This is a genomic window from Mycobacterium sp. 134 (genome assembly GCF_048282715.1).
In the GTDB taxonomy this organism is placed as follows: Bacteria; Actinomycetota; Actinomycetes; order Mycobacteriales; family Mycobacteriaceae; genus Mycobacterium; species Mycobacterium septicum.
The window spans coordinates 795,736-911,078 of record NZ_JBLVUN010000008.1 but is presented as its reverse complement, the minus strand read 5'-3'; the positions used below and the strand labels follow the sequence as shown (position 1 = coordinate 911,078).

The window sequence follows — 115,343 nt, the reverse complement described above, 5'->3', positions numbered from 1 at the left end:
CCGCTCGGTGACGCCGGCGGCGGTGGCACCGTGGGAACGGAAGGTCGGGTGCTGGGTCGGACCGGGTGTGCGCTCGGCGAGGGCCTCTTCGGAACCGAGGTCATGGCCGGCCGAGAAGTTCTTGCCGCGCGCCGCCAGGATCACCACGCGGACCGCGTCATCGGCCTCGGCCCGGCCGAACGCCTCGTCGAGTTGCACCAGCAGGGTTCGGGACTGGGCGTTCTGCGCTTTCGGCCGGTTCAGCCAGATCCTGGCGATGCGCCCCTCATCGAGTGTCTCGTATTCGACCTGACGGGCCTCGTCGTCGGAACTGACCATTTCGGACCACCTCTTAGGCAGGGTAAGTAAGTAACAAACTGCACATTACGTGTATCGGGTAACCGAGCTCACACCGGGATCACAGCTACCACCCAGCTGCTTCACAGCAGAACGCGTGAAGCCGTCGAAACCACCTCGTTCGCAAAGCTATTTTTCCTAGTGAAGGGTAGGATATTGATCACGGGACGACATCATCGACAATCGTCGTCAGACCACTGCGGCCGGGGTCCAGCAAACCTTTTGAGGCCCTGAAGAGAAAGCACCACAATGGCCAACTCCCCGTTCATCGCGCGTCGCTTCGCCGTCGCGGCAGGCATTGCCGTGGCCATCGCTTCAGCCCCCGCCCTGACAGTCCTCGCGATGCCCGTGTCCGGCTCACTCGCCTCCTGCCCCAGCGGGGAAACCGAAGACACCTTCACCAACGTGTGCGTCCCGGATCTGGTGCCGAACTCGCCCAACGCGTTCAGCCCGACCGCGGGCAATCCGAACCTGCCCTCGGTGAACGTGCCCGACGGCGGCGGTTCGATCCCGTGCACCGGCGCCAACTCGGGTGAGTGCATCGGTCTGGCCGAGGAGCAGCAGGCCGAAGGCCCGCAACCGGTCCCGCAGTCGACGGTCGGCAGCAGCCCGACCGTGCACGGCTCCATCGGCTGATACAGCCCCGCCGCAGAGACCGCACAGTAAACCGTCAGCAGTCCTAGACTGCTGACGTGAAATCACGTGTCGCGCTCGTCGTGCTGTCCGTCGCCGGCGCCGGTTGTGCGCTGTCCCTGTGGCTGGGCGCACCGGTCGCACACGCGGCGTGCACTTCCGGCGAGGAAGAGGACGTCTACACGACCACCTGCACGCCATTCCTGGTGCCGAATTCACCGTCGCCGTTCAGCGGAATCCCCGGCAATCCGGATTTGCCGGCGGTGAACCTCCCCGGCGGAGGCGGAGCCATCCCTTGCACAGGCCACAATGCCGGCGAATGCATCGGACTGGCCGAGGAGGACGAGGCCGAAGGGCCACAACCAATTCCGCGGTCAACAATCAGCGCCAGCCCGTAGCAGTTTGGGGCGGTTTCCCAGCCAACTCGTAGATCTGATGCAGATCTCTCACAGCATCCATAGAATCCCACTCAACAAAACAATCGAATACCTAGAGAAAGCGTGACGATGGCGACCTTCCCGATCTCGATGCGACGACTGATCTTTGCCGGCGGATTTGCACTCGCTGCGGCCGCCGCCCCAGCGATCGCCGCGTTCTCCGTACCCGTGTCTTCCGGTCCGGCGATCGCCTGCCCGACGGGCGAAGAGGAAGACCTCTACAGCGGCGAGTGCGTCCCGCACACCGTGCCGAACTCCCCCGGCCCGTTCAGCGCCACCCCGGCCAACCCCGACCTGCCCTCGGTGAACGTGCCCGGCGGCGGCGGCTCCATCCCGTGCACCGGCGCCAACTCCGGCGAGTGCATCGGCCTGGCCGAGGAGCAGCAGGCTCAGGGGCCGCAGCCGGTCCCGGAGTCGACCGTCGGCAGCAGCCCGACCGTGCACGGTTCCATCGGCTGATGGCGTGAGGCGACCGGGGTCCCCCCGGTCGCATACAGTTGTGTCATGCCTGCGAAAACTGATACCGCCGAGATCGACGACGTCGAACCGCTCGCCGACAGCACTGCCAGCCAGGCCCGTCGCGTCGTGGCGACCTACGCCACCGACGCCGACGAGTGCCGGATGTTTCTGTCCATGCTCGGCATTGGGCCCTCGAAAACCGAGGCGTAAGTGAGTCCGGAGGGCGGCCCCGAGGCCGCCTCCGGTAACTCCGACTTCGTCGTGGTGGCCAATCGGCTGCCCATCGACATGGAGCGGTTGCCGGATGGCAGCACGACCTGGAAGCGCAGCCCCGGCGGACTGGTAACCGCACTGGAACCGCTGCTGCGTAAACGGCGCGGCGCGTGGATCGGCTGGGCCGGCGTCCCCGACAGCGGTGAAGAGCCCATCGTCGAGGACGGCGTGCAGCTCTACCCCGTGGAACTGTCCGCGCAGGATGTCGCGGACTACTACGAGGGGTTCTCGAACGCCACCCTGTGGCCGCTCTACCACGACCTCATCGTCAAACCCGTCTACCACCGCAAGTGGTGGGACAGCTACGTCGACGTGAACCGGCGCTTCGCCGAGGCCACGGCGCGGGCCGCCGCGCCCGGTGCCACGGTCTGGATCCAGGACTATCAGCTCCAGCTCGTCCCCAAGATGCTGCGCATGCTGCGTCCCGACGTCACCATCGGCTTCTTTCTGCACATCCCCTTCCCGCCGGTCGAGCTGTTCATGCAGATGCCGTGGCGCACCGAGATCGTGGAAGGCCTGCTCGGAGCCGATCTGGTCGGGTTCCACCTGGCCGGGGGCGCGCAGAACTTCCTGGTCCTGGCCCGCCGCCTGGTCGGGGCCAACACCTCGCGCGCCTCGATCGGCGTCCGCTCACGCTTCGGCGAGATCTCCTACGGATTCCGCACCATCACGGTCGGCGCCTTCCCCATCTCGATCGACTCGGCTGATCTGGATGCCAAGGCTCGCAACCGCTCGATCCGGCAACGCGCCCGGCAGATCCGCGCCGAGCTCGGCAACCCGCGCAAGATCCTGCTCGGCGTCGACCGGCTCGACTACACCAAGGGCATCGACGTGCGGCTGCGCGCGTTCTCCGAGCTGCTCGAAGAACGCAGGGTGAAGCGCGACGACACCGTCCTGGTTCAGCTGGCGACGCCCAGCCGCGAGCGCGTCGAGAGCTACAAGATGATGCGCGAGGACATCGAGCGCCAGGTCGGGCACATCAACGGCGAGTACGGCGAGGTCGGCCATCCGGTGGTGCACTACCTGCACCGGCCGGTGCCCCGGGACGAGCTCATCGCGTTCTTCGTCGCCGCCGACGTCATGCTGGTCACGCCACTGCGGGACGGCATGAACCTGGTCGCCAAGGAGTACGTGGCCTGCCGCAGTGACCTCGGCGGCGCGTTGGTGCTGTCCGAGTTCACCGGTGCGGCGGCCGAGCTGCGTCAGGCCTATCTGACCAACCCGCACCATCTCGAGGGCGTCAAAGACGCGATCGAGGCGGCACTGGAGCAGAGCCCGGAGGAGGGTAAGCGCCGGATGCGTGCGCTGCGCCGCCAGGTGCTGGCCCACGACGTGGACCGGTGGGCGCGCGCCTTCCTCACCGCGCTGGCAAGCGCGAAGTCAGGCTGAGGCCGGCTCGGATCCCGAGCGCTAGATCGGGTTGATCGCGTTGATCAGCCAGTCCCCGCCGATCTTGCGGTAGTCGACGCGCAGCCGGCTGCCGTCATACAGCGGCTGGCGGGACTGGTCGGTCACCGTGCGGTTCATGTACACCAGCACCGATCCCGATTCGCGTTCCGCGGTCATCACACCGACGCCGACGACGCTGATCTGGACGACCAACTGACGCTTGCGTGCCTCGGGGATCACCTTGGCGGTGGCGTCCTGTTCGAACTTCTGCCGGAAGTCAGGGGCGAGCAGCGGATAGGTTTCCGACAAGCTGCGCTCGACCGTCTGATAGTCGTAGCCGAACACCTTCGGGATCTGGTCGGCCGCCACGACGGGCAACTCGGCCCGCGTGGTCTCCTGGCCGCGTTGCGTCACGCGGTTCCAGTAGAGCGAGCCACCGATACCGGCGAAGGCGACGAAGGCCACCGCCAGCACGCCGATCAGCAGGCCAGTGAGTTTAGAGCGCATCAGTTTCCACCGTCGGGGTACTTGAGGTCGTATCCGGTCATGTGGCCGTTGTCGTCCTCGTGCACGATCACCCGCAGCCGGTACGGACGGGTCGGAGAATTGACGCCGTCCATGTCGGCGACGGTGACGCGCACCGCCACCAGCACCGACGCATTCCCGGCGATCTCGTCCACCTTCTCCAGCGCCGCGCCGTTCACCACGGCTTCCGAGCTGGCCTTGGTGTCACGGAACAGCGCCTTGAGGTTGTCGGCGTTGTTGCCCTGACTCATCATGTCGCGCAGCGGGCCACTCGTGCCGTCGATGAAGCGGCTGACGCTCTCGTCGATGGTGTCCTGGGTGTAGCTGAACATGTTGATCACGGTCTGCTCACCCGTGTCGACGAAGCGCTCGTTGCGGGCCTGCACATCGTCCACGGCCCGCTGCTGGCCGAGCATCAGGTACCCGAGCACACCCAGCGCCGCTGTCCCCAGGCCGAGGGCCACGACCGCAGCCAGGGCCACCAGCCTGCCGTTGGCGCGCCGCCGGGGCGGCGCCTTCAGCGGCGTCAGCTTCGGCGCCTTCGGTGCCGTGGTGGCCGGTGAATCGACCACCACGGTGGTTGTGGTCGCCTCTCCGCCGGCGCCGCCCCTGTCGGGCCTGCCGCCCTGGACGCGCGCCTACGCACCGGCCTCTGATTCGAGGCCGTTTCTTCCGTCATCAAGCCTGCCTTGGATCCAGCATCAGGTCTACCCAGGTCTCCGCGGGTGCCAGATTGTCGGCGCCGGCCGCATACACGCCGGTGCCTCCGTCTGCGTCAGCGAAGACCCCACTGTGCTGATCGTAGGTGCCGATCCCTGGAGCGCTGGCCAGAGGTGGTGCCTCGGCCGGCAAGGGTGCATCCGGAGCCGGTGCGGGCGCTTCCGGTGCCGGGGCCGCTTCGGGTGCTCCCGGAGGCGTCCGGCCGTACGGCGGCACGATCTGGTCCGGCGGCGCGAAGTACGGCCACGGCGGCGGCGGGGTGCCGGGCTTGTTCGGCGGCACCGGCAGCGGGAACGGCGCGTGCGGCGCCGGACCCGGCCCGGGCTCTACGCCCGGCGGCAACTGCACCACCGGCGGACCCGGATCCGGGTCGACCTGCGGCGGGATGTTCGGGAACTTGTTGGGCGGCAGGATGTTGCGCCCGTCCTCGATCGGCGTGCCGTACGGCACCGGCGGACCGCGCCACGGGTTGGAGCCCACCGGGATGTAGCCGTTGGGATCGCGGCACAACTGGATCGTGGGTGCCCGCTTGCCCGGGAACTCCTGGCACGGGTAGTTGCGTGCGCCACGCACCACGGCCGGATCGTTCTGTGCGGTCTTGCAGTACATGTCGGTCGGCAGATCCCGCAGGGTCAGATCGGCCGGGGACCGGGTCTGGGTCGGCGGGAGGAATCCGGTCAGGCACGGCGGCGCATCGCCGAGGTCGACCTTGAAGTCGAGCTTGCCGCCCTCGTCGACGGGCACACCGCCTGCGACCGTGTTCAGCGCGGCCATCAGGGCCGGGAAGATCACCAGCGCCTGCTCGAGCGACTTGCTGTAGATCACGCCGATCCGGCCGAAGTTGGCCAGGTTGGCTGCCAGCACCGGGAACGTCGGGCGGATACCGCTGAACGCGGTGTTGGCCGCCTCGGTGGTGCCGGGAACGGTCTTGAGGGTGGCGCGCAGCTGCGGGTCTGCCTTGTTCACCTCACCGGTGAACCGGGCGAGCCCGTCGGCCAGCGACCGGATGTTGTCCCCGCTGCGCATCTGCGCTTCCAGGAACGGCCCGGCCTGGTCGATCAGCTGAGTGGTCTCGCCGGAACTGGCGTTGGCCTCATCGATCAGCAGGCGCGAGGACTCGATGAGCCGCGCCAGTTCGGGCCCGGATCCGTTGAACGCCTTGAACGTCTCGCGCAGCAGGTCCTGCAAGCGACTGTTTCCGATGCTGCTGACCAGCGTGTCGGCCTCGTGCAGCATGCCGGCGATGTCCTGGCCGACCCGGGTGTTCTGCTGATCGATGGTGGCACCGTTGCGCAACTTGTCGGTCGACGGTGACTCCGGCGGAATCAGATCGATGTACTGCTCACCGACGGCCGAGACGCTCTTGACCGTGTCGGTGACGTTGTCCGGGATCGCCGTGCTGCTGTTCAGCTGCATCCTGGCGACCACGCCGTCGGGGGCCAGGCCCACTGAATCCACCCGGCCGACCGTCACACCGCGGTAGGTGACGTTGGCGTTCTGGTAGATCCCGCCACCGGTGAGGAAGTTGGCGTTGACGTGATACGTGCCGATACCCACGGCAGCAGGGAGATGCAGGTAGAACAGCGAGATCGCGCCGACGGTGAGGACGGTGACGACCCCGAAGATCATCAACTGCATACGGGTCAGCCGGTCGATCATTACGGCTTCTCCTCGTGCTGGGTGGCAGTTCCGGCGGGGATCTTGAACGGGTCGGCGGCCTGCCCGGACAGGTTGGCCATCTCTCCGGTCAGCCAATCCGGCGGATTGATCACCTCGTCGAGGTGCTTCATGTTCGGGTCGAATCCACCCGTGGTGAAGATCGACTCGCCGAACCGGCGCAATGTCAGGTCGAACGTGACGAACACGTTCAGGTAGTCACCGCGGACCGCGTTGCGCAGGTACTTGTAGTGGAACGGGAACGTGGGCAGGAACTCCAGGTCCTTGATGAAATCGTCGGCGTTGTCGTTGAACGCCTTGATCACCGGATAGAGATCCTTGATGTCGGCCGCGAAATCGTCCTTGGTCGACGACAGGATCCGCGCACCCACCTCGGCGAAGCCGCGCAGCGCGGTGAACGCCTCGACGATGTTGGAGCGGTTGTCGTTGAGCACCTTGAGCGCCCCGGGCAGAGTGTCCAACGTGCGGCCCAGGTTGTCCTTGCTACGGGCCAGGATCGAGGCGAAGCGGTTCAGCCCGTCGGCCGCGGCGATGATGTCGTTGGTCTGCTGGTCCAGTGATGAGGTCAGCTCGGCCAGGCGCGGGATCAGCTCGGCGAAGCTTCCGGCCCTGCCTGCCACCGCGGCGTAGGCCTCATCGGTGATGTCCTGCAGCGCACCGAGATTGCCCTTGTTCACCACCATGCCCAACGAGGACAGCACTTCCTCGGTGGTCGGGTAGCGGCTGGTCTGCGACAGCGAGATGTTCGAGCCCTCGCGCAGCTGCCCCTGCGCCGGTTCGTCGACCGGTTCGGACAACTGCACGTGCTGAGAACCCAGCAGCGATGTCTGGGCAACGCGCGCAACGGCATTCGCCGGGAGCTTCACGTCGCCGTCCAGCGACAGCTGCACCGCGGCGTAGAAGCTGCCATCCGGACGCTGCATGGCGTCCAGGCCGGACACACTGCCCACCGTGACGTCGTCGACCATCACCGGCGAGTTCTGCGGCAGGGTCGCCACATCGGGCAACTCCACGGTGACGTTGTAGGACCCCGCCCCGTGCCCGGCCGTGCCGGGCATGTTGAGCGAGTTGAGTCCGCCGAACTGGCAGCCGGCCAGCAGCATCGCGCCGCTGCCGATCGCCAGCGTGCGTCCGCTGAACCGGGATGCCTTACCCCTCAATGCTTTACCCCTCATCATCCGCCGGCACCGGCCTCAGCAGGCGCGGGCGCAGGTCCGGGCGCGGGCCCCGGAGCGGGACCGACCCCTGTTCCGGGTGCGGGTGCGGGTGCATCCGGCGGCAGGATCAGCGAACTCAGCGTCGCGTCATGCGGGATCTGCGGCGGCGTCACTCCAGGGTTGTTCTGCCACTGCAGGTACGGCACCGGGGTCTCCGACTTGGCCTCGGTCGCCGGGGTGTCGTACATGATCTGACCCTTGTAGGCGGTGATGCTGTTGACCGGGTGGAACAGCACCGGCGGGTAGTTCATCGTGATGCGGCGCAGCACCGGACCCATCCGCTGCCTGCAGATCTCGGCGCGCTTGTAGTTGTCCGGGTTGGCGCCGATGTCGAAGGTGCCACCACAGATGAACTGCGTCGGGTTGGCGAAGTTGGGCAGTGACAGCAGACCACCGACGGTGCCCTGGGCCGGGTTGTAGATGTTGTAGAAGTTCGCCAGACCATTCGGCGTGACGTGCAGGATCTGCTCGATGTCGTCGCTATGGTCGGTGAGGATCTGGGTGAAGTCCGCCAGCTTGCCCACCTGGGCGATCAGCGCGTCGTTGTTCTCGTTCAGGAATCCGCGGACATCGCCCAGTGCCTGGTTCAGCGTGCCCAGCGTCTGATCGAGACCGTTGGAGCTGTCGGCCAGTACCTGCGACACCGATGCCACGTGATTGGTGAACTGCACGATCTGTTCGTTGCTGTTGGACAACGCGTTGACGAGGACCTGAAGGTTCTTCACCGTGCCGAACAGATCGGTGCGGGAATCACCCAACCGGCCCGCGGTCTGGGACAACTCCCGCAGTGCGTTGCGGAACGAGTCGCCGTTGCCGTCGAACGTGGTGGCGGCCTGGTCGACGAAGGCCGCGATCGGACCCTGGACCGAGTTGGCCTGCGGCCCGAGTTGCGAACTGAGCTGCGTGAGTTGCTCTTTGACCTCGTCCCATTCGACCGGGACACCGGTGCGGTCCAGCCCGATCGACGCGCCGTCGGCCATCACGTCGCCTTCGGTGTAGGCCGGCGTCAGCTGAATGAACCTGGCCGACACCAGGTTCGGCGAGAGGATCAGCGCCTTGGCATCGGCGGGGACCTTGATGCCGCGGTCGAGGGTCATCTCGATCTTGACATCCGAGGGCCGCGGCTCGATCGAGTCGATCGTGCCGACCGGCACACCGACGATCCGAACCTCGTCGCCGGGGTACAGGCCGACAGCGTTCGTGAAGTACGCCGTGAGCTTGGGACCCGTCCGCGACGGCCACACCTGGTACACGCCGACGGCGAGCACCGCCAGCAGCAACACGGCCAGGCCGATGCGCATCCACCGGTTACGACCGGACGACACCGAACTCTCTTGGGTCATGGCGATTTCGGCCTAACGATCGTGCGTTCGGAGATGTATCCACGCAGCATGTCGGCGAGGCTGTCGGGCAGCTTCCCCGGCTGGAAGTAGGTATCGAGCAGCACCTCGGACATCGACGCGGGCGGCAGGCCGTACAGGTTGATGTTGAAGCCCGGACCGTTGCCGACCACCTCGGCGAGCGTGGTCGCGTACGGCGGCAGTCGGCGCAAGGCCTCGCCGATGTGCTCCTTGCGCTCCAGCAGGTTGTCCATCACCAGGTTGAGCTTCTCAAGCGCCGGCTTGAACTCCTTGCGGTTGTCGGCGACGAATCCCGAGAGCTGCCTGGACACGTCGTCGATGCCGGCGATGAGATTGCTCAGCGCCTGCCTGCGCTCGTCGAGCGCGGCGAAGAGCTGGTTGCCGTCGGTGACCAGCTGGTTGACCTGGCCTGCGCGCGAAGCCAGCAGATCCGAAACCCGCTTGGCGTGCGCAAGCAATCCTTCGAGAGCCTCATCGCGCTTGTTGATGCTGCGCGACAGGTTGGCCACACCGTCCAGCGCACCCCGCAATTGCGGTGTGGCATCGCGCAGGGTGTCGGTCAAGGTCGACAGGGCCTGCTCGAACTTCGGCTTGTCCAGTTCGGAGACGTTCTGCCCCAGGTCCTGCAGGGCCGTGTTGAGCGTGTAGGGAGTCGTGGTGCGCCCCAACGGGATCACCGTCGAGGACCCGCTGCCCTTCGGCGTCACCGAAAGCGACTTCTGCCCCAGCACGGTTTCGGTCTTGATCGCCACCAGTGACTGATCGCCGATCTTGATGTTGCGATCCACGGTGAAGCTGACCTTGGCGGTGTCACCGGCCAGCGCCACTCCCGTGACCTTGCCGACCGCGATGCCGGAGACGTTGACGTCGTTGCCCGGGTCGATCCCGCCGGCGTCGCTGAAATACGCCTCGTACTTCTTGCCCTGTGGGAAGAAGGGAAGCCCCGTGTAGCCGAAGGACACCAGCACCACACATGCCACCAGGGCGATGCCGAAGATCCCGGTGCGTAGCGCTGTGTCGCCGTCGCGCTTAGCCATTCTCCGAGCACCTCCCCTTCGACGGGTCCGGCGGGCCGCCGAACGGAATCAGGATGTCGCTACCGGCCGGTCCGTTGACCTTCATCCGGATCGAGCAGTAGTAGATGTTGAAGAACGAGCCGTAGGCACCAAGTCCGTTGAGCCGCAGGTAGTTCTCGGCCAGCGGTTCGATCACCTTGTTGACGTCGGCCTTGCGTTCGTCCATCCGCTGGGCGAACGGCCGCGCGTTCTCGATGACGGCCTGCAGCGGGCGACGCGACTTGTCCAGCATGTCGGTCAGGTCGTTCTCGGCCGAGGCCAGCGGTGCGATGGCGCCGGCGATCGGGTCGCGCCCCTCCGACAGGCCGGAGATCAGCTTCTGCAATTCGTCGACGCTGGAATCGAACTGCGCACCCTTGTCGTCGACGGTGCCCAGCACGGTGTTGAGGTTGGTGATCACATCACCGATCAGCTGGTCGCGGGCGGCCAGGTTCTGGGTGAATGCGCTCGTGCTGGTGAGCATGTTCGCCAGCGCTCCACCCTGGCCCTGCAGCATCTCGATGATCGCGTTGGAGATCTCGTTGACCTTGTTGCCGTCAAGGCCTTTCATCACCGGCCGCAGTCCGCCCAGCAGCGCGTCGAGATCGAGCGCCGGCTGGGTGTTCTGCTGCGGGATGGTCGCTCCGGCCGGAAGCTTGCGCAGTTCGCCGGGACCCGACGTGATCTCCAGATACCGGTCACCGACCAGGTTCTCGTAGCGCACCTTGGCCTGGCTCGACGTGTAGAGCTGGTAGCGCTTGTTGAGGTCGAACTTCACGTCGACCGTGTTGTCCGGGTTCAGCTTGACGTCGTTGACCGTGCCGACCGGCACGCCCGCGATGCGGACGTCCTGGCCTGCCTTCAGTCGCGAAGCCTGGCTGAAGGTGGCGTGGTAGCTGTTCTCCGAGGCGAACCGGAATTCGCCGAACACCACGACCAGCATGGCCGCCACCAAGAGCATGGCGATGGTGAAGATGCTGACCTTGAGCATGGTCCGGTCAGTACGCGCACTGGACGCCATCAGTGCCCTCGGTTCTTCGCGCAAGCGCTCATCAGAAGCGATCCCTCTCCGCGAATGCGCCGTTGAACAGGAATTGCAGCGTCGCCGGGGCGTCGAACTGCACCTCGGTGTTCGGCTGGAACGGCACGTAGGCGTTGTCGGTCACCAGGAACGGCGAGTGGTACCAGCTACCGCCGAACTGCTTCGACGGCACATCCGGAAGGCCACGGCAGTTGGGGCCGCCCGAGGCGTTCACGATCGGCAGGCTCTCCGGGTAGGTGTACGCCGGGGCGCCGGGCAGGAAGTTCGACGACACAAACAGACCGGGCCGGATACCACCGATGATGGGCGCGAACCGGTCCACACCGACCGACACACCCTTGAGCACACAGCCGAACTCGGGTGAGTAGTCGCTGGCCACCTTCAACGGGGCCCGCAGCCGCTGGATGGCGGCGATGTAGTCGTCGGCGGCCGGCTGCAGGGTCGCGGTGCCGTTGTTCGCCAGGCCGGTCGCGGCCAGCAGCGTGGCGTTGAGGTTGGTCTTCTCGTCGACGATCGTCTTGTTCAGGGCGGGCACGTTCTCGACGATGCGGGCCAGGTCCGGCCCGGCATCACCGTAGATGTTGGCTACCGCGGCGGCCTTTGCGAAGTCGTCGCGCAGGGTCGGCAACTTCGGATTGATCTGCGCCAGATAGCCGTTGAGTCCCGTGAGGGCCGCACCGAGATCGTCCCCGTGGCCGCGCAGGCCCTCGCCGAGAGCGGTGAGAGTGGCGTTCAGGCTGACCGGGTCGATCTTGTTGAGCACATCCGACAGCGTCTGGAAGAGCGTGTTGACCTCGAGCTGTACATCCTTGGCGGCCACCGTGCTACCCGGACGCAGCGACGTCGGCTGCGGCTCAGCAGGCGGCTGGAACTCCACGGACTTCGCACCGAAGATCGTGTTGCCCGCGATCCGCACGGTGGCGTTGGAGGGGATGTAGCGCATCTCCCCGCGCTTGATGGACAGCGTCAGCTTCGCCTCGCTGCCGGCGTACGCGATGTCGGTGACCTTGCCGATCTGGATGCCGCGGTACTTCACCTTGGCGTCGCGCTCCATCACCAGGCCGGCCCGCGGCGCGGTCAGGCTGACGGTGTCGGTCGGTGTGAAGGCGGCTGTGTAGGACAGGTAGGTGAAGACCACGGCGGCGGCCAGGATCGCCGCCAGGATCGCAGCGGCGATCCTGACATGACGACGGTGCTTGGAGGGTGCGTCTGTCATAGGAATTCCTGCCACCTACCCGGAAAGGTTGAAGTTGCCGGACGCGCCGTAGACGGCCAGGGAGATGAACAGCGTGATGGTGACGACGACGATCAGTGAGGTGCGCACGGCCTGACCGACCGCGATGCCCACGCCGACCGGTCCGCCGGATGCGTTGTAGCCGTAATAGGTATGCACCAGCATCACCGCGATCGCCATCACGATCGCCTGCAGGAACGACCAGAGCAGGTCGCTGGGTATCAGGAACGTATTGAAGTAGTGGTCGTACAGACCCGCCGACTGACCGTTGATGAACACCGTGGTGAACCTCGCGGCGAAGAACGCGGCCAGCACCGACAGTGAGTACAGCGGCACGATTGCGATCAGGCCGGCCAGCAATCGGGTCGAGACCAGATAGGACACCGCATGGACCGCCATCGCTTCGACGGCGTCGATCTCCTCGGCCACCCGCATCGCGCCGAGCTGAGCGGTTGCGCCCGCGCCGATCGTGGCGGCCAGGGCGATACCGGCGATCACCGGTGCCACGATGCGCACGTTGAGGAACGCCGACAGGAAGCCGGTCAGGGCCTCGATGCCGATGTTGCCCAGCGACGAATAACCCTGCACCGCGATCACACCGCCGGAGGCCAGGGTGAGGAAAGCCGCGACGCCGACCGTTCCGCCGATCATCACCAGGGCGCCTGCGCCCATGGTCATCTCGGCTACCAGGCGGATGGTCTCCTTGCGGTAGCGGTTGATGGCGTTCGGCAGGTACCGCATGGTCTCGCCGTAGAACAGCGCCTGCTCGCCGACGTTGTCGACGACCTTGGGTACGCCGCGGAACAGCCGGCGGAAGCGGAGAGTGGCGTCATAGCTCATCGCACGAGCACCCGGACCCCGATGGCCGTCATGATCACGTTGATCACGAACAGGCAGATGAAGGCGTAGACCACCGTTTCGTTCACAGCGTTACCGACACCCTTCGGGCCTCCTTTTACTGTCAACCCGCGGTAGCACCCGACCAGGCCGGCGACCACGCCGAACAACAGCGCCTTGATCTCGGCGAGCACGAGCTCGCCGAGGCCGGTCAGCACCGTCAGGCCGTTGATGAAGGAACCCGGGTTGACGCCCTGCAGGAACACTGAGAAGACATAGCCACCGGCGAGGCCGATCGCGCAGACCAGACCGTTGAGCAGCAGCGCCACGAACGTCGAGGCCAGCACGCGGGGCACGACCAGTCGCTGGATCGGATCGATGCCCAGCACGCGCATGGCGTCGATCTCTTCGCGGATGGTGCGGGCGCCCAGGTCGGCGCAGATCGCCGTGGCGCCCGCGCCGGCCACCACCAGCACGGTCACCACCGGACCGAGCTGGGTGATGGTGCCGAAGGCGGTGCCCGCGCCGGAGAGGTCGGCGGCACCGATCTCGCGAAGGAGGATGTTGAGGGTAAACGCGACCAAGACCGTGAACGGGATGGCGACCAGCAAGGTCGGCACCAACGAGACCCGGGCGATCATCCAGGTCTGATCCAGAAACTCTTTGAACTGGAACGGTCGACGGAACATCTTGGCGAAGGTGTCCAAGGACATCTCGACGAAGCCGCCCACGGCCCGGGCCGGAACCGCAAGCTGTTCGATCAACCTGGGCTCCGTTCTCGGGGTACTCGGGTGGGGGAAATTCCGCGGAAACTCGCGTTAGCGAAAGTTTGACGGCCACGTGACGTGACCGCTCTCCCACCCCTTGGTCTTACGGTGCTCTTAGTGAGCCGGATCATACTAACTAGAACATGTTCGCAGTGTCAAAGAATTCAAAATCCTCATGTCGGACGCCGTTTTTGCAGCTCAGGGCGTACCGCACCAACATTGAGTTAGAACACGTTCTACACATGTCGAGCGACGGTCAACGAGACCGTCAGTCTCGTGAATCCATCAGCTCAGTGGCCGAGAATCCACGCCCCAGGTCACGATCAGCAAAGTAATCGTGCAACGTCCCGCTGAGGTCTGCCGGGTTCCAGGCATCGGAGTCCGCAGTGAAATGCTTCTCCGCTGTGGGCGGCGCGACCAACGTGACAGTTGGACCATAGACGATGAACAGCTGACCGTTGACGGCTTCGGACGCGGGCGCGGCCAGGAATCGCACCAGGGTGACGACGTGGTCGGTCGACAACGGGTCGACCTGCCCTTCGGGTGCGTCACCGAAGACGCCCGCGGTCATGGCGGTGCGGGCCCGCGGCGCGATCGCGTTGGCCCGGACACCGAAGCGCTCCAGGGCCCGGGCGGCCGACACCGTGAGCGCGGTGATGCCCGCCTTGGCGGCGCCGTAGTTGGGCTGACCGACCGGACCCGACAGCCCGGCCTCCGACGAGGTGTTGATGATCCGGCCGTAGACCGTGCCGTCCCCCGCCTTGGCCTTGTTGCGCCAGTAGACGGCGGCATTGCGGGTCAACAGGAAGTGGCCGCGCAGGTGCACCGCGATGACCGCGTCCCACTCCTCGTCGCTCATGTTGAACAGGATCCGGTCGCGGGTGATGCCCGCGTTGTTGACGACGATGTCCAGGCCACCCAGACCGTCGGCGGTGGCGACCAGCTCATCGGCGGTCGAGCGCGCGCTGATGTCCCCGGCGACGGCGACGCCCTTGGAGCCGGCGGCCGCGATCTCGTCGAGGACGTCAGAGGACTCCAGTGCGCCGGCCATGTCGTTGACCACCACGGTCGCCCCGGCCCTAGCCAGGTCGACGGCCTCGGCGCGGCCCAAGCCCGCGGCGGCACCAGTGACCACCGCCACTTTTCCGGACAGATCAATCTGAGCGTCGGTGGTCATTTCGCTCCTCGCGTGCGCGGCATGATTTATGAATACCTCTAGTCTTTTCGGATCAGGGCTGCCCGGGGGCATTCGGCGATGGACTGCTCGGCCAGATCCTCCTGGTCGGCAGGCACCGGATCGGACTTGACCACGGCATAGTCGTCGTCATCAAGATCGAACAAATCGGGGGCAATACCCACGCACACCGCATTGCCTTCGCAGCGATCACGGTCCACTTCAACTCGCATGGCGACCTCCTCACAACGTGTGTACGCACGGGGCTGCGTGCGCGCAGCCACAGAATACGACCACACCTGACGGATACCAGTCCTGCACCGGCCTGGATCCTAAGACTAGAACGTGTTACAACCAGGTGAGAACTCAGGTCTATCAAGCAGTGAGGATGCAGGCGAATGCGGATCGGTTACACCCCCGAGCAGGAGGAGCTGCGCCGCGAGTTGCGCGCGTATTTCTCCAAGTTGATGACGCCCGAGCGCGTCGAGGCACTCAACTCGTCCGAGGGCGAGATGGGTCGTGGCACCGTCTACCGCGACACCGTCGCGCAGATGGGCAAGGACGGCTGGCTGACCCTGAGCTGGCCAGAAGAGTTCGGCGGCCAGGCCCGCCCGCCGATGGACGGGCTGATCTTCACCGACGAGGCCGCGATCGCCGGCGCCCCGGTGCCGTTCCTGACGATCAACAGCGTCGCGCCGACGATCATGCACTTCGGCACCGAGGAGCAGAAGAAGTTCTACCTGCCCAAGATCGCCGCGGGCGAGCTGCACTTCTCGATCGGCTACTCCGAGCCCGGCGCGGGCACCGACCTGGCCGCGCTGCGGACCACCGCGGTGCGCGACGGCGATGACTATGTGGTCAACGGCCAGAAGATGTGGACCAGCCTGATCGCCTACGCCGACTACGTGTGGCTGGCGGTACGCACGAACCCCGAGGCCAAGAAGCACCGCGGCATCTCGATGCTGATCATGCCGACCACCGCCGAGGGCTTCTCCTGGACGCCGGTGCACACCATGTCCGGTGTGGACACCAGCGCCACCTATTACCAGGACGTGCGCATCCCGGCGACCAACCTGGTCGGCGAGGAGAACGCCGGCTGGAAGCTCGTGACCAACCAGCTGAATCATGAGCGGGTGGCTCTCGTTTCTTCACAGCCGATCTACGTCGCGCTGGACGGGGTCCGCGAGTGGGCCCAGAACACCAAGGACGTGCACGGCAAGCGGATCATCGACTCCGAGTGGGTGCAGTTGAACCTGGCCCGGGTGCACGCCAAGGCCGAGGTACTCAAGCTGATCAACTGGGAGCTGGCGTCTGCCACCTCCGCCCCCTCTCCCGCGGATGCGTCGGCGGCCAAGGTGTACGGCACCGAGCTGGCCACCGAGGCCTACCGCCTACTGATGGAGGTGCTTGGCACCTCGGCGACGCTGCGCCCGGACAGCAAGGGTGCGCTGCTGCGTGGCCGCATCGAGCGGTTCCACCGGTCGGCGCTGATCCTGACCTTCGGCGGCGGCACCAACGAGATTCAGCGTGACATCATCGGCATGGTCGCGCTCGGCCTGCCCCGAGTGAACCGGTAAGGACGGCACACCAATGGATTTCAAGACGACCGAAGAGGCCGCCGACCTGGGTGGCTTGGTGCGCACGATCACCGAATCGGTGTGCACGCCCGAACGCCAGCGTGAGCTCGACGGGCTCGAGCAGCGATTCGACGCCAATCTGTGGGCCAAGCTGGTCGAGGCCGACGTCCTGTCGGCCGCGGCGCCGGAGTCGGTGGGCGGTGGTGGCTTGGGCGTGCTCGAGCAGGCCGCCGTGCTGACCGCGCTGGGCCGCCAGCTGGCTGCCGTGCCCTACCTGAACTCGGTGGTGCTGGGCGCGGGCGCGCTGGCCGCGTTCGGGTCCGAGGAGCTGCGCACCGAGTGGGCGCAACCCGCGGTGGCCGGCGACAAGATCCTCGCCATCGCGCTGGACGGCGAAATGGGTCAGGGGCCGGTGCAGGCCACTTCTTCAGAGGGGCCTGACGGCCGAAGCTACAAGCTCACCGGCTCTCGCACCCAGGTGAACTACGGACCGGTGGCCGACGCGTTCCTGGTTCCGGCCGAAACCGATTCCGGGGTCGGCGTTTTCCTGGTCGCCAAGGACGACCCGGGTGTCACGGTGACCGCGCTGAGCACGACCGGCAAGGGCAGCGTGGCCCATCTGGAGCTGCAGGGCACCACGGTCGACGCCGCCCGCCTCCTCGGTGGCGCGGAGGTAGCGCAGTGGCTCACCACGTATTCGGCGTTGGGCCACAGTGCCTTCCAGCTCGGCGTGCTGGAGCGGGCACTGGAGCTGACGTCCGAATATGCCCGCGAGCGTGAGCAGTTCGACCGCCCGATCGGCAGCTTCCAGGCGGTCTCGTCCCGGCTGGCCGACGGCTACATCGACGTCAAGGGCCTGCGCCTGACGCTGACCCAGGCCGCCTGGCGGTTGTCCGAGGACCTGCCCGCCGACATCGATGTCGCCAGTGCCGCGTTCTGGGCTGCCGAGGCCGGCCACCGCGTCGCGCACACCGCGGTGCACGTGCACGGTGGCGTCGGCATCGACACGGACCACCCGGTGCACCGGTACTTCCTGGCCGCCAAGCAGACCGAGTTCGGTGTCGGCGGGGCGACAGGGCAGCTGCTGCGCATCGGCCGCGAACTCGCGGACACACCGGTCTAGGGATGGGGGGTCCAACCGCCGGGCCGACGGTCACCGAGCTGCTGGTCCCGCTGGCCGAGGTCACCGACCGTGGCCTCTACCAAGAGGATTCGTTCGTCAGCTGGGCCGACCACATCGCCGCCGGTGCGCAACTGGCCGCGGCGCTGCGGGCACGGTTGGACCCCTCCAAACCCCCGCACGTCGGGGCACTCCTCGGCAACACCACATTCTTCTCCAGCCTCCTGGTGGCCGCGGGCCTGAGCGGACTGGTGCCCGTCGGGCTCAACCAGACCCGCCGCGGTGAGGCACTGGCCCGCGATATCGCCAAGGCCGACTGCCAGCTGGTACTGGCCGACAATCCCGACGCGGTACCCCCCGGGGTGGATTTCATCGATGTCGAATCTGCCGACTGGGCCGCCGAACTCGCGTCGTATCGGGACATCCCGGTGACGTTCGCCGATCTGTCGGCCGACGACCTGTTCATGCTCATCTTCACCTCGGGGACCAGTGGCGATCCCAAGGCTGTACGGGTCACCCACGACAAGGTGGCGTTTCCGGGCCGGATGCTGGCCGACCGCTTCGGGCTGGGTCCGGCCGACACCGTGTACCTGTCGATGCCGCTGTTCCACTCCAACGCGATCATGGCCGGCTGGGCCGTCGCCGCCGCGGCCGGCGCGTCGATCGCATTGCGGCGCAAGTTCTCCGCCTCCGGCTTCATTCCCGACATCCGCCGCTTCGGCGCCACCTACGCCAACTACGTCGGCAAGCCGCTGTCCTACATCCTGGCGACCGAACCCGCACCCGACGATGCCGACAATCCGCTGCGGTTCCTCTACGGCAACGAGGGTGCGCCGCGGGATCTGGGCCGGTTCGCCGAGCGGTTCGGGGTGACGGTGGTCGACGGATTCGGTTCCAGCGAAGGCGGTGTGGCGATCGCCCGCACTCCCGACACCCCCGAAGGCGCCCTCGGGCCGCTCACCGACCAGGTGGCGATCGTCGACGTCGACACCGGCGAGCCGTGCCCGCCCGGAGTGGTCGGCGAGTTGGTGAACCCGACCGGCGCGGGCTGGTTCCGCGGCTACTACAACGATCCCGAAGCCGAAGCCGACCGCATGGCCGGCGGTGTCTACCACACCGGCGATCTGGCCTACCTCGACGAGAACGGCTACGCGCACTTCGCCGGGCGGCTCGGCGACTGGATGCGGGTCGACGGCGAGAACCTGGGAACCGCGCCGATCGAGCGAATCCTGTCGCGCCACCCCGACGTCGCCGAGGTCGCGGTGTACCCGATCCCCGACCCCGATGTGGGCGATCAGGTGATGGCCGCGCTGGTGCTGACGGCGGGCACGCCGTTCGACATCGACAGCTTCGGGAAATTTCTTCATGAGCAGCCCGACCTGGGACCCAAGCAGTGGCCGTCGTATGTCCGGGTCGGCACCGAGTTGCCACGTACCGAGACGTTCAAGGTGATCAAGCGGCAGTTGTCGGCCGAGGCCACCGAGTGCGCGGACCCGGTCTGGCCGATCCCCCGCTAGCCCGCACCTGCGCGGCACCCACGCCGACCATTTCGATACCATTGGCATCGAAACATGGGAGGCGTCAGCATGCACATCGCAGTGACCGGGGGCACCGGCTATCTCGGAGCCCACACCGTCCGGGGCCTGCTGGCCGCGGGCCATCGAATCCGCCTGCTGGTCGCGCCGGGTTGCGGTGACGACGACGTGATCGGCCACCTCGCCGCGCTCGGTGAGATGTCGGTGCTCGAAGGCGACATCCGGGACAGCGACAGCGTCGGGGACCTGCTGTCGGGGTGCGACGCCCTGATCCATGCCGCAGGCATCGTCGGCACCGATCGCCGGCGCGAACAACTGATGTGGGAGATCAACGCGCACGCGACCGAGACCGTGCTGAACCGTGCCGTCGAGGCCGGGCTCGATCCGATCGTCTCGGTCAGCAGCTACAGCTCACTGTTCCCGCCGCCGGACGGCGTGATCACCGCCGACACCCCGCCGGCGTCTGGCCGCAGCCCCTACGCCCAGACCAAGGCCTATGCCGATCGGGTGGCCCGACGACTGCAGGACTCCGGGGCCCCGGTGGTGGTCACCTACCCGTCGAGCGTGGTGGGTCCGGCCTATTTCACCGCGGCCGGGGTCACCGAGCGCGGCTGGGCACCGATCGCCAAGGCCGGTCTGGCGCCCCGGATGACCGGCGGCATGCAGATGATCGACGTGCGCGATGTCGCGCTGGTGCACGAGCGGCTCATGGTGCCCGGGCGCGGACCCAAGCGCTACGTCTGCGGCGGCGTGATGGTGTCGTTCAACGAGATGATCGATGTGCTCGAACAGGGCGCTGGGCGCAACATCCGTCGAATCCCGTTGCCGGGTAGCCTTTTCCGGGGCATCGGCTGGTGCTCGGATCTGCTCGGCGGGGTGCTTCCGCTCGGTGACGGGATCAGCCACGAGGCGGCGCTGCTGCTCACCGCCGCCACCCCCACCGACGACCGGAGCACGCTCGCCGATCTGGGCATCGAGGCATGGCGGTCGCCGCAGGACGCCATGTTGGCCTCATTCGGCAGGTGACACACCCAGGGCCTGGCTGAGCAGCCGCACCAGCCGCTGCTGCAGTTCGGGCGAATCGTCGTCGGTCGCCACCGTGGTGGTGAACAGCGCCGCCCCGGCCGCCATGGACAACGCAGCCCTGGCTTCGGCTTCCGTCCCGTATCCCCTGGCCGCGAACATCTCGATCGCCGGCCCGCTGAACCCGTCCCACAGCGCTTTGCGCAGCGCGGCGTTCTCACGCAGCGCCAGCAGCAGTCCGGGCACCGCCTCACTCACATCGGGACGGCTGAACAACTGATGGCTGCCGCGCACCACCCAGTCGATCCAGCCGGCCAGATCGGTGCCGGAAAACGGTGACATGTCGGGTGATTCGCCGAGTATCGCGTGCAGCACCAACTCGGCCTTCGACGACCACCGCCGGTTCAGGCTGGACCTGCCGACCCCGGAACGCGCCGCGACCAGCCGAACGCTCAGGTCGTCCCAGCCCACCTCGACCAGCAGCTCACGCGTGGCCGCGAGCACCCGCTCGTCGATCGACGTGTCGCGTGGTCGCCCGGCCATTCCCCGATTCAACCGCATGGTGGCGCGGGTAGCGTCGGAGACGTGGGCTACCGGGAACACCGTCCGTCGCCACGACTCGGCGAGTTCGTGGAGTGTCGGTGGGTCCGCACGGGCGCGGCAGAACCCGGTCGGATACTGCCCGACGGCTGCATGGACCTGATCCAGATGGACGACCGGATCGTCGTGGCCGGCCCCGACACCACGGCGTTCATCGCCGCGGGCGGCCGCGATCCGGTGCAGGGTTTGCGGTTTCGGCCCGGAGCCCTGCCGCGCCTACTCGGCGTCCCAGCCTGCGAACTGCGCGACACCCGGGTCGACCTGAGTGAACTGCGCCCGATCGAGCGGGGCGGCTCACTCGAAGAGCTCGCCGAAACGCTGGCCTCGGAACAGCCCCGCACCGAGACCGCCCCCTGGCCGCTGCAGGCACTACGGGATATCACGCGCCGGCTGGCCGCCGGCGAATCCGTCACTACGACAGCGCGCCAAGCCGGTTGGTCGAACCGGACGATGCAGAGGCAGTGCGCGGCGGTCTACGGATACGGGCCGGCGACGCTGCGCCGCATTCTCCGGTTCCGCCGTGCGGTCGGGCTGATCGACACTGGCCTGAGCGCCACGGCGGTCGCAGCGCGGGCCGGCTATGCCGACCAGCCCCACCTGCATCGCGAGGTCCGCGCCCTGGCCGGGGTGCCATGGCGTCAGCTCCGTCAGCTTCCCGATGCCGCGAACAGGTCCACCGAGGTCCCGTCGGGATCTTCGACGGTGGCATAACGCTGTCCCCATGGCGCGTCGAAGGGCTTGAGCGTTCCCGGGTGCCCGGCGGCGGTGAGTCGCTCGTAGAGCGCGTCGACGTCGGCGGGCGCGTCGAGCCCGAAGGCCAGCGCCACCCGTCCGGCTCCCGCCGGGGGCGACCAACCGGGATGCATTCCGGCGATCACCTCCTCGGTGTCGAACGCGAGACAGTTTCCGCCCGGCAACGCCACCTCGACGTGCGGCCCGTCGGGCCGGGGAACCGGCAGGCCGAGCAGCCGATAGAAGTCCAGGGATCGGGGCAGGTCTCTGGTGACGATCTCGACGACCACCGAGTTCAGTTTCAAGGGCATACCCGCAGGTTAGGGTGCTGGACCGGGCAAAGTCGTGAACAGATCGGACAAGGTGTGCCTTTGTCGGACCGCCGGTACCGAGTAGGTTTGGCTTGACTGTTAGTTACTTGCCAGTAGGGAGTCCCCGATGCCCGCTCCGTCCGCCGCCGACTTCGCCCGACTGCGCGCGCTCGTCGCCATCGACGACGTCGGCGCCCGGCAGTCCAAGCCGATCGACGAGGTGTTCACCGGCAAAGAGCTGACCACCATCCCGGTCGGCACTGCCGAGGACGTCGCCGCGGCATTCGTCAAAGCGCGCGCCGCGCAGGCCCTGTGGGCCAAACGACCGGTCAAGGAACGCGCGGCCGTCATCGAGCGCTTCGGCGAACTGGTGGCCCGCAATCGCGACTTCCTGATGGATGTCGCCCAGGCCGAGACCGGCAAGGCCCGTTCGGCCGCGCAGGAAGAGATCGTCGACATGATCCTCAACTCGCGCTACTACGCGCGCGAGGCGACGAAACTGCTCTCCCCCAAACGCGTTCAGGGCCTGCTGCCCGGCATCGTCAAGACCGTGGTCAACCACCACCCCAAGGGCGTCATCGGGGTCATCTCGCCATGGAATTACCCGATGGCCCTGTCGATCTCGGACTCCATCCCAGCCCTGCTGGCCGGGAACGCCGTGGTGGTCAAACCCGACAGCCAGACCCCGTACTGCACGCTGGCCAATGCCGAACTGCTGTATCAGGCGGGCCTGCCGCGCGATGTGTTCGCGGTGGTTCCCGGACCGGGTTCGGTGGTCGGCACCGCGATCGTCGAGAACTGCGATTACCTGATGTTCACCGGTTCCACCGCGACCGGCCGGTCCCTTGCCGAACAGTGCGGCCGCCGGCTGATCGGCTTCTCCGCCGAACTCGGTGGCAAGAACCCGATGATCGTCACCAAGGGCGCCAACCTCGACGTGGCCGCCAAGGCCGCGACCCGTGCCTGCTACTCCAACGCAGGGCAGCTGTGCATCTCGATCGAGCGGATCTACGTCGACCGGGAGGTCGCCGACGAGTTCACCGCCAAATTCGGCGAGCAGGTGCGCAACATGAACCTGGCGGCCACCTACGACTTCACCGCCGACATGGGCAGTCTGATCTCCGAAGATCAGGTCAAGACCGTCTCCGGCCACGTCGATGACGCAAAGGTCAAGGGCGCCACAGTGGTTGCCGGCGGCAATGCGCGCCCCGACATCGGCCCGCTGTTCTTCGAGCCGACGGTGCTCACCGGTGTCACCGACGAGATGGAATGCGCGCGCAACGAGACCTTCGGCCCGCTGGTGTCGATCTACCCCGTCGACTCGGTGGAGGAGGCCATCGCGAAGGCCAACGACACCGAGTACGGCCTGAACGCCAGCGTGTGGGCCGGATCGAAGTCCGAAGGTGAGGCGATCGCGGCCCGGATCCAGGCCGGCACGGTAAACGTCGACGAAGGCTACGCCCTGGCCTGGGGCAGCACCGCGGCACCGATGGGCGGGATGAAGGCCTCGGGGGTCGGGCGCAGGCACGGTGCCGACGGCATCCTCAAATACACCGAGTCGCAGACCGTCTCCACCGCACGGGTGATCAACCTCGATCCCCCGCTGGGGATTTCGCAGACGTTCTGGCAGAAGGCGCTGACCCCGATGATCCAGGCGGTGCAGAAGCTGCCCGGTCGGTAGTTCTCGGTGCCGTCTCCTCCTAGGTCACGGGACGACGAGCGACGACCGCGAAGTTCAGCGGGATCCTCGGCGTTCCAGGCGGCAGGGTCCAGCCTTCGGTGCAGGGCACGAGAGCAGGGAACGCCGGCCAGTCCATGTAGGGCAGTTCGGCGAATGCCTCGACGACGAGCCCGGCCTGCAGCAACGCCGTGACTACTTCGGCCAGGTCATGACGCCACTCATGGTTGCGCACATGGGCGACCTTTCCGGCCGAGTTCTCGGTGTAAGTCCCTGCGTCGTCGTAGGTTCGGGCACCGCCACCACTGAGATAGTCGTCGGTGACATCCCACGGTTCGAAGTCCATCGCACCGAGGAGTGGATGATCGTCGCGGATCAGGAACACCCCGCCCGGTTCGAGCAGATCGTGGATCGACCGGGCCCAGTTGGCGAGTTCGGGCAGCCACACGATGGTCCCGGCACTGGTCACCACGGTCTCGAAGCGTCGCTGGACCAACGTCGACGCGAACCGCGCGTCGCCCTCGACCCAGGTGATCTCACGGCCGTCGGCCTCGGCGATCCTGGCCGCGTGCCGCAGCGAGTTCGGTGACAGGTCGACGCCGTGCACATCGCGCGCTCCCAGCCTCGCCCAGGACACGGTGTCGGTACCGATGTGGCATTGCAGGTGCAACAGCGAACGGTCCGTCACCCCGGCTTGCGGAAGGTGCGGCGCCAGCACCTCGAGGTCGTTGAGCACGACCCGCGAGATGTCGGTGGGGTCGGCCAGAAACCCTGCCACGTCATACATCTGGGACCGCGCGTGGACATCTGCCCGGTCGTCCCAATTGGCACGGTTCGCGGCAAGCGCGTCCACTTCGTTCACCGTCTCGACCCTACCGGCGAGGGCCGAAACACATCGAGCCTGCGGTCAGATCGCGAAATCGTGAGAAATCGCGATCTGACCGCAGGCTCGATGCGCTGTGTGCGGACTCAGCTTTCGGCGATACCGTCGAGGCGCTTGGTGGCCGCCTCGAAACCGCTCACCAGCTCACCGATGATGTCGGCGGCAGGGCGGATCTCGTTCATCCGGCCCACGATCTGGCCGACCGGCATCGCGACCGTGGTCGGGTCATCGGAAAGGCTCATCCGCTGATGCGCCTCGCCGACCAGGATGTTCTGCAGCGGCATCGGCAGCGCTTCGGGGGCGTCCGGTGCGTCCCAGGCGTCGGTCCAGCGGCTCTTCAGGATCCGGGCAGGCTTGCCGGAGTAGATCTTCCGGCGCACGGTGTCGGCGGAGGTGGCATTCAGCAATGCCTCCTGGATCACCGAGGCACCCGACTCGCGACGCACGCCCAGGTCGTATTCGGCCGCGGTGAGGAATGCCGATCCCATCCAGACGCCCTGCGCACCGAGCGCCAGGGCCGCCGCCACCTGTCGGCCGCTGCCGATACCACCGGCAGCAAGCACCGCGGCCTTACCGTCGACAGCGTCGACGATTTCCGGCCACAACACCACCGAGCCGATCTCACCGGTGTGCCCGCCGGCCTCATGCCCCTGGGCGATCACAATGTCCACCCCGTTGGCCACGTGGCTGAGCGCATGCTTGGCGCTGCCGGCCAGCGCTGCCACCGGCACACCTGCCTCGTGAACCTGCTCGATGACGTCATTGGGCGGGGACCCCAGCGCGTTGGCGATCAGCTTGATCGGATGGCGCAACGCCACCTCGACATGGCTTCGCGCCACCGAGTGCAGCCAGCCCAGCACACCGGTGTTGTGCTCGCCCTCCGCGGGGAGCGGCGGAACGCCGAGATCGGCAAGGGTTTTCGCGACGAAGTCCCGGTGAGCCTGCGGAATCAGCTTGTCGATGTCGACTGCACTGCCCTCGGTGGGGATCTTGTTGGGCATCACCACGTCGACGCCGTACGGCTTGCCGTCGGTGTTGGCGTCCATCCAGGACAGCACGTTTTCCAGCTCGTCGGGATCGTTGAACCGCACGCAGCCCAGCACACCCATACCGCCGGCCCGGGTGACCGCGGCGGCCACCTTCTCCGACGGGGTGAAGACGAAGATCGGGTATTCGACCCCGAACCGCCGGCAGAGATCAGTCTTCATCATTTTGCTCCAACATGATTCGCGTGCACCTCGTCGGCAGCGCGCTCCTCGGTGGTGTCCTTTGCCCACCGGTAGTCGGGCTTGCCCGCGGGTGAGCGCTTGACCTCGTCGACCAGCCACAGGCTGCGCGGCACCTTGTAACCCGCGATCTCGCTGCGCACGAACGCATCGAGATCGGCCAGGGTCGGGCGGGACCCGTCGCGCGGCTGCACGACCGCGGCGACGTGCTGACCGAAGCGCTCGTCGGGCACGCCGACCACCAGCGCGTCGAACACGTCCGGGTGTCCCTTGAGCGCGGCCTCGACCTCTTCGGGGTAGATCTTCTCGCCGCCGCTGTTGATCGACACCGAGCCGCGGCCCAGCATGGTCACGCTGCCGTCGGCCTCGACCTCCGCGTAGTCACCCGGGATGGCGTAGCGGACTCCGTTGAAGGTCCGGAAGGTCTCGGCGGTCTTCTTCTCGTCCTTGAAGTAGCCGACCGGGATGTGGCCGCACTTGGCGATGATGCCGCGCACGCCCGACCCCGGGACCACCTCGTTGCCGTCCTCGTCGAGCACCTTGGTGTTCTTGTCGATGGTCACGCGCGGGCCACCGGTGTGGCTCTGCCCCTTGGCGACCACGGAGGTACCGCCGAAACCGGTCTCCGACGAACCGATCGAGTCGGTGATGATCCGGTTGGGCAGCAACTCGAGGAACTTCTCCTTGAGGCTCGTGGAGAACAGGGCTGCGGTGCTGGCCAACAGGAACAGTGACGACAGGTCGTACTCGTTGCCCGCGTCCTGGTGGGCCAACAGCGCATCGAGCAACGGCCGCGCCATCGCGTCGCCGGTGAAGAACAGCAGGTTGACCTTGTGCTCGTGGATCATCCGCCACGCCGCGTCGGCATCGAACTCCGGCATCAGCACCACGGTGTGGCCGGTGAACAAGGCCATCCAGGTGGCCGACTGGGTCGCGCCGTGGATCATCGGCGGGATGGGCAGCCGGATCATCGGCGGGTTGGCGGCGGCCTGCTTGGACAGGTCGTATTCGTCGGCGACGGGTTCGCCCGTGGCGAAGTCGGTGCCGCCGAACAGCACTCGGTAGATGTCCTCGTGACGCCACATGACGCCCTTGGGGAATCCGGTGGTGCCGCCTGTGTAGAGCAGGTAGATGTCGTCGGCACTGCGCGGGCCGAAGTCGCGCTCGGGCGAGCTGTCGGCGATGGCCGAGTAGAACTCGACGCCGCCGTACCGCTGGTAGTCGTCGTCCGACCCGTCTTCGACGACGAGGACGGTCTTGACCAAGGGCGTCTCGGGCAGCACGTTGGCCACGCGATCGGCGTACCGGCGCTCGTGGATCAGCGCGACCATGTCCGAGTTCTCGAACAGGTACTTCAGCTCACCCTCGACGTAGCGGAAGTTGACGTTGACCAGGATCGCGCCGGCCTTCACGATGCCCAGCATCCCGATCACGATCTCGATGCGGTTGCGACAGTAGAGGCCGACCTTGTCGTCCTTCTTCACACCCTGCGAGATCAGATAGTGGGCCAGGCGGTTGGCCTTCTCCTCCAACTGCGCATAGGTCAGCTGTTCGTCGCCACAGATCAGGGCGACACGGTCAGGCACAGCATCGATGGCGTGCTCGGCAAGATCGGCAATATTCAGAGCCACAGAACCTAAACTAGAACGTGTTACATTTCGATACAAGTCTGGGTTGAAAATGCAGAGAGGCTGACCCCTGTGAGCGACACCGATAAAGGGCCCGACGCCCTCATTGAGCAGCGCGGACACACCCTGATCCTGACGCTGAACCGGCCCGAGGCGCGCAACGCGCTTTCCACCGAGATGCTCTCGATCATGGTCGAGGCCTGGGACCGCGTCGACAACGATCCGGAGATCCGTACCTGCATCCTGACCGGTGCCGGCGGGTACTTCTGCGCGGGCATGGACCTCAAGGGCGCGACCAAGAAGCCGCCGGGCGATTCCTTCAAGGACGGCAGCTACGACCCGTCACGCATCGACGGTCTGCTCAAGGGCCGCCGGCTCACCAAGCCGCTGATCGCCGCGGTCGAGGGCCCGGCCATCGCGGGCGGCACCGAGATCCTGCAGGGCACCGACATCCGCGTCGCCGGGGAGAGCGCCAAGTTCGGCATCTCCGAGGCCAAGTGGAGCCTGTACCCGATGGGTGGCTCCGCGGTGCGCCTCGTCCGCCAGATTCCCTACACCATCGCGTGCGACATGCTGCTGACCGGACGGCACATCACCGCCGCCCAGGCGCTCGAGTACGGCCTGATCGGTCATGTGGTGCCGGACGGCACCGCGCTGGACAAGGCCCTGGAGATCGCCGAGGTGATCAACAACAACGGCCCGCTGGCCGTGCAGGCCATCCTCAAGACCATCCGCGAGACCGAGGGCATGCACGAGAACGAGGCGTTCAAGCCCGACACCGCCAACGGCATCCCGGTGTTCCTGTCTGCCGACGCCAAGGAGGGCCCGCTGGCCTTCAAGGAGAAGCGCGCGCCGGTTTTCCAGATGAAGTAGCCCTCGAGGCGGCCCGAAGGACGTTACGCCGCGGATTGCAGCCACTATCGAGCAGCAATCCGCGGCGTTGTCGTTGCCTGGCCCACGAAGCAAAGCTGAGGCCCTGCTCGATGTTTCGAGCAGGGCCTCAGTTTTTCAGGCTCTCAGCGCCAGTGTCCCGGCGGCGGCGGTCCCCAGTGCCCCGGCGGCGGCGGGCCCCACGGCCGCCGTGGCGGTGGTGGTCCCCAGAACCGGGGCGGAGGAGGTGGACCCCAGAACGGCGGCGGCGGTGGCGGCCCCCAGAACGGTGGGGGCGGCGGAGGTGGCGGCGGGAACTGCGGCGCCGGAACCACTGACATCACACTCGCCGGCGCCGGGGCCATTCCCAGTGCCGGTGCCGCATTCGCCTGACCAGCCATTCCCATGGCCCCGGCCAGCATCGCTCCGCCGAGCACCATTCCACTCATCACAGTTCGCCCAGGTAGATGTCGTGCCATCTCGTGCACCCCTCCAGTCGTCGCGTCGCATCCCCGATATCGCGAGACTATCTAATTAGATTGACTATGCGAAACCCGTGAGGCACTTGCACAGCGAATACTTAACTAGGACATAGGGATACACAGAGACACCGGACGTGGCCGGAAGCTAGGCCCCCACCGGCGCCGTCGGGGTGAAGACGACCGGCATGGCCTCCGGCCCGCTGACGAAGTTCGCCGGCGCAGCGGCACGTGCGCGCCGTCGGCCAGCCGCAGGTCCGGCAGGCGCTGCAACAGCCGGGACACCATGAGTCGCAGTTCCAGTCGAGCCAGCTGATTGCCCAGGCAGAAGTGGGTGCCGAAACCGAATGCCAAGTGGCTGTTGGGGTTCCGGTCGATCCGGAACTCATCCGGGTTCTCGAACACCGTTTCGTCGAAGTTGGCCGCTTCGAACATCAGCATGATCTTCTCGCCGGCCTTCAACTCGGTGCCATGGAACGTGGTGTCGGCGGTCAGGGTGCGGCACATGTTCTTCACCGGCGAGGTCCAGCGCAGCATCTCCTCGATCGCGCCGGGGAGTTTCTCCGGATCAGCCACCAACGCATCCCACTGATCACGGTGGCGCAGAAGCTGTTCCACCCCACCCGAGAGGGTGTGCCGGGTGGTCTCATCCCCACCGATGAGGATCAACAGCGTCTCCATGACGATCTCGTCGTCGGTCATCCGCTGGCCCTCGACCTCGGCGTTGACCAGGATCGAGAACAGGTCGTCCGTCGGGTTGGCCCGACGATTCTTGATCTCCTCCATGGTGAATGCCGTGTAGGCGGCGAAGGTTTCCATCAGCTTCTGGATCACGGTCTCGTCGACGTGCGACGACAGCCCGCACACCAGGTCGTCAGACCACTTCAGCAGCATGTCGCGCTCTTGGGGCAACACCCCGAGCATGTCGCCGATGACCGCCATCGGCAGCGGCGCGGCGATATCGCGCACGAAGTCGCATTCCCCGCGTTCACACACCGCATCAATCAGGGTGTCGCACAGCTTCTCGATCGAGGGCACCTTGTCCATCACGCGCTTGCGGGTGAAGCCGGAGTTGACCAGCTTGCGGCGCAACACATGTGCGGGATCATCCATGTCGATCATGTACGGCATGCCGGGCTGATCGGGCCGGATCCCACCGGTGGACGAGAACAGCTCGGGGTTCCGCTCAGCGTCGAGCAAGGCCTGATAGGTGGCGGCCGCGGCCAGTCCGTTGCGGTCGCGGAACACGGGCTCGTTGGCCCGCATCCATCGGTAGGCCTCCCGCGCGCCACCGTCGGCGTAGAAAGTGCCGTTGGTGAGGTCCACATCGGGCTTGAGCAGGACTTGGGTCACGAAATCTCCTTGGCGTCAGCAAACGTCATCTGCACATTGCGGACCGAGCTGGACAACAACGCCCGTTTGGGCAGGCCCAGGGCCGCAAGTTCTTTGGCATACGGGTGGTCCCCGAGCCGGATCCGGACCCCGCCCGGCCGGTACCGCACGCCGGAAAGCCGCATCTGGCCTTCGGTTTCGCGCAGGACGCCGTCGAGGTGGGAGAAGGTGGACTGCACCTGGGGTTTGGCGGTGAACGCCGACGGCACCGGCAGGCCCGGCTTGAAGTCCATGCCCACCGCGAGCCGGCCGTCGATGCTCACGTCGAAGCCGAACGGCCTACCGTCACGGACGGTGAAGTCCGCCAGGACTTTCGGATAGCCCCAGATCTGCCGGCCGGCCTGCAAAGTGAATTCACCGTCGACCGGAAGGTGATGCACGAACGCACCCGCCGAGCCAAGGCCGCGCAGGCCTGATTCCGCCGACCCGGGCCGGTTCACCATGACGTTGGTGCCGTACTCCAGGTACGGACCCAGATCACCGTCGATGTAGTGCATCAGCATCAGCACGACCATCGCGCGGTTCGGCCGGTGCCGATACACGCGCAGACCGCTGTAGTCGATCATGCGCTGCGCGGCGTCGGCATCGACCGAGAACATCGCCATGTGCTGTTCGGCGGCACGGATCTGCACCGGCATCGTCAACACGGTGCCGAGGACTGTGTGCTGCGAGGGTCCGGAAGCGGGCGCGCTGTGACTCACGCCATAAATCTAGAACCTCGACTAGACAGGTTGCAACAAAGTGTCTACTCATCGGGAACGAACAGACGCGGACGTACCCGGAAACGCGCTTTCAGCGGTTACCGGCGCGTCTGCTCGCACCCGGAAACGGGCCTACACGAGGGCAGCGAGATCCTTGATCTGCTCGACGGAGCGGGCACCGACGACCATCATGGTCACGCCCGAGGCCTCCCAGGCCTTGATCTGCTCCTTGACGTAGTCGAGGTTGCCGACGATCGCGGAATCATCGACCAATTCGTCGGGAATGACCTTGGCCGCTTCATCTTTGCGGTCACTGCGGAAAAGGCGAGTCACGTCCTCGACGACCTCGGCGTAACCCATACGGCGGTACACGTCGGCGTGGAAGTTGGTGTCCTCGGCGCCCATTCCGCCCATGTACAGCGCCAGGTGCGGCTTCATCAGCTCCATGATCGCGGGCCGGTCGTCGGTGACCACGACCTGCGCGGTCGCACAGATCTCGAAGGTCTCCCGGGTCCGCCGGCGCCGGGCCGGGCGAAGCCCTCGTCCAGCCACTCGTTGTACATGCCGGCGATGCGCGGCGAGTAGAAGATCGGCAGCCAGCCGTCGGCTATCTCGGCCGTCAGTGCGACGTTCTTGGGTCCCTCGGCACCCAGCATCACCGGGATGTCGGCGCGCAGCGGATGGGTTATGGGCTTGAGGTTCTTACCCAGGCCGGTGGTGCCCTCGCCGGTAAGGGGCAGCGGGTAGTGCGGGCCGTCGCTGTGCACCGGGGCCTCGCGCGCCCACACCTGGCGCAGGATGTCGATGTACTCGCGGGTGCGGGCCAGCGGCTTCGGGAACTTCGCGCCGTACCAGCCCTCGACCACCTGCGGCCCGGACACACCGAGGCCCAGGATGTGCCGGCCGCCGGAGAGGTGATCCAGCGTCAGCGCGGCCATCGCGCACGCGGTGGGGGTACGGGCGGACAACTGAATGACCGAGGTACCCAGCCGCATGCGGGTGGTCTCCCGCCCCCACCAGGCCAGCGGGGTGTACGCGTCCGAGCCCCAGGCCTCTGCGGTGAAGACGGTGTCGAAGCCCTCCGCCTCCGCGGCGGCGACGAGTTCGGCGTGGTTGGTCGGCGGCTGGGCGCCCCAGTATCCGAGTTGAAGACCCAACTTCATTAGCTCGCCTTTCCACACATGGTTGAAACCATTCTTAGAACCTGTTCTACTCGATGCTGTGACCACAGGCCAAAGCAGCCCGGTGCAGATCGACAAGCATGAGCGGCCCCTCTCGGCGCCGCTGAAGCTCTCATTCGACTACACCCGTTCAGTCGGACCGCTCCTGTCCCAGTTCTTCACCGCACTACGCGACCGACGCATCGTCGGCGTACGCGGATCAGATGGTCGGGTGCACGTACCACCCGCTGAGTATGACCCGGTCACCTACGCGGCCCTGACCGAGGTCGTGCCCGTCAGCGCGGTCGGCACGGTGCAGTCCTGGACCTGGCAGTCGACCCCGCTGGAGGGTCAGCCGCTCGACCGTCCGTTCGCGTGGGCGCTGATCAAACTCGACGGCGCGGACACCGCGCTGCTGCACGCCGTCGATGCCCCCGAGGGCACCCTGAAAAGTGGCGACCGCGTGCACGCGCACTGGATCGACGAGCCGGTCGGAGCGATCACCGATATCGCCTACTTCCTGCCCGGCGACCAGGAAGAACCAGTGGAAGCATCCTCCAGCCCGGATGACCGCGAGCCCGTCACGGTGCAGGTGACCCCCAGTTTCATCGAGATCCAGCACACCGCGTCCCTGCCCGAGACCACGTTCCTCAAGGCTCTCGAAGAAGGCAAGCTGCTCGGCGGCCGGACCAAGAAGAGCCGCGACGGCAAGCCCGGCAAGGTCTACTTCCCGCCGAAGGAAGCCGATCCCGCGACCGGTTTGGAGCTCGACGAGTTCATCGAGCTGCCGGACCAGGGCACGGTCACCACGTTCGCGATCATCAACATCCCGTTCCCCGGCCAGCGCATCAAGCCGCCCTATGTCGCGGCGTACGTGCTGCTCGACGGCGCCGACATCCCGTTCTTGCACCTGGTGACCGAGATCGACCCGGCGGACGTGCGGATGGGTATGCGCGTGCAGGCCGTGTGGAAGCCCCGCGAGGAATGGGGCCTGGGTATCGACAACATCGACTACTTCAAGCCCACCGGCGAACCCGATGCCGATTACGACTCCTACAAGCACCACCTGTAAAGGCCTGCCAAATGACTGATATCGCAGTGGTGGGCTTCGCGCACGCGCCCCACGTCCGCCGCACAGACGGCACCACCAACGGCGTCGAGATGCTGATGCCGTGTTTCCACAAGCTCTATGAAGAACTCGGCCTCAAGCAGACCGACATCGGATTCTGGTGCTCCGGATCGTCGGATTACCTTGCCGGTAGGGCATTTTCGTTCATCTCCGCGATCGACTCGATCGGCGCCATCCCGCCCATCAACGAGTCGCATGTCGAGATGGACGCGGCCTGGGCCTTGTACGAGGCCTACATCAAGTTGTTGACCGGCCAGGTGGAGACCGCGCTGGTGTACGGCTTCGGCAAGTCGTCGGCAGGCACCTTGCGCCGGGTGCTGGCCTTGCAGACCGATCCCTACACCGTCGGGCCGCTGTGGCCTGATTCGGTGTCGATGGCGGGCCTGCAGGCGCGGGCCGGCCTGGATGCCGGCAAGTGGACCGCCGAGCAGATGGCCCAGGTGGCGCTGGATTCCTTTGCCGCAGGCGGACGTACCGATAACGTGGCAGCAACCGGGACCATCAGCGACCTACTGGCCCAGCCATATTTCGCCGATCCACTGCGTCGTCACGACATCGCCCCGATCACCGACGGCGCGTCCGCGATCGTGCTGGCCGCCGGCGACAGGGCCCGCGAACTCCGTGAAAACCCGGCCTGGATCACCGGTTTCGAGCATCGGATCGAGACACCGATCCTGGGCGCGCGGGACCTGGTCACCTCACCCTCGACCGCTGCGTCGGCCAAGGCCGCCACCGGCGGTGATGTGGGCTCCATCGACATCGCGGAGATCTACGCCCCGTTCACCCATCAGCAGCTGATCCTCACCGAGGCGATCGGGCTGGGCTCGTCGACAAAGGTCAATCCGTCGGGAGGCGCCCTGGCCGCCAATCCGATGTTCTCGGCCGGACTGGAACGCATCGGTTTCGCCGCGCAGCACATCTTCGACGGTTCCGCGCAGCGCGTCCTGGCGCATGCCACGAGCGGCCCTGCGCTGCAACAGAATCTCGTCGCCGTCCTGGAAGGGAAATAAAATCGTGGCAGGACAGCTCGCCGCGGTGCTGGGCACCGGGCAGACGAAGTACGTGGCCAAGCGGCACGACGTGTCCATGAACGGTCTGGTCCGCGAGGCCATCGACCGCGCGCTGGCGGATTCCGCTTGCACGTTCGATGACATCGACGCCGTCGTGGTGGGCAAGGCGCCCGACTTCTTCGAAGGCGTCATGATGCCCGAGCTGTTCATGGCCGATGCCACCGGCGCGACGAACAAGCCGTTGATCCGGGTGCACACCGCCGGATCGGTGGGCGGTTCGACCGCGATCGTGGCGGCCAGCCTGGTGCAGTCCGGCAAGTACAAGCGCGTCCTGACGATGGCGTGGGAGAAGCAGTCGGAATCGAACGCCATGTGGGCGTTGAGCATTCCGGTGCCCTTCACCAAGCCGGTCGGTGCCGGCGCCGGTGGGTACTTCGCACCGCACGTGCGTGCCTACATCCGCCGGTCGGGCGCTCCCAACCACATCGGCGCCATGGTGGCGGTCAAGGACCGGCTCAACGGCGCGAAGAATCCGCTGGCGCATCTGCACCAGCCGGACATCACGGTCGAGAAGGTGATGTCCTCCCCGATGCTGTGGGATCCGATCCGTTACGACGAGACCTGCCCGTCGTCCGACGGCGCGGCGGCCATGGTGATCGGCAATGAAGAAGCCGCAGAAGCGCATCTCGCCAACGGGCATCCCGTGGCCTGGATCCACGCCACCGCGCTGCGCACCGAGCCGCTGGCTTACGCCGGCCGAGATCAGGTCAACCCGCAGGCCAGTCGCGACGCCGCCGCGGCGTTGTGGAAGGCAGCCGGCATCACAAGCCCCATCGACGAGATCGATGCCGCCGAGGTGTACGTGCCCTTCTCCTGGTACGAACCGATGTGGCTGGAGAGCCTCGGTTTTGCCGCCGAGGGCGAGGGCTGGAAGCTCACCGAGGCCGGCGAGACGGCCATCGGCGGGAAGATCCCGTTCAACGCGTCCGGCGGTGTGCTGAGCAGCAACCCGATCGGCGCGTCCGGCATGATCCGGTTCGCCGAATCGGCGATCCAGGTGATGGGCAAGGCCGGCGACCACCAGGTCGAGGGCGCCCGCAAGGCGCTGGGCCACGCCTATGGCGGTGGCGCGCAGTACTACTCCATGTGGGTGGTCGGCTCTGACAAACCAGGCGAGCCGAAGTCATGACGCACATGAAGTACACCCTCAGCGTGGCCATGGGCCCGCTGGAGCATCTGACCGGATTGGCCCGCACCGCAGAGGAAGTCGGGTTCGATTCGATCGCACTGCCCGACTCGCTGTTCTACATGGAGAAGCAGGCCGCGGACTATCCGTACACCCCGGACGGTTCGCGGATGTGGAACGCCGAGACCCCGTGGGTCGATCCGCTGATCGCGGCGGCCTCGATGGGGGCGGCGACCTCGAGGCTGCGGTTCTACACCAACGTCATGAAGCTGGGGTCGCGCAACCCGCTGCTGCTGGCCCGCCAGGTCGGCTCGGTGGCCAACCTGACCAACAACCGATTCGGGTTCGGCGTCGGGATCGGTTGGGCACCAGAGGAATTCGAGTGGTGTGGGGTTCCGTTCGCCAAGCGGGGGGCGCGCGTCGACGAGATGATCGAGGTGCTCAAGCTCGTGCTCGGCGGCGGCATGGTCGAGTTCCATGGCGAGTTCTACGATTTCGAGCGTCTGCAGATGAGCCCGGCGCCGTCCGAGCCCGTGCCGTTCTACGTCGGCGGGCACACGCCGGTGGCACTCAAGCGAGCCGCCCGTGTGGGTGACGGCTGGACCAGCGCGATGATGACCTGTGCACAGCTGGCCGAGACCGTGACGGCGATCAACAAGCTGCGGAGCGAATACGGCAGGGCCGATGAGCCTTTCGAGTTCCAGTCGGTGTGCATCGACAAATTCGATGTCGACGGGCACCGCCAGCTGGCCGAGGCCGGTATCACCGACAACATCGTCATTCCCTGGATGCTCGAGGGCCTGGGTTTCGATGCCCCGCTGGAGAAGAAGCAGGATTCGCTCAAGCGGTTCGCCGACACCTACATCCACTCAGGCTGGCAGGACTGACATGGCCGTCACCGATCCGCAACATCCAGCCCACCTGGCGGGCAAGCGATCCCGGGATGCGGTCGCCGCTCGGGACAAGCAGACCTGGCTGGACAATTTCGCCGACGACGCGATCGTGCAGGATCCCATCGGGCCGTCGTTCTTCGACCCTGAAGGCAACGGCCACCAGGGCAGGGAAGCCATCGCGGCGTTCTGGGACAAGGCCATCGCCCCGACCGACAACCTCGAGTTCAACTTCGCCGACACGTTCCAGTGCGGCAACGAGGAAGCCAACATCGGCAGCATCGTCACCACGATGGGCGGGCACCGCATCACCACCCCGGGTGTCTTCACCTACCGCGCGAATGACGCGGGCCAGCTGGTGGCGTTGCGGGCCTACTGGGAAGTGGACCGCGCGAGCGCCGAGAAGATCGAGAGCTAGAGCTCGGCAAGCCCGGTCAGGTAGCGCTGGGCCAGCTCCCGGTACGCCGCCGGGTTGGTCTGCACCCACGTCTGTGCGCCGGTGCCCGCGATGGGTCCGCGGATCTTCGCGGGTGCACCGGTGACCAACACCTCGTCGGGAATCTTGGTGCCCCCGACTACCAGAGAGTGTGCGGCGATCAGACTGCGCCGGCCGATCACCGCCCCGTCGAGCACTGTGCAGTGGTTGGCGATCAGCGCCTCCTCGCCCACGTGTGCGCCATGTACGACGCACATGTGGGCGACCGTCGCGCCCGGGCCGATGTCGACCGGGATCCCCGGTGGCGCGTGTAACACCGAACCGTCTTGGACGTTGGCGCCCTGGCGGATGACGATGGGGGCGAAGTCACCTCGCAGCACGGTGTTGAACCACACCGAGGCACCGGCCTCGACCGTCACATTGCCGATCAGTGTTGCCGTCGGGGCCACGAATGCGCTTGGGTCCACCACGGCGCCCGGCCCTCGAACGAATACAGCGGCATCGTCCACATATACCGCAGGAAACCGGCCGCGGCGCAGCGACGCGTACCCTGAACAGTAACTATGTCGCTCACGACAACCAATCACCCCAGGTTCTTGATCACCATCGGTCTTGCCGCGGCTGTCGTCGGCACGGCGGTCGCATGCTCCCCTGCCGGGGATTCGCCGAGTACGCCGTGGGTTGCCCCGCCGTCCACGTCGACGTCTGCAGCCGCACCGAAGCCGCCGAAATCGCAGGCTTCCGACTACAGCCATCTGCTGCTGCAGGCCGAGGATGTCAGCATTCCGCCGGACTCGTTCACAGCGCGGTCCAGCAACGTCAACCCCGACGGTCAGTCCGGGGCCAGCGCGCTGTTCGTCAACGCCGACGACACCCGGGCGATCGCCGACACGATCCTGATCTACCCCGATGCGGACACAGCCGCGGCAACGCTCAAACAAGCCTCCGCGGCGGTGAGCGCCATGGTGACCGGCGGCCAGCCGCAGCCGGTGCCGGTGGGTTCGAACGGGACCGTCATCTCGGGCACCGCACCGGACGGCAAGAAGGCCGTGACCCTGCTGATGTACACCCAGGGGCGCGCGGTGGTGCGTCTGGAGTTCGACAGCAACCCGGACGATCCGGTATCTCCGCAGACCGTGGCCAGTGTCGGCCGGATGCAACAGATCGCGTTGAGAATAGGCCTTCCGGAGCGGGAGTAACCCCCGCTCACAGCGGGTATGCCGCAGGTCACGCCTCAATTATTGCCATGAGGCCTCAAAAAACTGTAACGTGTTCTAGTTAGAGAGCACCGATACGGGAGGCCCACCGTGACTACCGAACATGCCGGCATCAGAGAGATCGACACCGGCGCCCTGCCAGACCGCTATGCGCGGGGCTGGCACTGCCTGGGACCGGTCAAGAACTTCCTTGACGGTCAGCCGCACTCTGTCGAGATCTTCGGCACCAAGCTGGTGGTGTTCGCCGATTCCCAGGGCGAGTTGAAGGTTCTTGACGGCTACTGCCGGCACATGGGTGGCGACCTGTCACAGGGAACCATCAAGGGCGACACCGTGGCCTGCCCGTTCCACGACTGGCGCTGGGGCGGTGACGGCAAGTGCAAGCTCGTCCCCTACGCCAAGCGCACCCCGCGGCTGGCCCGCACCCGCGCCTGGCACACCGACGTGCGTGGCGGACTGCTGTTCGTCTGGCACGACCACGAGGGCAACGACCCCCAGCCCGAGGTCCAGATCCCGGAGATCCCCGAAGCGGCCAGCGACGACTGGACCGAGTGGCAGTGGAACTCGATGCTGATCGAGGGCAGCAACTGCCGCGAGATCATCGACAACGTCACCGACATGGCGCACTTCTTCTACATCCACTACGGGCTGCCGACGTACTTCAAGAACGTCTTCGAAGGCCACATCGCCTCGCAGTACCTGCACAACGTGGGCCGCCAGGACATCGGCGGCATGGGCACCCAGTACGGTGAGTCGCACCTGGACTCCGAAGCCTCCTACTTCGGGCCGTCCTTCATGATCAACTGGCTGCACAACAACTACGCCGGCTACAAGGCCGAGTCGATCCTGATCAACTGCCACTACCCGGTCAGCCAGGACGCCTTCATGCTGCAGTGGGGCGTCATCGTCGAGAAGCCCAAGGGCATGGACGAGAAGACCACCCAGAAGCTCGCCAACGCGATGACCGACGGGGTCAGCCAGGGCTTCCTGCAGGACGTCGAGATCTGGAAGCACAAGACCCGCATCGACAACCCGCTGCTGGTCGAAGAGGACGGCGCCGTCTACCAGATGCGGCGCTGGTACCAGCAGTTCTATGTCGACGTCGCCGACATCACGTCCGACATGACCGACCGCTTCGAGATGGAGATCGACACCACCGCCGCCAACGAGAAGTGGCACGTGGAGGTCGAGGAGAACCTGAGGATCCAGGCCGAGCAGAAGTCGGCCGAGAAAGAAACAGCGCAGTCCTGATGACGACACGCAACGAGCGGAGCCAGGCGCCCGATGTCGACGACCTGGCCCGCTCGATGCTGTTGCTGCACGGCGCGCATGACGATGACGATCATCACGGCGGCGACAGCACGAGTTCGCCCGGCGGATCATGGGCCAAGGCACCGAATTTCGCGTCCGATCCGGAACGCGCCGCGGCAGTCCGCGAATCCAGCGCACGAGACCGCGAGCGCTATCTGACCTCGGGGCTGGTGTCGGTCGACTGCCGGTTCTGCCATGTCGCCGTTCAGGTGAAAAAGCTCAGCGCCGAACACACTTCGGTCCAGTGGAATTCCGAAGCGGTACGGCGCTGCGCCACTTTCGAGGAGATCCGTTCCAGCGGAGGAGATCCGGCCCGGACGCGGTCATGCCCTCGGCTGACCGACAGCATCAAGCATGCGGTCGCCGAAGGGTGCCTGGAAGAGGTGTCCTCCGCGCCTTCCCCCGGCGACGGCTAGTTCGCCCACTGCAGTTCGGCCACGCAGGCACCCAACGATTCGTCGTCATCCTCGTCGCCCAGCGGCGGCAGCACGATACCGTCGGCGACATCGCCGAATCTCGCCTTCAGCATGGCGGGGATCTCGTCGTGACGCCCGCAGACCAACAGCTCGTCCAGTATGGAATCGGTCAACACCGAAGGTAATTCGTCCCACAGCTCGGTCCGCACCAGCGACCGTAGCCGGTCTGGGAGGTCAGCCAGGCCGCGCCGGGCCAGACCCGTCGCGTACGCGGGCGTCGAATACAGGAATGCCAACATCCGGCGCTGCCGTTCCCGTTCCCCGGCCACCGCTTCATCAGTGCGGCCGGTGGCGATCGCCGTCGAGGCGACGACGAGCGGTTCGTCTGCCCTGCCCGAAGTCTCGGCACCCCGCGCCAGCGCCGGGCGCACCACGTCACGCAGGTAACCCGGGTCCGAGTTGGTCGAGTGCGTGACGATCCCGCGCGCGACGCCGCCGGCGAGTTCGCACATTCCGGCATTCACCGCACCGAGCCAGATCGGCGGGCGCACTGCGTCGCCCGGGCCGGGGTTGAAGTACGGCTGCATCCGGGTCAGCCGGTAGTTGTCGCTCTCGAAATGCACTGTGTCCCCGGTTCGGAACGCGTCGAACAGGGCGTCCAGCGCACCCACGTAATCCCTGAGCCGGGCGATCGGATCGCTCCACGGCATGCCGTAGCGGTCCCGGATGTTCTGTTTGATCTGCGTGCCCAGACCCAGTTCGAATCGCCCACCGGAGAGCATTGACAGATCCCAGGCCGTGTACGCCGTCAGCGTGGGGCTGCGCACGAACGCCAGGGTCACGGCGGTACGCACGGTGATGCGCGACGTGTGTTCGAGAGCCAGAAGCGAGACCGCGAGCGAGTCGTGCACGGTCTCGGCGACGTGCAGGCCGTCACAGCCCAGGCGCTCGGCCCGCCGCGCATAGTCCGCGGTGGCGGTCAGCGGCTTACGCGGGTCGAGCGCCAGATAGACCTTCATCTCGGAGGTTCGCCTCTACAGCCCCTTGAACCGCTCCCTGACCGTCTCGGAGGACAATCCGTAGTCGGCCAGTGAGTAGGTATGTTTCGGTGCGCGGGGCCCCTGCTTGCTGGCGTTGTGACTGTCGATCATCGCTTGCCGTGCGGCGTCGGTGAAGTCCAGCCCGAACGTCCGGTAGATGCCTTCGACCGCACCGATCGGGTCCTCGACGAACTCGAAGTAGTCCACGTCGCAGAACTGGGCCGGATCATGCTTGGCCCGTTCGGCATTGAACAGCTCCAGCCCGCGCGACCAGGTTTCCATGGAGTCTTCGCCGATCACGTTTCCAGTGAATGTGTTGGACCAGCCTGCGGTCGTGTGCTGCGCCAGCGAGCACATCGAGGCCATGATGGTCTCCGCCGGTCGGTGGCACTGGACGACCAGCGCGTCCGGATACGTCGCGAACAGCGCGTCGAGGGCGAACAGGTGACTGGGGTTCTTGAGCACCCAACGCTTTTCGGGCTCGTTGAGGCCGATCAGCTGCAGGTTCTTCCGGTGCCGCGCATACGGCTTGGTCCAGTCCTGCCGGGCCAGCCACTGCGCGTAGGTCGGCACATGGGCCAGCGTCTCGTAGGACACCGAGTGCAACGACTGGCGCAGCAACTGCCAGCATTCCTCGACCTCGTCGGCGGTCATGTAGTGCAGGCCGGTGTAATCCGGGTTCTCTTCGTGCGCCTTCTTGAACCGGGCATCCAGCGCGCTGAAGACCGGGTTGTCCGGCCAGGTTTCCCGCGGCGGCCGCGGCTGCGGGAACTCCGCCAGCCACATCTCCAGTCCCTGGTGCATCGGGTCCGCGGTCAGCAACCGGTGGATGACCGTGGTCCCGGTGCGCGGCAGGCCGGTGACGAAGATCGGCCGCTCGATCGGCACGTCGACGTGCTGCGGGTACTGCTTGAACGCCGCTTCCGAGACGAGACGGGCCACCAACGCGTTCCGGGTGAAGAAGCGCTGCATCTTGCTGCCGAGCTCGGTCAGATCGGCGTCGCGCTGGTAGGACTCCAGCAGCACCCCGAGCGCTTCGGTGTAGTTGTCGTCGTCGGTGCCGAAATCCTCCAGACCGCAGGCCTTTACCGCCGAGGCGTGCAGGTCCTCGACGGTGCCGACATCGGTGCGTGGGGCACTCATGCCTTGTACTCTCCGCAGTTCACATCAAGGGCCTGACCCGTGATGCCGCTCGACAGATCGCTCGCCATGAACAGGATGGCCGAGGCCACCTCGTCCTCGGTCGGCAGCCGCTTGAGATCGGACCCGGCAGCTGACGCGTTGTAGATCTGCTCGACGGTGGTGCCGTACTTCTGCGCCTGATGGTTGAAGTACCCCTCCAGAGTTTCACCCCAGATGTAGCCGGGTAGCACCGAGTTGACCCGGACACCCTTCTCCCCCAGCTCAGTTGACAGGGTCTGCGACATCGCCAGCAGGGCCGACTTCGCCATCTTGTACGCGCCGTACTTGGCCTGTGAATGGCGCACGACCATCGAATTGACGTTCACCACTGAGCCTTTGGCGGCTTCCAGGGCCGGAGTGAAGCCCTGGGTCATGCGCAGTGCACCGAACACGGTCAGCTCGATCGCATCCCGCATGTGCTCGAAGGTGGTGTTGGCGAACGGCTTCATGGACGGTACCCGGAACGCGTTGTTGATCAACACGTCAGCCTTGCCGTACTCCTCCATCGTGCGGGCCACCACGTTGGCGACCTGATCCTCGTCGGTGATGTCGGTGCCCACTGCGAGCGCGCGGCGGCCCAGTGCCGTCACCTCTTTGGCCACGTCCTCGAGCCGCTCCACCGTGCGGGCGGCCAGCACCAGGTCGGCGCCCTCCTCGGCACATCGGCGGGCCAGCGTCGTCCCGAGCCCGGGGCCGACCCCGCTGATCACGACAACCTTGTTCTCCAGGAGTGCCATGCGCTAACCCACCATCCTTTCGCCGATTTGCTTTTGACGCAGGGCGATTCGCTCGCGCCAGTCTTGTTCTGAGATCTTGTTGGAGTCGTAGTGGGGCAATACCGAGGCGATCTGGTCGACGCCGACGATCTCGATGCTCGGGCCGTCGGCTTCGGTGAGCTCGCGTGACACCCGTTGCCACCGGAACTGCAGGTAACCCTTGGTGTGCCCGAGCGTCTCGCACCAGTTGGTGACGCCGGGATTGGCGTCGGACACGATAATGCGGATCTTGCCGTCCGGATCGACCTGGGCCTGCGTGCCGTTCAGAGAGGTCTGATGGTTGATGTAGTCCAGCGAGATGTACCAGAGGCTGCCCAGCTGGAAGCCGAGGTAGGGAGCGTCGCTGACCGGAAGCGTGATGACGATGGCCTGATCGGGCGCCAGATCGTAGTGTCCGACCGAGGAGTACTGGGTGGCCAGTCCGCCCGGCGTCAACCGCGGTGCGGTGAGGGTGTTGACAGGCAGGTTGTCGTAGAACCACTTCGGGAACTGCAGCCACGTCTTGACGCGCTGCACGAGTTGCTTGCCGGCAGTGGCGTAACGCTTCTCGATCAGTTCCTTGGTCAGCAGCGCCGGGGCCGTCCCCGCGGTGTCGGTGCGCGCGATCGCGAACGACCCGCGCTGGGCCGCCCAGTCGTTGTACACCTCACGGATCACCAGTTGCGACGGCGTGGCCGGGGTGAACCGCCACTCGAAGGTGCCGTCGGCGGCGATGTCGAGCTTGCGATCGTCGAACGCGGTTTCACTGTCGGGCACGTTGGCGTCGGTGTACTCACCGCCCAGGAGCTGGAAGCTCACGTCTGTGGTGGTGCCACGGCGTCCGGTGACCACGTACTCGTGGCCGGGCTGGACCCGGGTGCCGAAGTACATGGTGTCGGGGTTGTCCAGGCCCATCTTGGTGAACGGCCCGGTACCGCTGTGCAGGAACGGATGGTCGCGGTCGTAGTCGAACGCGACGTGGGTGCACGCCGCGATACACCCGGCCAGGTATTGCAGGCCCTCGAGGAGATCGGCCTCGGATTCGATGAAGGCAGCCTCGGTCACCAGGCGTTCAGCTTCGGCTATGGCCTCGACCAATGGTTGTGAGTACATCAGCATCTGCTCTCTCGGTCCAATATTGGACCACAGTGGTAGAGTTTCCTACCTGACACTAGAACGCGTTCCAATTCGAGTCAACGCCCGATTGCCGCCAGGAGGACGGATGTCAGACGCCGAATCGGCCGGCCGCGCTTCACCACCCACTGCCCGGGTGGTGGCCATCCTGGATTTCCTGTCCCACCATCCGCAGGAGCGGTTCGGGCTCTCCGAGCTCACCCGCCGGGTCGGGCTGAGCAAGCCGACCTGCCTGGGGATCCTGAGCACGCTCACCGAATCGGGCTATCTGGTGTGCGAAACCGGGGACAACAGCCGGGACAAGTCGTACCGCCTCGGCCCGGCGCTGATCTCGCTCGGCCAGATGGCCCAGGAGTCGATGCGCGTCAACCCGGCGGCACGAGCGGAATTGCGCGCGCTGTCAGCGGCTTTCGACACCTCCGCGGGACTGACCGCCGTCGTCGACGACCGGATCACCGTGCTGGAGCTGATCGGCCCACCAGGCCGGGATCCCGGGGTGAGGGTCGGGCAGAGCTATCCGTTCGCACCGCCGGTAGGACTGATGTTCGTCCTGTGGGACGACGACGCGCTGCGCGCCTGGCTGGCCAAGGTCCCGACCATTCCGCTGCGCACCGAATCCGCCCGGTTGCACCGGGTGATCGAAAGCTGCCGCGCCGACGGATATCTGGTGGAACGACTGACCCCCGGGGGCCGCAGGCTCTACGCACTGATGGCGGGGATGTCGACCAATCTGCCCGACGAACTGCGTGCGCTGCTGAGCGAGTTGGTGTCCGATATCGGCGAGCGGGTGTATCTGCGCGACGAGGGACCGGCCGGCCGAAGGCCACATGACATCAGCGTCATCTCCGCGCCGGTGTTCGACCACTACCAGCGCCAGATCATGGCGGTGTCACTGCACATCGGAACGGCATTGACGGACAAGGAGATCAGCGATCGGGCGCGTGCGCTGGTGGCGACGGCCGACACACTGACCAGGCAGCTCGGCGGAACCAAGCCGACGTACTGAACGCGTTGCGCTCAGAAGTTGTTGCAGGTGTCGAAAACGGTCTGCAACAACCCGAGGTACGGCTGGTTCGCAGGCTGCGCGGCGATCCCCTCGGCCATCCGTTGCCGTTGGTCGCGCCCCGACCCCAGGAACTGCCGCAGCACATCCTGGACCGCCGGCGACGCCCCGGCCATGGGGCTCTGCGCATTCAGTGCCCCCATCACCTGCGGATAGCTACAGGTGGTGTTGACCGCCGAATCCAGCCTGGGGTCCGCGGATGCGACACCCGCGCCGGCGGTCAACAACACCGCCAGACCGCCTACGGCGACAGCCAGTTTGACCGAATTTTGCTTCATGACGTGTAGACCTCCTCCCCCGATTTTCGGACTCTAACGCGCAGAGCTTGATCACTTCCGGGTTTTCGCGATTTGCTGTACCGGAACGGGCCAGGTCTTTGCCGATGAAAACGGTTTGCCGTGTCAGCGTTCGTCGGGAGGCAACAGCAGGGACCGGACCACAGGCCGCGGTCCCGAATCGCGCAACATCGAACTGGCCGGCCGCTGCCGCACCATCTGCGGCCACCAGAACCAGCGGCCCAGCAGCGCGGCGATGGACGGCGTCATGAGGGCGCGGACCACCAGCGTGTCCAACAGCAGACCGATACCGATCGTGGAACCGACCTGGCCGATGATGCGCAGATCGCTGGCCACCATCGACATCATGGTGAACGCGAACACCAGACCCGCGGCGGTCACCACCTTTCCGCTGCCGCCCATGGCCCGGATGATGCCGGTGTTGATCCCCGCCCCGATCTCCTCCTTCATCCGGGATACCAACAGGAGGTTGTAGTCGGATCCGACGGCAAGGAGAACGATCACAGACATCGCGAGCACGAGCCAATGCAGATTGATGCCGAGGATGTGCTGCCAGATGAGCACCGAGAGCCCGAACGCCGCGCCGAGCGACAGCGCCACGGTGCCGACGATGACCAGGGCGGCGATCAGGCTTCGCGTAACCATCAGCATGATGACGAAAATCAGGCAGAGCGCGGCAACCCCCGCGATCAACAGGTCGTACGTCGAGCCGTCACGCATGTCCTTGAACGTCGGAGCGGTACCGGTCAAATAGATCTTGGCGCTCTCCAGAGGAGTCAATTTGAGCGCCTCTTCGGCCGCCCTGTGCACCGCGTCGACCCGTGCAATGCCTTCGGGCGTCGCCGGATCCCCGCGGTGCGAAATGATGAAACGGACCGACTTCCCGTCCGGCGAGAAGAACAGGTTCATCGCGCGTTTGAAGTCCTTGTTCTCCAGAACTTCGGGCGGAATGTAGAACGAGTCATCGTTTCGCGCCGCGTCGAACGCCTGCCCCATCGCGGTGGCGTCCTCGCTCACCTCGTCCATCATGGCGATGGAACCCGCCATGGTGCTGTGCATGGTGAGAATGGCGGCTCGCATCGCCTTCATGCTGTCGATCATCTTCGGGAACTGGGCGATCATCTGGGGCATGAGCACGTCGAGCCGGTCGGTCTCCCGGCTGAGCTCAAATACTCCGTCGGAAACCGCATCGACCCCGTCGAGTGCGTCGAACAGTGATCTTGTCGACCAGCAGAACGGAATATCGAAGCAGTGCGGCTCCCAGTAGAAATAGTTGCGAATGGGCCGGAAGAAATCATCGAAATCAGCAATGTGGTCGCGCAACTCATCGGTGACTTCCGCCAATTCACGCGTGTCCTGCGTCATCAGGTGAGTCGTGTTGATCATTTTCAGGCCAACACCGTAAATACGCTGCGTGATATTGATCATCGTGGTCATATCGTCGGCCTGCTTCAACAGGTCCTTCATGCGATTCTTCTGGAACGGCATGACCTGCTCTTGATTGGCATTCTGCAAGCTGAGCAGGAACGGTATCGAGGTCCGGTCGATCGGGTTGCCCTCGGGCCGAGTTATCGCCTGTACGCGGGATATGCCAGGGACGGCGAAGATCGCCTTGGCCACCTTGTTCAGTATCAGTAGGTCTGCCGGAGTACGCATGTCGTGGTCGGACTCGAGCATGAGGACGTCGGGGGTCATGCGGGACTGCGGAAAGTGCCGCTCCGCGGCCGCATAGCCCACATTGCCAGGAATGTCGGCAGGCACATAGAGGCGGTCGTTGTAGCTGGTCTGATACGCCGGTAGCGCCAGCAAACCGATCAGCGCGATGACACTGGCCGTGACGAGGATGGGTGCCGGCCACCGGACGATCGCTGTCGCCAACCGCCGCCACCGCCGGACGATGATCTTGCGCTTGGGCTCGAACAGCCCGAACCGACCGCCGACTACGAGCGCGGCCGGAACAAGGGTGAGCGCCACCGCGACCGCGACGACCATCGCCACGGCGGTGGGAACGCCCATCGTCTGGAAATACGGCAGCCGCGCGAAACTCAGACAGAAGATCGCCCCGGCAATGGTCAGGCCGGAGCCCAGAACCACCTTCGCCACACTTCGATACGTGGTGTAGAAAGCGGTGTCCCGGTCCTCACCCGCCTGCCGCGCCTCCTGATAGCGCCCGAGGAAAAATATGCCGTAGTCGGTTCCTACCGCGATCCCCAGCGATACCAGCAAGTTGACCGCGAATGTCGACAGCCCGATGACCTGATGTTCACCGAGCAGCGCGACCACTCCACGGGCCGCCTGAACCTGTATCCCCACCATCAGCAGAAGCAGGACCGCGGTGACGATCGAACGGTAGACGAGGAGCAGCATCGTCAGGATCACGACGAGCGACACCACGGTGATCTTGATGATGGACTTGTCTCCGGCGTGGTTCATATCCGAGACCAAGGGCGCGGGGCCCGTGACGTAGGCCTTCAGCCCCGCGGGCGGCGGTGTCCGATCCACGATTCCCCGGACTGCTTCCACGGACTCGTTCGCCAGCGATTCGCCTTGGTTACCAGCCAGATTCAGCTGAACATAAACAGCTTTGTCGTCGGCGCTCTGGACTGCGGGCGCCGTGAGCGGATCACCCCAGTAATCCTGCACGTGCTGCACATGACGGGTGTCGGCGTTCAACTGCCGGACCAGATCGTTGTAGTACCGGTGCGCTTCCTCCCCGAGGGGTTGGTCGCTCTCCAGCACGATCATTGCCACACTGTCGGAATTGGATTCGCCGAAGTTCTTGCCCATACGCTGCGCCGCCTGGAACGACGGGGCGTCCTGGGGAACCAGCGAGACCGAATACTGCCGCCCCACATGTTCGAGCGAGGGGACGGCGAAAGTCAGTACCGCGACGATCACGAGCCAGCCGAGGATGATCAGCACCGCCAGCCGGTGGATCATCCGCGCAATGAACGGTGGACGGTCGTTCACCGCGGTCAGCGTTCGTCGGGTTTCAGCAACAGCGAACGGACCAGTGGGCGAGGGCCGGTGGGCCGCAGAAGCGCGCTGGCGGGCCTCTGGCGAACGTGCAGCGGCCACCAGAACCACCGGCCCAGCAGCGCGGCGATGGACGGTGTCATGAGCGCGCGCACGATCAGGGTGTCGAACAGCAGGCCGATGCCGATCGTGGAACCCACCTGACCGATGGTGCGCACATCGCTGGCCAACAGCGCGAACATCGTCGAGGCGAACACCAGACCCGCTGCCGTCACCACCTTTCCGCTGCCTGCCATGGCGCGGATGATGCCGGTGTTGATACCCGCGCTGATTTCCTCCTTCATCCGGGACACCAGCAACAGGTTGTAGTCAGAACCGACCGCCAGAAGAATGATCAGGGCGATGGCGAGCACGATCCAGTTCAACTGGATTCCGAGAATGTGCTGCCAGATGAGCACCGAGAGCCCGAACGCCGCCCCGAGCGACAGGGCGACGGTCCCCACGATCACCAGGGCCGCGACCAGGCTCCTGATCATGATGAGCATGATGATGAAGATCAGGCACAGCGCGGCTATTCCGGCGATCATCAGGTCATAGGTCGACCCGTCCACCTGATCTTTCGCCATCGCCGAGCTGCCGGTGAGGTACAGCCTGGCGTTTTCCAGCGGCGTTCCCTTGAGGGCCTCCTCGGCAGCGGTCCTGATCGGCTCGACCCGGGCAATACCTTCCGGGGTCGCGGGATCCCCTCGCTGCGAGATCAGTAGGCGCGCCGTTTTCCCGTCCGGTGACAAGAACACGTCCATGACCCGCTTGAAGTCGGCGTTCTTGAAAACCGCGGGAGGGATATAGAAGGAATCGTCGTTCTGGGCGTCGTCGAAAGCTCTGCCCATCGCGGTTGCGCCATCGGACATCTCGTCCATCTGCGCGAGGATGCCAGCCATGGTGCTGCGCATCGACAGCATCATGGTCCGCGTGCTCTGCATTGTCGCGATCATGGCCGGGAACTGGGCGATCATCTGCGGCAGGAGCAGATTGAGTTGATCGAGGTTTCCGATCAGCCGGTGCATCGTCACGGTGAGCTTGTCGACACCGTCGAGCGCCTCGAAAAGGGACTTGATCGACCAGCACAGCGGGATGTTGTAGCAGTGCGGCTCCCAATACAGGTAATTGCGAACCGGCCGCCAGAAGTCGTCGAAGTCCGCCATGTGGTCCCGCAACTCGAGCGTGACGTCTTCCAGGTCGTGCGTTTTCTGGACCACGCTGTTGGTCGCGACAGCGAGTTGCTGCATCAACTCGAACATGCGCTGCATCACGGCAATGGTTTTCGAGATCTCGTCGGCCTGGGTGAGCAGATCATTCATCCGGGCCTTCTGAAATGGCAACAGCTGCAGCTGGCCCGCATTCGAGGCACTGATGATGAACGGAATCGTGGTGTGCTTGAGAGGAATTCCCTCTGGCCGGGTCGCCGACTGCACCCGGGAAACCCCGGGAACGGAGAGCACACCTTTGGCGAGCTTGTTCAGGATCAGGAAGTCCGCCGGATTACGCATGTCATGGTCTGCCTCTACCAACAACACGTCGGGCGATGCCATCAGCGACTGCGTGAAGTGCCGGGCGGCAGCGTCGTACCCGGCATTGGCGGGAATGTCCTTGGGCAGGTACTGCTGGTCGTTGTAGCCGGGCTGGTAGGCGGGCAGTGCCAACAGGCCGATCAGCGATACAGCGCAGGCCGCCACGAGGATTGGCGCGGGCCAGCGAACGATCGCCGTGCCGATCCGGCGCCACCGGCGGACACTGATCTTGCGTTTGGGCTCGAACAGTTTGAATCGGCTACCCAGCGACAGGACGGCCGGGATCAGCGTCAGTGCCACCGCAACCGCCACCACCATGCCCAGAGCGCACGGGATACCGAGGGTCCGGAAGTAGGGCAGGCGGGTGAAGCTGAGGCAGAAGACCGCGCCGGCGATGGTCAATCCAGAAGCCAGCACCACCTTGCCGACGCTGCGATACGTGGTGTAGAAGGCGGCTTCCCGGTCCTCACCCGCCTGGCGCGCCTCTTGATAGCGCCCGACGAAAAAGATGCCGTAGTCGGTGCCCGCCGCGATGCCGAGGGTCACCAGAAGGTTGACGGCATAGGTGGACAGGCCGATGACGCCCTGATCGCCGAGGAGCGCGACGACTCCTCGCGCTACCTGCAATTGGAGTCCCACCAAGATAAGCAGGATCACCGCCGTGAAGATCGAACGGAAGAAGAACAGGAGCATCGCCAGGATGACCGCGAGGCTCAGCCCCGTCACCAACAGGACCGTCCGGTTCCCGCTCGCACTCAGATCGGCGACTATCGCCGCTGGACCGGTGACATAGGCTTTGACACCCGGAGGCGGCGAACTCCGATCGACGATGCCCCGGACCGCTTCCAGTGACTCATTCGACAGTGCTTGGCCTAGATCGCCCGCGAGACCCATCTGGACGTACACGGCCTTGTTGTCGGCGCTTTCGGCCGCGCCCGCGGTGAGCGGATCCCCCCAGAAGTCCTGCACGTGCTGCACATGCGCCGGGTCCGCCTTCAGCTGACGGACCAGATCGTTGTAGTAGCGGTGGGCCTCGTCACCGAGGGGCTGTTCGCCCTCCAGGACGATGATCGCCACGCTGTTCGAGGTGGCTTCGCCGAAGTTCTCCCCCATTCGCTGGATCGCCTCGAACGAGGGCGCATCGTTGGGGATCAGCGATACGGAGTGCTCTTTCTCCACCTGCTCCAGCGGAGGGACGACCGCAGCCAGGACATAGGCGATCACCACCCAGCCGATGATGATCGGCACCGCCAGCAGGCGGATCATCCGCGCGATGAACGGCGGTTTGGCGGTGGTTGCCTGGTTACTCATGCTGCCTTCAGAAGGCAGTAGGTGAACGCGCTTTCGCCGGTCTCGACCTTCTCCGCCTTGACCTCGTCATCCACGATGATCCGACAGCCGATTCTGTTGCTGTCGCCCTGCGCAATGACGTTGACCATGGCCGTGGCCTCCGTCATCGGGAACTTCAACGACCACGGCAGGCTCGCCCCTTCGACGAACCGCGGCTCTGCATCGACATCGAAGTAGCTGATGTTCGCCACCGTTCCCGGTGGCCCGAACACCTCGTACACCAGTTGTTTGGGGTCGTAGGGCTTACGTTCCTCGAGCTCTGTGTCGGCGTACGCGGGGCGCGACTGAGAGCCGAACACACCGTGCAGTCGCATGACGGTGAAACCCCCGGCACCGAGGACGACCAATACCAGTAGCGGAATCCATAACCGCTTCAGAACCCCCAAAGCACGAACCCCCTGAATCCGTGGCCTAGTCCGGACAATCCAAGTTGCAGGAACCGGCGATGCACATATTCCGCCACCCATGGCATGCCGGCAACCCGAATGCGGTACGCATCCCAGACCGGCCGTGAGGAGGGATCACGGCATACACGCGGCACATCGAGCAGGACAATCCGGACCTGACCAGTAGAGCATTCAGGTGACCTCCCATATCTGCCCATTCCCAAGGTGATACGGGATCGTAATGCATTTTGCGTGGCCTCCGGCGCGGAACGGAATTTAACGCGGCTAACGGTTCTCACGGCGCTGAATGACCATTGTTTGACTCTGCAAAGAAATTCAAGATTATCGAGTTCACTGCATTAGGCCGTTCCAGGAATCCGAGGTGCCCGGCGTCGGCGATCTCGACGTAGCGCCCGTGCGGCAGCGCATCTGCCACCTCCGCTCCGAGATGCGGCGGCATCACCAGGTCATCGGCGAATCCGATCACGAGTACCGGTGTGGTGATCGTCCGGTAGGCGGGCCTGCGGTCGTTCTGCGGGGCCACACCGTACTGAGCGCGAACCCCCGGTGTCAGCTTCGCCGGCCACCTGGTGAAAGTGTCGATCCAGTCCCGGACGACGGCCTCATTGTTCAAGGTCTTCGGTGAAAAGTTCTCCAGTAGGCGCAGTTTCGCCTCATACGTGGCCGGCAACTCGACGTCGGCCCTGGCAAGGTCGCGTTCGGCGGTTCGGAAGAACTCGCGCGTCAGATCGTGGCGCCCCCGGGTCGCCATCAGCGCGGCCTGGCTCACCAAACCGGGCCGGGACAGCATCAGTTCCTGTGCGATATATGAGCCCATCGAGACCGCGACCACCCGGACCGATGCGATGTCGAGTCGCTCGAGCAACTGCACGGTGTCGGCAACCATCGTTGCCGACGAGAAGCCATCCGTATCCGCCGTCGCGCCGACGCCCCTGTTGTCGAACGTGATGACCCGATAGCCCGCGGCACGAAATGCCGGTACCTGATAGAGATCCCAGGTGCGTCCGACGCCGCCCTGCCCGGCGATGAACAGCACAGGCTCACCGTCGCCACGGTCGTCGTAGGCCAGGTTCACGTCCTACCCGCCCGGACAGGTAACTATGCGTCCAGGCGGGCGAACTCGCCCTGCCGGTACTGATCGACGCACGCCGCACGCCGGACCTTGCCGCTCGTCGTGATCGGAATCGAACCAGGTGGTACCAGAACCAGATCCGCGACGCCCAGGCTGTGCGTGTTGAAGATCGCCGAGGTCACTTCGCGCTTGACGGCGGAGAGCTGGTCCGCGGGCGCCTCGGGCGACTCGGCCCGCTTCCTGACCTCGATGATGACGACGAGCTTCTCGGTATGGCCGTCCGGCACCGCGATAGCTGCACACCGGCTCCGGCTGATCTCCTGAATCGTCGCCTCGATGTCGTCGGGCGAGTGATTACGCCCGTAGACGATCAGCAGGTCCTTGATGCGACCGATGACGAACAGTTCGCCGTCGAACATGAATCCCGAGTCCCCGGTGCGCAGCCAAGGCCCCTCAGGCGTGCCGGCCGACGGAGCGACGAGCCTCGCACCGAACGTGGACTCGGACTCCTGCGGCCTGTGCCAGTAGCCGCTCGCGACGTTGTCCCCGTGCACCCAGATCTCCCCTACGGCGCCGGCCGGACACTCGGTACGCGTCTCGGAATCGGCGATCCGGATCGTCGGCGAAACCGGGATGCCGTAGCTGACCAGCGGTGTGCCTGCACCGTTCTGGCAGCGCAGCGCAGTGCCCGCGGTCAGCGACTCCGATTCGAAGCGCACGATCGCCGGCGGTTCGCCCGACTCACGTGTCGCGACGTACACCGTGGCTTCGGCAAGACCGTAGGACGGCCGTATCGCCGACGCGCCCAGGTTCAGCCGGGAGAAGCGCTGGGTGAAGCGCTCGAGTGTCGCCGGGTGCACTCGTTCGCTGCCGGTGATGATGGCGAGCACATTCGACAGGTCGAGACCGGCCATGTCATCGTCCGAGGTCTTCCGCACCGCCAGTTCGAACGCGAAGTTCGGTGCGGCGGTGTAGGTGCGACCGTTCGTGGCCAGCATCTGCATCCACCGGGCCGGCCGTTGCAGGAACGCCACCGGGCTCATCAGCACGGCCGGGACCCCGGCGAGCACCGGCGCGCACACTCCCAGATACAAGCCCATGTCGTGATAGAAGGGCAGCCACGACACGATGGTGGAGCCTTCCGGGATGACATTGTTGAATTCCGCGAAGTAGCCCGACGTCAACTGTTCGTAGTTGGCCAGCAGGTTCCGGTGCGACATCATCACCCCGGCCGGCCGGCGAGTCGACCCGGATGTGTACTGCAAATAGGCCGTGTCCGTGACACTTTCGCTCTGCAACCCACCGCGGGCCGGGGCACTGAAATCCAACGTGTCGACCTCGACGATCGCCGGAGCCGATGCGGAATCCGATCTCACGTACTCGGCCACCACGCCCGCGACTGCCGATGTGGTGAGGATGACCGTCGGCGCCGCGTCCTGCAGCACCGAGCTGACCCGCTCATCGCTGACGCCACCGAGCGGAACCGCCAGCGGAACGGCGATTCGCCCCGCTTGCATCGCGCCGAAAAAGGCCACGATGTAGTCCAGCCCCTGCGGCGCCAGGATGAGTGCACGGTCGCCCGGTGCGCCTATGCTGCCGAGTTCTCGCGCAACGCCGCACGCACGGCGATACAGCTGCGAGTACGTCAGGCTCTCTGCCGTGCCGTCCCAATTATTTTCGTAATCAATAAACGTCGCTGCCGTGTCTTCGCCCTGCAGGCCAGCACGCTCCCGCAGCAACGTCAAAATGGATGCCTCGCCCACGCAGGTCAGGGTATCGCGGTAATCATGACCGCATATCCGGAACCATCAGCAAATTCCAATTCAATGACCATATGAATCACACGAACGTCATTACCACCCGCCTCACCACCACGAGCGAACAGTGTCGCACCCGCTGCGATGGCCTCTGATCTTGACTGTCATACCCTTTGCCGCGAAAGCGCCGCGAAGTGCTTGCGATCGTTCCTATCTCACCCGTGGATTGATCGGATTCGGAGACAACATTCTGCAGCGAACATACTGTTATTGATTGTGACCGCCCTCGACGGGCGCTGAGCCACCAATGGCCGCACCACACTGGCGGCCTATTTCTGTGGTCCGGCGGACGAATACAGGGTATCGAGCCTGACAGCGGCCGAACCGCGGAAAGGCCTGCCGGGAGGAGGGGCAATTGACCGCATCCGAGATCGTGAGCGGGGGGCGTCCAGGTGCGGAAACCGGGACTGAAGCACCTCGGCTGCCCGTCACGCCGGTCACTCCCATTGCCGTCATCGGCATGTCCTGCCGGCTCCCCGGTGGCATCGACTCCCCCGAACTCCTGTGGGAGGCCCTGATTCGGGGCGATGACTTCGTCACCGAAGTTCCGCCCGACCGTTGGGACGCCGACGAGTACTACGACCCGGAGCCCGGGGTGCCCGGTCGGTCGGTGTCGAAGTGGGGCGCTTTCCTCGACGACGTCGCCGGCTTCGATGCCGACTTCTTCGGTATCAACGAACGCGAGAGTGCCGCACTCGATCCCCAGCACCGGTTGTTGCTGGAAACCTCCTGGGAGGCCATGGAGCACGCGGGCCTCACGCGGGAGGCCCTGTCGGACTCGCTGACCGGTGTGTTCGTCGGACTGACGCACGCCGACTACCAGATGCTGGCCGCCGACGCCCAGTCCTTGGAAGCGGCATACGGCTTCAGCGGCAACAACTTCAGCCTGGCGTCCGGCCGGATCGCCTACGCCCTCGGGGTCCACGGGCCTGCGCTCACGGTGGACACGGCGTGTTCGTCCGGTCTGACGGCGATACACCTGGCCTGCCGCAGCCTGCACGAGGGCGAAAGCGATTTCGCGTTGGCCGGCGGTGCCACTTTGGCATTGGACCCGCGCAAGTTCGCGTCGGGTTCAGCGGAGGGAATGCTCTCGGCGACCGGACGCTGCCATGCCTTCGATGCCGCGGCCGACGGTTTCGTAGGCGGCGAAGGCTGCGTCATGGTGTTGCTCAAGCGGTTGCCGGACGCCGCGCGCGATGGCGACCGGATCCTGGCCGTCATCCGCGGCACGGCCGCCAATCAGGACGGTCATACCGTGAACATCGCGACGCCGTCGGATGCCGCACAGACCGCGGTGTACCGAGCGGCGTTGACCGCGGCCGGAGTGGACCCCGGCACGGTCGGCATGGTCGAGGCGCACGGCACCGGTACGCCGGTGGGCGACCCGATCGAGTACTCCAGCCTGGCCAAGGTGTACGGCGTCGACGGCCCCTGCGCGCTCGCGTCCGTGAAGACCAACATGGGGCATGCCCAGGCAGCCTCCGGAGCCATCGGGCTGATGAAGGCGGTCCTCGCGATACAGCACGGCGTGGTGCCACAGAACCTGCACTTCACCCGCCTTCCCGACAAGCTCGCCGAAATCCAGACCAATCTCTTTGTGCCCCAGGAGACAACACCGTGGTGCACCAACGGGCATCACCCCCGGCGGGCGGCGGTGTCGTCGTATGGGCTGTCGGGGACCAATGTGCACGCCGTCTTGGAGCAGGCACCGGTCCCGGCGCCAGAGCCCGCAGCTGCAGACTCCGCGCCCCCGGCATCGCCGGCACCCATGCTGTTCCCGTTGTCGTCCACCTCGGCCGACGAGCTGCGCCACACGGCCGGCCGGCTGGCCGACTGGATACAGGCACACGAGGATGTCGTCCTACCGGATCTCTCCTACACCCTGGCGCGCCGACGCGTGCACCGGCCGGTGCGCACCGCCGTCAGCGCGAACACCCGACCTGATCTCATCGCCGCGTTGCGCGAGGTCGCCGACGGCGACACTCCCTACCAAGCCGCGGTCGGTCGCGACGACCGCGGCCCGGTCTGGGTGTTCTCCGGTCAGGGTTCGCAGTGGGCCGGCATGGGCGCCGAGCTCTTGGCGACCGAACCGGTGTTCGCCGCCACGGTGGCGCAGGCCGAGCCGATCATTGCCGCCGAGTCAGGATTCTCGGTGACCGAGGCGATGTCCGCGCCGGAGGTCGTTACCGGTCAGGACCGGTTGCAGCCGACGTTGTTCACCATGCAGGTCGCCATGGCCGCCACCATGAAGGCGCACGGGGTGCGGCCCGGAGCCGTCATCGGCCACTCCCTGGGTGAGGCCGCGGCAGCTGTCGTCGCCGGGGCGCTGTCGTTGGAGGACGGGCTGCGACTCATCTGCCGCCGGTCCCGGCTGATGTCCCGGATCGCTGGAAAGGGCGCCACCGCAGCGGTGGAGTTGCCTGCAAAACAGGTGCTTTCGGAGCTGACCGGCCGCGGTATCAACGATGTCGTGGTGGCGGTGGTGGCTTCGCCACAGTCCACCGTGATCGCAGGCACCACACAGACGGTGCGCGATCTCGTGACGGATTGGGAGCAACGTGGGGTGATGGCTCGCGAGGTTCCCGTCGATGTCGCCTTCCACTCACCGCAGGTCGAGCCGATCGTCGACGATCTGGCCGAGGCGCTTGCCGACCTCAAACCCATGACACCGGAGATTCCGTTCTATTCGGCGACCCTGTTCGACCCGCGCGAACAGCCGGTCTGCGATGCCGACTACTGGGTGACCAACATGCGAAGGATGGTGCGCTTCGCCACCGCCGTACAAGCCGCGCTGGAGGACGGCTACCGCGTGTTCGCCGAGCTTTCGCCACATCCGCTGCTCACCCGAGCGCTCGAACAGACCGCAAGCGGCCGCGAGACGCCGATGGCCGCCCTGACCGCGATGCGCAGACAGCAAGAGATGCCGGATGGGCTGCGCGGACTCCTCGTCGATCTGCACAGTGCAGGCGCTGCGATCGATTTCTCTGCCCTGTGCCCCGACGGTCGGCTGGTGGATGCACCGCTGCCGACCTGGACACACCGCCGATTGTGGCTCAGCGGCGGTGGTCAGGAACACCCGACCCACGGCGGTTGCACCATCGCAGTCCACCCGCTGCTGGGCGCCAACGTGCGGCTGCACGAGGAACCGGAACGCTACGTGTGGCAGGCCGACGTCGGCACGGCCGCCCAGCCGTGGCTCGCAGATCACAAAATACGCACTGTTGCAGTGCTTCCGGGTGCGGCGTACTGCGAGATGGCGCTGGCTGCGGCCCAGGCCGTGCTGGGTGAGACTTCCGAAGTCCGTGACATCCGGTTCGAGCAGGCACTGCTTCTGGACGAACAGACAGTGGTCGGCGCTTCCGCCTCGGTGTCATCACCCGGCGTGGCCGCATTCACCGTCGAGACCGACGAGGAGGGCCAGCAAGCTCGGCACGCAACCGCGGTCCTGCACGCCGCAGCGGACGAGCAACCGCCTGCGTACGACATGTCGGCGGTCGTTACCGCCCACCCCTGCGACGAAGACGGCGCCGAAGTGCGTAATCGGGTGGGCCAGCATGGCATTCAGTACGGTCCGGCGTTCACCGGCTTGGTCACCGTGCGTACCAGCGAGGCGGAAGCCCGCACGGTCCTCGCCGAGGTCGCCCTTCCCCGCTCGATCCGCTCCCAACAGGACGCGTACGGCGTCCACCCGGCTCTTCTGGATGCCTGCTTCCAATCGGTCGAGGCACATCCCGACGTTCAGGCGCTCGGCGGCGACGTACTGGGATTGCCTCTGGGCGTGCGGCGGCTACGCGCTTACCACTCGGCCCGCAACGCGCACTACTGCTACACGCGATTGATCAAGGCCGACGCAACCGGTATCGAGGCCGACATCGATGTGCTCGACAAGGACGGCACAGTCCTGCTGACCGTGCAGGGGCTTCGCCTTGGCACCGGCGCCTCCGGCAGCGGACACGACGATCAGGTTCTCAGCGAACGACTGCTGACGGTCGAATGGCGACAGCGCGACCTGCCCGAGGTCGAATACGCCGAAGCCGGATCCTGGTTGCTCATCAGCGCCTCGGAAGGTCCCGACGCGGCAACCGACACGTTGAGCAGCATCCTGAAAGACCGTGGCGCACAGTGCACCACGATGAGCTGGCCCAATCAGGCCGACGACTCATTGACCTGCGCCCAGCTCGGCAACCATCTGCGAGCCGGCCGATTCACCGCCGTGGTGATCCTGACATCGCCGAACAGTGGTGATCACACCGACCAGTCACCATTGCTGGGTCGCGAGTACGTGCGTCATCTGGTGCACATCACCCGCGAACTACCGGAGGTGAGCGGAGAACTCCCTCGCCTGTACGTCGTAACCCGCAATGCCCAGACGGTGGTGGCCGGCGACGTGGCCAATCTCGATCAGGCGGAGCTACGGGGCCTGATCCGCGTCATCGGCACCGAACATCCGCACCTGACCGCCACCCAGATCGACATCGACGAGGCCACCGGCGTGGAGCAGGTTGCACAGCAACTGCTCAGCGGATCCGACGAAGACGAAACCGCGTGGCGCAATGGCCGGTGGTACACCGCACGGCTATGTCTCGCCCCGCTGCGCCCCGAGGAGCGGCAGACCACCGTCGCGCATCTCGAGCGCGACCGGATGCGACTGCAGATCCGTACGCCGGGCGACCTGGAGTCAATGGAACTCGTTTCCTGCGAACATGTTCCCCCGGGGCCGGGCCAGATCGAGGTCGCGGTCAGCGCGTCCAGCATCAACTTCGCCGACGTGCTGGTCGCATTCGGCCGCTACCCCGCGTTCGACGGGCGTCTGCCCCAACTCGGTATCGACTTCGCCGGGCTGGTGACCGCAGTCGGGCCCGACGTCACCGACCACAAGGTCGGCGATCGGGTCGGAGGTCTGTGCGCCGACGGCTGCTGGGGCACGTTCGTCACCTGCGACGCCCGCCTGGCCGCCACCTTGCCTGCCGGCCTGACGGACGCCGAGGCGGCCGCACTGACCATTGCGACCGCCACCGCCTACTACGGGCTGAACGACATGGCCCGGATCAAATCCGGCGACAAGGTGCTGATCCACTCCGCGACGGGCGGGGTCGGCCAGGCGGCGATGGCCATCGCGCGCGCCGCCGGTGCGGAGATCTTCGCCACCGCCGGCAGCGAGCAGCGCAGACAACTTCTGCGCGACATGGGCGTCGAACACGTCTACGACTCGCGGACTTTGGAGTTCGCCGATCAGATCCGCCAGGACACCGACGGATACGGCGTGGACATCGTGCTGAATTCGGTGACGGGTGCCGCCCAGCGGGCGGGCCTCGAATTGCTGGCATTCGGTGGGCGATTCGTGGAGATCGGCAAGCGCGACATCTACGGCGACACCCGGTTGGGGCTGTTCCCCTTCCGGCGCAACCTGTCGTTCTACGCCGTCGATCTGGCGCTGATGTCCGTCAGCCATCCGGATCGGCTCCGGGAGTTGCTGGAAACGGTGTATCTGCTGACCGCCGAGGGTGATCTGCCGATGCCCGAGGTCACCCACTTCCCACTTGCCGACGCCGCCACCGCGATTCGAATGATGAGCGGCGCGCAGCACACCGGCAAGCTCGTGCTGGACATCCCGCATACCGGCTCGAGTCGGCTGGTGGTTCCGCCCGCACAGGTGCGGGTGTTCCGGCCCGACGGTGCGTACATCATCACCGGCGGCCTCGGGGGCCTTGGATTGTTCATGGCCGAGAGGATGGCGGTCAACGGGTGTGGACGTATCGTGTTGTCCTCTCGCTCGCAGCCGAGCGCTCAGGCATCGGCATTGCTCGAGCGGATCCGCGCGACCGGGGCCGACTTGGTCGTCGAGTGCGGCGACATCGCCGAGTCCGGCACCGCGGAGCGGTTGGTGGCCGCAGCGACTGCCGGTGGGCTCGAAGTACGCGGCGTACTGCACGCAGCGGGCGTGATCGAGGACGCCGCACTGACGAACATCACAGATGAGCTGATCGAACGAGACTGGGCACCAAAGGTTTACGGTGCGTGGAATCTGCACACCGCCACCGCGGACCAGCCTTTGGACTGGTTCTGCTCATTCTCGTCGGCAGCCGCGCTGGTCGGCTCCCCCGGGCAGGGGGCTTACGCTGCCGCCAACAGCTGGCTGGATGCCTTCAGCCTGTGGCGGCGCTCCCAGGGGCTGCCGGGCACGGCCATCGCCTGGGGTGCCTGGGGGCAGATCGGCCGCGGCACGGCCCTGGCCGAAGGCGCCGGAATCGCCATCGCTCCTGACGAGGGCGCGTATGCGTTCGAAGCACTGCTGCGTCACGATCGCGCCTACACCGGATACGCGCCGATTACGGGCGCGCCATGGTTGTCGGTGTTCGCCGAACGCAGCCCCTTCGCCGAGGCATTCCGATCAACCGGCCAAAGCGCAACGGGCACCAGCAAGTTGCGCGCCGAACTCGACGAGCTGCCGCCCGACGAGTGGGCCGCCAAGCTGCGGCACGTGATCTCCGATCAGGTCAGCGTGATCCTGCGCCGCAGTGTCGATCCGGACCGCCCCCTTTCCGAGTACGGCATGGACTCTCTGGGAGCCCTCGAACTACGCACCCGCATCGAGAACGAAACGGGTATCCGGATCTCGGCCACCGGTATCACGACCGTGCACGGTTTGGCAGACCTGCTGTGCGAAAAGCTTCTTCCTGCAGGGGCAGCCTGACATGCGGTGGATTCAAACGGTCGGGACGGGTCGACTACAGCAAATGCCGAAACGGATACGAGGCCGGCCTGCCCGCGCATCGCGCGAACCAGCTCCCGAGCCATATACCGGTCCATCTGCCACCTCCCCCACGGAGATGACGACGCACTCCCGCCGTATCGACAGTTCCTGATCGGCGTCCGGATGGCGGCAACGGAGACGGTATGAAACTCATTACTTCACAAACGATCTGACCAGTTCGATATCGACATGGCGGGGGAAGGCAGCAGAGTAACAGCGAGTTCGCGGAGGCAGTGCGTGATGGGCCCACGCCATGCCGGCTCCGCCCACCACGACCAATACGGCCTTGAGGATCTGTACGGCCACATCGGCCCCAACAACTCCTGAATGTTGTTCAGAAAGTCAACACAGCAAATAGATTGCGAGGTAGCATTCCGCTCATGTGGGGCTCGTTGGCCGTACTGGCACTCTTGACGACGATCAATCCCGTGCGCCTCGGCATCATCATCTTGGTGCTCTCCAGGCCGCGGCCGATGCAGAACCTGCTCGCCTATTGGACGGGCGCGGTGCTGGTAGGGCTCGCCACCCTCGTCATTCCACTGTTCGTACTTCACTCCACGCCGACATCGTCCGCTTTCGCGAGAAATTTCGCACACCCCACCGCGAATCCGATCGCACAGCGCATCACGATCGTCACGGGCGTGCTCCTTCTGGCGATCGCCGTATTCATGGTGGCGCGCAACTTGTTACGGACACCCGTCTCGGCAGGTGGTGCCCACCGGAAGGTGGCGGGCCACACCGGTGACGGCACAACGACCCTCGTGCTCGATTCAGGTGCACCACCTGTCATCACGAGGTTCCTGCATCCCACCGGGAAGTCGGCCGAAACAGACGGGGAAGAGAAGTCTCCGATTCGGCGGCTGCTCGGCCGCGCGCGTGACGCGTGGCAGAACGGGTCCCCGTGGATTCCCTTCATCATCGGCCTCATAGTGCTTCCACCACTGGACGGCGTGCTGTTCGCCCTGGCCATCGTCGTGGCTTCGGGTGCCTCCCTCGAGGTCCAGCTGGTCGCAACGATCGCATTCGTCTTCGGCGTGCTCCTGGTGGAGGAGATCATTCTCGTCAGCAACATAGTCGCACCGGAGAGAACCCAAGCCGCACTGCGTAAGTTGCACGAGTGGGCCCGCCTGCATCACCAGAAGTTCGTGGCGGCGATCCTGGCGGTGGTCGGACTCTCGTTGTTGGCCAGGGGCATGGGCGGCCTCTGATCCGAGTTATCGGCATTCGATCTTGATCCAGCGGAGGCCGCGACTGAGGGGTACCCTGTTAGCTGAGGGGCATGGCTCAGCGTCGGGAGGATCCGTGAATACCGTTATCAGAATGCTGATTTCAGGTTCCCTCGGGATGGCCATTACGGGGCTGATAATATTTGCTTCTGCAGGCACCTTCGACTACTGGCGTGGTTGGGCTTTTCTCGCTGTGCTCGCGGCTTCGGGCTGGGTATCGGCAATCTACTTCCTGCGCACGAATCCGGCGGTGCTGCTGCGACGGTTGCCGACGGCCGAAGAACGACCGCAGCAGAAGGCCATAGCGCTCGGTGTCTTGTCGCTCTGGGCCGCAATGATCGTCGTGAGCTCGCTCGACCACCGCTTCAAATGGTCGGTGGTCGCCACAGAGGTCTCATTGGCCGGCGACGTGCTGGTCGTGCTTGCACTCGCGGCCATTGGGCTGGTGCTCATGCAGAACAGCCATGCGGCCGTGACCGTTCGGGTGGAGGAAAGTCAGCAGCTTGTCTCGACTGGCCTGTACGGACTCGTGCGGCATCCGATGTACACCTGCAACGGGCTGCTTCTGGTGGGAATACCCCTTGCGCTCGGCTCCTTCTGGGGTCTGGTATTTCTCATCCCGGGCCTCCTGCTCTTCGCCCTACGCATCCAGGATGAGGAAAAGGTCCTCGCGATGGAGCTCGACGGGTACCGCGACTACATGCAGAAGGTTCGGTACCGCATGCTGCCGGGGATCTGGTGACCGGTTCCGTCAGCTGTCGAGTAGCAGCCTGAGCTGGCTCCCATACTCACTGAGCGCCCTGGCCGTGAACATCTCGTAGTGCGTGCAGTCGACCGCGTACGTGTCGATCTCGCCGGCAATCCACGGCTGCCAGCTTTGTAGGTGGGTCCGGGCGGCCCGCCGGTTCCGCATCTCACGCCAGCGGGAGCGCAGTCCTGACGCGCCGTCTTCACTTCCGTGCCGCGCTGCCATGAAGACGACGACGTCTCCTCCGAATACCTCGGGCGCATGATCAAGGAGGCGCAGCTGGTTCTCGTTGAGGCTGCGGGCCATGAACTCCAGCAGCGCTTTTGGCGGGAGAGCGAATCCCAGAACACCCTGTTGCTGAATCAGTTCTTCCGCCCGCTGGTAGTCGATGGGGCGCCGATGCGCCGGCACGTCGATGTTGTTGGTCTGCAGGATGTATTCCAGCACCAGGCCCTCGGCCAACACCTGGTTCTTGGCGACGAGCCTGTCGGCGCCAGTCGTCAGCTTATTGGTCCTCAGCGCGGCGTCCAGGAGCACGAGGCGCTGGACTTCGCATCCTCGTCGCTGTAACTCAACAGCCAGCGCGTGTGCGACGACGCCACCGAACGACCAGCCCAGGAGCTTGTACGGGCCATCCGGATACAGGGCTTGAATGCGGTCCGCATACATGGCGGCCAGTCTGTTGATCGGCACGGGTTCCGACTGGTCCGCTGTCGGCGTTTGGTTGATTCCGATGATCGGGCAGTCCAGATATTCGCCGAGCGCCCGATATGACCAGCTCAACCCGAAGCCGTCGTGAATGCAGACCACGGGTGTGCCGGAGCCTTCCCGGAGGATGTCGACGGGGACCACTTCCTCGGCACTGTCCGCACTTCCGATCTGCTGAGCCAGGCTTCTCACGGTCGGCGCCTCGAACATCACGCGCACGGCCAGCTGTGCGTGCGTGGCTTTGTTGATCGCGGCGACGGCCCGCATCGCCAGCAGGGAATCGCCGCCCAGGTCGAAGAACGAATCCTCGACTCCGACGCGTTCGAGGCCGAGCACTTCGGCGTAGATTCCGGCCAGGGTCTCTTCGGCAGGAGTTTCGGGGGCCCGGTATTGCCCGGCCTTGTATTCAGGTGCCGGCAGAGCACGGGTATCGAGTTTTCCGTTGGAGGTCAGAGGCATTGCATCCACGACCATCACCGCCGCCGGAACCATGTAGACCGGCAGCCGGTCGGCCAGCGTCACTCGCACCTGATCCGGGTCGACCGCACCGGCCACCGACTCGGTGACATAGCCGACCAGACGCTTGTCGCCGGGATGGTCCTCCCGGACCATCACCGCGGCCTGCACTACCCCGTCCAGATCGGCCAATGCTGTTCGGATCTCACCGAGTTCGATGCGGTAGCCACGGATCTTGACCTGCTCATCGGCACGCCCTACGTAGCGCAACTGGCCGTCCGCATCCCAATACACGAGATCACCGGTCCGGTACATCCGGGTTGCGGGCGCCCCCGGCCCGACGAACGGGCATGCGACGAACCGCGATCCGGTCAACGCGGACCGGCCCATGTAACCGCACGCCACCCCGCGGCCTGCCACGTACAACTCGCCCACCACCCCGCCGGGTACCGGGCGCAGCCATTGATCCAGCACGAACAACGCCGACGTCGACACCGGGCCACCGATCGGAACCACCCGCGGCCCTGCCACTTCCGGCGTCGTCAACGGAGCACTCATCGACGCATACACGGTCGCCTCGGTGGGGCCGTAGGCATTGATCACCACGCGCCCAGGCGCCCACCGGTCCACCACATCACTGGGGCAGGACTCACCGCCGAGCAGTAGCGCAGTCGATCCCAACCCCTCCGGAGACAGAGCTGCCACCGCCGATGGGGTCTGGGTCAGGACATTGACCTCTTCGGAAACCAGAACGTCGTGGAAGATCTCCGGTGAATTGGTCACCTCTTCTGGCACCACGACCAGCCGCCCGCCGGTCAACAGCGCCGCCCAGATCTCCCACACCGAGAAGTCGAAAGCGTACGAATGACACTGCGTCCAAACCTGTTCGGCCGGCAGGCCGGTGGGCATCGACGCGGCGAGGTGTGTCAGGTTGTGGTGCGTGATGCATACCCCCTTAGCCTCAATCCGTGGACTGACTTGAGTGGTGTGGTTCGACGGTGATTCTGACGGCGGTTTGTGGGGTGGGCAGGATGTAGCCGCTGGTCTGCCCAGCTTTTCCTGTGTGCTTCGGTGGGGCCTGTTCGGCGACGGTTAGACGGTTGCGGTAGCGGGTGGGCTGTAGCCGATGGTGTTGCGCCACAGGGTGAGCCAGTGCTCGGTCCAGGGCCAGTGGCTGGGTAGGTGCAGGATGGGTCGGCGTTGCGGTCGGGCCAGCCGTGCCGGGACGGTGATGATCGTGCGTCGCAAGGTGGCTCCCCGGGCCACTGCGTGCGCTCCACCGGCAAGCACACCGGCGGCGCGCAGCAGATTGTGGGCGATGGCCCCGCAGAGCACCCACGCGGAGTTGGCGCCGAATTGCCCGGAGGGCATGTGGGCCAAGGGGCCGGCGATCAGGTCGGCGAAGACAGTTTCGATGATCGCGTGTTGACGGTGGGTGATGTCGGCGTCGGCGGTTGGTAGGTCGGTGTTGGTGAAGAACGGGTGATACCGCCAGACCGGGAACAGGGCGTCGCGGAAGCGCGCATCTTTGACCCGACGTACCACCAGTCGGGCGGTGAAGCGGTCTGTGGTGGCCGCGAATGCGGTGTAGCTGATTTCGGCGACTTCGGCATCAGAGATCCACTCTCCGGTGTCGGGATCACGCACCGCGCCCGGGTATTTCACCGGTGTCCACGCCGCGTCGTCGATGGCGTTGATGGCCCGGTTGATCGCGCTGTTGCGGCCCATGACCACCGAGAATTGCGCACCATGGCGTCGGCAGGCGCCGACGACGGCGCGGGTGCCGTAGGACGAATCGCCGCGGACCAGGATCTGGCCGGTGACCCCGGCCGCTCGGGCCGTGGTGATGGCCTGGGCGACCATTCGACCGGCTCCTTTACCGGAGCCGGTCTTGCCGGCCCGCAGCCGCATCCCGGCGATCACCGGCGCCGCACCGGGGGTGCTGATCGTGGTCGCCAACGGCGAGAGTCCTTTGCGCAGGACCTGCTTGCCAGCGATTTTGGTGTGTCCGTAGGAGGCGCCTTGTTTGGCATGGCCGTAGACCGGTCGTAGCAGGGAGTCGATGTCGATGAACACACCGCTGTCGGATCCGGGTAGCAACTCAACGCGCCGGCAGAGGGCGGCCAAGTGTTCGCGCAGGACTGATTCGAGTTGGCGTGCGTGTCCGAAGGTGAACTCCCGCAACAGGGTTCCGATGGTTGATGGTGCGTACACATCGCCGAAGAGTGTTTTCATGCCCCCGGCCCGGACGATGTTGAGGTCATCAATGCTGTCGGCGCCGGCGCACATCCCGGCGATCACCGTGGCCAGCTTCGGTGCCGGATTCGCTGACCCGGATTTGATCTTCGGCGCGGGGATGAAGATCTTGTCAGCCAACAGATTCGGCAGGCCGGTCTGCTCAGCCAGTGTCATCACCGGCACCAGTCCGGCGCACGACACGAGATGATCCTCATCGAAGACCGCCGACGACGCAGCGAACCCGTGGGACACTTGCACTGGAAGTGCCTTTCTTAACTGGCCTGATTGATGCGTAGAGAACACCAATCCTCCCAGCTCAAGGGGCACTTTCCTTATATCGACACCCACCTACACAGGCAATTCATCGGTGGATCGAGGCTTAGGGGTGCCAGTGGTGCCCGAGGTGTATATCAGGTAGGCGATCTCGTCGGCCTCCGGCGCCGGCAACGCCGTGTTCGGGTAGCCGTCGATGCGAGGATCATCGATGTCGACGACGAACATGCCGGCTCTGGCCAGGCGATCGAGGTGAGCTGCGGAGGTGATCGCGGCACTCGGCGCGGCGTCGGCGAGCATGAAGGCGATCCGTGCCTCTGGGTGTGCCGGGTCCATCGGCACATAGGCCGCTCCGGTCTTGAGCACTGCCAGCATCGCCTCGATCGCCTCGGCGCAACGGTTGAACAGGAGGGCCACCCTGTGCCCGGGTCCGATACCCGCTTCGGCCAGCAAGTGCGCCAATCGATTCGACGCCTCATCGAGTTCCTGATACGTCTTCGAGCGACTTCCACGGGACTGGGGTGAATGGCCGGCATCCGTCACCGCCACCGCCTGCGGTGCGCGTGTCACCTGCCCGGCGAACAACGTGGGCACCGATACCGGCGCCGAGCAGGTGGTGAGCGCCGCGCAGTTGCCGATCTCGTCCAGGCAATCCCGTTCGCCTTCGATGAGCACGTCCACCGACGAGACCCGCTGATGAGCATCGGTGGTCAAGGCCGACACCACCCGCTCCAGCCGCTCGATCAATGTCCGAATGCTGTCTGCATCGAACACGTCGGTGCGGAACTCCACGGATCCGACGATTCCGTCCGGTGCTCCGGTCCCGGTCCAGCGCTCCTCAAGGGAGAAAGCAAGGTCCATGCGGGCAGCCTGGGTGTCGGCCGGAAGGGGGGTCACCTGCAGGTCGCTCAGGAGCGGCTCGGCGCCAGCCTCACCGCCGTCTCGGGAGACGAAGTTCTGCCAGGCGAACATCACCTGGATCAGCGGGTGGTGGGTCAGGCTCCGGATCGGGTTGAGCCGATCCACGAGCACCTCGAAGGGCACGTCCTGGTGCTCGTAGGCGGCCAGGCTGCGCTGGCGTATCTGGGCCATGAGCTCCGCGAAGGTCGGGTCTCCGCCAAGGTCCACCCGCAGCACCAAGGTGTTGACGAAGAATCCCACCAGATCGTCGAGCGCCGGATCACGCCGCCCCGCGATCGGGAAGCCCACCGCCACATCAGAACTGGCGCTCAGCTTCGACAGCAGCACCGCCAGTGCCGCCTGCAGCACCATGAAGCTGGTGGCATCATGCTCCCGCGCCAGTCGACCGATTCTCTGCTGCAGTTCAATCGGCCAATTCACCGCCACACTTGCACCGCGGTAGTCGGCGACCGGCGGATACGGCCGATCCGTCGGCAACTCCAGACGCTCGGGCAGCCCCGCCAACGCCTGCTCCCAGTACGCCACCTGAGCGGCGATCGGACTGTCGGCATCGTTGAGATCACCCAGTTGCTCGCGCTGCCACAGCGTGTAGTCGACATACTGCACCGGCAGCGGCGACCAGTCGGGAACCTGACCCGCACATCTGCTGGCATAGGCCATCCCGAGATCGCGCACCATCGGCGCGATCGACCAACCGTCGGCAGCAATGTGGTGGACCACCACCACCAGTACGTGCTCGCTCTCGTCGATCCGTAAAAGCGTTGCCCGGACCGGAACTTCGCCGGCCAGATCGAAGCAGTGCCGCACCGTCGTGTCGACGGCCTCCCGCAGCCGCGGCTCCGGCCATCCGCGGGCGTCCACCACCTGCCAACTGAACTGCGCCTGCTCCGTGGGTATCACGACCTGCTGCGGTAGCCCGTCGAGCGCCGTAAAGACGGTACGCAGACTCTCGTGGCGGCCCACCACATCGGTGAGCGCCGCCCCCAGCGCTTCGATGTCCAGCGTTCCGTTGATCCGGTAGGCGGTCGGCATGTTGTAAACCGGTGAGGGGCCCTGCAACTGGTCGAGGAACCACAGCCGCTGCTGGGCATACGACAACGGAAGCACCGCCGGCCGTTCTTGGACGGTCAGTGCCGCGCCGGTCCGGTCCTTGGCATGTGCGCTCATCCACTCGGCCAATTCGGCCGGGGTGGGGGCATCGAACAAAGCCCGAATCGACACCTCGGCATTCAGCTCGGCCCGGATTCGCGCGACCAGTCGCGTCGCGGAGAGGGAATGTCCGCCCAGGTCGAAGAACCCGTCGTCGATGCCGACCCGGGCGACCCCCAGAACCTCACCGAACAGGGTGACCAGAGCCCGCTCCCGCTGGTCACGAGGAGCCCGGTAGGCCACCCCACTGTTGAACTCCGGGTTCGGCAGTGCCCGGCGATCGAGTTTGCCGTTGACCGTGAGCGGCAGGGCGTCCAACACCATGATCGCCGCGGGCACCATGTATTCGGGCAGCTTGTCCCCCGCGAAACGACGCAGTTCCCCCGCCCGTTCGATCGCAGACGGGTCGTTGACGTACGCGGCCAGTGAGCCCGCCGCGGTGCTGGGCAGATAAAGATCTGACAGCGCCGGCACGACACCGTCGGCCGATGACGCGGCGGCACGGGTGTAGACGACGTCAACCAGTCCGGCACACGGCGACCAGGTCACGGCTGCGGCGTACCCCAGCTCCCGCCCCAGCTGCAGGCAGTCATACGGTAACACTGCGCCGGAAGCCGAAATGCCGGAGCGCAATTCGCTTACGTACTCGCGGTCGCCCGCCTTGTCCAGCTCGCGTACCAGCTCCACATCCGGCCAGATTCCGGCATGAGGAACCCCGGAGACGCGCAGCTCCGGTAACCCCTCGGACCGCAGATACTCGGCCAACCTCGCCAAGCCACCGAACCGCTGCCATGGTTCGGACGGCAGGTTCGCAACGGACCGCACAGGGATCGGTCCCTTGCGTAGCACCACCTCATAGCGATAGCCGCTGAGTTCATTGATCGCCTGCATGTCCTTGAGCCGCACCTCGACCGCGGCGATGTCATCGAGCTGCTGCGGCAACGCGGCAAAGAACTCCGGAGCCACCAAGAGCTCCTGTTCGGAAAGCATCTCCCGACGTACCCGCTCACCGACCGCTGCAGCTGTGTCCTCACCGTCGCGGCCGTCCTGAGCGCCGGCGCATACCACCCCGGTGGTGAACGCCCGCAACAACGACAGGTTGCGCACATCGCCGAGGAACAGGGCCCCGCCGGGTGCCAGTGACCGCATCGCCACGGCCAGCACATCGAGCAGATAGCCCGCACTCGGGAAGTACTGGATGACCGAGTTGAGCACCACTACGTCGAAATGGCCCTGCGGTATCCCATCGGGGGCGTCGGCCGGCTGCGCCCGCAACCGCACCCGGTCCGCCCAGGGCTGCCCGGCCACTTTCGTCCGCAATGTCTGAATCGTCGGTGGCGAGAAGTCCGTTGCCCAATACTCGGCGCACTCCGGGGCCACCTGCGCAAGCAGCAACCCCGAGCCCACACCGATCTCCAGCACCCGCCGTGGCTGTAGCGCCAGGATCCTGGCAACCGCGGCCGAACGCCATTCCTCCATCTGTGGCAACGGAATTGGGTCTCCGGTGTAGCTGCTGTTCCAGCCACCGAAGTCCTCGCCCAGCTCGGTGGGCGTGCTCGTGGTGAACGACTCCCCCGAGTACAAGCCCTCATACACGCCCTGCCACTGGTCGACGAGTTCCGCTTCGCGGGCAGACTCGCGGACCAGCATCATCTCCGGGTCCAGGACGACATAGGCCACCAACTGTTTGTCGGCGGTGTGCTCACTCCGGTTCGCGGTTGACGTGGCGGTGTGGGCGACGACGACCGCTTGGGAGACGCGGGGATGCGAAGCCAAAACCGACTGAATTTCACCGAGTTCTATGCGGTAGCCGCGGATCTTGACCTGCTCGTCCGCACGACCCGCATACCGCAGCTGCCCGTCGGCTCCCCACGACACCCGATCCCCGGTGCGGTACATCCGGGTACCTGGCGCCCCGAACGGGCAAGGGATGAAACGTGATCCGGTCAACCCTGGCCGGCGCACATAACCCATACCGACGCCACGACCGGCAACATACAACTCCCCCACCACACCCGGCGGGACTTCGCGTAGCCACTGATCCAACACGAACAGCCCGGCGCCCGGTACCGGCACACCGATCGGGACGACACCCGCCCCGGCCTGTAGCGGAGCGCTGATCGTGGCGTACACCGTTGTCTCGGTCGGGCCGTAGCCGTTGATCATCACCCGGCCCGGCGCCCACCGATCCACCACTTCCTGCGGGCACGGTTCAGCGGCCACCATCAACGCCGATACCGATGCCAATCCCTCCGGCGAGAGCATCCCCACCGCGGACGGGGTTTGACTCAACACCGTCACCCGTTCGCCGACCAGTAACGCCTGCAGCTCCTGCGGTGACCGCGTCACCTGCTCGGGTACCACCACCAGCCGCCCACCGTGCAACAGGGCGCCCCAGATCTCCCATACCGAATAGTCAAAAGCCAAGGACGAACACGCAGCCCACACCTGCCCTGGGCCCATCTCGATGCCCACGTCCAGACCGTCGAAAAGCCGTGTCACGTTCTGATGGGTGACGGCAACACCTTTGGGCACACCCGTGGTGCCCGAGGTGTAGATGATGTGCGCCACGTCGTCGGCAGCCGGCCCCGCGGCTACAGGCGTGCCAGGCGAGGAGTCGATCCGGGGATCGTCAACCTGCAGTACCGGTACACCGCAGCCGGCCATCCGATCAACCAAACCAGCCGTAGTCAGGACCGCCACCGGCGCAGCATCGGCCAGCATGAACTGCACACGCGCATCCGGATGGGCCGGGTCGATCGGCAGATACGCCGCCCCCGACTTCAGCACACCCAGAATCGCGACCACCGCATCAGCCGACCGGCCCGTCAACAAACCGACACAGCGTCCCGGTCCGGCACCGATCCCAACCAGCAAGTGTGCCAACCGATTCGATGTCTCATCGAGCTCACGGTAAGTCAACGACCGGTCGCCGAACCGCACCGCCACCGCGTCAGGCGCCCGCACCACCTGGCCGGCAAACAGCTCAGGAATCGATGATTCCGTCCCAGAGCGGGCCAACACAGCCCGGTGACCGACTTCGTCCAAACGCAGCTGCTCGAACGCATCGAGCAGGCCCACCGTCGACAGCCGGCGACCCGGATCAGACGTCATCGCCGCCAACACCTGGCGCAACCTCTCGATCAGGGTCTCGATGCTGGCGGCATCGAACACATCGGTCCGGAATTCCACCGAGCCCCAGATTCCGGCGGGCTCGCCGGCGTCGGTCCAGTGCTCTCGAAGGAAGAGCACCAGATCCATGCGGGCAGTCTGTGTATCAGCCTCCAGCGGGGCGGCCTGCACATCACCCAGGCTGAGCGCAGTCGCGGCGTCGTTGTCCAGACCGGGCAGATTCTGCCAGGCGAAGATCACCTGGATCACAGGCTCATGGGCCAGGGATCGGGTCGGGTTGAGCCGCTCGACCAGCACCTCGAACGGCACGTCCTGGTGTTCGAAGGCGGCCAACGCACGCTGACGCACCTGCTCGACCACCTCGGCGACGGTGGGGTCTCCGCCCAGATCAACCCGCAGCACCAGCGTGTTGACGAAGAACCCGACCAACTCATCGAGCGCCGGATCGCGGCGCCCGGCGATCGGGAAGCCCACCGCCACATCAGAGCTGGCACTTAATTGGGCGAGCAACACGGCCAGTGCGGCCTGCACCACCATGAAGCTGGTGGCGTTGTGTTCGTGGGCCACCCGGGCGACCTGCTGCTGCAACTCGACCGGCCAATCGACCATGACGGTTGCACCGCGATGGTCCGCCACCGGCGGATAGGGCCGATCAGTCGGTAGCTCGAGTCGCTCGGGCAACCCGGCCAGCGCCTGCTCCCAGTAGGCCAACTGCTCGGAAATACGGCTCTCCGGGTCGGTCAGCTCACCCAAATGCTCACGCTGCCACAACGTGTAATCCACATACTGCACCGGCAACGGCGCCCACCCCGGGACCTGCCCCGCACACCGACTCGCATACGCCACACCCAGATCCCGCACCAACGGCCCGATCGACCAACCATCACCGGCGATATGGTGCACCACCGCCACCAGCACATGCTCATCCACACCCACCCGGAAAAGGGCTGCCCTCAGCGGCGTTTCAGCAGACAAGTCGAAGCTGTACCCGACGACCTCACCGATCGCCTCCCGCAGCCGATCCGTGGACCAGCCAGTGGCATCAACGACACGCCACCCGATCTCGATCTGGTCTGCAGGCACCACCACCTGCCGCGGCACACCGTCAACCGCGGGGAACAACGTCCGCAAACTCTCGTGACGGCCCACCACATCAGCCAACGCCGCTGCGAGGGCGTCAGTGTCGAGTCGCCCGCTGATCCGATACGCGGTCGGCATGTTGTATGTGGCTGCGCCACTGTCAAACCTGTTGAGGAACCACATACGGTTCTGCGCGTAGGACAGCGGGATAAGGGCGGGTCGTTGTTGGACTGTCAGGGCTGGAAGCCCGCCGGTAGCCATGTCGATGCGTGGGGCCAGCAGTGCCACCGTGGGTGCGTCGAACAAAGTACGCACCGCGATATCAACATCCAGGCCGGCATTGATCGAAGCGATCAATCTCATGGCAGAGAGGGAATCTCCACCCAGGTCGAAGAAGGAGTCGTCGACCCCGACCCGTTCCAGCCCCAGAACTTTGGCGTAGATGCCGGCAAGGATCTCCTCGACTGTGGTCGACGGAGCGCGGTATCCCTCGCCAGTATCGGCGTAATCCGGTGCCGGCAAGGCCCGCCGATCAAGCTTTCCGTTGACAGTCAACGGAATTGCCTCGACCACCACTACCGCTGTGGGCACCATGTAGCCCGGCAACCGCTGCCCCAATGCGGCACGAACAGCGACCGGATCCACACTCCCAGTCACATAGCCGACCAGCCGCTTGTCTCCGGGGCGATCCTCGCGAGCGATCACCGCGGCCTGATCGATCCCCGCCATATCAGCTAGGGCACTCTGAATCTCACCGAGTTCGATGCGGTAGCCGCGGATCTTGACCTGCTCATCGGCACGACCCAGGTACTGCAACTGCCCATCAACACCCCACCGCACCAAATCCCCGGTGCGATACATCCGCGCGCCCGGGGCACCGAACGGACACGCCACGAACCGGGATGCGGTCAAACCCCCGCGGCGGGCATACCCGTAGGCCACTCCCCGCCCGGCGATATACAACTCGCCGACGACACCGGCCGGGACTTCCCGTAGCCATTGGTCGCATACGAACGCGGCTGCCCCCGGCACCGGCGAACCGATCGGCACCACACCAGAACCCGGCCGCAACGGAGCGCTGATCGTGGCATACACCGTGGCCTCGGTCGGACCATAGGCATTGATCATCACCCGACCCGCACCCGCCCATTGATCCATCACCTCGGTCGAGCACGCCTCACCGGCGACCACCAACGCCGCCGACTCCAACCCCTGCGGCGAGAGCATCCCCACCGCCGACGGAGTCTGACTCAACACCGTGACCTGTTCGGAAACCAGTAGCGCGTGGAAGTCCTGGGGCGAACTCGCCACCGCCTCCGGGATGATCACCAACCGGCCACCATGCAGCAGGGCACCCCAGATCTCCCACACCGACACATCAAAGGAATACGAATGCCACTGCGCCCACACCGCTGGCGACAAATGCCGATCCAGCGACCCCACGAACTGGGTGATGTTCTGCTGGGCCACCGCCACACCCTTGGGAACACCGGTGGTGCCCGAGGTGTAGATCAGATACGCGACATCGTCAGGAGCCGAGGCAGCAGGCAGCGCACAGCCCGACTGCGCTGCGATACGCGGATCGTCGATGTCCGCGACGTTGACGCCGCAACCGGCCAGCCGGCCAACCAAACCCGCAGTGGTCACCACCGCCACCGGTTGCGCGTCCTCCAGCATGAACTGGATCCGCGCATCAGGATGCATCGGATCGATCGGAACATAAGCCGCACCCGCCTTGAGCACCGCCACAATCGACACAATCGCCTCCCCACACCGGGGAAACACCAACGCCACACACCGACCCGGACCAGCACCCACACCAGTCAGCCAATGCGCCAACCGATTCGACGCCTCATCCAACTCCCGATACGTCCACGACCGCCCACCACACACCAACGCCTGCGCCTCCGGCGCACGCACCACCTGCTCGGCGAACATCACCGGAACCGACATCGGAACCGTCGGCGTGGTGAGCACCCCCCGGTTACCGATCTCATCCAGCCGGACATGATCGGCCACGTCGAGCAGATCGAGCGTCGACAACAACTGGCGCGGATCGGCAGCCACCGCGTCCAACACTCGTTTCAGCCGCCCGATCAATACCTCGATACTGGCCGCATCGAACACATCGGTACGGAACTCCACCGTCCCGCCGATCCCCGCCGGCTCACCAGCCTTGCCGAAACGCTCACCCAACGAGAACACCAGGTCCATCCGAGCGGTAGCGGTTTCCGCTGCCAATGGTGTGACCTGCACATCGCCCAAGACCGCGTCAGCAGGACCGTCGGCCTCCCGGCTGAAGTTCTGCCACGCCAGCATCACCTGAACCAGTGGGTGATGCGCCAGTGAGCGGGTCGGCTTGAGCCGATCCACCAACACCTCAAACGGCACATCCTGATGCTCCAATGCGGCCAAGCTGCGCTGACGCACCTGCTCCACCACATCAGAGACCGTGGGATCACCGGCCAGATCCACCCGCAACACCAACGTGTTGACGAAGAAACCCACCAACTGATCCAGCGCGGAATCACCACGCCCGGCGATCGGAACACCCACCGCCACATCCGAACTCGCACTGAGCTTCGACAACAACATGGAAAGAGCTGCCTGCACCACCATGAACGGCGTCGCATTGTGCTCACGGGCCACCCGTGCCACCCGCTGCTGCAACTCAGCAGGCCATTCGACCACCACACTCGCGCCCCGGTGATCAGCCTCGACCGGATACGGCCGATCCGTCGGTAACTCCAACCGTTCCGGCAGCCCCGCCAGAGCCTGCTTCCAGTACTCCACCTGCCCAGCGATGTCGCTATCGGGATCGGTCAACTCGCCCAGATACCCGCGCTGCCACAGCGTGTAATCGACATACTGCACCGGCAAGGGCGCCCAGTCCGGGGTACTTCCCAGGCACCGAGCGGCATACGCTCCGCCCAAGTCGGCGACCAACGGAGCCACCGACCAACCATCAGCCGCGATGTGGTGCACCACCGCCACCAACACATACTCGTCTTTATTGACGCGGAAAACTGTTACCTGCAAGGGGATCTCGCTGGACAGGTCAAATGAGTGACCCACCGCGACACCAATGGCTTCCTCTAGCCGGCCGCTAGGCCAGTCGCTCGCGTCGACCACGCGCCATCCGAGATCGGCCTGCTCTGCAGGAATGACGAGCTGCCGAGGTACCCCGTCGACCACTGGGTACACCGTTCGCAGCGATTCATGCCGACCCACCACATCGGCCAACGCCTGACCGAGCGCATTGACATCCAGTCCGCCGGTGATCCGCAACGCCACCGCCATGTTGTAAACCGGTGACGGCCCCTCCAACTGATCCAAAAACCACAACCGCTGCTGGGCATACGACAACGGAATGACATCCGGCCGCGGCTGAGCAACCAACGGCTCCCGCGAACCTGAACTCTCACCGACACGGGACGCCAGGCCTGCGACCGACGGCGCCTCAAACACCGCACGCACCGCAAGATCGGACCCCAGATTGGCGTTGACCGTATTGATCAACCGCGTCGCCGACAGCGAATCCCCACCCAAGTCGAAGAACGAATCATCAACCCCGACCCGCTCCAAACCCAACACCTGCGCGTAGATGCCGGCCACCACGTCCTCGACGGGAGAACCCGGGGCCCGGTAGTGATCAATGTCGGAGTACTCGGGTTCCGGCAATGCCCGTTTGTCGAGCTTGCCGTTCACCGTCAACGGCAGCACATCGAGCACCACCACCGCCGCGGGCACCATATAACCCGGCAACCGCTGCCCCAGCGAGGCACGAACAGCGACCGGATCCGCAGTGCCCGTGATGTAGCCGACCAGACGCTTATCACCAGGACGATCTTCCCGCGCGATCACCGCGGCTTGCTGCACTCCGTCAACCTCAGCCAGCGCGGTTTGGATCTCACCCAGCTCAATCCGATACCCACGGATCTTGACCTGCTCATCAGCACGACCCAGATACTGCAACTGCCCATCAGAACCCCACGACGCCAGATCCCCGGTTCGATACATCCGCGCACCCGAGCCACCGAACGGACACGCCACAAAGCGCGTCGAGGTCAACCCACCCCGACGCCAATAACCACACCCCAACCCAGCACCGACCACATACAACTCACCCACCACACCCACCGGCACCGGCCGCAACGACCGATCCAACACAAAGAAACCAAGATGGGCCAACGGCAACCCGACAGGGCTCGCACTACCGACAACATCTGCCTCGCAGATCTCACGGAACGACGCGTGCACCGTCGTCTCGGTAATCCCATACATATTGATCAACCGGGGCGAACCCGGATGTCGATCCACCCAATCGCGAAGACGCTGCGGCTCAAGGGCTTCCCCACCGAAAACCACCGTCTCCAACTTCAACTGACCACTCGGCCCAGGTTCGAGCGCATCAACAGCCTGCAACGCATAAAACGCCGACGGTGTCTGGCTCAACATGGTCACCTGTTCGGCAATCAGCAACGCCAACAGATCCTCCGGCGCCCGCGTCACCACCTCAGGCACCACCACCAACCGACCACCAAACAGCAACGCCCCCCAGATCTCCCACACCGAATAGTCAAACGCCAACGAATGACACTGCGTCCAAACCTGACCCGCCAGCCCCAACTCCGCATCAAGGGTGTCCAACAACCCCGTCACATTCCGATGAGTGATCGCCACACCCTTGGGCACACCCGTCGTCCCCGACGTATAAATCAAATACGCAACATCATCAGCCACAGGCCCCGGCAACCCCACACCCGGCAAAGACCCCCTGCACGCACCACAGAAATCAACAACCTCCACACCACACCCGGCCAGCCGACCGGCCAACTCCGCCGTCGATACCACCACCACCGGTTCGGCATCAGCGAGCATGAACTGAATCCGCGCGTCAGGATGCATCGGATCCATCGGCACATACGCCGCCCCCGACTTCAGCACCGCGACAATTGAAACGATCGCATCAGCGGAGCGAGGGAACAGCAACGCCACACGCGTGCCCGGACCCGCACCACGCCCAATTAACTCGTGTGCCAAGCGATTCGATGCATCGTCGAGCTCGCGATAACTCATCGAGCGACCCTCGAACGTCACCGCCGGCACCTCCGGCGCGCGAGCCACCTGCGCAGCGAACATCTCCAGAATCGACACCGACGAAGACGCCGACTCGGTCAACGCCGTCCGATTACCCCACCTGAACAGAAGGTCGTGCTCATCTTCATCCAGAAAATCCATCGAGGACAATCGCCGCGTCAAATCGGCGGTCACGACGACGCCTCCGCATCGTTGATCAACCGCACAACGCTCGCCCCACGATAGACACCGGTGCGAAACTCCACCGTCCCTCCAATCCCCGCAGACTCACCGGCCCCACTCCGGCTCGCCCCCGCGCGTCTGTTACCTCTCGGAGCCCTGACTCTGCGCCAATCTGTCGCGCAGGCTCTTAGGCCGGATATCCGGCCAGTTCCGCTCGATGTAGTCCAGGCACGTAGCGCGATCCGCTTCGCCGAACACCGCCTCCCAGCCGGCGGGAACGTCGGCGAAGGTCGGCCACAGACTGTGTTGCTCCTCGTCGTTGATCAAGACGAGAAAGCTGCCGTTGTCGTCGTCGAACGGGTTGACGCTCACCTGGTCCTCCCCACCGCCGAGTCGACCAGCGAAAATCAACGATCGGGACGCCGCGCGGCTACGTACCACTTGGCGCCCAAATATCCTTGTTGGCCAACTACAGCTATGGAATGTCTGGTTGCAGAGGGTCAGCATATCCACTTCCCTTTCGCAACGCACAGAAATCGGCCATACAGCAATACCTCGTTGCTACTCTTCCGCACTTCAGTACCACATTTGTCACGTGCGCAACTTTTGGGCAAATTCTTGCGGCCTTGATCCGGGCCGAACCGGGCCCGCGCACCATGCGCAATTCGGCGATTCGTCGTGCCGGACACCCAGGCCCCCGACCCGCCGGCGCGGTCGACACGATGATCGTTCACAACTTGCGCTCAGATGAACCGTGAGGCTGTACCCCGGACACTTCACGCATGCCTCTGAACTGCAGAGAAATAGAGGTCTTCAAGGTTCTCCATACGGCGGCGGTTCATGGGACGCGCACGACAAAGATGTAGTTCAATCCAGCGAATCGGATGGGACGGCGGTAGAACCGCACACCCTGCCGCCCGCCCGGTAGGGCGGGAAGTAGATAGCCCTTTCAATTAATTGGCAAACCGGACAAGGTACGTGCGCGGCATGCCCCGGCGCAGCTTCAGGCCGCATTGACGCGTATCGAGTTAGCCAGAAGGACCCACACGCCCGGTGCGGCACATCGTCTCCGTCAAAATTTGCGACTGCAATAACTGGCAAATTTTCGATGTCACAGATTTCCAGCAATCTCACATCAAGATCGAATTCGAACCGTGCACAAAAGGCTGCTCATAGATGGGCACGTGTTCGGGGCCCCGGAGACAAGCGCGGCGGGCGAAACAGGCCCGGTCCAAGCGCTCCGTGTTTGGCTGGCCCCTGAGCTGCCGACAGGTCGGTATCCTCCTCGGAGATATCCAACGTAGGTCGATCTGTGGGATGGAATCACATGTCTGCACGCGTCGAGCAGCTGGAGTTTCAGGCTGAGGCACGCCAACTCCTGGAGTTGCTGGTCCACTCCGTCTACTCCAACAAGGACTCGTTTCTGCGGGAGCTCATCTCGAACGCGTCCGATGCGTTGGACAAGCTGCGCCTCGAGACGATGCGGAACAAGGACCTCACAGCCGACACGTCCGATCTCCACATCGACATCGAGGTGGCCCACGCGCCTCGGACACTTACCGTGCGCGACAACGGTATCGGGATGACGCACGACGAGGTCGTGGACCTGATCGGCACGCTCGCGAAGTCAGGAACCGCACAGCTACGTCAGCAACTGCGGGACGCCAGGAACTCGGCCGCCTCCGAGGAATTGATCGGGCAGTTCGGCGTCGGCTTCTACTCGACGTTCATGGTGGCCGACAGGGTTGAACTGCTCACTCGCAAGGCCGGTGAGAGCGAGGCCACCCGATGGGTATCGAGCGGTGACGGCACCTACACCATCGAGTCCGTCGACGACGCGCCACAGGGCACATCCGTCACGCTCCATCTCAAGCCCGAAGACGTCGAGGATCAGCTGCACGACTACACCGCTGAGCGGAAGATCAGAGAGCTGGTCAAGAAGTACTCCGATTTCATCGCCTGGCCCATCCGAATGCAGGTCGAACGACAGACGCCGGCCACCGAGGAAGGCGGAGCGGACAGCGTATCGGTCGAGACCCAAACCCTGAACTCGATGAAAGCGTTGTGGGCCAAGCCCAAAGACGAGGTCTCCGAGCAGGAATATCACGAGTTCTACAAGCACATCGCCCATGCCTGGGACGATCCACTCACGGTCATCTCGATGAAAGGCGAGGGGACCTTCGAGTACCAGGCGTTGTTGTTCATCCCATCGCACGCCCCGTTCGACCTGTTCACCCGGGATGCCGGCACCGGGGTTCAGCTCTACATCAGGCGCGTCTTCGTCATGGGCGATTGCGACGAGCTGATGCCCAGATACCTGCGCTTCGTCAAGGGTGTCGTCGACGCTCAAGGCATGTCGCTCAACGTCTCTCGGGAAATCCTTCAGCAGGATCGGCAGGTTACCGCCATCCGTCGTCGACTGACGAAGAAGATCCTGTCGACCATTGCGGACCTGCAAACCGGGAAACCCGAGGACTACTCCACGTTCTGGACGCAGTTCGGCGCTGTCCTCAAAGAAGGCCTGATGTCGGACTCGGACAACCAGGACACGTTGCTGCGGATCTCGTCATTCTCGTCCACTCAGAGCGACGACAAGCTCACCACGCTGGCCGAATATGTCGAGCGCATGAAAGACGGTCAGGAACAGATCTTCTACGCCACCGGACCGTCGCGGGATCAACTTCTGAAATCCCCGCATCTGGAGGCTTTCCGGGCCAAAGGATACGAGGTGCTGTTGCTCACCGACCCGGTGGACGAGATATGGGTCGGATCGGTGCCGGAGTTCGAGGGCAAGCCGCTGCAATCGGTCGCCAAGGGTGAGGTCGACCTCGACTCCGATGCCGACAGGGCAGACCACGAGGCCGAGCGCGAGGCGGAGCAGCAGGAGTTCGCCGACCTGTTGGCCTGGTTGACGGAGACACTGGGCGATCACGTCTCGGAAGTGCGACTGTCCCATCGACTGACCGAGTCTCCGGCCTGCCTGATCACACCCGCCTTCGGCATCACACCCGCTCTGGCGCGCATGTACCGAGCGTCCGGGCAAGTGATTCCGACGGGTAAACGGATACTCGAGCTCAATCCGAAGCACCCGCTCGTCACCGGCTTGAGAGAGGCCCACGCCCCCGCAGCGGATACGCCCGAAGGGAACGAAGCCCAGATGCACCGTCTGGCCGAGACAGCCGAACTGCTCTACGGCACGGCCCTTCTCGCCGAGGGTGAGGTGCCCGAGGACCCGGCCAAGTTCGCCGGGCTACTCGCCAATCGCTTGGCGCGCACGGTGTAACTCGCGTCATCCCACCAGGTTCGGAGTGCGGTTTCGTCGCATTTGCGGGGTGAAACCGCGGTCAGACTCGTACCGTAGCGAAAATGAGCAACGTACTCGATCTGCTCGATCAGACCATGTTCGACTACGCGCAGGCATCCGGATCGACAACCCGGCTGCAGTGCGTCTGGGTGTACAACCGTCCGGTCAACATCGACGGGCTTCGACAGTTCCACGCCCATCTTGAGCGAGGACGGTTATCTCGTTGCATCGCCCATTCCCCACTGCCGTTCGGCCGCAGCCGCTGGGTGGCACCTGACAATTCGCCCGAGCTCGAGATCGCCGTGGCGGCCCGACCACGGGAGGCGTTCGACGGCTGGCTCGACGAGCAGAGCAACAGCCCGCTGGACTGCGAGCACGGACCGGCATGGCATCTCGCGGTGCTCCCGTTCACCGACGGCGGCGCCGGCGTGAGCTTGACCATCGACCATTGCCTCATCGACGGCGTCGGACTGTGGGAGGCGGTGGCGGATGCGGCGCTTGGACGCGACGACCCGATCGACTGGCCGGACGCCGCATCGCGCGGGCGGTGGCAGGCCCTGCGCGAGGATGCCCGCCAGACCGTGAGCGACATCCCGGCCATGAGCCGTGCCGTCATGGCCGCGATGAAGTTGGGCCGGTCCAGTCGCAACGGAGCCACAGCCGCCGCCCCGCCGACCACCGATACACCTCCGCCACCATCCGAAACCGACGAATCCCACAACCTCCCGACCGCCACGATCTTCGTCGACGCCGACGAGTGGGAAGCCCGTGCGCGCTCACTCGGCGGGACCAGCAACACGCTGCTCGTGGGACTGGCGACACGCCTCGCTCAGCGAGCCGGACGGGTGGCTACGGACGGTTCTGTAGTCGTGACACTGCCGGTCAACGAGCGCACCCCGGATGACACGCGCGCCAACGCGATCAGCGGCGTGCTCGCCACCGTCAACACCGAATCTGCAACGACAGACCTGCGCGGGATCCGGGCCGCGGTGAAGCAGGCGCTGATTCGTCACCAGGAAGAACCCGATCCCGCGCAGGTGCTGAATGCCCTGGTTCCCCTGTTGTCCAAACGGCTGCTCAAAGCGGCCCGCGGTGCGACCAGGGTCAGCGCGTTCAATCTCGTCGGTGCATCCAACGTCGGGGTGACCGATGCGGCCGCGAGTCGGCCGGATGGCACAGAGGCCGACTCCTATGCCATCCGGCTCCACCACCTCGGCGTGGACACTCCGGCGATGCGGCAGTACGGCGGTTTGCAGACCTTGCTGTCGGGAACGGTGCAGGGCAGGGTTTTCGTATCGCTGATTTCCTATCTCCCGGGCCGCATCAACTCGAAAGATGAGCTGCACCAGGAGCTTTCGACCGCGTTGGGTGAGTACTCGCTCAACGGAACATTTCTTTGAATCAAAGAACAGGCTTGGTGCCATGAAATCGTCAGCCGCTCCGAACTCGCCAATGTATTCTTAGGCACGGCCAAATCATTGCGAGGCTCTTGGGAGGGTCCATGAAATCCATTCTCAAGATGCTGGTGTCGGGCTTCCTCCTAATGCTGTCCCTTTGGTTGCTGTTGTTCGTACCGGCCGGCACGCTGAACTACTGGCAAGCGTGGCTGTTTTTCGCGGTGATCGCAGTCTCGTCCTGGATCTCGAGCCTCTATCTCCTGCGCAAGGCCCCTGCGGTACTCGAACGTCGCATACCGACTTCCGAACCTCGGCAGGTACAGAAATTCTTATCTGCCGCCACACGCTTCTGCTGGTTTGCAATAGTGGTGGTCAGCGCCCTTGACCATCGATTTGGTTGGTCATCAGTCCCGACGGCCATCTGCGTGGCCGGATTTGTCTTGACCGTGATCGCAATCTGGGGAATAACGGTCGTCTTTGCACAAAACAGCCATGCTGCCGTCATCGTCCGGGTGGAGGAAGACCAACCACTGATCTCGTCTGGCGTATACGGAATGGTTCGGCACCCCATGTACACCTTCATCACGTTGATGTCCGTGGGTGCTCCTCTTGCGCTCGGGTCCTACTGGGGACTCGTTGCCGCGATACCCACCCCGCTGGTGTTCGCCTTGCGTATCCGCGACGAAGAAAAGCTGCTCAGAGAAGAGTTGGCTGGTTACCAGCACTACATGCAAGAAGTCCCGCATCGCCTGGTGCCCGGCATCTGGTGACGGAACCAGCCTGAGGGATCCGCGCCGTCCACCGGAAGATGAACCCGCAGGCTCACCTGAGTCGAGGCGGGCATTGGGTCAGATCACGGTGCGGGATGCTGCGCCGAGGCCCGCGAACACCACCAACGTTTGCCACCTCCCGCGTGGGATTCTGAATTTCCTGATCCTGTATATCCTTCAACCGGTTTCCGTATGAACTCAGCGATGAAGCAGCCAACATTTCGTAGTGAGTGCAGTCCACGGGATATTCGGTGAGGTCGCCTGAGACGTAGGGTCGCCAGCTTCGTTGCTGATACCGGAAAGCCATTCGGGCCAGCGCTCCCGGGCGTCGCACTCTTATTCGCGGGATCTTTATTCTTCGCGCAGCAGAGAAGATGACCATATCGCCGCCGAAGATGTCAGGTTGATGCCCCAGAAGCAGAGACCAGTTTGCGTTGAGGCTTTGAGTCATGAAGTCGACCAGTTGATTGGGCGGCAACGCAAGCTCGCCCGATCCGTGTTGCCGGAGTATTTCCTCTACGTCCCGATAGGAAAGGTGTCCCCACCGCCGCGGAATGTCAACACCCCTGGCTTTCAAGACATGTTTGAGCACATGGCTCTGACCCCACGACAAATTCGATGAGACAACCCGCTTGATGTTGACCGTGGGGTCCAGGAGGACCAGTTGTTGGACTTCGCATCCACGGCCTTGCAGCTCCACCGCCATCGCGTGGGCGACGACGCCGCCGAAGGACCATCCCAGGAGTTTGTAGGGCCCCTCGGGGTAAAGAGATTGCAGACGGTCGGCGTAGTTGGCCGCCAGGTCGCGTATGGACGCCGCCTCGATCTCACCATCGCTTGGGACTTGATTGATCCCGATGATCGGCCCGTCCAAATGATCGCTCAATGCCCGATACGACCAGCTCAACCCGTAGCCGTCGTGAATGCAGCACCAGGGAGTTCCGTGACCTGCTTTGAGGGTCTCGACGGGTATCACTTCGTCGCCGCCGTCTCCTCTGCCGATCTGCTGGGCCAGAGCACTGACGGTCGGAGCCCCGAATATGGTGCGTACCGGCAGGTCAGTGTCCAGGCTGGCGTTGATCGCGGCGATCAGCCGCGTCGCCAGAAGCGAATCCCCGCCCAGGTCGAAGAAGGAGTCGTCGACTCCGACCCGCCCCAGCCCCAGCACCTCGGCGTAGATCCTGGCGACGGTCTGCTCGGTTGAATTCGACGGTGCACGATAGCGATCGGCCTCGACGTAGTCGGGTGCTGGTAAGGCGCGGCGATCAAGTTTCCCGTTCACCGTCAACGGCAAGCTCTCGAGCACCACCACCGCCGCAGGCACCATATAACCCGGCAACCGCTCAGCCAACGAAGCACGAACCTGAACCGGCTCAGCAGTACCGGTCACATAACCAACAAGCCGCCTATCCCCCGGCCGATCCTCACGCGCAACCACCGCCGCCTGATCAACCCCCACCACATCAGCCAAAACCGCCTGAACCTCACCCAACTCGACCCGATAACCACGAATCTTCACCTGCTCATCAGCACGCCCCAAATACCGCAACTGCCCATCAACACCCCACGACACCAAATCCCCCGTGCGATACATCCGCACCCCAACCCCACCAAACGGACACGCCACAAACCGCGACCCAGTCAACCCACCCCGACCCACATACCCACTGGCCACACCCCGACCAGCCACATACAACTCCCCCACCACCCCAAACGGAACCTCACGCAACCACTCATCAAGCACAAAGAAAGCCGCCCCCGCAATCGGCACACCGATCGGCACCGACTCCGACCCCGCCACCAACGGCGCACTAAACGACGTGTACCACGTCTCGGTCGGACCATAACCATTGACCATCACCCGACCCGGCGCCCACCGATCCACCAACTCAACCGGACACGCCTCACCAGCCACCACCAACGCCGCCGACTCCAAACCCACCGACGACAACGCCGCCGCCGCCGACGGCGTCTGATTCAACACACTCACCCGCTCAGCAACCAACAACGCATGCAAATCATCAGGCGAACCCGCCACCACATCAGGCACCACCACCAACCGCCCACCACCGAGCAACGCCCCAAAAATCTCCCACACCGACACATCAAAGGCATACGAATGCCACTGCGACCACACCCCCGCAGCAGGCAACCCCACATCCAACGACCCCAACAACCCCGTCACGTTGCCATGCGGCACCGCAACACCTTTCGGAACACCCGTCGTCCCCGACGTATAAATCACATACGCAAAATCACCAGCATCGGGCAACGACAACCCAGAACACGACTGACCAGCAATCAACGGATCATCCACATCGATGACATCCACCCCACACACGCGCAACCGCTCAGCCAACCCACCGGTGCTCAGCGCAGTCACCGGCCCGGCGTCCGCAACGACGACAGCGACCCGCGCATCAGGATGGGCCGGATCGATCGGCATATACGCCGCCCCCGACTTGAGCACCGCCAAGATCGCGACAACCGCCTCCGCCGACCGATTGAGCAACAACGCCACACACTCACCAGGACCCGCCCCATGATCAACAAGCAAGTGCGCCAACCGATTCGAAGCCTCATCGAGCTCCCGATACGTCAAGGAACGCCCTGCACACGTCACCGCGACCGCATCCGGGGTACGCGCTGCCTGCTCGACGAACACCTCCGGAATCGACACCGCAGCAGGCACAGACCCAGTCAGCACTGCGCGGTTACCAACCTCATCGAGTCGACCGTGCTCCGCAACGTCGACCAGATCGACCGACGACAACGACCGGGCCGGATCAGCGATAAGCACCTCCAACACCCGCTCCAACCGGCTGATCAAAGTCTCGACGCTGCGCGCATCGAACACATCCGTACGGAACTCCACCGACCCGGCAATGCCGGCCGGCTCCCCATCCCTACCGAAACGTTCACCCAGCGAGAACACCAGATCCATTCGGGCGGTGTGAGTTTCAGCCACCAATGGTGTCGCCCGCACCTCTCCTTCCCCCGGCTCAGCAGGAGGATCACCGGCGGGGTTCTGCCAGGCCAGCATTACCTGGACCAGCGGATGATGTGACAGGCTGCGGGTCGGGTTGAGGCGCTCCACCAACACCTCGAACGGCACGTCCTGATGCTCGAAAGCGGCCAGGCTACGTTGACGCACCTGACCCACCACGTCGGCCAGGGTTGGATCGCCTGCCAGGTCGACGCGCAACACCAGGGTGTTGACGAAGAAGCCGACCAGCTCGTCCAGGGCGAGGTCACTACGACCGGCGATCGGGAAACCCACCGCCACATCACAACTGCCGCTCAACTTCCCGAGCAACGCAGCCAATGCGGCTTGCACCACCATGAAGCTGGTGGCATCGTGTGCACGCGCTATCCGTACGATCTGTTCCTGCAACTGTGCCGGCCACGCGACGGCCACACTCGCCCCCTGGTGGTCAGCCACGAGCGGATAGGGCCGATCCGTGGGCAGCTCCATGCGCTCCGGCAAGCCGGCCAACGCGTGTTCCCAATACGACACCTGCGCCGCGATACGACTGTCGGGATCTGACAGCTCACCCAGCTGCTCACGCTGCCACAGGGTGAAATCCACGTACTGCACCGGCAACGGCGACCACTCAGGAGCACGCCCGGCACTCCGGCTTGCATATGCCACCCCGAGATCACGCACAAGGGGAGCAACCGACCACCCATCGGCAGCAATGTGATGGACCACCGCCACCAACAGATGCTCATCCTCGGCGATCCGGAAAATCGTTGCTCTCAAGGGGATCTCGACGGCCAGGTCAAACGCCTGACCTACCGCCGCACCGACGGCCTCCTCCAAACGATTCGCAGGCCATCCGCTGGCATCGACGATTTGCCACCCAAGCTCGGCGTGCGCGACCGGCACCACCGTTTGCCGGGGGACCCCGTCGACGGCGGGGAACACTGTGCGCAAACTCTCGTGCCGGCCCACCACATCCGCCAACGCCAGATGGACCGTATCGACATCCAATCCACCACTGATCCGATACGCCACCGGGGTGTTGTAGATCGGTGACGGTCCATGCAACTGTTCCAAGAACCACAACCGCTGCTGGGCATACGAAAGGGGGATGACTGCCGGGCGTTGTTGCGGCGTCAACGGGGCACGTACCCGTACGCCTTCACCGATGCGGGGGGCCAGCTGGGCCACGGAGGGCGCCTCGAACACCGCCCGCACTGCCAGATCCGCATCCAACGTGGTGTTGATGGCGTTGATCAAGCGCGTCGCCGAAAGCGAGTCCCCGCCCAGATCGAAGAAGGAATCATCGACCCCGACCCGCTCCAAACCCAGAACTCGTGCGTAGATACCGACCAGGATCTCCTCGGTGGGAGTGGTCGGAGCCCGATAGCTGTCGGCGTCGACATACTCGGGTGCGGGCAGGGCACGTTTGTCGAGTTTCCCGTTGACCGTGAGCGGCAGAGCCTCGACCACCACGACAATCACCGGAACCATGTAGGCCGGCAGCCGCTGCGACAGCTGAGTGCGCAACTCGACCGGGTCCGCGGTGCCAGTGACGTAGCCGACCAGACGCTGGTCCCCCGGGCGGTCCTCACGAGCCACGACCGCCGCCTGCTCGACCCCGTCCAGATCAGCCAAAGCTGCCTGGATCTCACCCAATTCGATGCGATAGCCCCGAATCTTGACCTGCTCATCAGCACGCCCCAGGTACTGCAACTGCCCATCGGCGCCCCATGACACCAAGTCGCCAGTTCGGTACATCCGCGCTCCCGATTGCCCGAACGGGCACGCCACAAACCGCGAGGCCGTCGATCCCGACCGGCGCGCGTACCCATACGCCACACCCCGGCCGGCCACATACAACTCCCCCACCACACCTGGAGGAACTGGGCGCAGCCACCGGTCGAGAACAAACAGCGCTGCCCCTGACACCGGAGAACCGATCGGGACGACACCGGAACCGGGCCTCAACGGTGCGCTGATCGTGGCGCACACCGTGGTTTCAGTCGGCCCGTAGGAGTCGACCATCTTTCGTCCGGGTGCCCATCGATCCACCAACTCGGTTGGGCATGGTTCACCGCCAACCACCAACGCGGCCAGCTCCAATCCTTCCGGCTGAAGCATCGCCATCGCGGAAGGTGTTTGGCTTAGAACACTGACCTTTTCCGCGACCAGCAGGGCGTGGAAGTCGTCCGGTGAACTCGCCATCGCTTCGGGGATGATCGCCAGTCGCCCACCGTTCAGCAGGGCACCGAACATCTCCCACACCGACACGTCGAACGAATAGGAATGGCACTGTGCCCACACCCCGGCGTAGGGCAGCCCGGCGCCGCCCACAGACGCCGACATCTGTGTGATGTTCCGATGTGGGACCGCCACTCCCTTCGGCACACCCGTGGTGCCCGAGGTGTAGATCAGGTACGCGATATCGTCGGGGGTAGGCACCGCGACCGGGGTATCAGGTTGTGCGGCTACGCGCGGATCCTCGACATCGACAACCACCACATCACCATCGGGCAGTCGCCCCGCCAGGCCCCCAGTGGTCACCGCGGCGACCGGCATGGCATCAGCAAGCATCAACCGGACCCGCGCGTCGGGATACATCGGGTCGATCGGCACATACGCGGCCCCCGACTTGAGCACCGCAACAATCGACACAATGGCTTCAGCGCAACGCGGAAAGAGTACGGCCACAGATTCGCCGGGGCCCGCACCAAGACCAACCAGCCAGTGCGCCAATCGATTCGATTCCTCATCCACTTCGCGATACGTCCACGACCGATCGCCACAGGCCAATGCGACGACGTCGGGTGCACGAGCCACCTGTTCGGCGAGCACCTCCGGAATCGACACCGCGGGAAGCCCAGGGGTGGTCAACACCGCGCGGTTGCCGATCCTGTCGAGGACGGCACGCTCGCCGATGTCCAACACGTCGACCGACGACAACAACCGTTCCGGGTCAGCGGTGATCGCCGCCAACACCTGCTCCAACCGCCCGATCAGGGTCTCGATACCGGCCGCATCGAACACATCGGTGCGGAACTCCACCGAGCCGGTGATCCCGGCGGGCTCACCGGATTCATCCCACTGTTCAGCCAACGAGAACGTCAGATCCACACGGGCAGTCTGGGTATCGGCGGTCAAGGGGCTGATCTGCACCTCGCCCAGACTCGGCGAGGCCGCTTGGCTGTCACCCCGCCACGGCAGGTTCTGCCAGGCCAACATCACCTGCACCAGCGGGTGATGGGCCAGGGATCGGGTCGGGTTGAGCCGATCCACCAGCACCTCGAACGGCACGTCCTGGTGCTCGTAGGCTGCCAGGCTACGCCGGCGCACCTGGGCCAACAGCTCGGCGACGGTGGGATCACCATCGAGTTCCACGCGCAGCACGAGAGTGTTGACGAAGAACCCGACCAACGGATCCATTGCCGGATCGCTCCGGCCGGCGATCGGGAACCCGACTGCCACATCAGAGCTGGCACTTAATTGGGCGAGCAACACGGCCAGTGCGGCCTGCACCACCATGAAGCTGGTGGCGTTGTGTTCGTGGGCCACCCGGGCGACCTGCTGCTGCAACTCGACCGGCCAATCGACCATGACGGTCGCACCACGATGGTCCGCCACCGGCGGATAGGGCCGATCAGTCGGCAGCTCGAGTCGCTCGGGCAACCCGGCCAGCGCCTGCTCCCAGTAGGCCAACTGCTCGGAAATACGGCTCTCCGGGTCGGTCAGCTCACCCAAATGCTCACGCTGCCACAACGTGTAATCCACATACTGCACCGGCAACGGCGCCCACCCCGGGACCTGCCCCGCACACCGACTCGCATACGCCACACCCAGATCCCGCACCAACGGCCCGATCGACCAACCATCACCGGCGATATGGTGCACCACCGCCACCAGCACATGCTCATCCACACCCACCCGGAAAAGGGCTGCCCTCAGCGGCGTTTCAGCAGACAAGTCGAAGCTGTACCCGACGACCTCACCGATCGCCTCCCGCAGCCGATCCGTGGACCAGCCAGTGGCATCAACGACACGCCACCCGATCTCGATCTGGTCTGCAGGCACCACCACCTGCCGCGGCACACCGTCAACCGCGGGGAACAACGTCCGCAAACTCTCGTGACGGCCCACCACATCAGCCAACGCCGCTGCGAGGGCGTCAGTGTCGAGTCGCCCGCTGATCCGATACGCGGTCGGCATGTTGTAGATCGCCGACGGACCCTCCAGCTGATGCAAGAACCACAAGCGCTGCTGGGCATACGACACCGGAATGACAGCTGGGCGTTGCTGCGGAATCAAAGGCTCACGCCGACCGGCACTTTCACCGACTCGCGTCGCCAACGCTGCCACAGATGGCGCTTCGAACACCGAGCGAACCGCAAGATCAGCATTCAGCGTGGCGTTCACCGTATTGATCAACCGCATCGCCGAGAGCGAGTCACCGCCGAGGTCGAAGAAGGAGTCGTCGATGCCGACCCGCTCCAGACCGAGTACCTGCGCGTAGATTCCGGTCAGGATCTCCTCGACTGTTGTGGTCGGGGCCCGATAGCTGTCCACATCGGTGTAATCCGGTGCGGGTAGGGCTCGTCGGTCGAGTTTGCCGTTGACGGTCAGCGGTATGGCGTCGAGGACCATCACTGCGGCGGGCACCATGTAGCCCGGCAGCCGTCTTCCCAACGCCGCCCGAACGGCAGCCGGATCGATTGCTCCGCTGACGGTTTCAGTGACGTACCCGATCAGTCGCTTATCTCCGGGGCGGTCCTCGCGAGCGATCACCGCGGCCTGATCGACCCCCGCCATATCAGCTAACGCAGCCTGGATCTCCCCCAACTCAATCCGGTAGCCGCGGATCTTGACCTGCTCATCGGCACGGCCCAGGTACTGCAACTGCCCATCGGGGCCCCATCGCACCAGATCCCCGGTGGAGTACATCCGCGCGCCCGGTTGCCCGAACGGACAAGCCACGAACCGGGATGCGGTCAAACCCCCGCGGCGGGCATACCCGTAAGCCACTCCCCGCCCGGCGATATACAACTCGCCGACGACACCCGGAAGAACTGGTCGCAACCACCGATCCAAAACGAACGCGGCCGCCCCCGGCACCGGCGAACCGATCGGGACGACGTGGGAGCCGGACTGCAGCGGGGCACTGATCGTGGCATACACCGTGGCCTCGGTCGGACCATAGGCATTGATCATCACCCGACCCGCACCAGCCCACTGATCCATCACCTCCACCGCACAGGCTTCACCGGCGACCACCAGCGCCGCCGACTCCAACCCCTGCGGCGAGAGCATCCCCACCGCCGACGGAGTCTGACTCAACACACTGACGTCTTGATCAACCAGCAAAGCGTGGAACTCGTCGGGCGAACTCGCCACCGCTTCGGGCACCACGACCAAGCGCCCACCATGGAGCAGGGCGCCCCAGATCTCCCACACCGACACATCAAAGGAATACGAATGCCACTGCGCCCACACCGCTGGCGACAAATGCCGATCCAGCGACGCCAAGAACTGGGTGATGTTCTGCTGGGCCACCGCCACACCCTTGGGAACACCGGTGGTGCCCGAGGTGTAGATCAGATAGGCGATATCGTCGGGAGCCGGCTCCGGGACCGGAGTAGTGGGTTGGGCAGCGATGCGCGGATCATCAACGTCGACGACGGTGACGCCGCATCCATCCACTCGCCCGACCAGACTTGGGATGGTCACTGCCGCGACCGGTTGCGCGTCCTCCAGCATGAACTGGATCCGCGCATCAGGATGCATCGGATCGATCGGAACATAGGCCGCACCCGCCTTGAGCACCGCCACAATCGACACAATCGCCTCCCCACACCGGGGAAACACCAACGCCACACACCGACCCGGACCAGCACCCACACCAGTCAGCCAGTGCGCCAACCGATTCGACGCCTCATCCAACTCCCGATACGTCCACGACCGCTCGCCGCAAACCAACGCAGACACGTCCGGTACGCGGGCCACCTGCTGCGCAAACACAACCGGGATCGACAGCGGATCCATCGGTGCCGTCAGCACGCCCCGATTGCCGATCTCATCGAGCCGCACATGATCAGCCGCATCCAGCAGATCCAGTGTCGACAACAACTGCCCCGGATCAGCGGTGATCGCCGCCAACACCCGCTGCAACCGCCCGATCAACACCTCAATACTGCCGGTGTCGAACACATCGGTACGGAACTCCACCGTCCCGCCGATCCCCGCCGCCTCACCAGCCTCGTCCCACCGCTCCGACAACGAGAATGTCAAATCCATCCGGGCCACATGAGTATCGACCGACAACGGACTGACCCGAGCCTCACCCAAACTCGACTCCGCCACAGCACCGGCGGTGAAGTTCTGCCACGCCAACCCCACCTGAACCAGCGGATGATGCGCCAACGAACGGGTCGGCTTGAGCCGATCCACCAACACCTCAAACGGCACATCCTGATGCTCCAACGCCGCCAGGCTGCGCTGACGCACCTGCTCCAACACCTCAGCCCCACTCGGATCCCCCGACAGATCCACCCGCAACACCAATGTGTTGACGAAGAAGCCCACCACCGAATCCAGCGCCGCATCACCCCGCCCAGCGATCGGAACACCCACCGCCACATCCGAACTCGAACTCAACTTCGACAACAACATCGCCAACGCAGCCTGCACCACCATGTACGGCGTCGCATTGCACTGACGGGCCAACTCACGGACCCGATGGTGCAATTCAAGCGGCCAATCCACCTTGGCAATCGCTCCGACATAATCAGCTGTCGGCGGGTAGGGCCGATCCGTCGGTAACTCCAACCGCTCCGGCAGCCCGGCCAGAGCCTGCTTCCAATACTCCAACTGGCCGGAGATCACGCTGACAGGATCTGACTCCACGCCCAGCCAGTTCTGTTGCCATAGTGTGTAGTCGACGTACTGCACCGGCAACGGCACCCACTGCGGCACCTGACCACCAGACCGGGCGGCATAGGCAGCCTGCAGATCAGCCACCAACGGCGCCACCGACCAACCATCAGCCGCGATGTGGTGCACCACCCCGGCCAACACAAACTCATCCCCACCTACACCGAAAAGCCTGGCCTGCAACGGAATCTCAGACGACAGATCAAACGTGTAACCAGCAACAGCCTCGATCGCCTCACGCAGCTCAGCCAGCGACCAACCGACAGCGTCAACGACTTGCCAACCGAAATCAGCCACGTCGGCAGGCACCACCACTTGCTCCGGCACCCCATCGACCGACCTGAACACCGTCCGCAGCGATTCATGCCGACCCACCACATCCACCAACGCCTGACCGAGCGCATCGACATCCAGTCCGCCGGTGATCCGCAACGCCACCGCCATGTTGTAAACCGGTGACGGCCCCTCCAACTGATCCAAAAACCACAACCGCTGCTGGGCATACGACAACGGAATGACATCCGGCCGCGGCTGAGCAACCAACGGCTCCCGCGAACCTGAACTCTCACCGACACGGGACGCCAGGCCTGCGACCGACGGCGCCTCAAACACCGCACGCACCGCAAGATCGGACCCCAGATTGGCGTTGACCGTATTGATCAACCGCGTCGCCGACAGCGAATCCCCACCCAAGTCGAAGAACGAATCATCAACCCCGACCCGCTCCAAACCCAACACCTGGGCATAGATGCCGGCCACCACGTCCTCGACGGGAGAACCCGGGGCCCGGTAGTGATCAATGTCGGAGTACTCGGGTTCCGGCAATGCCCGTTTGTCGAGCTTGCCGTTCACCGTCAACGGCAGCACATCGAGCACCACCACCGCCGCGGGCACCATATAACCCGGCAACCGCTGCGCCAACGCCGCCCGCACCACAGCTGAATCAACTGTCCCACTGATCGATTCGGTGACATACCCGACCAGACGCTTATCACCAGGACGATCTTCCCGCGCGATCACCGCGGCTTGCTGCACTCCGTCAACCTCAGCCAGCGCGGTTTGGATCTCACCCAGCTCAATCCGATACCCACGGATCTTGACCTGCTCATCAGCACGACCCAGATACTGCAACTGCCCATCAGAACCCCACGACGCCAGATCCCCGGTTCGATACATCCGCGCACCCGAGCCACCGAACGGACACGCCACAAAGCGCGTCGAGGTCAACCCACCCCGACGCCAATAACCACACCCCAACCCAGCACCAACCACATACAACTCACCCACCACACCCACCGGCACCGGCCGCAACGACCGATCCAACACAAAGAAACCAAGATGGGCCAACGGCAACCCGACAGGGCTCGCACTACCGACAACATCTGCCTCGCAGATCTCACGGAACGACGCGTGCACCGTCGTCTCGGTAATCCCATACATATTGATCAACCGGGGCGAACCCGGATGTCGATCCACCCAATCGCGAAGACGCTGCGGCTCAAGGGCTTCCCCACCGAAAACCACCGTCTCCAACTTCAACTGACCACTCGGCCCAGGTTCGAGCGCATCAACAGCCTGCAACGCATAAAACGCCGACGGTGTCTGGCTCAACATGGTCACCTGTTCGGCAATCAGCAACGCCAACAGGTCCTCGGGCGCCCGCGTCACCACCTCAGGCACCACCACCAACCGACCACCAAACAGCAACGCCCCCCAGATCTCCCACACCGAATAGTCAAACGCCAACGAATGACACTGCGTCCAAACCTGACCCGCCAGCCCCAACTCCGCATCAAGGGTGTCCAACAACCCCGTCACATTCCGATGAGTGATCGCCACACCCTTGGGCACACCCGTCGTCCCCGACGTATAAATCAAATACGCAACATCATCAGCCACAGGCCCCGGCAACCCCGCACCCGGCAAAGACCCCCTGCACGCATCACTGAAATCAACAACCTCCACACCACACCCGCCGAGCCGGTCAACCAACTCCGAAGGCGCAACCGCTGCAACCGGCCTCGCGTCGGCCACCACGAACTCGATGCGTGCGTCAGGATGCATCGGATCCAGCGGCACATACGCCGCGCCGGTCTTGAGAACTCCCAAGATCGACACAATCGCCTCCGCGCAACGCGAAAACAGCAGTGCCACATACTGCCCCGGACCTACACCGCCGGCCGACAAGCGATGCGCCAACCGATTCGACGCGTCATCAAGTTCCCGGTAAGTCATCGAGCAGCCCTCGAAACTCACCGCTATCGACTCTGGGGCTCGGGCCACCTGCGCAGCGAACATCTCCAGAATCGACGCCGACGAAGACGCCGACTCGGTCAACGCCGCTCGATTACCCCACTCGAACAGCTCAGCGTGCTCATCCTCATCCAGAAAATCCATCGACGACAACCGCCGCGTCAAATCAGCGGTCACGACGACGCCCCCACCGGAGTCGGGCCGCGGTACCAGTCCCGCCGAGAATAAGCCGCGCACAAGTTACCGGCAGCCACTGTTGATCAAGCTGCATAGGCCCTCCCACCGCGAGATGTGCTCCAAGCCCCCGGCCCTTCTATCTGTCTGTTGTTCCTCCTCGCTCTGAAGACAGAAAAGTCACCGTCAGACCAGTTTCAGCTACGTATTGCCTCATTGCAGACCGCCAGCATATCCAGTTGACTTTGATGTTGCGGAGAAAACGCCGATCCGAATGCACCCTGTTGCTGCGCTCCGGCCATCCAACCCACAGCTGACCCGCAGACCGCATTCAAGCAAATCCCTACAAGCATTCATCCAGCGCAAATGCCGGCTCGGCTCCTCGGGTGGGCGGCGACGTCGGTACCACCGAAATCGCAGCTTCCCGCGGGCATGACGCAACGGCTGCGGTCTTCGTTCACGACATGCGGCACGTGGACGTCCGCGCCCCCCGCGAAGCCCCTTCCCTCTCTTCGGCGCATCGTCCAGAGCGCCATGGCGGCAGCAACCCGGGAGTGTCGGCGGAAGCGAAGGGCGACAGTTGCGTCTCCACGGAACGCCCGGCTCCTGACCGGAAGTGTCCTGTTAAATCCCATGTCAACCGGGTGTTTAGCCGAATGGCACCCCTCACCCGCAGAGGTCCAGGTTCCATCGGCGGGTACGAGATCGTGGACCCGATGGGCCGCTCGGCGGGTCCCGAACATCTCTCTGAGCGGAACTTCCCGGCGAGCGGATCAACGACGACTTCCCCCGGCGAGGAACCCGCGACACAGATGTAGTTCGATCCAGCGAAGCGGACGAGCCGACCTCGACGGCCGCGACCGTGCCACACGCCCAGGAGACGACGGCAAATACAGCATTTTCCCAGCGCCTGGCAAAGTCAGCCACAGACACGCAAAGCCCGCCGCGATGCATTGCCTGATTGCAATGGCAACGAACGAGTTAGCCAGATTCATCCGGGAGCCCGCCGAAGGCATTCGTCTGCGTTAATATTTGCGACTGCAAAAGATGGCAAATAATTGCGGTCACATATTCAGCAACGTTATATCAAGATCGAATTCAGCCCACGGGGCCCGCGGAACACGAACCTTGCGGCCCCAGGCCCGACGCCACACCGACCTCGCCGTCCGGTTCGGAAGACGGACTCGCCTTCCGGGATCACACAGTCGCCGACGCCCACCTGCCGGCCGAACCAACCACTGCGGCGCAATTCGTCATGCCGGGACACCTGGCACGGACAAGCACGAAGAGCTGGGAGACCAACCGAGTTCTGGATGTACCCTGCCTGGTGTTCGCCTTGCGAATTCGCGACGAAGAGAAGCTGCTCCAGGACGCGCTGGACGGCGACCAGGACTACATGCAGAAGGTTCCACGTCGCCTGATGCCGGGTATCTGGTGACCGACTTCAGCTCCACCGCAGAGATCCACGGGGGCGGCGAGGCCGTATACCCAGGTAGTCGGGAAGCAGTCTGAAGTCACACGTGATCCGAACGAGCTGAACTTCTAATCGTGCGAATTGGTCTTGAAGTAGTGCCCGTACTGACGCAGTGATGTGGTGGCCAGCATTTCGTAGTGGGAGCAGCCGACGGGATGTTCCGCGACATCGCCGGAAACATATGGGCGCCAGCTTCGTTGCTGATAACGGAATGCGAGCCGGGTCAGCGCGCCGGGACGGCGCAATCTCAATGTGGGAACGGGAATGTTCCTTCGTCGTCCGGCAGAAAATATGACGACGTCTCCGTCGAAGACGTCGGGTTTGTGCTCGAGGAGACGAAGCCAGTTTGCGTTCAGGCTTTGAGCCATGAAATCGATCAGTTCTTTCGGTGGTAACGCAAATTCGACCGACCCGCGTCGACGAAGCAGTTCTTCGGCCTCCTCGTAGGCGAGGGTCCCCCACTTCCTCGGCACGTCAATGTGATTGACCCGCAAGATGTGCTTGAGGACGTGAATCTGCCGCCACGCCGGATTCAGCGAGATGAACCGGTTGGCGCTCACGGTGGGGTCCAGGAGGACCAGTTGTTGGACTTCGCATCCACGGCCTTGCAGCTCCACCGCCATCGCGTGGGCGACGACGCCGCCGAAGGACCATCCCAGGAGTTTGTAGGGCCCCTCGGGGTAAAGAGATTGCAGACGGTCGGCGTAGTTGGCCGCCAGGTCGCGTATGGACGCGGCTTCGATCTCACCATCACGTGGGACTTGATTGAATCCGATGATCGGCCCATCCGAATAGTCGCCCAGAGTTCGATAGGCCCAGCTCAACCCGAAGCCGTCGTGAATGCAGCACCAGGGGATTCCGTGACCTGCTTTGAGGGTCTCGACGGGTATCACTTCGTCCGTACTGTCTTCCCTACCGACGTGCTGGGCCAGGGCGCTGACAGTCGGCGCGTCGAAGACTGTGCGTACAGGCAAGCCGGCATCGAGGCTGGCGTTGACTGCGGCGATCAGCCGCATGGCGGAGAGGGAGTCACCGCCCAGGTCGAAGAAGGAGTCGTCGATGCCGACCTGTTCCAGCCCGAGGACATCGCCATAGATGCCGGCCAGGATCTCTTCTGTCAGCGTGGTCGGGGCGCGGTATTCCTGACCATCGACGTAGTCGGGTGCTGGTAAGGCGCGGCGATCAAGTTTCCCGTTCACCGTCAACGGCAAGCTCTCGAGCACCACCACCGCCGCAGGCACCATATAACCCGGCAACCGCTCAGCCAACGAAGCACGAACCTGAACCGGCTCAGCAGTACCGGTCACATAACCAACAAGCCGCCTATCCCCCGGCCGATCCTCACGCGCAACCACCGCCGCCTGATCAACCCCCACCACATCAGCCAAAACCGCCTGAACCTCACCCAACTCGACCCGATAACCACGAATCTTCACCTGCTCATCAGCACGCCCCAAATACCGCAACTGCCCATCAACACCCCACGACACCAAATCCCCCGTGCGATACATCCGCACCCCAACCCCACCAAACGGACACGCCACAAACCGCGACCCAGTCAACCCACCCCGACCCACATACCCACTGGCCACACCCCGACCAGCCACATACAACTCCCCCACCACCCCAAACGGAACCTCACGCAACCACTCATCAAGCACAAAGAAAGCCGCCCCCGCAATCGGCACACCGATCGGCACCGACTCCGACCCCGCCACCAACGGCGCACTAAACGACGTGTACCACGTCTCGGTCGGACCATAACCATTGACCATCACCCGACCCGGCGCCCACCGATCCACCAACTCAACCGGACACGCCTCACCAGCCACCACCAACGCCGCCGACTCCAAACCCACCGACGACAACGCCGCCGCCGCCGACGGCGTCTGATTCAACACACTCACCCGCTCAGCAACCAACAACGCATGCAAATCATCAGGCGAACCCGCCACCACATCAGGCACCACCACCAACCGCCCACCACCGAGCAACGCCCCAAAAATCTCCCACACCGACACATCAAAGGCATACGAATGCCACTGCGACCACACCCCCGCAGCAGGCAACCCCACATCCAACGACCCCAACAACCCCGTCACGTTGCCATGCGGCACCGCAACACCTTTCGGAACACCCGTCGTCCCCGACGTATAAATCACATACGCAAAATCACCAGCATCGGGCAACGACAACCCAGAACACGACTGACCAGCAATCAACGGATCATCCACATCGATGACATCCACCCCACACACGCGCAACCGCTCAGCCAACCCACCGGTGCTCAGCGCAGTCACCGGCCCGGCGTCCGCAACGACGACAGCGACCCGCGCATCAGGATGGGCCGGATCGATCGGCATATACGCCGCCCCCGACTTGAGCACCGCCAAGATCGCGACAACCGCCTCCGCCGACCGATTGAGCAACAACGCCACACACTCACCAGGACCCGCCCCATGATCAACAAGCAAGTGCGCCAACCGATTCGAAGCCTCATCGAGCTCCCGATAGGACATCGATTTGCCGTCGAAGGTCAGCGCCACCGAGTCAGGCACTCGGGCCACCTGCTGGGCGAACACCTCCGGAATCGACGCCGCGGGGCCGGCGGACCGGGTCAACGCGGCGAGGTTGCCGAGCTCGTCGAGGAGCGCATGTTCGGTGGGATCCAACACATCTATCGACGACAGCCGCTGTGATGGGTTCGCGGTCATCGCCGTCAACACCCGCTCCAACCGGCTGATCAAGGTCTCGACGCTGCCAGCGTTGAACACATCCGTACGGAACTCCACCGACCCGGCAATGCCCGCCGACTGGCCCGCCTCGTCGAATCTCTCGCCCAGGGCGAACACCAGATCCATTCGGGCGGTGTGGGTTTCCGTTGCGATGGGCGCAGCCTGCACATCATCCGACCCCGACGCGGCGGCGGTGGTGCCGGCGGGGTTCTGCCAGGCCAGCATTACCTGGACCAGCGGATGATGTGACAGGCTGCGGGTCGGGTTGAGGCGCTCCACCAACACCTCGAACGGCACGTCCTGATGCTCGAAAGCGGCCAGGCTACGTTGACGCACCTGACCGACTGTCTCGGCGACTGTGGGGTCACCAGCCAGGTCGACGCGCAACACCAGGGTGTTGACGAAGAAGCCGACCAGCTCATCCAGGGCGGGATCACTACGACCGGCGATCGGGAAACCCACCGCCACATCGCTACTGCCAGCGAGCTTCGACAACAACACCGCCAGTGCGGCCTGCACCACCATGAAACTGGTGGCATTGTGTTCCCGGGCGACCCGGGCCACCTGCTGCTGCAACTCTGCCGGCAAGGTCACGTCTACGACAGCGCCACGATGATCGGCCACTGCCGGATAAGGCCGATCCGCGGGCAGCTCGAGGCGATCGGGGAGCCCCGCCAGGGCATCCTGCCAGTAGGCCAACTGCCCTGCAATGCGGCTGTCGGGATCTGACAGCTCACCCAGCTGCTCACGCTGCCACAGGGTGAAATCCACGTACTGCACCGGCAACGGCGACCACTCAGGTGCATGCCCACCACACCGCGCGGCATAGGCGACACCCACGTCACGGATCAGTGGAGCGAACGACCAGCCATCTCCGGCGATGTGGTGTACCACCGCCACCAGCACATGTTCGTTCGCGGAAATATGGAAAAGCCTTGCCCATAAGGGGATCTCGTGGTCCAGATCGAACGGGTGCCGTACTGCCTCCTCAATGGCGTCGGCCAGCCGATCCGCCGACCAACCGGAGGAATCAATCTCGTCCCAGCCGGTGTCGACCTGCTCAGCGGGGATGACCAGTTGCCGGGGGACCCCGTCGACGGCGGGGAACACTGTGCGCAAACTCTCGTGCCGGCCCACCACATCCGCCAATGCGCGACGAACAGCATCGACATCCAACCCGCCGGTGATCCGATATGCGATGGGCATGTTGTAGATCGGTGACGGTCCATGCAACTGATCGAGGAACCAGAGTCGCTGCTGAGCGTACGACAACGGCACCATCGCAGGCCGCTCCATCGGTACCAGCGGCGTGCGCCCACCGGAATCCGTGCCGATGTGGGTGGCCAACTGGGCCACTGCAGGCGCGTCGAAAACCGCGCGCACTGCCAGATCCGCATCCAACGTGGTGTTGATGGCGTTGATCAAGCGCGTCGCCGAAAGCGAGTCCCCGCCCAGATCGAAGAAGGAATCATCGACCCCGACCCGCTCCAAACCCAGAACTCGTGCGTAGATACCGACCAGGATCTCCTCGGTGGGAGTGGTCGGAGCCCGATAGCTGTCGGCGTCGACATACTCGGGTGCGGGCAGGGCACGTTTGTCGAGTTTCCCGTTGACGGTCAACGGCATCCCGTCGACCACCACCACCGCTGCCGGCACCATATAGCTCGGCAGTCGCTGCGCCAGCGCGGCACGAATGGTGGTCGGGTCCGCGGTGCCAGTGATATAGCCGACCAGACGCTGGTCCCCCGGGCGGTCCTCACGAGCCACGACCGCCGCCTGCTCGACCCCGTCCAGATCAGCCAAAGCTGCCTGGATCTCACCCAATTCGATGCGATAGCCCCGAATCTTGACCTGCTCATCAGCACGCCCGAGATACTGCAACTGCCCATCGGGACCCCAGCGCACCAGATCGCCCGTGCTGTACATTCGCGCACCCGGTTGCCCGAACGGGCACGCCACAAACCGCGAGGCGGTCAACTCGGCGCGGCGCATATACCCCACCCCGACGCCGCGGCCGGCCACATACAACTCCCCGACGACACCTGGCAGGACCGGACGCAACCACCGATCCAATACGAACAGCGCTGCCCCTGGCACCGGCGAACCGATCGGCACACCCGTCGATCCAGCCGTCAACGGAGCGCTGATCGCCGCATACACCGTGGCCTCGGTCGGCCCGTACGCGTTGATCATCACCCGACCCGGCGCCCACCGCTGCACCAACTCAGCCGGACAGGCTTCACCGGCCACGACCAACGCGGCGGACTCCAAGCCCTGCGGCGGGAGCATCCCCGCCGCCGACGGTGTCTGGCTCAAGACGCTGACCCGTTCCCTGACGAGAAGTGCGTGCAGGTCTTGCGGGGAACGTGCCACCTCCTCGGGCACCACCACCAACTTGCCCCCGTACAGCAGCGCACCGAAGATGTCCCACACCGACACGTCGAACACCAACGAATGCCACTGCGACCACACGGTTCCCGGCCCCACCAGAGCCGGATCCACAGCGCCCAAGAACTGCGTCACATTCTGGTGAGTGATCGCGACGCCTTTCGGTACACCAGTGGTCCCCGAGGTGTAGATCAGGTAGGCGACGTCGTCGGCAGCGGGCCCCGACAATGCGGTGTTGGGCTGCGCCGCAATACGGGCGTCGGCAAGGTCGATGACGGACAGGCCACCGCCGTTCAGCCGTGAGCGCAACTCAGGAGTGGTGACCGCCGCGACCGGGGCGGCGTCAGCGACCATGAACTCGATGCGGGCATCGGGCACCATCGGGTCGATCGGCACATACGCCGCCCCCGACTTGAGCACCGCAAGGATCGCGATGATCGCCTCGGCCGAATGGTTGAGCAGCAACGCCACGCACTCGCCCGGACCTGCTCCTTGGTCGACAAGTAGGTGCGCCAACCGATTCGATGCCTCATCCAATTCGCGATATGTCCACGAACTTGTTCCGCACACCACCGCCACCGCATGCGGGTCGTGCGCCACCTGTTCGGCGAACACCACCGGAATCGGCACCGAGGCCACCGATTCGGCCAGCACCGCCCGGTTGGCCCATCCATCGAGGCGGGCATGGTCACAGGTACCCAGCAGATTGATCGACGACAGCTTTCCTGCCGGATCTGCCGTCAGGCTTTGCACCACCCGTGTCAGCCGCTCGATCAACATTTGGATACTGGCGGCGTCGAAGACATCGGTGCGGAACTCCACCGACCCGGTGATGCCGGCGGGCTCACCGGCGCTCCAGCGTTCAGCCAACGAGATCGTCAGATCCATGCGCGCAGTCTGAGTGTCCGCCTCCAGCGGCGCGGCCTGCATACCACCCAAACTCGACGGGGCATCTTGACTGTCGTCCTGCCGGGGCAGGTTCTGCCACGCCACCATCACCTGCACCAGCGGGTGACGGGTCAAACTGCGGGCGGGGTTGAGCCGATCGACAACCACCTCGAATGGCACATCCTGGTGCTCGTAGGCTTCCAGGCTGCGCCGGCGCACCTCGGCCAACACCTCGGCGACGGTGGGATCACCATCGAGTTCCACGCGCAGCACCAACGTGTTGATGAAAACCCCGACCAAATCGTCCAATGCCGGATCGCTACGGCCGGCGATCGGGAAGCCCACCGCCACATCGGAACTGCCGCTCAGGTTCGACAGCAGCACCGCCAGTGCGGCCTGGACCACCATGAAACTGGTCGCATTGTGTTCACGCGCAACCCTGGCGATCTGCTGCTGCAACTCGATCGGCCACTCCACAGCCAGACTCGCCCCGCGGTAATCAGCCACCGGCGGGTACGGCCGGTCGGTCGGCAGCTCGAGTCGCTCGGGCAGCCCGGTTAGCGCCTGTTCCCAGTAGGCCAACTGCTCAGAGATCCGGCTGTCCGGGTCGGTCAGATCGCCCAGATGCTCACGCTGCCACAGGGTGTAATCGACGTACTGCACCGGCAGCGGTGTCCAGCCCGGGGCCTGTCCCGCACACCGACTCGCATACGCCACACCCAGATCCCGCACCAACGGCCCGATCGACCAGCCATCGCCGGCGATGTGGTGCACCACCGCCACCAGCACATGCTCGCTGTCACTGACACGGAAAAGTGTTCCTCGCAACGGAGTCTCGACCGACAGATCGAAGCGATGGCCAACGACCTCGCGGATCGCGTTGCTCAGCCGATCGATCGGCCAGCCGGCGGCGTCGACAACCCGCCACCTCAGATCGGCCTCCTCGACGGGTATCACCACCTGCCGCGGCACACCGTCAATCGCTGGGAACACGGTGCGCAACGACTCATGGCGCCCCACCACATCCGCCAGCGCTTCGTCCAGAGCATTGACATCCAACCCACCGCTGATCTGGTACGCGGTCGCCATGTTGTAGATCGCCGACGGACCCTCCAGCTGATCGAGGAACCACAACCTCTGCTGGGCATACGACAACGGAATGACAGCGGGCCGCTCGTGCGGAACCAACGGCTCACGCCGGCTCGAACTCTCGCCAACGCGCGCCGCCAGTTCAGCCACCGTAGGTGCTTCGAACACCTGACGAACCGCGACATCGGAACCCAGACTGGCGTTCACCGTATTGATCAACCGCATCGCCGAGAGCGAGTCACCGCCGAGGTCGAAGAAGGAGTCGTCGATGCCGACCCGCTCCAGACCGAGTACCTGCGCGTAGATCCCGGTCAGGATCTCCTCGACTGTTGTGGTCGGGGCCCGGTAACCCTCGCCGGTGTCGGCGTAATCCGGTGCCGGCAAGGCCCGCCGATCAAGCTTTCCGTTGACAGTCAACGGAATTGCCTCGACCACCACTACCGCTGCGGGCACCATGTAGCCCGGCAACCGCTGCCCCAATGCGGCACGAATGGTGGCCGGGTCCGCGGTGCCGGTGATGTAGCCGACCAGACGCTTATCTCCGGGGCGGTCCTCGCGAGCGATCACCGCGGCCTGCTGCACCCCGTCGACCTCGGCCAGCGCGGTTTGGATCTCCCCGAGTTCGATGCGATAGCCGCGGATCTTGACCTGCTCATCGGCACGGCCCAGGTACTGCAACTGCCCATCGGGGCCCCATCGCACCAAATCCCCGGTGGAGTACATCCGCGCGCCCGGGGCACCAAATGGGCATGCCACGAACCGGGATGCGGTCAGTCCCGATCGACGCGCATACCCGTAGGCCACACCCCGCCCGGCGATATACAACTCGCCCACCACACCGGCCGGGACTTCCCGTAGCCATTGGTCGCATACGAACGCGGCCGCCCCCGGCACCGGCGAACCGATCGGGACGACGTGGGAGCCGGACTGCAGCGGGGCACTGATCGTGGCATACACCGTGGCCTCGGTCGGACCATAGGCATTGATCATCACCCGACCCGCACCAGCCCACTGATCCATCACCTCCACCGCACAGGCTTCACCGGCGACCACCAGCGCCGCCGACTCCAACCCCTGCGGCGAGAGCATCCCCACCGCCGACGGAGTCTGACTCAACACACTGACGTCTTGATCAACCAGCAAAGCGTGGAACTCGTCGGGCGAACTCGCCACCGCTTCGGGCACCACGACCAAGCGCCCACCATGGAGCAGGGCGCCCCAGATCTCCCACACCGACACATCAAAGGAATACGAATGCCACTGCGCCCACACCGCTGGCGACAAATGCCGATCCAGCGACGCCAAGAACTGGGTGATGTTCTGCTGGGCCACCGCCACACCCTTGGGAACACCGGTGGTGCCCGAGGTGTAGATCAGATAGGCGATATCGTCGGGAGCCGGCTCCGGGACCGGAGTAGTGGGTTGGGCAGCGATGCGCGGATCATCAACGTCGACGACGGTGACGCCGCATCCATCCACTCGCCCGACCAGACTTGGGATGGTCACTGCCGCGACCGGTTGCGCGTCCTCCAGCATGAACTGGATCCGCGCATCAGGATGCATCGGATCGATCGGAACATAGGCCGCACCCGCCTTGAGCACCGCCACAATCGACACAATCGCCTCCCCACACCGGGGAAACACCAACGCCACACACCGACCCGGACCAGCACCCACACCAGTCAGCCAGTGCGCCAACCGATTCGACGCCTCATCCAACTCCCGATACGTCCACGACCGCTCGCCGCAAACCAACGCAGACACGTCCGGTACGCGGGCCACCTGCTGCGCAAACACAACCGGGATCGACAGCGGATCCATCGGTGCCGTCAGCACGCCCCGATTGCCGATCTCATCGAGCCGCACATGATCAGCCGCATCCAGCAGATCCAGTGTCGACAACAACTGCCCCGGATCAGCGGTGATCGCCGCCAACACCCGCTGCAACCGCCCGATCAACACCTCAATACTGCCGGTGTCGAACACATCGGTACGGAACTCCACCGTCCCGCCGATCCCCGCCGCCTCACCAGCCTCGTCCCACCGCTCCGACAACGAGAATGTCAAATCCATCCGGGCCACATGAGTATCGACCGACAACGGACTGACCCGAGCCTCACCCAAACTCGACTCCGCCACAGCACCGGCGGTGAAGTTCTGCCACGCCAACCCCACCTGAACCAGCGGATGATGCGCCAACGAACGGGTCGGCTTGAGCCGATCCACCAACACCTCAAACGGCACATCCTGATGCTCCAACGCCGCCAGGCTGCGCTGACGCACCTGCTCCAACACCTCAGCCCCACTCGGATCCCCCGACAGATCCACCCGCAACACCAATGTGTTGACGAAGAAGCCCACCACCGAATCCAGCGCCGCATCACCCCGCCCAGCGATCGGAACACCCACCGCCACATCCGAACTCGAACTCAACTTCGACAACAACATCGCCAACGCAGCCTGCACCACCATGAAACCGGTTGCGCCATAGGCCCGGGCCACCCGGGAGACCTGCTCCTGCAGCTCGGCGGGCCAGTCCACCGTCACTGTGGAGCCACGGTGGTCGGCCACCGATGGGTAAGGCCGATCGGTGGGCAATTCAAGCCGCTCGGGCAGCCCCGCCAGGGCCTGCTTCCAATACTCCAACTGGCCGGCAATCCGGCTGTCCTCGTCCGCCAGATCGCCCAGATAAGCGCGCTGCCACAGTGTGTAGTCGACGTACTGCACCGGCAACGGCACCCACTGCGGCACCTGACCACCAGACCGGGCGGCATAGGCAGCCTGCAGATCAGCCACCAACGGCGCCACCGACCAACCATCAGCCGCGATGTGGTGCACCACCCCGGCCAACACAAACTCATCCCCACCTACACCGAAAAGCCTGGCCTGCAACGGAATCTCAGACGACAGATCAAACGTGTAACCAGCAACAGCCTCGATCGCCTCACGCAGCTCAGCCAGCGACCAACCGACAGCGTCAACGACTTGCCAACCGAAATCAGCCACGTCGGCAGGCACCACCACTTGCTCCGGCACCCCATCGACCGACCTGAACACCGTCCGCAGCGACTCATGCCGACCCACCACATCGGCCAACGCCGCACCTAACGCGTCAGCATCCAAACGCCCGGTGATCCGCAACGCCACCGCCATGTTGTAAACCGGTGACGGCCCCTCCAACTGATCCAAAAACCACAACCGCTGCTGGGCATACGACAACGGAATGACATCCGGCCGCACCTGAGCAACCAACGGCTCCCGCCCACCAGAGCACTCACCAACCCGCACCGCCAACTCAGCCACCGACGGCGCCTCAAACACCGCACGCACCGCAAGATCGGACCCCAGATTGGCGTTGACCGTATTGATCAACCGCGTCGCCGACAGCGAATCCCCACCCAAATCAAAGAACGAATCATCAACACCAACCCGCTCCAAACCCAACACCTGCGCATAGATCCCGGCCAACGCCTCCTCAGTAGGAGTGCCCGGCGCACGGTACTCCTGACCCTTGAGGTAGTCCGGTGCAGGCAAAGCGCGCCGGTCGAGCTTGCCGTTCACCGTCAACGGCAGCACGTCGAGCACCACCACCGCCGCGGGCACCATGTAACCCGGCAACCGCTGCCCCAGCGAGGCACGAACAGCGACCGGATCCGCAGTGCCCGTGATGTAGCCGACCAGACGCTTATCACCAGGACGATCTTCCCGGGCAATCACCGCCGCCTGATCCACCCCATCCAGATCAGCCAGGACAGACTGGATCTCACCCAATTCGATGCGGTAGCCGCGGATTTTGACCTGCTCATCAGCACGACCCAGGTAATGCAGCTGCCCATCAGAACCCCACGACGCCAGGTCCCCGGTCCGGTACATCCGCGACCTGCTCCCGCCGAACGGGCAGGCCACGAAACGAGTCGAGGTCAACCCGCCACGGCGCCAATAACCACACCCCAACCCGGCACCGACCACATACAACTCACCCACCACACCCACCGGCACCGGCTGCAGCGACTGATCCAGCACAAAGAAGCCAAGGTGGGCCAGCGGCACGCCAATGGGACTGACGCTGCCCTCGACATCACTGTCCACAATCTCACGGAACGAGGCATGCACCGTCGTCTCGGTGATCCCATACATATTGATCAGCCGCGTCGAACCCCGGTGACCCTCCATCCAGGAGCGAAGGCGTTGCGGTTCAAGGGCTTCCCCACCGAAAACCACCGTCTCCAACTTCAACTGGCGGCCCAGCTCAACCAACACCGCATCAGCCGACTGCAACGCATAGAACGCCGACGGCGTCTGACTCAACACCGTGACCTGCTCATCGACCAACAATGTGAGCAAATCCTCCGGCGCCCGCGTCACCACCTCAGGCACCACCACCAACCGACCGCCAAACAGCAACGCCCCCCAGATCTCCCACACCGAATAGTCAAACGCCAACGAATGACACTGCGTCCAAACCTGACCCGACAAACCAAGCTCGGCATCAAGCGTGTCCAACAACCCCGTCACATTCCGATGAGTGATCGCCACACCCTTCGGCACACCCGTCGTCCCCGACGTATATATGAAATACGCAACATCATCGGCTGCGGGCCCCGGTAGCGCGGTGCCGGGTTGCGCAGCGATACGTGGATCGCTGATGTCGACGACCCGCATGCCGCAATCGGTCAACCGTTCAGCGAGACCACCCGCTGTCACCGCCACGACCGGTGCCGCATCGCCGAGCATGAACTCGACCCGCGCATCGGGATGCGCCGAATCCATCGGCAGATACGCCGCACCGGACTTCAAGATCGCCAGTATCGCGACGATAGAATCCGCCGAGCGGGGCAACAGCACCGCCACGCTCCGGCCGGGCCCCGCACCCTGCTCAACCAACCAGTGCGCCAACCGATTCGACGCCTCGTCCAATTCCGCATACGACATCGAGCGGCCGTCGAAAGTCACCGCAGTCGCCTCTGGCGCGCGAGCCGCCTGCGCGGCGAACAACCCTGGGATCGACGCCGTTGAACTCACCGGCTCGTCCAACACCGCCCGATTGCCCCACGCGAACAGTTGGGCATGCTCGTCCTCGTCGAGGAAATCCATCGACGAGAGCCGCCGCGTCAGGTCAGCGGTCATGACGGCGCCTCGGCCTCGGCCGTTATCGCCATCAGCACCCGGCGCAACCGATCGATCAACCGCACAACGCTCGCCTCGTCATAGACATCGGTGCGGAACTCGACGGTTCCACCGATCCCGGCGGGCTCGCCGGTCTCACTCCACCGTTCGCCCAGCGCGAACGTCAGGTCCGTGCGCGCAGTGTGGGTCTGCGCGGGCAACGGGGTCACCCGCACATTGCCCAACGTAAGGCCACCGGCAGTATCGGCACTGTGCTGCCAGGACAGGTTCTGCCAGGAAAGCATGACCTGTACCAGCGGATGGTGGGTCAGGCTGCGGGTCGGGTTCAGTCGATCCACCACAACCTCGAACGGCACATCCTGATGCTCGATGGCCGCCAGACCGCGCTGACGTACCTGCTCCAGCAGCTCGCCAATGGTCGGGTCTCCGGCGAAGTCGATGCGCAGCACCAGGGTGTTGACGAAGAAGCCCACCAGATTGTCCAGCGCGGGATCGGTGCGGCCCGCGATTGAGATGCCCAGTGCCACATCAGACGTCGCACAGAGCTTCGACAGCAGCAGCGCCAACGCGGCCTGGACCACCATGGAACTCGTCGCATTCTGCTCGCGCGCCACCCGGACGACCCGCTGCTGCAATTCGGCCGGCCAATCCACCGCCACACTGGAGCCTTGGTAATCGGCCACCGGCGGATACGGCCGATCCGTCGGCAACTCCAACCGCTCGGGCAACCCGGCCAGCGCCTGCTCCCAGTACTCCACCTGCCCGGATATGCGGCTGTCGCGGTCGGCCAGGTCACCCAGATACGAGCGTTGCCAGAGCGTGTAGTCCGCGTACTGCACCGGCAATGGCGACCACTCCGGTGCCCGACCGGCACAGCGGCTGGCGTAGGCCGCGCCCAGATCCGCCACCAACGGGGTGACCGACCAGCCGTCAGCGGCAATGTGATGCACCACCGCCACCAGCACATGCTCGTCTTCGGCGACACGGAAAAGTGATGCTCTCAAGGGCAATTCAGCCGACAGGTCGAACTGGTGGCGCGCGACTGCGCCGGCTTCCTCGGCCAAGCGGTCCCCCGACCAGCCGATCGCATCGATCACCTGCCAGCACGTGCGGGCACTCTGTGGTGGTACCACCAATTGCTGGGGCATCTCGTCGGCCAGGGTGAACAGTGTCCGCAGGCTCTCGTGGCGGCCCACCACATCCACCAACGCCTGCCCGAGCGCGACGGGATCGAGGTCACCACTCAGGCGCAATCCCACGGCCAGGTTGTAAACCGGTGACGGGCCGTTCAATTGGTCGAAGAACCACAGCCGCTGCTGGGCATAGGACAGAGGAATGCTCTGCGGACGCGGCATCACCTGCAGCGGCGGGCGTGCGGCGTCGGACAGCTGCCGGTCCATGCAGCCGGCCAGTCCTCCGACGGTCGGGGTATCGAACAGGTAGCGGACCGGCACGTCCTTGCCCAGCGCCGACTGCAGCCGGGCGCTGACCCGGATTGCGATCAACGAATCACCGCCCAAGGCAAAGAAATCGTCATCGAGGCCTACCCGATCGAGGCCCAGCACCTCGGCAAACACCTCTGCGACGGTCTTCTCTGTCGGCGTCTGCGGTGACCGGAAGGTGACGGCCGCGAACACCGGCTCGGGCAGCGCCCTACGGTCGATCTTGCCCGAGGAAGTCAAGGGAAGCTCTTCGAGCACGACGATCTGAGTCGGCACCATGTATTCCGGCAATCGAGCGGCCAGCCACTGACGAACTTCGCTGACCTTGCTGTTCGTGTCCGGATCATTGGCGTAGGTGCTGCGCTCGTGCGACCCGGACGGCGACAGATAGAGATCGGTCAATGCCGCGGCACTTGTTCCGTTCGTGGCGGCGATGAAGACCGCGTCGACGGTGCCGGGTTGCGGGCCCCACGTGACAGCGACGTCGTATCCAGCCGCCTCGCCGAGCCGGTACAAGAGTTCGGGGGTGACGGCATCCGCGGGTGTAGCGGCAACGTCCGCCTGCGCCAACGCATCTGCCAACGGGCGTCCGGCGGCAAGAGCCTGTTCGACGATCACATCCGCGATCACACCCGCCCGCGGAATCGCGCTGACCCGCACCGTTGGTGGGCGCTGCGCCGCCAGCTCCGCATGCAAACCGCTCAGGCCCGCACAATCAGCCCAATCCCAGACGGGTACATCTGCGAGCGAACGAACCGCGCCGGCCGACTTGTGAATGGCGACGTCATAGCGGTATCGGGTCAACTCGTTGTCGGCCTCACCGCGCTTCACCTGGATGCCTATCCCACCCACCGACGGGTGGTCAGCCGCCCAGGTCGTGAAGAACTCTGGGGCCAAGAGCAACTCGGGCTCGCCCAGGATCGCGCGTTGCACTCGCTGACGGATTTCGTCGCTGTCTGCACCTGCTCCGCTACGTGCCAACGCTATACCGGTCTGGAACGCACCCTGGAGGCTGTGGTTGCGCACATCGCCGATGAACAACGTTCCGCCCGGAGCCAAGAGCTCGACGGCGTTGTCGATGACCTCGGTGAGATAGGCCGGATTGGGGAAGTACTGGATGACAGAGTTGACGATGATCGTGTCGAAGTAACCATCGGGCAGCCCGTCGGCCACATCGGCCGGCTGCACCCGTAGCCGGACCCGTTCTCCCCACGGTTGTCCGGCCACCGACGATTCCAGCTTCCGGATGGTCGGCGCGGAGAAGTCTGTGCCCCAGTACTCCACGCACTCGGGGGCGACCTGTGACAGTACGAGGCCCGAACCTACGCCGAGCTCAAGAACCCGCTGCGGCTTCAGAGCCAGGATGCGGTCGACTGCACCCGAGCGCCATTCCCGCATCTGATCCAGCGGAATCGGTTCGCCGGTGTAGCTGCTGTTCCATCCACGGAAGTCACTGCCGAACTCCACCGCTTCGAGGTCGGCGTCATACAGCTCGTCGTATACGTGTTGCCACTGATCAACGACTTCTGCATCATGATCAGCGCTGCTGGCGCGCTCCAGCGCGACGTAGGCGACCAGATGGTCAGCGGCATCATGGTGGTAGACCGCGGCCGCAGCGCGATTGACCTGCGGGCAGGCCAGCAGGGTGTTCTCGATCTCGCCGAGTTCCAGACGCTGCCCGCGCAACTTGATCTGCGCATCGGCGCGACCCAGATACTCCAGACTCCCCACCGGGGTCCAGCGCACCAGGTCACCCGTGCGGTACAGCCGCGACCCGGGAGCGCCAAAAGGATTGGCCACAAATCGATCCGCAGTCAGGTCGGCCCGGCCCACATACCCGCGGGCCAGCACCGGACCAGCCAGATACAGCTCGCCCACCACGCCGGCCGGGGCCGGGTTCAGCCGCGAATCCAGCACCAGCGCACACGTACCGGGAACCGGGGCACCAATGCGCACCGGCTCGCCGACCGACAGTGCACTCCAGGTGGCCCAGATGGTGACCTCGGTCGGTCCATAGGCATTGAACATCCGCCGACCCGGCGCCCAGGCCGCCACCAGCTCCGCCGGGCACGCCTCACCACCGGTGACCAACGTCTTCAAACCACCCAGCCGGCTACGGTCGAGCGTCGCCACCACCGTCGGGGTGATCAACGCCGCTTCGACCTGCTGCTCCTCGATCACCGCCGTCAGCGCTTCACCCGCGTAGGCGTCCGGTGGGGCCACCACCAACGCCGCCCCCGACGCCACCGCCCACAACCACTCGAACACCGATGCATCGAACGTCGGCGCGGCCACCATCAACACCCGCGCACCAGCACCCACCCCGAACAACTCACGATGCGCCGCAGCCACACCCAACACACCGGCATGACTGATCGCCACACCCTTCGGCGTACCCGTGGACCCCGACGTGAAGATCGCATACGCCGCATCATCAAGACTCAACGGCGCCAACCGATCCGCGTCGGTGACAGGATCCGCGGAGCTGCCCGCAAGATCCAGTGAATCGATATCCAGTACCGGGCGACTTCCTGCGCCCTCCACGGGGTCGCTACCCCGGGTCAGTACACATACCGCCTCGACGGTGTCCAGCACCGTGGCGATCCGCTCGGCCGGGTGCGCCCGATCCACCGGCACATACACCCCGCCTGCCTTCAGCACAGCCCACCACGCGATCACCAGCTCAGCAGACCGGCCCATCGCCACGCCGACCGCGCGCTCCGGACCCACCCCCGCTGCGATCAGCACTCGTGCCAGCCGGTTGGAAGCCGTATCCAGCTCCCGGTAGGTGAATTCCCGCGGCGCGTCCACCAACGCCAAGGCATCCGGATCCGCGGCCACCGCCGCCGCCAGCAACTCCGGTGCCAGCCCAACCTGTGAGTCGATGCCCGCACCAGACCACTTGTGCAACACCAGATTGCGCTCATCACCGTCGAGCAGGCCCACCTCGCCGACCACCACCGACGAGTCTGCCACCACGGCCTCGACCACCCGGCCGAACCAACCCACCAGGCGCTCGATCGTCGACCGATCGAACAAGTCCGTGGCGTATGTCAGTACACCAGCGGCCATCGGCGCGCCCGAATGCTCGTCGGGCACCTCCCTGATGTCCACATCGAGATCGAACTTGGCGGTGCGGGTGACCATCGACATCGGCTCGATGCCGGCACCCTCCAAGGCCACCTCAGGGCGCACGTTGTTCTGGAAGACCAGGGCGACCTGGAACAGGGGGTGATGCGATGTGGATCGCGCCGGGTTGAGTTGCTCCACCAACAATTCGAAAGGCACGTCCTGATTGGTGTAGGCATCAAGTGCCTTCTGCCGCACCTGTTCGACGACATCGCTGAACCGCTGCTGCGAGTTCAATCCGATTCGCAGCACCCAGGTGTTGACGAAGAACCCGACCAACTCCTGCAGGGCCTGATCGTTGCGTCCGGCGATCGGGGTTCCCAGGGCGATGTCCTCGCCGACGCCCGCCCGGTGCATCACGACCGACATCACGGCCTGCAACACCATCGACGTGGTCACGTTGTGCTCGGCGGCCACCGCCTTGACACCGGCCCAGGTTTGGGGATCAATTCGCAGTTCCACCCCGTCGCCGCGATAACTGGGCGCGGGTGGCCGGGGACGGTCGGTGGGCAGCGACACCACCTCCGGCAGGCCGGCCAGCTCCTGCCGCCAGTAAGCCAGCTGTTCAGCGATTCGGCTGTCCGGATCTTCCAGGTCTCCCAGATGTTCACGCTGCCACAGCGAGTAATCGGCGTACTGCACCGGCAGCGGTGACCAGGCCGGGGCCTGCCCGCCGGCGCGGGCTGCGTAGGCGACCCCGACATCCTTGACCATGGGCGCCATCGACCAGCCGTCGAAGGCGATGTGGTGCAGAACAATTCCCACGACGTGCCGGGACGAGCCCACTGCATAGATCTGCGCCCGGATCGGGATCTCGGTTGACAAATCAAACCGGTACCCCGCCAGCGCGATCAATTCGCCGAGCACAGCGTCTTCTTGGTCCTCTGCAACCTGCACCACTGCCGGACCACCGCGGCGCCACATCCCGTCGTGTGCCGGCATCACCTTCTGCGATGGCACACCGTCGACATCGGGGAACACCGTGCGCAGCGATTCGTGGCGGGTGATCA

Annotated in this window: 61 protein-coding genes and 6 pseudogenes (2 of these 67 only partly in view); 27 read left to right on the top strand and 40 right to left on the bottom strand. The window is 64.9% G+C overall.

Going from position 1 to position 115,343, the window contains the following annotated elements; translation table 11 throughout:
• Positions 1 to 318 carry the beginning of an enoyl-CoA hydratase gene (locus ACNQVK_RS08965; RefSeq protein ID WP_418029236.1) on the bottom strand. 591 nt of this gene lie to the left of the window's left edge, so the window shows 318 of its 909 coding nt (coding positions 1-318); its start codon is at positions 316 to 318; its stop codon lies off the left edge, out of view.
• Between the two features lie 267 nt (positions 319 to 585).
• Between ACNQVK_RS08965 and ACNQVK_RS08960 the strand changes: the two genes are divergently transcribed.
• From ACNQVK_RS08960 to ACNQVK_RS08940, 5 genes are all read left to right on the top strand, one after another.
• Complete coding sequence (locus tag ACNQVK_RS08960; protein WP_418029235.1) at positions 586 to 972, top strand: intersectin-EH binding protein Ibp1; 387 nt, start codon at positions 586 to 588, stop codon at positions 970 to 972.
• A 56-nt stretch (positions 973 to 1,028) separates the two neighbouring features.
• Positions 1,029 to 1,367: a hypothetical protein gene (locus ACNQVK_RS08955; protein WP_418029234.1), complete on the top strand. Its 339-nt coding sequence runs from the start codon at positions 1,029 to 1,031 to the stop codon at positions 1,365 to 1,367.
• Between the two features lie 108 nt (positions 1,368 to 1,475).
• On the top strand, positions 1,476 to 1,865 hold the full coding sequence (locus tag ACNQVK_RS08950; RefSeq protein WP_273734395.1) for an intersectin-EH binding protein Ibp1: 390 nt from the start codon (positions 1,476 to 1,478) through the stop codon (positions 1,863 to 1,865).
• Between the two features lie 45 nt (positions 1,866 to 1,910).
• Positions 1,911 to 2,075, top strand: a complete 165-nt coding sequence (locus tag ACNQVK_RS08945) for a hypothetical protein (RefSeq protein WP_090426445.1) — start codon at positions 1,911 to 1,913, stop codon at positions 2,073 to 2,075.
• Positions 2,076 to 3,527, top strand: coding sequence for an alpha,alpha-trehalose-phosphate synthase (UDP-forming) (locus tag ACNQVK_RS08940; protein ID WP_418029233.1), 1,452 nt, complete (start codon positions 2,076 to 2,078; stop codon positions 3,525 to 3,527). It abuts the gene before it with no gap.
• A 21-nt stretch (positions 3,528 to 3,548) separates the two neighbouring features.
• Here the strand turns inward: ACNQVK_RS08940 and ACNQVK_RS08935 are convergent, their stop codons facing one another.
• The 12 genes and pseudogenes from ACNQVK_RS08935 to ACNQVK_RS08880 all read right to left on the bottom strand — a co-directional run bounded on the left by ACNQVK_RS08935 (position 3,549) and on the right by ACNQVK_RS08880 (position 15,369).
• The gene (locus ACNQVK_RS08935) at positions 3,549 to 4,034 is read right to left on the bottom strand and encodes a mammalian cell entry protein (RefSeq protein WP_044520576.1); all 486 of its coding nucleotides are present in this window, start codon (positions 4,032 to 4,034) and stop codon (positions 3,549 to 3,551) included.
• Positions 4,034 to 4,731: pseudogene (locus ACNQVK_RS08930) on the bottom strand (mammalian cell entry protein). Before ACNQVK_RS08930 ends, ACNQVK_RS08935 begins: the two are co-directional and overlap by 1 nt.
• Positions 4,731 to 6,431, bottom strand: a complete 1,701-nt coding sequence (locus tag ACNQVK_RS08925) for an MCE family protein (RefSeq protein WP_418029231.1) — start codon at positions 6,429 to 6,431, stop codon at positions 4,731 to 4,733. Before ACNQVK_RS08925 ends, ACNQVK_RS08930 begins: the two are co-directional and overlap by 1 nt.
• The gene (locus tag ACNQVK_RS08920) at positions 6,431 to 7,552 is read right to left on the bottom strand and encodes an MCE family protein (RefSeq protein ID WP_418034054.1); all 1,122 of its coding nucleotides are present in this window, start codon (positions 7,550 to 7,552) and stop codon (positions 6,431 to 6,433) included. The genes ACNQVK_RS08925 and ACNQVK_RS08920 overlap by 1 nt, the downstream gene beginning before the upstream one ends.
• A 71-nt stretch (positions 7,553 to 7,623) precedes the next feature.
• The gene (locus ACNQVK_RS08915; protein WP_418029230.1) at positions 7,624 to 9,009 is read right to left on the bottom strand and encodes a virulence factor Mce family protein; all 1,386 of its coding nucleotides are present in this window, start codon (positions 9,007 to 9,009) and stop codon (positions 7,624 to 7,626) included.
• Positions 9,006 to 10,064, bottom strand: coding sequence for a virulence factor Mce family protein (locus tag ACNQVK_RS08910; protein ID WP_418029229.1), 1,059 nt, complete (start codon positions 10,062 to 10,064; stop codon positions 9,006 to 9,008). The genes ACNQVK_RS08915 and ACNQVK_RS08910 overlap by 4 nt, the downstream gene beginning before the upstream one ends.
• Entirely contained in the window at positions 10,057 to 11,103 is a 1,047-nt protein-coding gene (locus tag ACNQVK_RS08905) for an MCE family protein (RefSeq protein ID WP_211156117.1), read from the bottom strand. The genes ACNQVK_RS08910 and ACNQVK_RS08905 overlap by 8 nt, the downstream gene beginning before the upstream one ends.
• 31 nt (positions 11,104 to 11,134) lie before the next feature.
• The gene (locus ACNQVK_RS08900) at positions 11,135 to 12,340 is read right to left on the bottom strand and encodes an MCE family protein (protein WP_418029228.1); all 1,206 of its coding nucleotides are present in this window, start codon (positions 12,338 to 12,340) and stop codon (positions 11,135 to 11,137) included.
• Between the two features lie 15 nt (positions 12,341 to 12,355).
• Positions 12,356 to 13,198, bottom strand: a complete 843-nt coding sequence (locus ACNQVK_RS08895) for an ABC transporter permease (protein WP_044520588.1) — start codon at positions 13,196 to 13,198, stop codon at positions 12,356 to 12,358.
• A complete protein-coding gene (locus tag ACNQVK_RS08890) occupies positions 13,195 to 13,959 on the bottom strand; it encodes an MlaE family ABC transporter permease (protein ID WP_003879810.1) in 765 nt (254 codons plus the stop codon). The genes ACNQVK_RS08895 and ACNQVK_RS08890 overlap by 4 nt, the downstream gene beginning before the upstream one ends.
• A gap of 271 nt (positions 13,960 to 14,230) precedes the next feature.
• Complete coding sequence (locus ACNQVK_RS08885; protein ID WP_418029227.1) at positions 14,231 to 15,139, bottom strand: 3-oxoacyl-ACP reductase; 909 nt, start codon at positions 15,137 to 15,139, stop codon at positions 14,231 to 14,233.
• 38 nt (positions 15,140 to 15,177) lie between these two features.
• Entirely contained in the window at positions 15,178 to 15,369 is a 192-nt protein-coding gene (locus ACNQVK_RS08880) for a ferredoxin (RefSeq protein WP_036391771.1), read from the bottom strand.
• 165 nt (positions 15,370 to 15,534) lie between these two features.
• On the opposite strand from ACNQVK_RS08880, the gene ACNQVK_RS08875 reads away from it, so the two are divergent.
• From ACNQVK_RS08875 to ACNQVK_RS08860, 4 genes are all read left to right on the top strand, one after another.
• A complete protein-coding gene (locus ACNQVK_RS08875; protein ID WP_418029226.1) occupies positions 15,535 to 16,713 on the top strand; it encodes an acyl-CoA dehydrogenase family protein in 1,179 nt (392 codons plus the stop codon).
• 13 nt (positions 16,714 to 16,726) lie between these two features.
• Positions 16,727 to 17,836 carry an acyl-CoA dehydrogenase family protein gene (locus ACNQVK_RS08870; RefSeq protein ID WP_418029225.1) on the top strand — a complete coding sequence of 370 codons (1,110 nt, stop codon included), beginning with the start codon at positions 16,727 to 16,729 and terminating at the stop codon, positions 17,834 to 17,836.
• Positions 17,837 to 17,838: 2 nt separating this feature from the next.
• Positions 17,839 to 19,350, top strand: a complete 1,512-nt coding sequence (gene fadD17, locus ACNQVK_RS08865) for a long-chain-fatty-acid--CoA ligase FadD17 (protein ID WP_418029224.1) — start codon at positions 17,839 to 17,841, stop codon at positions 19,348 to 19,350.
• Positions 19,351 to 19,419: 69 nt separating this feature from the next.
• Complete coding sequence (locus ACNQVK_RS08860) at positions 19,420 to 20,394, top strand: NAD-dependent epimerase/dehydratase family protein (protein WP_418029223.1); 975 nt, start codon at positions 19,420 to 19,422, stop codon at positions 20,392 to 20,394.
• Here ACNQVK_RS08860 and ACNQVK_RS08855 read toward each other — a convergent pair.
• On the bottom strand, positions 20,380 to 20,934 hold the full coding sequence (locus tag ACNQVK_RS08855; RefSeq protein WP_418029222.1) for a TetR/AcrR family transcriptional regulator: 555 nt from the start codon (positions 20,932 to 20,934) through the stop codon (positions 20,380 to 20,382). The two genes, ACNQVK_RS08860 and ACNQVK_RS08855, sit on opposite strands and share 15 nt — an antisense overlap.
• Before the next feature lie 42 nt (positions 20,935 to 20,976).
• On the opposite strand from ACNQVK_RS08855, the gene ACNQVK_RS08850 reads away from it, so the two are divergent.
• Positions 20,977 to 21,702 carry a DUF6597 domain-containing transcriptional factor gene (locus tag ACNQVK_RS08850; RefSeq protein ID WP_418029221.1) on the top strand — a complete coding sequence of 242 codons (726 nt, stop codon included), beginning with the start codon at positions 20,977 to 20,979 and terminating at the stop codon, positions 21,700 to 21,702.
• On the opposite strand, the gene ACNQVK_RS08845 is transcribed toward ACNQVK_RS08850, so the two are convergent.
• On the bottom strand, positions 21,639 to 22,034 hold the full coding sequence (locus ACNQVK_RS08845) for a VOC family protein (RefSeq protein WP_418029220.1): 396 nt from the start codon (positions 22,032 to 22,034) through the stop codon (positions 21,639 to 21,641). The two genes, ACNQVK_RS08850 and ACNQVK_RS08845, sit on opposite strands and share 64 nt — an antisense overlap.
• Before the next feature lie 127 nt (positions 22,035 to 22,161).
• Here ACNQVK_RS08845 and ACNQVK_RS08840 point away from each other — a divergent pair, with 127 nt between their 5' ends.
• Positions 22,162 to 23,715: a succinic semialdehyde dehydrogenase gene (locus ACNQVK_RS08840; protein ID WP_418029219.1), complete on the top strand. Its 1,554-nt coding sequence runs from the start codon at positions 22,162 to 22,164 to the stop codon at positions 23,713 to 23,715.
• A 19-nt stretch (positions 23,716 to 23,734) separates the two neighbouring features.
• On the opposite strand, the gene ACNQVK_RS08835 is transcribed toward ACNQVK_RS08840, so the two are convergent.
• The 3 genes from ACNQVK_RS08835 to ACNQVK_RS08825 form a co-directional block, all read right to left on the bottom strand.
• Positions 23,735 to 24,574: a class I SAM-dependent methyltransferase gene (locus ACNQVK_RS08835; protein ID WP_418029218.1), complete on the bottom strand. Its 840-nt coding sequence runs from the start codon at positions 24,572 to 24,574 to the stop codon at positions 23,735 to 23,737.
• Between the two features lie 107 nt (positions 24,575 to 24,681).
• Positions 24,682 to 25,803, bottom strand: coding sequence for an NAD(P)H-dependent flavin oxidoreductase (locus tag ACNQVK_RS08830; protein WP_211156129.1), 1,122 nt, complete (start codon positions 25,801 to 25,803; stop codon positions 24,682 to 24,684).
• Positions 25,803 to 27,488, bottom strand: a complete 1,686-nt coding sequence (locus tag ACNQVK_RS08825) for an acyl-CoA synthetase (protein WP_418029217.1) — start codon at positions 27,486 to 27,488, stop codon at positions 25,803 to 25,805. Before ACNQVK_RS08825 ends, ACNQVK_RS08830 begins: the two co-directional genes overlap by 1 nt.
• Positions 27,489 to 27,521: 33 nt before the next feature.
• Between ACNQVK_RS08825 and ACNQVK_RS08820 the strand changes: the two genes are divergently transcribed.
• Positions 27,522 to 28,322: a crotonase/enoyl-CoA hydratase family protein gene (locus ACNQVK_RS08820; RefSeq protein ID WP_418029216.1), complete on the top strand. Its 801-nt coding sequence runs from the start codon at positions 27,522 to 27,524 to the stop codon at positions 28,320 to 28,322.
• Between the two features lie 143 nt (positions 28,323 to 28,465).
• Here the strand turns inward: ACNQVK_RS08820 and ACNQVK_RS08815 are convergent, their stop codons facing one another.
• From ACNQVK_RS08815 to ACNQVK_RS08800, 4 genes and pseudogenes are all read right to left on the bottom strand, one after another.
• Positions 28,466 to 28,768, bottom strand: coding sequence for a hypothetical protein (locus tag ACNQVK_RS08815; protein ID WP_418029215.1), 303 nt, complete (start codon positions 28,766 to 28,768; stop codon positions 28,466 to 28,468).
• 178 nt (positions 28,769 to 28,946) lie between these two features.
• Positions 28,947 to 30,151 (bottom strand): annotated as a pseudogene (locus ACNQVK_RS08810) (cytochrome P450).
• Positions 30,148 to 30,828, bottom strand: a complete 681-nt coding sequence (locus ACNQVK_RS08805) for an acetoacetate decarboxylase family protein (RefSeq protein ID WP_418034052.1) — start codon at positions 30,826 to 30,828, stop codon at positions 30,148 to 30,150. Before ACNQVK_RS08805 ends, ACNQVK_RS08810 begins: the two are co-directional and overlap by 4 nt.
• Before the next feature lie 195 nt (positions 30,829 to 31,023).
• Positions 31,024 to 32,054 (bottom strand): annotated as a pseudogene (locus tag ACNQVK_RS08800) (LLM class F420-dependent oxidoreductase).
• 58 nt (positions 32,055 to 32,112) lie between these two features.
• Between ACNQVK_RS08800 and ACNQVK_RS08795 the strand changes: the two are divergent.
• From ACNQVK_RS08795 to ACNQVK_RS08775, 5 genes are read left to right on the top strand one after another with little or no spacing between them, the layout of a single operon-like run.
• Positions 32,113 to 33,123 carry a Zn-ribbon domain-containing OB-fold protein gene (locus tag ACNQVK_RS08795; protein WP_409548345.1) on the top strand — a complete coding sequence of 337 codons (1,011 nt, stop codon included), beginning with the start codon at positions 32,113 to 32,115 and terminating at the stop codon, positions 33,121 to 33,123.
• Between the two features lie 11 nt (positions 33,124 to 33,134).
• The gene (locus ACNQVK_RS08790) at positions 33,135 to 34,190 is read left to right on the top strand and encodes a thiolase domain-containing protein (protein WP_418029214.1); all 1,056 of its coding nucleotides are present in this window, start codon (positions 33,135 to 33,137) and stop codon (positions 34,188 to 34,190) included.
• 4 nt (positions 34,191 to 34,194) lie between these two features.
• Positions 34,195 to 35,379 (top strand): thiolase domain-containing protein, encoded by a 1,185-nt coding sequence (locus tag ACNQVK_RS08785; protein WP_418029213.1) that lies wholly within the window; start codon positions 34,195 to 34,197, stop codon positions 35,377 to 35,379.
• A gap of 5 nt (positions 35,380 to 35,384) precedes the next feature.
• Positions 35,385 to 36,263: a TIGR03619 family F420-dependent LLM class oxidoreductase gene (locus tag ACNQVK_RS08780; RefSeq protein WP_418034051.1), complete on the top strand. Its 879-nt coding sequence runs from the start codon at positions 35,385 to 35,387 to the stop codon at positions 36,261 to 36,263.
• A gap of 1 nt (position 36,264) precedes the next feature.
• Positions 36,265 to 36,684, top strand: coding sequence for a nuclear transport factor 2 family protein (locus ACNQVK_RS08775; RefSeq protein WP_418029212.1), 420 nt, complete (start codon positions 36,265 to 36,267; stop codon positions 36,682 to 36,684).
• Here ACNQVK_RS08775 and ACNQVK_RS08770 read toward each other — a convergent pair.
• A pseudogene (locus ACNQVK_RS08770) lies at positions 36,681 to 37,204 on the bottom strand (gamma carbonic anhydrase family protein). The gene ACNQVK_RS08775 and the pseudogene ACNQVK_RS08770 sit on opposite strands and share 4 nt — an antisense overlap.
• Before the next feature lie 61 nt (positions 37,205 to 37,265).
• Here ACNQVK_RS08770 and ACNQVK_RS08765 point away from each other — a divergent pair.
• The 3 genes from ACNQVK_RS08765 (at position 37,266) to ACNQVK_RS08755 (ending at position 39,646) form a co-directional block, all read left to right on the top strand.
• Complete coding sequence (locus ACNQVK_RS08765) at positions 37,266 to 37,901, top strand: hypothetical protein (RefSeq protein ID WP_418029211.1); 636 nt, start codon at positions 37,266 to 37,268, stop codon at positions 37,899 to 37,901.
• A gap of 108 nt (positions 37,902 to 38,009) precedes the next feature.
• On the top strand, positions 38,010 to 39,170 hold the full coding sequence (locus ACNQVK_RS08760; protein ID WP_418029210.1) for a Rieske 2Fe-2S domain-containing protein: 1,161 nt from the start codon (positions 38,010 to 38,012) through the stop codon (positions 39,168 to 39,170).
• The gene (locus tag ACNQVK_RS08755) at positions 39,170 to 39,646 is read left to right on the top strand and encodes a hypothetical protein (protein WP_418029208.1); all 477 of its coding nucleotides are present in this window, start codon (positions 39,170 to 39,172) and stop codon (positions 39,644 to 39,646) included. The genes ACNQVK_RS08760 and ACNQVK_RS08755 overlap by 1 nt, the downstream gene beginning before the upstream one ends.
• Here ACNQVK_RS08755 and ACNQVK_RS08750 read toward each other — a convergent pair.
• Genes ACNQVK_RS08750 through ACNQVK_RS08735 form a run of 4 tightly spaced genes read right to left on the bottom strand, consistent with a single transcriptional unit; the run spans position 39,643 to position 43,736 of the window.
• Positions 39,643 to 40,665 (bottom strand): TIGR03617 family F420-dependent LLM class oxidoreductase, encoded by a 1,023-nt coding sequence (locus tag ACNQVK_RS08750; RefSeq protein ID WP_418029207.1) that lies wholly within the window; start codon positions 40,663 to 40,665, stop codon positions 39,643 to 39,645. The genes ACNQVK_RS08755 and ACNQVK_RS08750 overlap by 4 nt on opposite strands.
• A gap of 15 nt (positions 40,666 to 40,680) precedes the next feature.
• On the bottom strand, positions 40,681 to 41,829 hold the full coding sequence (locus ACNQVK_RS08745; protein ID WP_418029206.1) for a sulfotransferase family protein: 1,149 nt from the start codon (positions 41,827 to 41,829) through the stop codon (positions 40,681 to 40,683).
• The gene (locus ACNQVK_RS08740) at positions 41,826 to 42,605 is read right to left on the bottom strand and encodes an SDR family oxidoreductase (protein ID WP_418029205.1); all 780 of its coding nucleotides are present in this window, start codon (positions 42,603 to 42,605) and stop codon (positions 41,826 to 41,828) included. Before ACNQVK_RS08740 ends, ACNQVK_RS08745 begins: the two co-directional genes overlap by 4 nt.
• A gap of 3 nt (positions 42,606 to 42,608) precedes the next feature.
• Entirely contained in the window at positions 42,609 to 43,736 is a 1,128-nt protein-coding gene (locus ACNQVK_RS08735) for a hypothetical protein (RefSeq protein ID WP_418029204.1), read from the bottom strand.
• A gap of 109 nt (positions 43,737 to 43,845) precedes the next feature.
• Between ACNQVK_RS08735 and ACNQVK_RS08730 the strand changes: the two genes are divergently transcribed.
• Positions 43,846 to 44,763 carry an IclR family transcriptional regulator gene (locus ACNQVK_RS08730; protein ID WP_418029202.1) on the top strand — a complete coding sequence of 306 codons (918 nt, stop codon included), beginning with the start codon at positions 43,846 to 43,848 and terminating at the stop codon, positions 44,761 to 44,763.
• A gap of 11 nt (positions 44,764 to 44,774) precedes the next feature.
• Here the strand turns inward: ACNQVK_RS08730 and ACNQVK_RS08725 are convergent, their stop codons facing one another.
• From ACNQVK_RS08725 to ACNQVK_RS08700, 6 genes are all read right to left on the bottom strand, one after another.
• Positions 44,775 to 45,098, bottom strand: a complete 324-nt coding sequence (locus ACNQVK_RS08725; protein WP_409548333.1) for a hemophore-related protein — start codon at positions 45,096 to 45,098, stop codon at positions 44,775 to 44,777.
• Positions 45,099 to 45,221: 123 nt separating this feature from the next.
• A complete protein-coding gene (locus tag ACNQVK_RS08720; protein WP_418034049.1) occupies positions 45,222 to 48,056 on the bottom strand; it encodes an RND family transporter in 2,835 nt (944 codons plus the stop codon).
• A 35-nt stretch (positions 48,057 to 48,091) separates the two neighbouring features.
• The gene (locus ACNQVK_RS08715; protein WP_418029201.1) at positions 48,092 to 50,974 is read right to left on the bottom strand and encodes an RND family transporter; all 2,883 of its coding nucleotides are present in this window, start codon (positions 50,972 to 50,974) and stop codon (positions 48,092 to 48,094) included.
• The gene (locus ACNQVK_RS08710) at positions 50,971 to 51,390 is read right to left on the bottom strand and encodes an MmpS family protein (RefSeq protein WP_273735035.1); all 420 of its coding nucleotides are present in this window, start codon (positions 51,388 to 51,390) and stop codon (positions 50,971 to 50,973) included. Before ACNQVK_RS08710 ends, ACNQVK_RS08715 begins: the two co-directional genes overlap by 4 nt.
• A gap of 304 nt (positions 51,391 to 51,694) precedes the next feature.
• Positions 51,695 to 52,495, bottom strand: a complete 801-nt coding sequence (locus ACNQVK_RS08705; protein WP_418029200.1) for an alpha/beta fold hydrolase — start codon at positions 52,493 to 52,495, stop codon at positions 51,695 to 51,697.
• Between the two features lie 23 nt (positions 52,496 to 52,518).
• Positions 52,519 to 54,255 carry an AMP-binding protein gene (locus ACNQVK_RS08700; RefSeq protein WP_418029199.1) on the bottom strand — a complete coding sequence of 579 codons (1,737 nt, stop codon included), beginning with the start codon at positions 54,253 to 54,255 and terminating at the stop codon, positions 52,519 to 52,521.
• 475 nt (positions 54,256 to 54,730) lie between these two features.
• Here ACNQVK_RS08700 and pks2 point away from each other — a divergent pair, with 475 nt between their 5' ends.
• From pks2 to ACNQVK_RS08685, 3 genes are all read left to right on the top strand, one after another.
• Positions 54,731 to 61,003, top strand: coding sequence for a sulfolipid-1 biosynthesis phthioceranic/hydroxyphthioceranic acid synthase (pks2, locus tag ACNQVK_RS08695; RefSeq protein ID WP_418034047.1), 6,273 nt, complete (start codon positions 54,731 to 54,733; stop codon positions 61,001 to 61,003).
• Positions 61,004 to 61,443: 440 nt separating this feature from the next.
• Positions 61,444 to 62,271 (top strand): GAP family protein, encoded by an 828-nt coding sequence (locus ACNQVK_RS08690; protein ID WP_234940024.1) that lies wholly within the window; start codon positions 61,444 to 61,446, stop codon positions 62,269 to 62,271.
• A 94-nt stretch (positions 62,272 to 62,365) separates the two neighbouring features.
• Positions 62,366 to 63,031: a methyltransferase family protein gene (locus ACNQVK_RS08685; RefSeq protein ID WP_418029198.1), complete on the top strand. Its 666-nt coding sequence runs from the start codon at positions 62,366 to 62,368 to the stop codon at positions 63,029 to 63,031.
• A gap of 9 nt (positions 63,032 to 63,040) precedes the next feature.
• Here the strand turns inward: ACNQVK_RS08685 and ACNQVK_RS08680 are convergent.
• From ACNQVK_RS08680 to ACNQVK_RS08665, 4 genes and pseudogenes are all read right to left on the bottom strand, one after another.
• A pseudogene (locus tag ACNQVK_RS08680) lies at positions 63,041 to 65,158 on the bottom strand (AMP-binding protein); the annotation flags it as partial.
• A gap of 135 nt (positions 65,159 to 65,293) precedes the next feature.
• The gene (locus tag ACNQVK_RS08675; RefSeq protein ID WP_011768002.1) at positions 65,294 to 66,697 is read right to left on the bottom strand and encodes an IS1380 family transposase; all 1,404 of its coding nucleotides are present in this window, start codon (positions 66,695 to 66,697) and stop codon (positions 65,294 to 65,296) included.
• A gap of 120 nt (positions 66,698 to 66,817) precedes the next feature.
• Positions 66,818 to 78,268, bottom strand: a pseudogene (locus ACNQVK_RS08670) (amino acid adenylation domain-containing protein); the annotation flags it as partial.
• Positions 78,269 to 78,397: 129 nt separating this feature from the next.
• On the bottom strand, positions 78,398 to 78,628 hold the full coding sequence (locus ACNQVK_RS08665; protein ID WP_276128918.1) for an MbtH family protein: 231 nt from the start codon (positions 78,626 to 78,628) through the stop codon (positions 78,398 to 78,400).
• 955 nt (positions 78,629 to 79,583) lie between these two features.
• Here ACNQVK_RS08665 and htpG point away from each other — a divergent pair.
• The 3 genes from htpG to ACNQVK_RS08650 all read left to right on the top strand — a co-directional run bounded on the left by htpG (position 79,584) and on the right by ACNQVK_RS08650 (position 83,727).
• Entirely contained in the window at positions 79,584 to 81,539 is a 1,956-nt protein-coding gene (gene htpG, locus ACNQVK_RS08660; RefSeq protein WP_418029197.1) for a molecular chaperone HtpG, read from the top strand.
• Positions 81,540 to 81,622: 83 nt separating this feature from the next.
• On the top strand, positions 81,623 to 82,960 hold the full coding sequence (locus tag ACNQVK_RS08655; RefSeq protein ID WP_418029196.1) for a hypothetical protein: 1,338 nt from the start codon (positions 81,623 to 81,625) through the stop codon (positions 82,958 to 82,960).
• A gap of 101 nt (positions 82,961 to 83,061) precedes the next feature.
• Complete coding sequence (locus tag ACNQVK_RS08650; RefSeq protein WP_418029195.1) at positions 83,062 to 83,727, top strand: methyltransferase family protein; 666 nt, start codon at positions 83,062 to 83,064, stop codon at positions 83,725 to 83,727.
• Between the two features lie 52 nt (positions 83,728 to 83,779).
• Here the strand turns inward: ACNQVK_RS08650 and ACNQVK_RS08645 are convergent, their stop codons facing one another.
• The 3 genes from ACNQVK_RS08645 to ACNQVK_RS08635 all read right to left on the bottom strand — a co-directional run.
• Positions 83,780 to 96,064: an amino acid adenylation domain-containing protein gene (locus ACNQVK_RS08645; RefSeq protein ID WP_418029194.1), complete on the bottom strand. Its 12,285-nt coding sequence runs from the start codon at positions 96,062 to 96,064 to the stop codon at positions 83,780 to 83,782.
• A 1,539-nt stretch (positions 96,065 to 97,603) separates the two neighbouring features.
• Positions 97,604 to 109,567 carry an amino acid adenylation domain-containing protein gene (locus ACNQVK_RS08640; RefSeq protein WP_418034045.1) on the bottom strand — a complete coding sequence of 3,988 codons (11,964 nt, stop codon included), beginning with the start codon at positions 109,565 to 109,567 and terminating at the stop codon, positions 97,604 to 97,606.
• 191 nt (positions 109,568 to 109,758) lie between these two features.
• Positions 109,759 to 115,343 carry the 3' portion of an amino acid adenylation domain-containing protein gene (locus tag ACNQVK_RS08635; RefSeq protein WP_418029193.1) on the bottom strand. Its footprint extends 13,999 nt past the window's final position, so 5,585 of the gene's 19,584 nt are visible here — the last part of the coding sequence; its start codon lies off the right edge, out of view; the stop codon is at positions 109,759 to 109,761.

What these genes read in the sequence shown, in the direction of transcription:
- ACNQVK_RS08750 (WP_418029207.1), bottom strand. Translation starts at nt 40,665, where the DNA reads ATGAAGGTCTATCTGGCGCTCGACCCGCGTAAGCCGCTGACCGCCACC.
- ACNQVK_RS08870 (WP_418029225.1), top strand. Translation starts at nt 16,727, where the DNA reads ATGGATTTCAAGACGACCGAAGAGGCCGCCGACCTGGGTGGCTTGGTG.
- ACNQVK_RS08690 (WP_234940024.1), top strand. Translation starts at nt 61,444, where the DNA reads ATGTGGGGCTCGTTGGCCGTACTGGCACTCTTGACGACGATCAATCCC.
- ACNQVK_RS08640 (WP_418034045.1), bottom strand. Translation starts at nt 109,567, where the DNA reads ATGTCGTATGCGGAATTGGACGAGGCGTCGAATCGGTTGGCGCACTGG.
- ACNQVK_RS08720 (WP_418034049.1), bottom strand. Translation starts at nt 48,056, where the DNA reads ATGATCCACCGGCTGGCGGTGCTGATCATCCTCGGCTGGCTCGTGATC.
- ACNQVK_RS08860 (WP_418029223.1), top strand. Translation starts at nt 19,420, where the DNA reads ATGCACATCGCAGTGACCGGGGGCACCGGCTATCTCGGAGCCCACACC.
- ACNQVK_RS08910 (WP_418029229.1), bottom strand. Translation starts at nt 10,064, where the DNA reads ATGGCTAAGCGCGACGGCGACACAGCGCTACGCACCGGGATCTTCGGC.
- ACNQVK_RS08790 (WP_418029214.1), top strand. Translation starts at nt 33,135, where the DNA reads ATGACTGATATCGCAGTGGTGGGCTTCGCGCACGCGCCCCACGTCCGC.
- ACNQVK_RS08765 (WP_418029211.1), top strand. Translation starts at nt 37,266, where the DNA reads ATGTCGCTCACGACAACCAATCACCCCAGGTTCTTGATCACCATCGGT.
- ACNQVK_RS08740 (WP_418029205.1), bottom strand. Translation starts at nt 42,605, where the DNA reads ATGGCACTCCTGGAGAACAAGGTTGTCGTGATCAGCGGGGTCGGCCCC.
- htpG (WP_418029197.1), top strand. Translation starts at nt 79,584, where the DNA reads ATGTCTGCACGCGTCGAGCAGCTGGAGTTTCAGGCTGAGGCACGCCAA.
- ACNQVK_RS08960 (WP_418029235.1), top strand. Translation starts at nt 586, where the DNA reads ATGGCCAACTCCCCGTTCATCGCGCGTCGCTTCGCCGTCGCGGCAGGC.
- ACNQVK_RS08950 (WP_273734395.1), top strand. Translation starts at nt 1,476, where the DNA reads ATGGCGACCTTCCCGATCTCGATGCGACGACTGATCTTTGCCGGCGGA.
- ACNQVK_RS08655 (WP_418029196.1), top strand. Translation starts at nt 81,623, where the DNA reads ATGAGCAACGTACTCGATCTGCTCGATCAGACCATGTTCGACTACGCG.
- ACNQVK_RS08855 (WP_418029222.1), bottom strand. Translation starts at nt 20,934, where the DNA reads ATGGCCGGGCGACCACGCGACACGTCGATCGACGAGCGGGTGCTCGCG.
- ACNQVK_RS08945 (WP_090426445.1), top strand. Translation starts at nt 1,911, where the DNA reads ATGCCTGCGAAAACTGATACCGCCGAGATCGACGACGTCGAACCGCTC.
- ACNQVK_RS08925 (WP_418029231.1), bottom strand. Translation starts at nt 6,431, where the DNA reads ATGATCGACCGGCTGACCCGTATGCAGTTGATGATCTTCGGGGTCGTC.
- ACNQVK_RS08845 (WP_418029220.1), bottom strand. Translation starts at nt 22,034, where the DNA reads ATGCCCTTGAAACTGAACTCGGTGGTCGTCGAGATCGTCACCAGAGAC.
- ACNQVK_RS08895 (WP_044520588.1), bottom strand. Translation starts at nt 13,198, where the DNA reads ATGAGCTATGACGCCACTCTCCGCTTCCGCCGGCTGTTCCGCGGCGTA.
- ACNQVK_RS08885 (WP_418029227.1), bottom strand. Translation starts at nt 15,139, where the DNA reads ATGACCACCGACGCTCAGATTGATCTGTCCGGAAAAGTGGCGGTGGTC.
- ACNQVK_RS08755 (WP_418029208.1), top strand. Translation starts at nt 39,170, where the DNA reads ATGACGACACGCAACGAGCGGAGCCAGGCGCCCGATGTCGACGACCTG.
- ACNQVK_RS08745 (WP_418029206.1), bottom strand. Translation starts at nt 41,829, where the DNA reads ATGAGTGCCCCACGCACCGATGTCGGCACCGTCGAGGACCTGCACGCC.
- ACNQVK_RS08780 (WP_418034051.1), top strand. Translation starts at nt 35,385, where the DNA reads ATGAAGTACACCCTCAGCGTGGCCATGGGCCCGCTGGAGCATCTGACC.
- ACNQVK_RS08730 (WP_418029202.1), top strand. Translation starts at nt 43,846, where the DNA reads ATGTCAGACGCCGAATCGGCCGGCCGCGCTTCACCACCCACTGCCCGG.
- ACNQVK_RS08715 (WP_418029201.1), bottom strand. Translation starts at nt 50,974, where the DNA reads ATGAGTAACCAGGCAACCACCGCCAAACCGCCGTTCATCGCGCGGATG.
- ACNQVK_RS08875 (WP_418029226.1), top strand. Translation starts at nt 15,535, where the DNA reads ATGCGGATCGGTTACACCCCCGAGCAGGAGGAGCTGCGCCGCGAGTTG.
- fadD17 (WP_418029224.1), top strand. Translation starts at nt 17,839, where the DNA reads ATGGGGGGTCCAACCGCCGGGCCGACGGTCACCGAGCTGCTGGTCCCG.
- ACNQVK_RS08905 (WP_211156117.1), bottom strand. Translation starts at nt 11,103, where the DNA reads ATGGCGTCCAGTGCGCGTACTGACCGGACCATGCTCAAGGTCAGCATC.
- ACNQVK_RS08735 (WP_418029204.1), bottom strand. Translation starts at nt 43,736, where the DNA reads ATGTACTCACAACCATTGGTCGAGGCCATAGCCGAAGCTGAACGCCTG.
- ACNQVK_RS08830 (WP_211156129.1), bottom strand. Translation starts at nt 25,803, where the DNA reads ATGAAGACTGATCTCTGCCGGCGGTTCGGGGTCGAATACCCGATCTTC.
- ACNQVK_RS08920 (WP_418034054.1), bottom strand. Translation starts at nt 7,552, where the DNA reads ATGCTGCTGGCCGGCTGCCAGTTCGGCGGACTCAACTCGCTCAACATG.
- ACNQVK_RS08815 (WP_418029215.1), bottom strand. Translation starts at nt 28,768, where the DNA reads ATGAGTGGAATGGTGCTCGGCGGAGCGATGCTGGCCGGGGCCATGGGA.
- ACNQVK_RS08840 (WP_418029219.1), top strand. Translation starts at nt 22,162, where the DNA reads ATGCCCGCTCCGTCCGCCGCCGACTTCGCCCGACTGCGCGCGCTCGTC.
- ACNQVK_RS08775 (WP_418029212.1), top strand. Translation starts at nt 36,265, where the DNA reads ATGGCCGTCACCGATCCGCAACATCCAGCCCACCTGGCGGGCAAGCGA.
- ACNQVK_RS08880 (WP_036391771.1), bottom strand. Translation starts at nt 15,369, where the DNA reads ATGCGAGTTGAAGTGGACCGTGATCGCTGCGAAGGCAATGCGGTGTGC.
- ACNQVK_RS08725 (WP_409548333.1), bottom strand. Translation starts at nt 45,098, where the DNA reads ATGAAGCAAAATTCGGTCAAACTGGCTGTCGCCGTAGGCGGTCTGGCG.
- ACNQVK_RS08900 (WP_418029228.1), bottom strand. Translation starts at nt 12,340, where the DNA reads ATGACAGACGCACCCTCCAAGCACCGTCGTCATGTCAGGATCGCCGCT.
- ACNQVK_RS08915 (WP_418029230.1), bottom strand. Translation starts at nt 9,009, where the DNA reads ATGACCCAAGAGAGTTCGGTGTCGTCCGGTCGTAACCGGTGGATGCGC.
- ACNQVK_RS08935 (WP_044520576.1), bottom strand. Translation starts at nt 4,034, where the DNA reads ATGCGCTCTAAACTCACTGGCCTGCTGATCGGCGTGCTGGCGGTGGCC.
- ACNQVK_RS08805 (WP_418034052.1), bottom strand. Translation starts at nt 30,828, where the DNA reads ATGCCGGTGCAGATCCGTGCCGCCGAACAGCACATGGCGATGTTCTCG.
- ACNQVK_RS08650 (WP_418029195.1), top strand. Translation starts at nt 83,062, where the DNA reads ATGAAATCCATTCTCAAGATGCTGGTGTCGGGCTTCCTCCTAATGCTG.